Below are 115,343 nucleotides of genomic sequence, written 5' to 3'. Positions count from 1 at the left end.
CGTTTGGGCGCAGGCCCGAACAAAAGGTTAGTATGTTAAAGAGTATGGGCCATCGCATCTGCGGTGGCCCTTTTTTGCGGCGTTTGTGATCACGAAATCTTAACCATCTGCGGCGTTTAAGCCTGTCTTGATCGCGCAACTTGCAGCGCGGCCCGCATTTCGCTATCTCACGCGCAACGTAACCTGGACGGAGACATATCATGGCCAGACCCAAAATCGCGCTCATCGGCGCCGGTCAAATCGGCGGCACCCTAGCCCATCTCGCAGCATTGAAAGAACTCGGCGACGTTGTTCTGTTCGACATCGCGGAAGGCATCCCGGAGGGCAAGGCGCTCGATATCGCAGAATCGGGCCCCTCGGCCAAATTCGACGCCAACATGTCCGGCACCCAAGATTATGCCGACATCGCAGGCGCGGATGTATGCATCGTGACCGCGGGTGTCGCGCGCAAGCCTGGTATGAGCCGCGACGATCTGCTCGGCATCAACCTCAAGGTCATGAAGTCCGTGGGCGAGGGCATTGCCAAACACGCGCCGGACGCCTTTGTGATCTGCATCACCAACCCTCTGGATGCAATGGTTTGGGCGCTGCGCGAATTCTCCGGCCTGCCTCATGAAAAGGTCTGCGGCATGGCAGGCGTTCTGGACAGCGCCCGCTTCCGTCACTTCCTGGCAAGCGAATTTGACGTCTCCATGAAAGACGTCACCGCATTTGTGCTGGGCGGCCATGGCGATACGATGGTGCCGCTGGTGCGCTATTCGACCGTTGCCGGTATCCCGCTGCCGGATCTGGTGAAGATGGGCTGGACCACGCAAGAGAAGCTGGACGCAATTGTGCAGCGGACCCGTGATGGCGGCGCCGAGATTGTTGGCCTGTTGAAAACCGGCTCTGCCTTCTATGCGCCTGCGACATCGGCGATTGAAATGGCGGAAAGCTATTTGAAAGACCAAAAACGCGTGTTGCCTTGCGCGGCCTATGTGGATGGCGCTTACGGCCTCGACGGTTTCTATGTCGGTGTACCGACGGTGATCGGCGCTGGCGGGATCGAACGTGTTGTGGAGATTTCCATGAACAAGGACGAACAGACGATGTTCGACAATTCGGTCAATGCGGTTAAGGGTCTGGTTGAGGCCTGCAAAGGGATCGACGGCAGCTTGAAGTAAGGTCTGCTGCAAGAGATTTGGGAAGGGCGTGCCGTTGGGCGCGCCCTTTTTGTTTGAGTGGGCCCGAAGCAAGGCGCGGCCGCCGGGCCATCGTCGGCCCGCCCCACAGGTCGGCGATTTTGATGGGGGCGTGACGGCTGGAGGGGGAGTGTGCGCTTGGCTGCCATAAAGTGCCGAACTGCGATGTTTGATCGCCCACCCGCGAGCCGCCGATAGCCCTTTATGCCAATCTCAGGATTGTGTGATGCGCCGGAGGACCCAGTGATCTAACCTACGCGCATGCGTGTGTTTGTGACCCTTCTGATATTGCTGGCTCGCCCCGCCTTGGCTTGCGAACTGGCGTTGGTTTTGGCGGTGGATGTCTCTGGCTCGGTTGACCGGAATGAATACCGCATCCAGATGGACGGGCTGGCGGCAGCGCTGTCAGACGGGATCGTGACGGAAGCCTTGGTTGAGCAACAGGCGCGGGTGACGCTGATCCAATGGTCCGGCACCTCGCGGCAGGAACAGACGATCCCCTGGACCGTGATCACAGATTTTTCAGACGTTGCGGTGTTGGCGACACAGGTCGCTCATGCACCACGGCGCTGGCGCAACTATTCAACCGCCATTGGCGAGGCTTTGAACCTGTCTGCACAGGTTTTGGAAGCGGCCTCGGACTGCCGCCGCAAGGTGATCGACGTGTCGGGGGATGGCAAATCCAACGAAGGCATCGCCCCGGCTGATGTACTGCCACAAATGCGGGCCAAGGGCATCATTGTGAACGCTTTGGCCATTGAGACCGATGATACCGACCTTACAGCCTACTTTTTTGAGAATCTCATTTCCGGTGAAGGGGCATTTGTTATAACAGCCAACGGATTTGAGGATTATCCCCCACAGATCCGGCGCAAATTGCAACGTGAAACCACCAAGCAACTGAGTCTTGCCCTTCCATTCGAGTGAGGTTGTGATCACAGTATAATATCGTGTGATCACAAAATGCAAGAATCGCTACTCTTTTGAAAAAAATGTGCGTAGATGCGCCAACAAACCGCGCCCTTACCCCCGCTAGACCCGTGACAGGCCGCAAAAAAACGCTATCACTGGGGTAACCAACAGCAAAGGACCTGTGCCATGGCCGATGTAAACCGGGGCAACCGCCCGCTGTCGCCTCATTTGACGATCTACCGACCGCAACTGACGTCGATGTCATCCATCCTGACCCGGATCACCGGCAATGCGATGCTGGTGGCGGCGTTGCTGATTGTCTGGTGGTTTCTGTCTGCGGCAACTTCGCCGGCCTATTTCGACGTTGTGAACGGGCTGCTGACCAGCTGGTTTGGCGATCTGGTCATGTTCTTCTCGGTGCTGGGACTTTGGTACCACACGCTGGCCGGGGTACGGCACCTGATCTGGGACAACGGTTATGCGTTGGACATCCCGACCGCCGAAAAACTGGGCTGGGCCGTGATTTTTGGGTCTATCCTGCTCACCCTGATCACTGTTGTGATCGTTTAAGGAGGTCTGGGAAATGGCATATCTTACCGACCGCAAACGCGCCCGTGGCCTTGGCTCTGCCAAAACCGGCACGGCGCATTTCTGGGCCATGAAGGTCAGCTCTGTTGCGCTGCTGATCCTCATTCCGTTCTTTGTGTTCACCTTTGGGTCGGCGCTGGGCGGAAGCTATGAGGAGATCCTTGCCTATTACAGCCGCCCGTTCCCGGCGATTGTGGCGGCCCTGACCATCCTGGTGGGCTTTAAACATTTCAATGATGGCGTGCAGGTTCTGATCGAGGACTATGTGCATGGCACCAGCCAGAAAGTGGCGATCATCCTGATGACCTGCCTGAGCTACGGCGCAGCGGCGGTTGGCGTTTTTGCCATTGCCAAGCTGGCGCTCTGATCCAAACATTCCCACGGGAGACCGAATAATGGCCGCATATGAATATGAAACCCACGAATATGACGTGGTTGTGGTGGGTGCCGGCGGGGCCGGTTTGCGCGCAACCCTCGGGATGGCGGAGCAAGGGCTGCGCACGGCCTGTGTGTCCAAAGTGTTTCCCACCCGCTCGCACACCGTTGCGGCGCAGGGCGGGATTGCCGCCAGCCTGAGCAACATGGGCCCGGACAACTGGCAGTGGCACATGTATGACACGGTCAAAGGCTCTGACTGGCTGGGCGACACGGACGCGATGGAATATCTGGCGCGTGAAGCGCCCAAGGCGGTTTACGAGCTGGAGCATTACGGCGTGCCGTTCTCGCGCACCGAAGAGGGCAAGATCTACCAGCGCCCCTTTGGCGGGCATACCACCGAATTTGGCGAAGGCCCCCCCGTGCAGCGCACCTGCGCTGCGGCGGACCGGACCGGCCATGCGATCCTGCATACGCTCTATGGTCAGTCGCTGAAAAACAACGCGGAATTCTACATCGAATACTTCGCCATTGACCTGATCATGTCCGACGATGGCGTGTGTCAGGGGGTGCTGTGCTGGAAGCTGGATGATGGCACCATGCACCTGTTCAGTGCCAAGATGGTTGTGCTGGCTACCGGCGGCTATGGCCGCGCCTATTTCAGCGCCACCTCGGCCCATACCTGCACCGGCGACGGTGGCGGCATGACGGCCCGTGCGGGGCTGCCGCTTCAGGATATGGAGTTTGTGCAGTTCCACCCGACCGGGATCTACGGCGCGGGCTGCTTGATCACCGAAGGGGCGCGGGGCGAAGGTGGATACCTGACCAACTCCGAAGGGGAGCGGTTCATGGAACGCTATGCGCCGACCTACAAGGATCTGGCGTCACGTGACGTGGTGAGCCGCTGCATGACCATGGAAATCCGCGAAGGGCGCGGCGTGGGCGAGAATGGCGATCACATCCATCTGCACCTCAACCACCTGCCGCCGGAAACGCTGGACCTGCGCCTGCCGGGCATCTCCGAAAGCGCGCGCATCTTTGCCGGTGTGGACCTGACCAAAGAACCGATCCCGGTTCTGCCGACCGTACACTACAACATGGGCGGTATTCCGACGAACTATTGGGGTGAGGTTCTGGCACCAACCAAGGACAGCCCCGATGCAATCTCGCCGGGCCTGATGGCCGTGGGCGAGGCGGGCTGTGCCTCCGTGCATGGGGCGAACCGTTTGGGCTCAAACTCGCTGATTGACCTTGTGGTCTTTGGCCGCGCCGCTGCGATCCGTGCAGCCGAGATCGTCGATCCGAAAACCGCAGTGCCGACGCCAAATCAGGCTTCGGTTGATGCGGCCTTTGATCGCTTTGACGGGCTGCGCCATGCCAAGGGCGGCGTGCCCACTGCCGAGCTGCGCCTTGAGATGCAAAAAACCATGCAGGCCGATGCGGCGGTGTTCCGCACCGACAAGACGCTGGAAGAGGGCCGCCAAAAGATGGTCGCCGTGGCCGACAAGATGGCCGATCTGCACGTCACGGACCGATCGCTGGTGTGGAACTCCGATCTGATGGAAACGCTGGAATTGACCAACCTGATGCCAAATGCGGTGGCCACCATCACCGCAGCGGCGGCGCGTAAGGAAAGCCGGGGTGCGCACGCCCATGAGGATTATCCTGATCGTGACGACAAGAAGTGGCGCAAGCACAGCCTGTGCTGGTTTGACGGGAACAAGGCCAAGTTGGGCGACCGGCCTGTGCACCTTGATCCGCTGACCCAGCAGGATGAGGGCGGTATCGACCTCAAGAAAATCGCACCCAAGGCGCGGGTGTACTAAGCCGATGCGTCTGGTGGCCCTTGTTCTTTGCGCGGCAACGCTGGCGGCCTGCACCGAGGTGGAGCAGGCCGTGGACAACACCGCGCGGCGCGGGGCCAAAGGGGTGGTGACAGAAACCCTTGCCACCCGTTTCCCGCAGGTGCCCAAGGAGCTGATCACGCCCTTCACCGATTGCATCATCGACAATTCCTCGGCCCTTGAGATCCGCGAATATGCCAAAGCGGCCGTGGTGGGTGTGGATGATGGCACCGTGGAAACTGTGCGCACTGTGTTGGGACGGCCTGAGACCGCCGCCTGTTTGCAGGCCAGGGTGCTGGCTTCCGCCGCCACGTAAGGCGGTCAAGAATTTACATCCTGCGCCCCGGCGCAGGGTCAAGTGAAACGCCCCAAGGGGCAGATGAGATTGAAACAGGAGACGCGAAATGGTTCAGCTGACGCTCCCCAAAAACTCCCGCATGACCAGCGGGAAGACATGGCCCAAGCCGCAAGGCGCCACCAATCTGCGTGAGTTCCAGATTTACCGCTGGAACCCCGATGACGGCAAAAACCCGGCCATCGACACCTATTTTGTGGATATGGACAGCTGCGGACCCATGATTTTGGACGCGCTGATCAAGATCAAGAACGAGATTGATCCAACGCTGACCTTCCGCCGATCCTGCCGTGAGGGGATCTGCGGATCCTGTGCGATGAACATCGACGGGATCAACACGCTGGCCTGTACCTACGGCATGGAAGAGATCAAAGGCGTGGTCAAAATCTATCCGCTGCCGCATATGCCGGTGGTCAAGGATTTGATCCCGGATCTGAACCACTTCTATGCGCAGCACGCCAGCATCCAGCCCTGGCTTGAGACCGACACGCCCGCCCCGGCAAAGGAATGGAAGCAGTCCATTGATGATCGTGCCAAGCTGGACGGTCTTTATGAGTGTATCATGTGCGCCTGCTGTTCCACCTCTTGCCCAAGCTATTGGTGGAACGGCGACCGCTACCTTGGGCCAGCGGCCTTGCTGCATGCCTATCGCTGGATCATTGACAGCCGCGATGAGGCCACGGGCGAGCGTCTGGACGATCTGGAAGATCCGTTCAAACTGTATCGCTGCCACACGATCATGAACTGCGCCAAGACTTGCCCCAAGGGTTTGAACCCCGCAGCAGCGATTGCGAAGATCAAGAAACTGATGGTCGAACGCACCGTTTGATCCAGACTGATCCCAGCCCCCATGGGGGCTGGTTTTGCCTATGCCCCTGTTCATTGCCCTTGTGATTGCTGTGATCGTCGTTGCCATCGTGGCGCGGCGCAATGCGGGCACGCGCCTGTGTCGCTGGCGCGAAGACCGGGCAGGCAGCAAGGGCGCATTGGTCAAATACAATTGCATCAACTGCGGGGCAGAGGCCTTTCGCAGCACCGGCAAGCCGGACCGCTGTCTGAGCGGGCAACCCAAAACGGGTTTGTGAGCAAGGCCAAGATCTGACCCAGCGTCCGGCTCGACAGAGAGCTGTGATCCTGCTTACCTAACGGCAAAGCGGGGGATCAAATGAGCAACACCAATTTCAAAGCGGACGTGATCATTGTCGGTGCGGGGCTGGCCGGTATGGTGGCCGCGCATGAGGCGGTGCAGCGGGGCCGCAAGGTTCTGCTGCTGGACCAGGAGGCGCCGCAATCCCTGGGCGGTCAGGCGTTCTGGTCGCTTGGCGGTTTGTTCATGGTCGACACCCCCGAGCAACGCCGTTTGGGCATCAAGGACAGCCCCGAACTGGCGCTGAGCGACTGGATGGGATCGGCGCAGTTTGACCGCGCTGAGGATGCCAATCCCCGCGCTTATGCCGAAGGGTTCATTGACTGGGCTGCAGGCGGCATGCGGCAGTGGTGTTATGATCTGGGCATGCGGTGGTTTCCGGTGGTGGGCTGGGCCGAACGCGGGGGCGAGCAGGCCCACGGGCATGGCAATTCGGTGCCGCGGTTTCACATCACATGGGGCACCGGCACCGGCGTTGTGGCCCCCTTTGCCAAGCGGATGACGGAATATGCCGCGCAAGGCAGCCTGCAACTGGGGTTCCGGTATCGGGTCACGGATTTGACCACCAGCGATGGCAGGGTCACGGGACTGCGCGGCGATATTTTGGAAAACAGCACCGAGGCGCGGGGCAAAAGCACCACGCGGGAGGTCATCGGCAGCTTTGAACACAGCGCCGATGCGGTGGTACTGACCACGGGCGGGATTGGCGGCAATCATGACGTGGTGCGCAAACACTGGCCCGCAGATCGGCTTGGCCCGGCGCCGGACGTGATGGTTGCGGGTGTGCCTGATTACGTCGACGGCAAGATGCATGGGATCGCGGCCAAGGCGGGCGCGGGCCTGATCAACGAAGACCGGATGTGGCATTATTGCGAGGGGCTGCAAAACTGGGATCCGATCTGGCCCAATCATGGTATTCGCATTTTGCCCGGTCCGTCCTCGCTTTGGTTTGATGCCAAGGGCGACCGGATGGAAGCGCCGTATTTGCCGGGTTTTGACACCCTTGGCACGTTGAAACGCATTTTGAGCGCGGGCCAGCATTCGTGGTTTATCCTGACCCAAAAGATCATCGAAAAGGAATTTGCCCTGTCCGGGTCGGAGCAGAACCCGGACCTGACTGATGGTGGCTGGCGCGATGTTTTGAAGGCCCGATTGGGCAAGGGGGCCACACCTGCGGTAGAGGCATTCAAGAAAAACGGTGCGGATTTCATCGTCGCGGATGATCTGGAAACGCTGGTGGCGGGGATGAACCGGCTGACCCCCGATGCGCCGGTGGTGCTGGATCATATCCGGGGGCAAATCGCCGCGCGGGATCTGCAACTGACAAATCCTTTTGCCAAGGATGCGCAAATCACCGCCATTCGCGGCGCACGCAACTATCGCGGCGACAAATTGATCCGCACGGCCAAACCCCATGCGATCCTTGATCCGGAAAACGGGCCGCTCATTGCGGTGCGGCTGAATATCCTGACGCGGAAATCGCTGGGCGGGTTGCACACGGATATGCAAGGCAGGGTTCTGACGCCCAAGGGCGATGTTCTGGAGGGGCTTTATGCCGCCGGAGAGGTCTGCGGTTTTGGCGGGGGCGGCTATCATGGGTACAACGCCCTTGAGGGGACGTTTCTGGGCGGTTGCCTGTATTCAGGGCGCATCGCGGGGCAGAACGCCTGAGCAGGCTTTACAGCTGTGTATGGCTGCGGCAACGTCGGTCAAACATCGGGAGGATGCCAGATGATCACCACACCTATTGATGCCGAAGCCCGCCGCACGATCAAACCGGTGATCTGCTATCCTGTCGAGACCCTGCCGCAGCCGGATATGGCACTGCTGACGCGGGCGCGGCAGGATCTGCGCAAAACGGGTGAGGCACTGGTACAGCCCCGTGATGCGGCGACGTTCACCGTGCCTGCCGGGCATTTTTTTCGCATCACCTCGGTTGAAGGATCGCAGGTGGGGGATCTGAACCTGTGGAACGCCAATGATCTGAACGAACGGTTCTATTCTGGCAAGACCCGCGCTTTGCATGGCACCCATATCACCACGGGAGAGCGGATGTGGTCCTCTTTTCCGGGCATGCGGCCTATGGCGACGATCAGCCATGATACGCTGGGGTGGTACGGGATAGATGCCTATGGGGGGGCGGTGCATGACGTGATTGGCACCCGTTGCGATCCTTATACGCATAACTTGTTGAAAGGCGGGCAATATCACCATTGCTGCCATTCCAATCTGACCCGTGCCATGGCCGCGCATCTGGGTGTGCCTGTGCAAGAGGCAGAACCCTTGGTGCATGACGTGTTGAACGTGTTCATGTGTACCGGGTTTACCCACGACACGGGGCAGTATTTCATGAAAGCCAGCCCGGTGCGGCCCGGCGACTATCTGGAATTCTTTGCCGAGATGGATCTTCTTGGCGCGCTCAGCGCCTGTCCCGGTGGGGATTGTTCGGCAGAACATTCCTCAGACGTGGCCGCCTGCTACCCGTTGTTGGTAGAGGTGTTTGCGCCGAAGGACGGGGGGCTGGACGGTTGGACCCCTCCGCCCGTCAATGGCTATGACCGCAGTCATGGCGCATGACCAGCGGTGCCGGGCGAAAAAGACCCTAAGCGAACGCTGCTTCAAGAGCGATCTCGACCATATCGCCAAAGGTCTTTTCACGATCTTCTGACGGCAGCGCCTCACCGGTCTGCAAATGGTCCGAGACCGTCAGAACCGCGAGTGCGCGGCGACCATGACGGGCGGCCAAGGTGTAAAGCTCCGCCGCCTCCATCTCCACGCCCAGAATACCGTGGCGCACCATTTGTTCGTCCAGATCGGGGCGTTCGGCATAAAACACATCTGAGGAATAGATTCCGCCGACATGGGTTTTGCATCCTTTGCCTTCCGCTGCCGCCACAGCGGCCCGCAGTAATGACCAATCGGCGGTTGGGGCATAGTTCACTTCTTTGAAAATGCCGGAAGATGGCGATGTGATGGTGCTGGCGGTCATGGCGATGATCACGTCGCGTATACCCACCTGCGGCTGCATTCCGCCGCATGACCCGATGCGGATCAGGGTTTTGGCGTCATAATCGCGAATCAGCTCATTGGCGTAGATCGACAGCGAAGGCATGCCCATGCCGGACCCTTGGATGGTCACGCGGTTGCCTTTCCATGTGCCGGTAAAGCCAAGCATGCCGCGCACTTCGTTGACCAGTTCGGCCCCCTCAAGAAAGGTCTCAGCCGCCCATTTGGCGCGGTAAGGATCGCCGGGCATGAGGACGGTTTCTGCGATTTCGCCGGGCTTGGCTCCGATATGGACGGTCATTGGAATCTCCGCTTTTGACAGGGGTGTAACCTGCCTTTCCGGGGGCGCGGGGGCAAGTGGATTGTCAAATCAGAGGCGTGCAAAAGGCCGGCTGCGTTGGGCCGGCCTTTTTCTATTATTGCCTATAAGGGAGAAGAATTGCGCCCTTTGAATTGTAGTGGAATTCGGAATGCAATTAGGAGGCGTTATAATTCTCCATTAAGGTGTATTAACTTCCAATGCGCATCGTTTCAGGCGCAATTCCGCTTTCAACCGCTGCGCGATACCAATTGGGCTGTCGCCCTTTTCCCGTCCATGTTTGAGTGGCATCCTCGGGGTTGGCATATTGCGGTTTGCCCTTCTTGGCGGGCGCTTTTGCTTTGGCTTTGCGCGGCTTTGAGGCACCTTTGATTTCAGAGGACAACTCATTGAGAGAAAAGCCATATTCGGCGGCGGCTTTCTCGGCTGCTTTGCGGGCTTTGGCGCGGTCACGGGCGCGGGCATTTGCCAGTGCTTTCTTCGCGTCGGCAACCAGCTTTTCCAATTCTTTGGAACTCAGTGATTTCAGATCGATTTTCATGTGTGAAGGTCCATTTCCTAATTCGGAGATGGACCTACACTAATTGCGGAAAGATTAAAATGATATTGAAATGAGCGGCGGTTTATTCTGCTGCGACCGCTTCGGGATCGGCAAGGGTGACGATGTCGCCCATAATCACGTTCAATTCAAAATCCTTGGGCGTATAGACCCGCGCAACACCCATGGCAGAAAGTCGGGCGGCGTCATCGTCGGGGATAATACCGCCCACAATCACCGGAATATGGCCCAGACCGGCCTCGCGCATTTGGGTCATCAGGTCTTCGACCAGCGGAATATGTGATCCGGAAAGGATCGACAGGCCGACAACATGGGCCCTGTCCTTTTGCGCCGCCTCGACAATCTCGGCCGGGGTCAGACGGATGCCTTCGTAGGAGATATCCATACCGCAATCGCGGGCGCGGACGGCGATCTGTTCGGCGCCGTTGGAATGGCCATCAAGACCGGGTTTGCCGACGAGGAATTTCAAGCGGCGGCCCAGACGGTCACTAACCGCATCGACGGCACTGCGCAGATCATCCAAGCCCTCGGTCTTGTTCGACTGACCTGTGGCCACGCCGGTTGGCCCGCGATATTCGCCATGCACGGCCCGCATTTGCGCGGCCCATTCACCGGTGGTTACGCCCGCTTTGGCGGCGGCAATCGACGGCTCCATCACGTTGCGACCCTCGGCGGAAGCGGCCCGCAGATCGGCCAGCGCGGCCTTGACCGCACTTTCATCCCGCTCGGCCCGCCATTGGTTCAACCGGTCGATCTGTTCGGCCTCCACCGCAGGATCCACAACCATGATGCCGCCATCACCAGTCATAAGCGGGGACGGTTCGCCCTGCTGCCATTTGTTGACGCCCACCACCACGGTTTCGCCGGCCTCGATCCGGCCAAGGCGTTCGGCGTTGCTTTCGACCAGACGGCCTTTCATATAGTCGATGGCGGAAATAGCGCCGCCCATACCGTCAAGATTGGCCAATTCGGCACGCGCCCCGTCTTTGAGCATCTCGACTTTGGCATCCACAGCCGGGTTGCCGTCAAACAGATCGTCAAATTCGAGCAGATCGGTTTCATAGGCCAGGATCTGTTGCATCCGCATTGACCATTGCTGATCCCAGGGGCGGGGCAGGCCAAGTGCCTCATTCCAAGCGGGCAATTGCACGGCGCGGGCGCGGGCCTTTTTGGAAAGTGTCACGGCCAGCATTTCGATCAGAATGCGGTAGACATTGTTTTCGGGCTGCTGTTCGGTCAGGCCAAGCGAATTGACCTGCACACCATAGCGGAAACGGCGGTATTTGGGATCCTGCACGCCATATCGTGTTTCGAGAATTTCATCCCACAGATCGACAAAGGCCCGCATTTTGCACATTTCGGTCACGAAACGGATGCCTGCGTTCACAAAAAACGAGATACGCCCTGCAAGTGCGGGAAAATCTTCCGCCGGGACGCGCGGCTTGAGCGCATCGAGAACGGCGGTCGCGGTGGCAAGGGCAAAGGCTAGTTCCTGTTCGGGCGTCGCACCGGCTTCTTGCAGGTGATAGGAACAGACGTTCATCGGGTTCCATTTCGGCACGTTGGTATAGCAGTATTCAGCCACATCCGCGATCATCCGCAGCGACGGGGCAGGCGGGCAGATATAGGTGCCCCGGCTGAGGTATTCCTTGATCAGGTCGTTCTGCACCGTCCCCTGCAGTTTCGACACGTCCGCGCCCTGTTCCTCAGCCGCAGCGATATAGAGGGCCAAAAGCCATGGCGCGGTGGCGTTGATTGTCATGGAGGTGTTCATCTGCTCCAGCGGGATGTCTTTGAACAGCATCCGCATATCGCCCAAATGGCTGACCGGCACGCCCACTTTGCCAACCTCGCCGCGCGACAGCACGTGATCGCTGTCATATCCGGTCTGGGTGGGCAGATCGAATGCCACGGACAGGCCGGTTTGTCCCTTGGCCAGATTGGCCCGATAAAGCGCATTGGACGCCGCAGCGGTGGAGTGGCCCGCATAGGTCCGGATCAACCAGGGGCGATCTGTCTTGGGTGCTGCGGATGCATCTTTGTGGTCGGTCTTTGGGTCTGACATGGTGGGCCTCGCTGAATCGGTCGGGCAATATTCTTGCGTTTGATTGTGTTTACGGGACATTTTATACCAATGTCAATTCGCTGCAATGCGGCATGTGCCGGTGCAGCATCTTTTTTCCGCAATGCCCACAATAGCCGCAAAACCGCCGGTGTTTTGGTGATCAAGCCCCGCACATCTTGCAGATTGATATTGTTCTTGTGTGCAGGCACTGCGAATGTGCGGACATGAACCAGACGGTGCAGCTGCCACTTTGGCTATTTATCCTGATTTTGCTGTTTGCGGCGGTGACGGCGCTGAGCCATTTTCTGTTGCCGTCTGTGCGCTGGTTCTTTCGGCGGCGGCTGGAAAGGGCGGTTGCACGGCTGAATACCCGGCTCAAGCGGCCGATTGAGCCGTTCAAGCTGGCGCGGCGCTATGACATGATCCAACGGTTGATCTATGATCCCGAAGTGACCCGCGAAATTGTGGTCTATGCCCGCGAAAACGGGGTGCCTGAGAACGTGGCCTTTCAAAAGGCCCGCGATTATGCCCGCGAAATTGTGCCCAGCTTTTCGGCCTTTGCCTATTTCAGCTTTGGCATTCGGGTGGCGCGGCTGCTGGTGAATGCGGTGTACCGGATCAAAACCGCCGACAGCAACGACCGGATCTTTGATGCAATCCCCGAGGAAGCCACGATCGTCTATGTGATGAACCACCGGTCCAACATGGATTATGTGCTTGTCACCTATTTGGCGGCGCGGGAATCTGCGCTGGCTTATGCTGTGGGAGAATGGGCGCGGGTTTGGCCACTGAGCCGGTTGATCAAATCCATGGGAGCCTATTTCATCCGGCGCAAATCGCGCGGGGCGCTTTATCGCAAGGTTTTGGCCCGTTACGTGCAGATGGCGACAGCGGGCGGCGTCAATCAGGCGATGTATCCCGAAGGCGGGCTGAGCCTGAATGGAAAGTTGCAGCCGCCTCGGATGGGCTTGCTGTCTTATGTGGCGGATGGGTTTGAACCCGAGGGCGAGCGGGACGTGGTGCTGGTTCCGGTTGCGATCAACTATGACCGGGTGCTCGAAGACACGGTGCTGATCGCCGCTGACCAACGGGGCGACCGGCGGTTCGGGGCGCGGATCACTGTGGTCTTGCGGTTTGTGCTGCGCAAGCTGTGGCAGCGGCTGACCCGGCAGGAAACCCGGTTTGGTATGGCGGCTGTGGCCTTTGGCACGCCAATGTCGCTGCGCGAGGCGGGACCGGATGCCAGTATCGAACAGATCTCCGAAGACCTGATGGAACGCATCTCTCAGACCATGCCGGTGTTGTCGGTGCCGGTGGTGGCCTATGCCCTGTTGGAACAAACCGGGGGCTATCGCCCTGATGCGTTGCAAGCGCGGGTTGGCGCCTTGCTTGAGATGGTGCCGCAGGCCAACCGGGTGATCAAAGCCGATGCAATTGATTTTGAGCTGGGCCGCGCGATTGCCGGGCTGGTGGCGCGGCAAATCATCGAAATGCGGGACGGAAACTGGCATATGGTAGAGGGGCAGGCACCGATCTTGCGATTTTATGCCAACTCCATTGCGCATTTCCTGCCCGAGAATGCTGCACTTGCACAGGAAATTTCTGCACCCGCTGGGTCATAAAGTTTCAAAAAGTGCCGTTCAGAGGTTGCATTGTTTCGCGCTCGCCAATATTCCATGGGCAAGCGATTTGATTCTGCATCGCGGCAAAACGCAAAGAAACGCAACGCAAAGACCAGCCGACAGGAGGCCCCTCATGGCACTCGATACATCCATCGCGCAGTACGACGCACCGGAAAAAGATCTCTATGAATTGGGCGAGATGCCCCCGATGGGCCATGTCCCAAAGCAGATGTACGCATGGGCCATCCGCCGCGAGCGTCACGGCGATCCCGATACCGCCATGCTGCAAGAGGTGGTTGATGTGCCGCAGCTGGACAGTCATGACGTGTTGGTCTTGGTGATGGCTGCAGGCATCAACTACAACGGTGTCTGGGCCGCGCGCGGCGTGCCGATCAGCCCTTTTGACGGCCACAAGCAGCCCTACCACATTGCCGGTTCCGATGCCTCGGGTATCGTTTGGGCCGTAGGTGACAAGGTCAAGCGCTGGAAGGTGGGTGATGAGGTGGTGATCCACTGCAACCAGGATGATGGCGATGATGAGGAATGCAACGGCGGCGATCCGATGTATTCCCCAAGCCAGCGGATCTGGGGCTACGAGACACCGGACGGTTCATTCAGCCAGTTCACCCGCGTTCAGGCACAGCAGCTCATGCCGCGCCCCAAGCATCTGACATGGGAAGAGAGCGCGTGCTACACGCTGACGCTGGCCACCGCTTACCGGATGCTGTTCGGCCATGAGCCGCATGATCTGAAGCCCGGCCAGAACGTGCTGGTCTGGGGTGCGTCGGGTGGTCTTGGCTCTTATGCGATCCAGCTGATCAATACGGCGGGTGCGAATGCGATCGGTGTGATCTCTGACGAAAGCAAGCGCGACTTTGTGATGGATCTGGGCGCCAAGGGCGTGTTGAACCGCAAGGATTTCAATTGCTGGGGCCAGCTGCCCACGGTGAACACGCCGGAGTATGCCGAATGGTTCAAAGAGGCGCGCAAATTCGGCAAGGCGATCTGGGACATCACCGGCAAGGGCGTCAATGTCGACATGGTGTTTGAACACCCCGGCGAAGCGACCTTCCCTGTGTCCACCTTCGTGGTGAAGAAGGGCGGCATGGTTGTGATCTGTGCGGGCACCTCGGGTTTCAACCTGACGTTTGACGTGCGCTACATGTGGATGCACCAGAAGCGTTTGCAGGGCAGCCACTTTGCCCACCTCAAGCAAGCCTCGGCTGCCAACAACCTGATGTTGGAGCGCCGCCTTGATCCGTGCATGTCCGAAGTGTTCACATGGGCCGATCTGCCCGAAGCGCACATGAAGATGATGCGCAACGAACATAAGCCGGGCAATATGTCTGTGCTCGTGCAGGCGCCGACAACCGGCCTGCGCACATTGGAAGACGCGCTCGACGCTCGTTAACCTCCGGTTAGCGATAAATTGAAAACAATGGCCTGTGGATCGGACGACGATTCGCAGGCCATTTTTGTATTCTGGATCAATGCTTTGGGATTTGAGCGGTCACATCATGGTGAGATAACAAGTTGACGCTGCGTAAGCTTGGCGTGGTGCAACCCTGAGCTGTGCAAATCCGCTGTTCATATTTGAGGGGACGTGTAAGATGCAAACGGATTGGATTTTAGATGTTCTGGCCGACTTAAGAACTTTTGCGATATCCAGTGATTTGCCGAAATTGGCGGCAAAGCTGGACGACAGTGCAATAGTTGCCATGGCCGAAATATCAGCATTGCAAGAAAGACGCCTTATTTCAGGTCATGATAACGACAAAGAAATTGAACCCCGTCCTCAAGGCATTGGCCCGCGCTGACACGATTGAGGATCTCAAAGACGCCTGTATCGAATTGCGTGACTTGCTGCAGATCGATCATGTCTCCTATTTTTGTTTTGGCCCCGGTGATGGGCTTTATGGCTATGCGACCTATTCGATGGAATGGAAGGCCCGCTATGCGCAGCAACAATATATGCGCATCGATCCGGTGCTGATCGGCGGCAATTCCCGATTTGAACCGTTCAACTGGAACGATCTGGACTGGAGTGCAAAACCGGCCCGCAAATTCCGTGTCGAGGCGGCGATGCATGGTGTCGGAACGCAGGGGTATTCGGTGCCTGTGCGCGGGCCCAAAGGGCAATTCGCATTGTTTTCGGTCAATCACTCTTGCGAGGATGCGGAATGGGCCGCTTTCACGCGTAAGCATCAGAACAGTTTTATCCTGCTGTCGCACTATTTTAACCAGAAGGCGCTGGAGGTGGTGGCGAACCTGGACGAAAAGCCGACCAAGGCGCTGTCGCCGCGCGAATTGGACGCGATGACGCTGTTGGCGCGGGGGCTCAGCCGGGCAGAGGTTGCCAAAGATCTGGACATTTCCGAGCACACGCTGCGGGTCTATATCGAAAGCGCGCGCAGCAAGTTGAACGCGCAGAATACGACCCATGCAGTGGTGCGTGCGTTAAGCCGGGGATTGATCGTCGCCTGACCGATCGGGGGCGAGAAACCGATTCAAGTTCCAAATGAAAAGCTCTACTGTCGCGGCATGAATGTGCCCTCCGTGACCTACTCCGACGATCAAGCCGCCGCCTATGACAGCGTCACCGAAATGCTGCGCCATGCGGGGATTGATCTGGACGACAGCCTATTGATGCCACCGGGCGGCGGTGCCGATCAGGTGATGGCGGTGACGGGCAAGGCCGGGTCAGGAAAAACCCTATTGCTGGCAGAGCTTTACAAGGCTCTGGAGCAGGCGGGGGTTGAGGTGGTTTCTGGCGATTACGAGTCGCGAAAGCGCAAGGACAAACGCACATTGGCGATCCTTGCACCGACCAACAAAGCGGCTTCGGTGTTGCGTCTGCGTGGCGTTCCGGCGACGACGATACACCGGATTTTGTACACGCCGGTCTATGATCCCGAATACGAAAAGATCGCCGAATGGCTGGCAGGCAGCGGTGAGAGACCAGAGATTGAAGGCCTGACCGATCTGGCGCTGGACCGTGCGGCGGCGTTTTATGCGGGCAACAAATCCATTCCCGGTGCCTTGGCGGCGGCGGGCCTGCGCGGGTCGGATTTCATCACCGGCTGGAAACGGCGGGAAGAGCCGCTGGATATCGGATTTGTCGATGAATCCTCGATGCTGGATGACAAGCAGTTCGAAGACCTCAAAGAGATTTTCCCAACGCTGCTTTTGTTTGGCGATCCGGCTCAGCTTGCGCCCGTCAATCAATCCGGCACCATGGTGTTTGAGAAACTGCCGGAAAAGCGGGTTCTGACGCTCAACCGCATTCACCGCCAAGACGCTGACAACCCGATCCTTGATCTTGCCCATGCGCTGGCGGATCCGGATTTGGGGTTCGAGGATTTTGAACGGATGATCGAAGCAGCCTCGAAAAAGGATGACCGCGTGGTCTGGGGGCAAAGGGTCGAGGTGGATCTGATGGCACGCTCGCCTGTGCTGGTTTGGCGCAATGCCACGCGCATCCGTCTGATCAATGCCTTTAGGTCGGTGCATGGCGCGCCCGAAGATGCGCTTCTGGCGGGGGAGCCGCTGATCTGTGACGGAATTGAACTGCCGCTGAAACACCGCAAGAAACGGCTGGATCTGGAGGCGCGTGGGCTGATCAAAGGGGCGCAGGTGGTGTTTCTGGGCGAGGGCCGCAAACCGGGGTTCAGCCGACTGCATGTCATGGGGGCCGAAGACCCGCAGGTGTCTGCCGCGTCCATTGTGAAGATTGAAAAGCCCGACGAGGAAGAGCCCTTTATCCCCTTCGCCGCTCGTATGGGGGCCACGTTCCTGCATGGGGCGGCAGTGACCATCCACAAGGCGCAGGGCAGCCAGTGGGAGACCGTGCAGGTCTTTGCGCCGGATCTATATGCCGCGGCACGGATGGGCCGTATGGAGGCGGGACAGCCCCTGTGGAAACGGCTGGCCTATGTGGCGATCACCCGTGCGCAGGAGCGTTTGATCTGGGTGGTCCGCAACCGGTTGTCGAAACCCACCGGGCCGCTGGTGGTGGATGATCTGCGGGCCACGCCGGTTGCGCCGCTGACCCTTGATCCGACAACGGAGGATTTTGCATGAAGTCGATTATCATTACCGGTGCCAGTTCCGGCATTGGCCGGGCCACGGCAGAGCTGTTTTTGCGCGAAGGCTGGCGTGTGGGTCTGATTGCCCGGCGGGCGGATGTGCTCGAAGAGATGGCAGCGGCACATGAAAAGGCGGTGGCCTTGCCCGCCGATGTGACGGATGCCGATGCGATGCAGACGGCCTTTGACCGCTTTGGCGATCTAAATGTTCTATTCAACAATGCGGGCATGTTTGGCCCTTCCGGTCCGATTGACGAGATCGCGCTTGAGGATTGGGCGCAGGTCATGGGCGTGAACATTCATGGCATGTTCATCGCGGCGCGGCTGGCCTTTGGCCGGATGCGGGGGCTGGGCGGCGGGCGGATCATCAACAACGGATCGCTTTCCGCTCATGTGCCGCGTCCGGGATCGGTTTGTTATACCACGACCAAACATGCGATCACCGGCCTGACCCGCACCCTGTCGCTGGACGGGCGGACACATAACATCGCCTGCGGCCAGATCGACATTGGCAATGCTGAAAGTGATATGGTGGCGGCGCTCAAGGAAAAGCAGCCGGAGATGCAGACTATGGATGTCGCCCATGCCGCACAATCGGTGTTGCATATGGCGCAGATGCCACTGGAGGCGAATGTGCAATTCCTGACGGTGATGGCGACCAAGATGCCCTATATCGGACGCGGGTAGGGGGCAGTCTGGGCCGCATCAAGGCGCAGCTTCCGGTGGCGCTTGATTTACCGGCGGAGCAGCGAGAAGATCGCCGATGCGCCCCAGCCTGCGGCGATGGCAATCGCCAGTGACATCAAGCCATAGAGAAACGCATTTTCCCGCGAAAGCGTGAACAGCCAACGTTCCAGCCCGACTTTGCGCACGTCGATGATGGTCTCGTATTGCGCGACCACATTACCACCACGGGTCAGGAAAATCCGGGTGTCATAGGCACCTTCGGTCAGAGCCGCAGGCAGGCGCACGGCAGCGCGGAACAGGGTCTGTTCGTCCACGGTCACGCCGCCTTCGATCACCTGATATTGTTCGGCCTTTTTACGAATGCGGATCAGCGCCTCGGTAAAGCTGGCGGCATCAGCAATCTCCATTGGCGCGCCCACGGACCGGATCGCGCGGGGGATGGACACCTTGTGGCGCAGGTCTTCTGTCCGTTTCAGCACGTCGAGCATCGGTCCGCTTGTCACCACGGCATAATAGCTTGGGGCGCGGTCCACTTCGACAGCCTCGGTATTGACCCAGATGCCAAACCGTTTTTCCTTGCGGCGCACGACAACCGGCTCGGACGGGCCGGACACTGTCATCACCACGTGCAGCTCTGGTCCGTCTGGAATGGGCTGGTCGCGTTTGACCGCGCCATAGACCAGGATCTCGGAGCCGTTGAAATTGGTGGTGATGGACACCTCGGCCTGACTGAGACCCAGGACAATCTCTTCGTTGGCCCGCGCTGGCAAAGCCAGAAACAACGCCGCCAGCAACAAAGGCAAAAGTATCCGCATCAGTGGCCACCTGCCGCACCAAGCGAGAACACCTCACTTGGCTGCAAAAGCAGATCCAGCGCCAGCTTGCCGCAGACAGCCAGCACCATCAGCGCCAGCAGGATACGCAATTGTTCGGCCTTCATCTTGACCCCGATCCGGGTGCCGATCTGTGCGCCGATCACACCGCCCACCAGCAGCAGTACCGCCAATACGATGTCCACGGTATAGTTGGTCGTCGCGTGCAGCATGGTGGTGAATGCGGTCACAAAGATAATCTGGAACAGCGATGTGCCGACAACAACTTTGGTCGGCATGCCCAGCAGATAGATCATTGCAGGCACCATGATAAAGCCGCCGCCAACACCCATGATCGCGGCCAGAATGCCCACGGCAATGCCAACGACCACAGGCGGGATCACCGAGATATAAAGCCCTGAGACACGAAAGCGCATCTTGAACGGCAGGCCGTGGATCCAGTTGTGTTTCTTGCGGGCGGGCGGTTTGCCGCGTTTGGTGTTGCGGATCGCCTTGAGCGATTCAAGGAACATCAACCCGCCGATGACGCCCAGAAACACCACATAGCAAAGCTTGACCAGCAGATCGACCTGACCCTGCGCCTTGAGGTAGTTGAACACCATCACACCCAGCGCCGCACCGATCAGACCCCCGATCAGCAGCACCGTGCCCATCCTCAGATCCACGGTCCTTCGCTTGAAATGGGCGAGCACGCCGGAAAAGGAAGAGGCCACGATCTGGTTCGCCTCAGTGGCCACAGCCACGGCGGGCGGGATGCCGATGAAGAACAGCAGCGGTGTCATCAGGAAGCCACCGCCGACGCCAAACATGCCAGACAGGACGCCCACAAGTCCGCCCAGCCCCAACAAGAGGAAGGCATTGACCGAAACTTCGGCGATGGGAAGGTAGATTTGCATGGCATCCCTTAGCGCAAGTTAACGCGGGAAATCAACCATGCCCGCTGCCTCGCAGCGAAATGGGCTCATCACCCTTGAAAAACTGGACTTATCTGCCCGCGCCTGAGGCGGATTGGCCCCCGTTTCCGGGGGCCGAACGTCAGCGTTCCTTGACGTAGGGTTCACCGCCCGCACGGGGGGGAATCGCCTTGCCGACAAAACCGGCCAGAATGATCACCGTCATCAGATAGGGCAGGGCGCCCAAAAGCTGGCCTTGGACCTTCATTCCGATCACACTTTCGATCACGTCGGGGCGGGTTTCCAAAGCGCCAAACAGACCAAAGAGCAGCGTCGCCCAAAGCGCGTACCATGGCCGCCATTTGGCAAAGATCAGCGCCGCCAGCGCGATAAAGCCGCGGCCGGCGGACATGTCTTTGACAAAGCCCGCCTGCAGGGCTGTGCTGAGGTATGCGCCCGCGATGCCGCACAGGACGCCGCAGATCGCCACAGCCGCATAGCGCAGCCCGATCACCGAAACACCGGCCGTGTCCACCGCCGCGGGGTTTTCCCCCACCGCACGCAGACGCAGGCCGAAACGGGTGCGGTAAAGCAACCACCATGTCGCCGGTACAGCGGCCAGCGCCATATAGACCAGAATGGAGTGACCGGAGATCAGTTCCGAATAAAGCGGGCCGATGATCGGCACATCCGCCATGGCATCGGCGCCGGGCAGGGTGATCCCTTCGAAACGTGCATCGCCGGTCAGTGAGGGCGTGCGCCCACCCTGTTTGAACCAATCCTGCGCAATCAGCACGGTCATGCCTGCCGCAAGGAAATTGATCGCTACACCAGAGATCAACTGATTGCCGCGGAAGGTGATGGAGGCGACCCCGTGTAGCGCGCTGAGCATCAGGGACGCGCCTATGCCTGCCAGCAGGCCAAGCCAGACGGAGCCGGTGACAGAAGCCAGCGCAGCGGAAAAGAACGCGGCGGCCAGCATCTTGCCCTCAAGGCCGATGTCAAAAATACCCGCGCGTTCGCTGAAAAGGCCCGCAAGACAGGCTAGCAGCAAAGGCGTGGCCAGACGGACAGAGCTGTCGAGCAGCTGGATGAGCGTCATATAATCCATCAGTTCGCCCCCGCCGCTTTGTTCCGGCGCAGGGCCAGGAACATCCGTTCCAGCGGCATCCGCACCATGTTGTCCAGCGCCCCGGTGAACAGGATCACCAGCGCCTGAATGACCACGATCAATTCACGCGGGATCGAGGTCCAAAGCGCCAGCTCTGCGCCGCCCTGATAGAGGAACCCAAAGAGGATCGCGGCGATAAACACGCCCAGCGGATGTGACCGCCCCATCAGCGCCACGGCGATGCCGATAAAACCGGCCCCTTCGGTGGCGTTCAGAACCAGTCTTTCGGCCTCGCCCATGACGTTGTTGATCGCCATCATCCCGGCCAAAGCGCCGGAGATGATCATCGCAATCATGGTGATCTTGAAGGGCGAGATGCCAGCGTATTTGGCTCCGCTTTCGGATTCGCCATAGCTGCGGATCTCGAACCCCAGACGGGTGCGCCAGATCAGCAACCACAAGGCAAAACAGGCCGCAATCGCCACCAGAAGCGAAACATTGGCCGGGGCCGATTTGGAAAAGGCGATGCCAAAGGGCGCCAGCAGGTCATGCAGCGTCGGCAGGTTCGTGGCCTCGCGGAAATGCGCGGTGGCGGGATCCATGCTGCCCTTGGGGCGCATCAGATTGACCAGCAGATAGTTCAGCAAAGAGGCGGCGATAAAGTTGAACATGATCGTGGTGATCACGATATGGCTGCCGCGTTTGACCTGAAGCCAAGCCGGGATCGCAGCCCAGACCGCCCCGAACAGGGCCGCCATTGCCGCGGCACCAATCAGCGCCACAGACCAATGCGGCCAAGGAATATAGAGACAGGCAATCGCCACACCCAAACCGCCCAGCATCGCCTGACCTTCGCCGCCGATGTTGAACAGACGGGCATGAAAGGCGATGGCCACGGCCAGTCCGGTGAACATGAAGTTCGTCGCGTAATAAAGCGTGTAGCCCCAGCCATAGGTTGAGCCGAGTGCCCCGTTGACCATCAGCTTGGCCGCGCCCCAGACAAAATCGAGCCGGGCACCGATGCGGTCCATCATGGTGATGGCCGTGTCCGGAACATCCGCGATGGCGAACACAACCAAGCCAGAGATAAACGCCGCAAGCAGCAGGGAAATGAAGGGTACAAGGACCACTTCGGCCCATTTTGGCATCACATCCATATCAGACCTCCTTGCCTGCGTCGCCGCCCGCATGGGCGAGGTTTTCTTCGATCTCTTCAACAGTATGGGCATTGGCGGTGTCGGTGATCCCCGCCATCAGCAGGCCCAGCTCTTTCTCGTCGGTCTGCTCAGGCAGTCTCTCTCCCATCACCTGTCCGTCGAACATCACGGCAATCCGGTCACTGAGCGCGAGGATCTCTTCGAGCTCAACCGAGACCAGCAAGATCGCCTTGCCCTGGTCGCGCAGCGCGACGATTTGTTGGTGGATAAATTCAATCGCGCCAATGTCGACGCCGCGTGTGGGCTGGCCGATCAACAACAGATCGGGGTTCCGCTCAATCTCGCGGGCCAGCACGATTTTCTGCTGGTTGCCACCGGAAAAGTTCTTGGCCGCAAGGTTGGGGTCCGGCGGGCGCACGTCAAAGCGTTCCATCTTTTCGGCGGTGTCTGCCTTGATCGCGGCATTGTCCATCAACATGGCGTTTTTTTGGTAGGACGGATCGTGGTGATAACCAAAGGCGGTGTTTTCCCAGGCGTGGAAATTCATGATCAGGCCTTCGCGCTGGCGGTCTTCGGGCACATGGGCCACCCCCCGTGCGCGGCGCGACTGGCCATCCGAATGCCGCCCCGACAGATCAAGGAGCTGGCCGTTCAGGCGCAATTCGCCGGTGCCATCTTGATAGCCGCCGAGCACCTCAAGCAGTTCTGACTGACCATTGCCCGCGACACCCGCGATGCCGACAATTTCGCCCGCCCGCACCTGCAAATCAATGCCGCGCAGCCGTTCGACGCCCTTGTCGTCTTTCACCTTGAGGTTTTTGACATCCAGCACCACGTCGCCGGGGGTGGCAGGCTTTTTGTCGACCCGCAGCAATACTTTACGCCCCACCATCAGCTCTGCCAGTTCGGCAGGCGAGGTTTCAGAGGTCTTGACTGTGGCGGTCATCTCGCCGCGTCGCATCACCGACACGGTGTCGGTGGTCTCCATGATCTCGCGCAGTTTGTGGGTGATCAGGATGATGGTTTTGCCCTCGGAGCGCAGCCGACCCAGAATGCGGAACAACTGGTCCGCTTCGGCGGGGGTCAGAACCCCGGTGGGTTCATCAAGGATGAGGATATCGGCCTGCCGGTAGAGCGCCTTGAGGATCTCGACCCGCTGCTGCATCCCCACGCCAATGTCCTGGACCAGCGCATCGGGTTCTACGTTCAGCCCGTAATCATTGGCCAGCTCGATCAAAGTCCGCCGTGCCTTGGCCAGCGATGGTTTCAGTAGCCCGCCGTCTTCTGCGCCGAGGATAATATTCTCAAGCACGGTGAAATTCTCGACCAGCTTGAAATGCTGGAACACCATCCCGATGCCTGACGCGATGGCGGCCTGGCTGTCGGTGATATTGGCCTTTTTGCCGCCGATAAAGATCTCGCCAGCGTCGGCTTTGTAAAAGCCATAGAGGATCGACATCAGCGTGGATTTGCCCGCGCCGTTTTCGCCGATGATGCCGTGAATGGTGCCGGGCATCACCCGGATCGAAATGTCCTTGTTGGCCTGAACCGGCCCAAAAGCCTTGGATATGCCCTTCAGCTCAATCGCTGGTGCCTGATTGGCCATATGTCCCCCCGGAGTTGAGAGGGCCGCGCCGATTTCTCAGCGCGGCCCATGTCATATTGTCTTGAAACGGACCTTAGAAGTCCAGCGCTGGGCAGCTGTCGTTGGCGTAGTAGGCCACAACTTCCAGATCACCGTCGATGATCTTCTGGCGCGCTTCCTCGACGGAGGCTTTCATTTCATCGCTGACCAGAGGTGCGTTGTTTTCATCCATCGCATAGCCCACGCCTTCTTCGGCCAGACCCAGAACCATGGAACCGGTCACACCGTCAGCACCGTTTTTCATGGCGTTGTACACGGCCACGTCCACACGCTTGAGCATGGAGGTCAGAACCTTGCCCGGATGCAGGTGGTTTTGGTTGCTGTCCACACCGATGGACAGGATGTTTTCGTCCGCTGCGGTTTGCAGAACGCCAACACCGGTGCCGCCTGCGGCCGCATAGACAACATCAGCGCCCTGGCTGATCTGCGCTTTGGTCAGCTCGGAGCCTTTTACCGGGTCATTCCATGCAGATGGTGTCGTGCCGGTCATGTTGGCAACGATCTTGATGTCAGGGTTCACCGCCTTGGCGCCTTGCGCATAGCCGCAACCGAAGTGGCGGATCAGCGGGATGTCCATACCACCGATAAAGCCGATGGTGCCGGACTTGGACGCCTGGGCGGCCAGCATGCCCACCAGATAGGAACCCTCGTGCTCCTGGAAGCTGATCATCTGCACGTTGGCAGGGATCTCTGGCAGCCATCCATCGATGTTCACGAATTTGGTGTCAGGATAGTCGCCTGCAACCGCATCAACAGGTGTCGCGAAGGCGAAACCAGTGGTGATGATCGGGTTTGCACCGGCCTCGGCAAAGCGGCGCAGGGCCTGCTCACGCTGGGCTTCGGACTGCAGTTCGATTTCGCGGAAAGTGCCGCCGGTTTCTTCGGCCCAACGCTGCGCACCGTTGAAGGCCGCTTCGTTGAAGGATTTGTCGAACTTGCCGCCCAGATCGAAGATCAGCGCAGGTTCGGCCAATGCGGCGCCGGCGCTCAGCGCCAATGCGGCGGCAGCACCCATAAATTTGGTCATAAGGGTCATTTTTGTCTCCCAGGTTTATACTGTTGGGGCGCGGCCTATGTTGGCCGATTGCCCAAGATCAATAGATCAGAGCCAATTTAGGCGGTATGCGGGGGGGAGGGTCAACCGCTTTCTGGCATTTTGCGGTGTGAAACATGGCCATGACCAAAGGTCACGGCGCGGCGCATCACAATAGCATCGGCCTTTGTACCATTGCTCCGGCTGTAATAGGCGGCGCGGCGTCCGGCCTCGATAAATTTGAACTTCTGGTAAAGATTTATCGCGGGCTGATTGTCCGATGCGACCTCAAGAAAGGCGGTTTCGGTGCCTTCGGGCAGGGAATCCAGCCAGTTTTGCAGCAATTCCTGACCGATTCCCTTGCCCTGATGGTCGGGATCAACGGCCAGTGTCAGCAGCTCGCTTTCGCCAGCAAGCGTGCGGGTGAGGGCAAAGCCAAAAGCGTGATCAAAGCAGCGGACAAAACGGCTTTGGGTCAGGTCGGAGAATTCCTTGTCTGACCAGGGACGTTCGCGCAGGAAGGCGGCGCGGTGCAGCTGTGCCATCCGCGCCGGGGTCACGGCAGAATGGCCGGAGGGGCATCACGCGCCGGGGCCGCATCGGCAGGGCGCAGGTAGAGGGGGGCAGGGCGGTCGGTCGTGGTGGCAAACCGCCGCGCGGTGATATGGGCGATGGCTTCGGCCACCGGCAGCTGTGGCGCTTGGCCGCCCGCGCCGATCAATGGCCCATCGAAGGGTGGCAATACATCTGCGTCATGCAAGGCAGGCTCGGCCAAGGCTGGGTTGCCGATGCCTTGAAAAAAGACCTGCCCCCGCCGGGCATCGACGGCACAGGCGCAAGGCCCATCGATGCCAAAGGCCAGCGCGTCAAAGTTGGACACGCCCACCGCAGGCACGCCAAGACCCAGTGCCAAACCCCGCGCGGCGGAAACGGAAATGCGAATGCCGGTGAAATTGCCGGGGCCGACGCCAACGCCGATCGCATCAAGATCCTGAAAGCTTTTGTTGCTGGCTTGCAAAAGGTCTTCGCAAAGGCAAAGCAGGCGTTCGGCTTGACCTTTTGACATTTCTTCCACGGCGCTTTGAATGATTTGGTCGCCCGACAGCAAAGCGGCCGCGCAATGCGCGGCCGATGTGTCAAACGCCAGAATAAGCGGGGTCTCAGGCAACCGGGCGCACCTCGGTCACTTCGGGGATGTAGTGGCGCAGCAGGTTTTCGATGCCCATTTTCAGGGTCAATGTCGAAGAGGGGCAGCCCGCGCAGGCGCCTTGCATGTGCAGATAGACCACGCCACGATCAAAGCCGTGGAATGTGATATCGCCGCCATCCTGTGCCACGGCGGGGCGCACGCGGCTGTCCAGCAATTCTTTGATCTGGCCAACGATTTCGCCATCTTCGCCGTCATGTGCGGCATGGCCCGAGCTGGCCTCGTGACCTTCGCCCATCACCGGCTGGCCGGATTGGAAATGTTCCATGATCGCGCCCAGAAGGGCAGGCTTGATGTGGTCCCATTCGATGCTGTCGGCCTTGGTCACGGTGACAAAGTCGGTGCCAAAGAAAACGCCGGTCACACCATCCACCGCAAACAGCCGTGTAGCCAAAGGGGAGGAACCAGCGGTGTCGGGCGTCGGGAAATCCGCCGTTCCCATTTCCAGAACGGATTGACCGGGCAGGAATTTCAACGTGGCCGGGTTCGGGGTGGATTCGGTTTGAATAAACATCGCGGTGTCCTCAGATGGCTTGGCTTTGATATGCGCCCTGAGGGGCGAAGTGTCAAGATTTGGAACGATTCTAAACGGCGCAATCAGGTGATCGCTTCAAGCCGCTCCTTGCTCAGATCGCCGGGCACAATGGTGATCGGCACCGGCAAACTGCCTGCAGAGCGGGACATTTGTGTGACAAGTGGACCGGGCCCTTTTTTCTTGTCCGAGCTGGCGCCAAGCACCAGCACGCCGATCTCGGGATCATCGGCAATCTGCTGAATGATTTCATCCACGGGTTGACCTTCGCGGATCACCAGTTCGGGGTCGACCCCCTGTTTGTCGCGCATCCACTTTGCAAACACCTCGAAATGCACTTCGATCCGCTCGCGGGCCTCTTCGCGCATGATGTCACCGACACCGATCCAGTGATTGAACTCTTCGGGCGGAATCACCGCCAAAACCTCTACCCCGCCGCCGGTGTGAGCGGCTCGCAGCGCGGCGAAACGCATGGCATTAAGGCATTCTGTACTGTCGTCCAAGACAACAAGGAACTTGCGCATCTTCTGGTCTCCCTTGAGGGCGGATCATGACCTCAGTTCAGGCGCAGGGCAATCGCTATCTGCGGCTGGAGTGATCGGATTTGGAGGTCTGGACAGGCCGTTTACCGTTCGGAGGCGGCCCAGTTCCAATACATTTCGCGCACCCGGCGGGTCACGGGGTTGGCGTTTGCACCCACCTCGTAAGTGGTGTCGTCAAAGGCTTTGACAGGGGTCACTTTCATCATGTTGCCCGACAGGAAAACCTCGTCCGCATCGTGGAAATCGTCAAAGGACAGCACGGTTTCATGTACCTTGATGCCATCGGCCTGCATGTTCTTGATGTGCCGCGCACGGGTGATGCCCGCCAGAAAGGTGCCATTGGGAATCGGCGTGAAAACCTCGCCATCCTTGACCATAAACGCATTGGCAGAGGCGCTTTCGGCGACGTTTCCGGCCGCATCGGCCACCAGGGCATTGCCGAAACCTTTGGATCTGGCCTCGACCATCATGCGGGCGTTGTTGGGATAGAGGCAGCCTGCTTTGGCATTCACGACATTGTCCTCAAGCACGGGGCGGCGGAAGCGTGTTCGGGTCAGGGTTGTCGCGGCCTCGGGCGGGGCCATCGGGATCTCTTCGAGGCTGATGGCAAACCCGGTTGCCCCCTCACGCGGGACAATGCCAAGCTCGTCACCGGCCAGCGCCCAATACATCGGACGAATGTAAACGGCGCTGTCGCGGCCATAGCTTTTCAAGCCCTCGCGGACCATCTCGACCATCTCTTCTGTTTCAACGGTGGGTGTGATCATCAGCGCCTTGGCAGACCGGTTGATGCGGGCGCAATGGGCTTCAAGATCAGGGGACAGCCCGTCAAACAGGCGTGCGCCGTCAAACACGGTGGTGCCCAGCCATGCGCCATGATCTGCGGCATTGATCACGGTCTTGTCGCCGTCATGCCAAGCGCCGTCGTAATAGGTTTTGATGTTGGTTCCGGTGGCCATCTTGGTTGGTCCTGTTCTTATGGTGCGCTGCGGTAGATGCCTTCGGGCAGGTTCAGCGCCGCCGTCAAATCGCGAAGCTGATCCGGCGAAAGCGTGATTTTGGAGACCCGGTCCGTGCGCGGATCCCATTGTTCAAAAGTGATCTCGCCAGCAAAGGCCTGTACGGTTACATCTTCGCGGAGGGGCGTGCTGCCTTCGTCCACAAGGGTGATCACCGTCGCGTCGAATTCGTGTTCAATGGTAAACATGGGGCAAACCTGATGGTTTCGGCAGGGCTTTGCAAGCACTGTGTCACTTGGTGGTGATCGGGGTGGCCTCATACGCCGGGCGTGCTAGATTGGCGTCAATTGGATATTGCCCAAAGGACGTTGGCAGATGATCAAAAAGACGATGTGCGCGATTGTCGCTGTGGCGGTGCTGGCAGCCTGCGAAGTGGTGCCTGTGCAGACCGAAGCGCAAGGCGGTACAACTGCTGTATCACAGTCTTATTTGGCCAAGTTGCAACAAAACCAAGCTGTACGCAGGTTCGTTCACGTCGTTGAAGATGTCGAGCCGATTGCAGAACAGGAATGTCGGGTTCGCACCAGACGGATAAATTGCAATTTTTGGATTGTGGTGGATGTTCGCCCGGATGAGCCTGCCAATGCTTACCAGACTCTAGACAAATGGGGGCGTCCAGTTATCGTCTTTACCCTGCAAATGATCAAAACAGCAAAAAATGCTGATGAGCTGGCTTTCATATTGGGTCATGAGGCGGCGCACCATATTTCAGGGCATATTCCCCGTCAAAAATTTAACGCAATGGCTGGAGAAGTCATTCTGGCGGGCATCGCACTGTTGAACGGGGGAGATAACGCAGCCGTTCAAACAGCCCGTCGTGTTGGTGCGGATTACGGCGCCCGCGCTTATTCTAAAAGGTATGAATTGGAAGCCGATGCTCTGGGCACAGTCATAACCGCAAAGGCAGGCTATGATCCGATTAGGGGGGCTGAATTCTTTAACCGTATTCCAGATCCCGGTGACGTCTTCTTGGGAACCCATCCGCCAAATGCAGCCAGAATAGAGATCGTACAAGAGACAGCCGCTGATTTTTGATCGTTGCACATTGGTATCATCGGCGACAAATGTGAGTTAATCTGAATAAGTAAGCACACCGCAGGAGAGACCAATGAGCCGCAGCAATTTCACCCGCAGGGCCTGGATCGCAGGGGCTATGGTGGCCTGTCTGGCCTATCCTGTAGCGGCGCAAACCGTTGGGATCTCTGGTGTTTTCACTGCCGAAGGGCGCAATCCAGATGGATCGGCCTATTCCGGTGTGGCGGTTGTGAGCGAACAGAACGGATCGGTGCAGGTCACATGGACCGTGGGCAGCCAGACCTACGCTGGCAGCGGTGTGCGCGACGGCCAAATTGTGGTGGTCAACTGGGGCCAGCCGCATCCGGTAATCTATGTGGTGATGGCCAACGGCAACCTGCACGGCACATGGCAAAACGGCACCGCGCTAGAGCGTTTGACCCGCCGCTGAAAGACACCGATATGCACAAGAAGCTGGGCGTGATCCTGACCGATCGCGGATCGAAATATGCAGTGTCCGGCGGGCCCGCCACAACCCGCGCCGAGGTCGATGCCTTGCTAAAATCGCTCAAGCGGGACAAGGCCTATGCCAAGGCGACCCACAACACCTGGGGGGTTCTGTTCGCGGATGGAACGCCCCTCAAGGGCGACGATGGCGAGGCCGGTGCAGGCATGGTTATCCTGCGGATGCTGGAGCGCGAAGAGCTGACCGATCATGTGATTGTCGTGACCCGCTGGTATGGCGGCAAACATCTGGGCGGTGACAGGTTCCGCCATGTACAGACCTGCGTCAGCGCCTATATCGACGGCGCGTGAGCCCAGAGGCTCAGCAGGATCGCGGCAAAGAAACAGGCGGAGGCCACCAGCACAAAGCCATGCCAGATCGCGTTTTGGAACCGCATCCCCTTGTGGGCATAGACAAATGTGCCGACCGAATAGGTCAGACCGCCCGCCACGATCAGCGCCAATGCGCCGCCCGGCAGGGTCATCCACATCGGCCAGATCAGCAGAACCGACAGCCAGCCCATCAATAGATAAAGCGCCAATGATCCGCGCCCGTCGGTGCGCCAGAACCACAGCTTGGCCACTGCACCAATGACCGCCAGCGCCCAGACGATACCGAGAATGCCATAGGCAAAACCCGATCCGATCACCATGACAAGAGGGGTGTAAGTTCCTGCAATCTTGAAGTAAATCGCGGCATGGTCAATCCGGTTCAAGACCGGGCGCAGCCCGTCGTGCGGTGTCAGATGGTAGATCGCCGAGGCCATGAAGGCAAAGATCATGCAACCGGCATAAAGCCCTGTCGGGGCCAGCGCCGTGCCGCTATGCGCCGCTTGGATCAATAAGATCACCGAGGCAGGCACGGCCAGCAACAGACCGGCCAGATGCACCGCGCCATCGGCAAGTGTTTCCGCTTTGGAGTAAGGATAAGCCATGCACAAAGCCTAGCAGCGGTTTGTAAACACGCCATGGATGACCAAAGGGAAAGCTCCCGCTTAGGCGCGTTTTTGCCGCCAGAGGTGCCAGCGATAGATCAGAGGCGCCAGCACGTGATCATAGCCCAGCACCGCCAGCCGATTGACCCCCGGCAGCGCCACCGCCCGTGCAAGCCAGCGATAGCGCGGGATCTCTTGCCACAGTTCGATAAAGGCCGGAATGCCCACAAACGTCTGCCCGTTCTTACGCAGATGCAGCCGCCGCGCGGCCTGATCACTGTCTATGCCCCAATCGGCCAGCTTGGCCGGATCGTTCAGGTCATCATAACGGATCGGGATAGCGGCCTTGGTGCTGGCCTTGGCGTAATGATCCATCTCGCGGCTGCAAACCGGACATTGGCCGTTGTACAAAACTTTGGTGTCGCTGCTCATGGTGCAAAGATAGGGCGCAGCGGCCCGGCGGCAAAGGGTCAGCGCGGTTTATTGCTGTCGATCCAGCGCGACATCATGGTCTTGTCGCGGAAACACTCGGGCGGTACCGGATTGCGCTTGAGCCGTGCAATGCGTTCGGCAAAGGCCACCTGTTTGGAAGAGGGGTAATTGCTGAACCGGCCCTGCGGTGCGGGCGCCTTGTGGGCGTCGATCCATTTGGACAGCGCCGCACGGTCTGCGGTGATCCCCTCCGGCAGGGCCGCGCCGGATTTGGCGGACAGCACGCGGGCATAGGCGATCTGCTTTTCCGTCGCGGGCTGCGCGGCGGTGGATTGCGGTTCAGCTTCAACCGGCGCGGCCCCGCGTGCGGGGGAAAACAGGCCGGGAAATGAGGGTTGGAAGGACATGATATGCACCTCTCTTAACGTTTCATTAAGATATAGAACATATGGGGAACATTTTCAAGGGGGAGGAGAACATCGGCCGTTTGACCACCTTCGAAACACAACACGCGCCGTGCAGCGGCAGACTGCGGGCTGGCGCATCTGACCTATCATTTATGTTGGCTATTTAAGGTTCGTTAGCGAGAGGGCACATCCGTCCGCAAAAGCGTCAGGCTGGTGGGGCGGTCTGACGCTGCACGGCGGGTGCGCCATGTGGTTGTGCAAGGTCTCAAGTCGCGATAAATGCCGTTCACTCATTGCGGAGAGACAGGTTTTCAGAACTTAAAAATTGACAGTTTTCGAGCCATAAGGATTGGGCAGCTCGCATGGCCATGTTGTTGTTCGCAGCCCTGACTTTGTTTTGTTGACTTACGAAAGTGGCGATCGGCAGAAATGGCGGCCAATCAAAACCTCTTTTTGTTTCGGATGCGCTCTTCCGTATCAATTATTGAATCGGCTAGCTGGTTCACCGTTAGGTTTGATAGCTGCAGTCTGACAGAAAAATATTCGCGGATTTTCAGGTCGCTGAAGTGCTCTTCAATGGTGTCACTTTCACCTCTGGCGAAAGCAAAGCACTGTTCAATTCTCCTCGCCAAAATGGCCCACTCGACAGGGAGGCTCATATGGATCATCAAAAACTGGTCGTCTTCTATGAGCCAATGTTTTGTACGGGAATGTGTCACCTGAAAGTGACTAATAATCTCTCTTAGCACTCGCGCTTCGCTAGCTTCGGAGTACTCAATAGTTCTTTGAAGTGCCTTGAGAGTATCGGGTGGAAGGTTCAGTTCATCAACTAGTTCGGTTTGAGTGCGATCGATGGGCAGGCTTTTCGCTGTGAACCTTATTCCTCTATCAACGATATCCAGTAAGTTTGTAAGCGCCAAAGGCAAAGTAGCTTTGGCAGCTTCCAAAGACCTTTGTCTTTGCATCTGGTCAAGCGTTCGCTGGTTTTCGATGCTGGCCAAAACTCCCGTTACTGCGAGAAGGCTTCCAAACAGCGCCGCCGAAGCTGTTAGAAGCTGGGGGGCAAACGCAATTTCGTTATCAAAAAACCAAGCTAAGCCAATTGCCAACTCGAACCCAAGGAAAGCACCAAAAGCTGTATTTCTTAAGAGAGGGTCTAGAAGTCTTTTTCGCAAACCACCCGCCCCCACAAATCATATTCTCCGGCTTCTTCCACCTCAACGGTAACCAGATCGCCCACCTTCAGATCTGCGAACCCTTCGTCAATAAAGAGGTTTCCGTCGATCTCCGGCGCGTCCGCCTTGGTGCGGCAGGTGGCTGCCTCGTCGTCCACCTCGTCCACGATCACCTGCAGGGTCTGGCCGACCTTTGCCTCCAGCTTGGCTTCGGAGATTGCCTGCGCCTTGGCCATGAAACGGTCCCAGCGGTCTTGCTTGATCTCATCCGGCACATGATCGGGCAGCGCGCTTGACCGCGCACCTTCGACGTTTTCATATTGAAAACAGCCCACCCGGTCGAGCTGCGCCTCGTCCATCCAATCCAGCAGGGTCTGGAATTCTGCCTCCGTCTCGCCGGGATAGCCGACAATGAACGTGGACCGCAGGGTGATATCGGGGCAGACATCGCGCCATGCGGCAATCTCATCCAGCGTTTTGGACGCCGCCGCAGGCCGCGCCATGCGTTTGAGTACATCAGGATGCGCATGTTGGAACGGAATATCGAGATAGGGCAGGATCAGCCCATCGGCCATCAGCGGGATCAGCTGGCGCACATGCGGGTAGGGGTAAACGTAGTGTAGCCGCACCCAAAGATCACGCCCTGCACCAAGCGCCCCAAGATCACGTGCCAGATCGGTGATATGGGCGCGGTGGCCGCGGTCCTCGGCGTGTTTGATATCCACGCCAAAGGCCGAAGTGTCCTGGCTGATCACCAGCAGTTCTTTGACACCATTGTCCACCAGCCGCTCCGCCTCGCGGATCACCGCATGGGCGGGGCGCGATTGCAGCCGCCCGCGCATGTCGGGGATGATGCAGAACTTGCACTTGTGATTGCAGCCCTCGGAAATCTTGAGATAGCTGTAATGGCGCGGGGTCAGAGAGACCTGCTGTGCCGGCAGAAGATCCACAAAGGGATCGGGGCTGGGCGGCACCGCGCCATGCACGGCATCCAGCACCTGTTCATATTGATGCGGGCCGGTCACCGCCAGAATGCGAGGGTGATGTTCGCGGATATAGTCGGGCTCTGCCCCGAGGCAGCCCGTGACAATCACCTTGCCGTTCTCGGTCAGCGCCTCGCCAATGGCATCAAGGCTTTCGGCCTTGGCGCTGTCGAGAAAGCCGCAGGTGTTCACGATCACCGCATCGGCCCCGGCATAATCGGGCGAAACCCCATAGCCTTCGGCGCGCAGCCGCGTCAGGATGCGTTCACTGTCCACCAGTGCCTTGGGACAACCAAGCGAGACCATGCCGATGGTCGGCTGGCCGGGGCGGGAGGGATCGCTGATTTTGGCTTTGGGGGCCAGATCAGGGCGCAGATTGGGTGGGTTTGTGCTCATCCAATGGGCTATAAGGCAAGCAAAGGGGCGGTGAAAGCCCCCGCAAAACAGGAGAGCGGCAATGAAATGGATCATGCGGGTTTTGGGCCTTGTGGTTTTGGTGGCTGTGCTGGTCGTCGTGGGCGTTTTGATGCTGCCTGCGGACAAGATCGCGCAGATCGCGGGGGATCAGCTGCGCAAGGTGACGGGGCGCGATGTGACGATCAGCGGCGATGTTTCCATGACATTCTGGCCGGTTCTGGGGGTGACAGCGGGCGGTCTTGAGGTGGGCAATGCCAGCTGGGCCAAGGACGGCGCGATGCTCAGCACCACGAACGCGGCGATTGGGGTGGATGCATCAGCGCTGCTGCGCGGCGAAATTCGCATCACCAACATCGAGGCGCAAAGCCCGACGATCCGGCTGGAAAGCCGCAAGGATGGCCGCGCAAGTTGGCAGTTCACAGACGCCACAGGCGCGGCGCAGATCGAGACCGAAACCTCGCCCGCGCGGCCTGCCAAGGCGGTGACCATCCAAAAGCTCAAGATCACCGATGCGACCCTGATCTATGATGCCGAAGGGGCGGATCTGGTTTCTTATCAAGGGGTTGATCTGACACTGGATTGGCCCGACGCCAATGGCGCGGCGGATATCTCGGCGGCTTTGCGCCCCGCGCAGGACAAGGTCAATATTGATGCGCGGATCGAGAATTTTGGGTCTTTCCTGACCGGTGCGGTGCAGCCGCTGCGGGCCAGGATCACGGCCAAAGGCGGCGAGCTGAGCCTGCAAGGGCGCGGATCGCTCGAAGGGGCGGTTGCGGGGGCTTTCGCGCTGAAGGCCGGGAACACCGGGACATTTCTGGCGCAACTGGGCGCGGGCGGTGTGGAGTTGCCCAAGGGACTGGGGCAAAGCCTGAATGTCACGGCTGATCTGACGCTGACCCCCGACCGGCGGCTTGCGCTGCGGGATCTGGTGGCGGATCTGGGCGGCAACACCCTGCGCGGCGGGGTCGATGTGGCGCTGAACGGTGTGCCACAGATCAATGCGCAGCTGAACGCCGGAGCGCTGGATCTGCGCAGCCTCACCGAAGGCGGCGAGGGCGGCGGCAGCAGTGCCGGGGCGGGTTGGCCCAAAGACCGCATTGATGCCTCGGGTCTGGCGGCGTTTAACGGCACCATTGCCTTGAACGCGAGCCGCATTGATCTGGGCGCATTGTCCTTGGGCGCGACACGCACGGTGCTGCGCAACGATCGATCGCGGATGGTGTTCGAGCTGCGCGAGGTCAACGCCTATGACGGCAAACTGGCGGGCGAATTTGTGATGAACAACCGCAACGGCCTGTCCGTGGGCGGCAAATTGCAGGCGCTCGGCGTGCAGATGCAGCCTCTGCTGACCGATTTGGCCGATCTGAGCCGGTTTCGCGGGCAGGGCAACGCCTCGCTCTCGTTCCTAGGGGTGGGGCAAAGCGTGGATGCGATCATGCGCTCTCTCAGCGGTGAGGGCAGCCTCAAGGTGGGGCGCGGGGCCATCGAAGGGATCGATCTGGACGCGCTGCTGGGCTCGTTTGATGTGGAGGGCGGCACCACGGTGTTTGACAGCCTGAACGCCAGCTACGCCATCAAGGGCGGGGTGTTGCGCAATTCGGACCTGCTGATGTTGCTGCCCAATTTCAACGCGGCAGGCGCGGGGGAGATCAATCTGGGCGCGCAGACGCTGGATTACACGGTGACGCCCAAGGCGCTGCGGGTGAACGGGGATCGCGGGCTCGCGGTGCCTGTGCGGATTTACGGGCCATGGGCCGATCCCAAGATCCGGCCAGATCTGAAAGCGGCGGTGGATCTCAATTTCCAGAAAGAAAAGGAAGAAGCCAAAGCCAAGGTAGAAGCCAAGGTCCAGCAAAAGATCGAGAAGGAACTGGGCGTGAAGGTTCAAGAGGGCCAGTCCATCGAAGAGGCGGTCAAGGACGGGATCGAGGACAAGTTGAAAAAGGAACTGCTGAGCATTTTTGATTGACGCCGCAGGGGTGCAATTTCCTATACGATCCTAGTGGCGGTCCGGCCTATGCTGCGCTATGTCAGGCCAGACCACATGCCCGATCTCATGAAGGAGCGCCGTTATGGCCAACGATCTTTTCAACAGTTTCATGACCGGCCCCGATGAAAAGGGCCGTTTTGGTGATTTTGGCGGGCGTTTCGTATCCGAGACGTTGATGCCGCTGATCCTCGAGTTGGAGCAGGAATACGAAAAGGCCAAAACCGACGACAGTTTCTGGGCAGAGATGAACGACCTTTGGACGCATTACGTGGGCCGGCCCAGCCCATTGTATCATGCAGAGCGCCTGACCGAACATCTGGGCGGCGCCAAGGTCTATATGAAGCGTGACGAGCTGAACCACACCGGTGCGCATAAGATCAACAACGTGCTGGGCCAGATCATCCTCGCCCGGCGCATGGGCAAGAAACGCATCATCGCGGAAACCGGCGCGGGCCAGCACGGGGTCGCCACGGCGACGGTTTGTGCGAAGTTTGGCTTGAAATGCGTGGTCTATATGGGCGCACATGACGTGGAACGTCAGGCACCCAACGTGTTCCGTATGCGGCTGCTGGGCGCCGAAGTGGTGCCCGTCACCTCTGGCCGGGGTACGCTGAAAGACGCGATGAACGATGCCCTGCGCGATTGGGTGACCAATGTGCGCGATACATTCTACTGCATCGGCACCGTGGCAGGACCGCATCCATATCCAGCCATGGTGCGCGATTTCCAAAGCATCATCGGCAAGGAAGTGCGCGAGCAGATGACTGCCGCCGAGGGCCGTTTCCCTGACACCGTGATTGCCGCCATCGGGGGCGGGTCGAATGCGATGGGCCTGTTCTTCCCGTTTCTTGATGACAAGGAAGTGAACATCATCGGTGTCGAGGCAGGCGGCAAAGGTGTGAACGCCAAGATGGAGCATTGCGCCTCTCTGACCGGCGGCCGCCCTGGCGTGCTGCATGGCAACCGAACCTATCTGTTGCAAGATGACGATGGCCAGATCCTTGAAGGCTTCAGCATCTCGGCGGGGCTGGATTATCCCGGCATCGGGCCAGAGCATGCGTGGCTGCACGAGATTGGCCGTGCGAAATACGTGTCGATCACGGATGTGGAGGCGCTGGAGGCGTTCCAGCTGTGCTGTGAGTTGGAAGGGATCATCCCCGCGTTGGAGCCATCGCACGCCCTGGCGCATGTGATGAAGATCGCACCGGAGCTGCCGAAGGATCACATCATCTGCATGAACATGTGCGGGCGCGGCGACAAGGATATCTTTACCGTCGCCAAGGCGCTGGGCTTTGAGATGGGTGAATTCGCCTAGGTTCTCCAGCGGCCCCAAACCGCGCAGTCATTGGGGCCCAGCCCCCAAACGAGAGACCATTGGGGCCCAGCCCCCAAACGAGAGACCATTGGGGGCCAGCCCCCAAACGAGAGACCATTGGGGGCCAGCCCCCAAACGAGAGATCATTGGGGGCCAGCCCCCAAACCCCCGGAGGTATTTAGGGCCAAAAAGGGGCAAGTTCAGTCTTTGGCTGGCCTTTGCAACGCGTGGTCTTTGAGGGTTTGCAAAGGCACCACGTCCAAGGCGCGGATGTGCGTGGCTTCGAGCGAGACCTTGGGCCCGCAGCCCTCGTCGGCGGCTTGCAAAAACCGGCCCGCGCAGAGGCACCATGTGTCGCCGGGGTTCAGCCCGTCAAAGCCGAATTCGGGCCTCGGGGTGCTGAGGTCATTGCCGACATATTTCGAATAGGCGAGGAATTCTGCGGTCATCACGGCGCAGACCGTGTGGCTTCCATGATCTTCGGCGCAGGTGTTGCACATCCCGTCGCGGAAAAAACCGGTAACTGGATCGGTGCCGCAGAGGGCAAGCGGGCCGTTCAGCACATTGATGCTTTGGTCAGGTTCCATGGTCCCTCACAGGTTTTTGGCGATCAGTCGGAAGATGTCGATATTGCGCTGGCTGACGCCCGGCTCGCGGAATTTGCGATCGGCGGCATTGGTGGCGATCACCACGTTGCGGGCCGTGTCGATGTAAAGGTACTGGCCGTAGACCCCGCGCGCCATGTATTCGCCCGGCGCGGCCCCTTGGGGGATCCACCATTGGTAGCCATAGCCGATTTTGCCCGGTGCCGTCGGGGCGCTGGCAGTGGTTGATTCAGCCACCCAGCTGGCTGGAACGATCTGTTGACCCTGCCATTCACCGCCCTGGGCGAACATCTGGGCAAAGCGGGCGTAGTCGCGGGTGGTCAGGTTGAGACCGCCCAGCACAAAGGCGGTGCCGACACCATCGGTGACGTAATAGGGGCTGCGTTCCAGGCCGAGAGGCACGATGATCTTCTCGCTAAGCAGGTCGGCGATGCTGCGCCCCGTCGCGCCGCGCACCACCATGCCGATCACATGGGTGTCGATCGAGACATATTGCCATTGCTGGCCGGGCGCGGCGTAGCGTTCGGTCAAACCTGCAGCGAAGTCATCCATCTTGCCGCCCAAGGCGAGGATGCGGCCCATCCGGTTGATGTCGGAATTCTTGTCGAGGTAATCCTCGTCAAAGGTCACGCCGCTGGACATGTGCAGGACATTGCGCAGGGTTGCCCCGTCATAGGCGCTGCCCTTGAGTTGCGGTGCGTATTGGGTGACCGGATCGTCGAGAGAGGCAATTTTGCCTTCGTCCAGCAAAATCCCGACAAGTGCCGAAAGGTAGCTTTTGGCGACCGACCAGGAGATCCGCAGATCATCCGGTCCGGTGCCCTGAAAGTAGTTCTCATAGACGATGTCGCCATTCTTGAGCACCACAAGCGCGGTAACGGTCCGGTCGGTGATCCATTGATCCACCTCTGACGGCAGGGCGGTTTCGGGGCCGTAATCCAGCGGCGCAGTCGGACCGTTGCCCCGCGGCACGGGGGCGGTCAGGAAGGCCGCATCCATATGGCTGAAGTTCGAAACGATCTTATCCGCGCTGAAGAGGGAGTTCACTGCAAGCAGGCGCGTGATCTCTTCGCGTTTCCAGAGCCCGACGACCACTGCCGCCAGAACAAGTGCCAAAAGCAGCCGCCCCAGCCATTTACCGAAACTACGCATGGTGATCCCCCATTGTCCCTGCATCATCCAAGCACAGGCGGGTCTTTAATGCCAAGCTTTACCCTGCGTAGTCCCATTTGATCCAGCGGCCATGAAAATCGGCCCGGCCCAGATTGAGCGTGAGATCGCCGGGCCAAAGCCGCAGCACCAGTGCTGCGCCCATGTTGCCGCTGGTGTCACCATCGCTTTCCATTGACAGCCAAGCCAGCGGGCGCTGCGCGGTGGCCCTGGCGCCAGCGGCCTCGATCAGAGCGCGGCCCCGGTCTTGCGCGGCTTTGGGAAAGTACTGCCATGCGACTGTGTGCTGGATCAGGTGCAACTGTCCCTCGGGGGCATCGTCAAGACGCGGCGCCAGCCAATCAATCGCGTCACCGCGCGTGAGCGGCGCATTGGTGACGCTGGCCGCCGCCCGCGTCAGGGCAAGCCTTTCGGGCTGATCCGGCCAGAGATATGCCGAGAGGCGCAGCAGGTCTTCGCCGGTGGATGGGTCAAGCGGATTGAGGTCCACGCCAGCGCGATCAGCGATGAAGGGCGCCGTCTCGGGGGGCAGGGGGCCGTCCCAATCGGGGTGCAGAACCAGAGCCGGATCGGAGGCGCCAAAGCGCACCCCGCCAGCGTCAACAGCAAAATGATCCCACATCAGGTTCAGCCCGCCGCTTGCGCCCAGCTCGCTCAGCCGGATGGGCAGGTCGAAATGTGCGGCGGCGACATGGGCACCCGCAATCAACGCGGCGGAGCGGCGCACCTCGTTGGTTTGCGGGGCGCTGTCCGTCCACTCCAGCAAAAAGGCTTCATGCTGGCTCAAAGCTGTCAGGACGCCATCGCGCAGATCGCTATCTGAGGCGGCATGGGGCGGATAAAGCGCGGCAAGCTCGGGTGACTGGCCGCTCAGCACCAAGGCGTGCAGGCCACCTGCGATGCGAAGTGGCAGCGAGTGGCCCGCTGGCCCGATGTCACCGTCAAAGGCTGCCATCTTGGTGGCCAATGTACCGGTCGCGGGCCAATGCTCTGCGAGGATGGACAACAGCTGGCCCATGAAAGGCGAGCCCAAGCGCGTGCAGGCGTCAGCTTGGGCGCGGAAGGCTTGTGTGAAGTTCAACGGAATTTCTCCATCAGCTTCTGAAACGGAGATTTCTGTGGCTCTTCAACAGTTTCTGCCGGGGCAGGTTCAGCCGCCTTGGTCGCTTTCGGCCCCTTGGTGCCCGTACCGGAACGCGGCGGGTTCACCCGCATGGCCACGGCGTTCAAGAACTTTGCCGTGTCGCCCACTGCCAGATGCGCCACGCCATCGCTGATCCCGCGCAGCACATCATCGAGCCAATCCGCGTCGGCCTTGGGAAAATCGCGCAGCACATAGCCCGGCACCGCATCCTTGTGGCCGGGATGGCCGACCCCAAGGCGCACGCGGTCATACTCCGGCCCGATATGGGCATGGATGGAGCGCAACCCGTTGTGCCCCGCATGGCCGCCGCCGGTTTTGCACTTGACCTTGCCGGGGGCGAGGTCGATCTCGTCGTGCAGCACGATCACATCTGCCGGTTCCAGCTTGTAAAACCGCATCGCGGCCTGCACCGACTGGCCGGAGTTGTTCATAAAGGTCTCAGGTTTCAACAGCACCGCCCGATCAGTGCCAAATCGCCCTTCGCTGATGCTGCCCTGATGCTTGCCCTTCCACGGGGCAAATCCATGATCCGCCGCGATTTGGTCGAGGGCCATAAAGCCGATGTTGTGCCGGTTACGGGCGTATTTGCCACCGGGGTTGCCGAGACCAACAATCAATTTCATCACATCACTCCTGAACTTGGCGGCACTGTAACGCTGCTGCGGGGCGAGGGAAATGCTCGGGGCGGCAAAATTGCCTTGGGCCAGAATTTGGGGGCGCGTCTGGAGGCGGGCCAGCACCTTATGGAAAGACCCAGATCATAATGTCATCTGTCAGAGCACCTGGAGTATTCTCGCGGCGTTGGCCGGAAAAACAAAAGGGGCCGCAGATGCGACCCCTTTCAGCATTTGCGCAAGGCGCGTGATGCTTATTCTTCGTCGCCGTCAGATTGCTCTGTGGTTGGCACTTCGTCGGCTGCGACGTCTTCGTCTTCATCGTCGGACTGGCTGGCCAGACCGGAAGGTGCGGAGACCTGCGCGATAACAAAGTCACGGTCGATTGTTGGCTTGGCACCTGCTGGCAGGTCCACATCGGAAATTGTCAGGTTGTCGCCGATTTCCAGACCAGACACGTCAATGACGAGGCTTTCAGGAATGTCAGCCGCAGTTACCACCAGTTCAACTTCTGGTCGGATCAGCGTCAGAACGCCGCCCTTTTTCAGACCCGGGGATGTTTCTTCGCCGTGCACTTCAACGTTGATGAACAGGTTCACCTTAGTGGTGCGCTTGAGGCGCATGAAGTCAACATGCGTCGGCAGGTCTTTGACAACATGGCGCTGAACGTCGCGGCAGATCACACGCACGTCGTCGTGACCTTCGACTTTCATGTTGAACAGGGTGGACTTGAACCGGCCCTTGCGCAGCATTGTCAGCAGCTTGTTGAAAGGAATGTTGATCGGCAAGGGATCGCTGTCGCCCCCGAACACAATTCCTGGTACCATACCGTCACGGCGCGCCTGACGAGCGGCGCCCTTGCCTGTCCCCGTGCGAACCTGGGCTTCAAGATCTGGAATCTCTCCGGCCATTTTAATCTCCAATATATTTAGGGCGGGAATCCTCCAAGGCTGTATTCCCGCGTGAAGCCGCGCGTATAGACGCCTTTTGCCGGTGTGAAAAGGGCAAATCTGTCCTTGCGGTCTTGGCTCTTGATCACGGGCGTGGCAAGCCGGTGCAATGAGCCTGAAAAACGATCTTTATTTGACTCGCAAACCCCTTGCCGGATTTCTCGCCATCGGGCTGACCTGGGCTGTGTATTTCGCCCAGATGCCGGTGATCAAGGCCAATGTAGAGGCCTCGGACGGGGCTTATGGGGCGGCGGTTTTGTTTGCGGCCTTCGGGGCGGTGGCGGCCATGTGGCTGGCACCTGCCTGCCAGAAATACGCCAAAGGGTTGGCGCTGCCATTGGGCATGGCCGCACTGGGGCTGGGGATGTTTGGTGCGGGGGCGGCGGCCAGCCTGACGTTTCTCACGGTTGCGCTTTTGCTGGCCTCTGCGGGATCCGGGGTTGTGGATGTCCTGATCAATGCGCGGGTGTCCGAGATCGAAGAGCGCTCTGGCAGATCGCTGATGAACCTCAATCATGCGCTCTATTCCTTTGCCTATGCAGGCGGAGCGCTGGCGACCGGTGCCCTGCGCAGCCTTGAGGTTACGCCGGTTCCGGTTTTTGCGGGTGTCTGTGTGATATTGGCGCTGCTGGCCTGGGCCTCTTACGGGGTTGCCCCCGAGGTGCAGGAGATTCGTGACACACCAAACAGCGGCTTGCCGCATGTGCTGGTCCTTTTGGTGGGGCTGGTGGTGATGATGGCCTTTCTGGCCGAGGCGGCCTCCGAAGGGTGGTCGGCGCTGCATCTTGAGCGGACCTTGGGCGGCACCGCGGGCGAAGGGGCCATGGGCCCGGCGCTTTTGGGGCTGACGATGGGCATTGGCCGGCTTAGCGGTCATGCGCTGTCCCAGTGGATGCGTGACACCCATCTGATGCTGGTGGCTGCCTTGGTTTCTGCCGCCGGGCTGGTGCTGGCGGCGGCTGCGGGCAGTGTCGCTGTCGCGCTGACCGGCTTTGCCATTGCGGGATTGGGCATTTCGGTGGTGGCGCCCTTGGCGCTTGCGTTGATCGGGCGGGTGGTTGCGCCGCAGGTGCGGCTGGCGGCGATCAGCCGCGCCTCGGTGCTTGGGTATGGCGCGTTTTTCTTTGGCCCGCCCTTGATGGGATTGATCGCCGAAGGCTTTGGTCTGCGCACGGCCTTCGGGGCAATCGCGGTGCTGCTGGCCCTGACGGCGTTGGCGTTGATCCCGGCGGTGGCGCGGCGCGTGGCCTACGCCCGCGCCTGATGCAAATAGCCGCCAGCGGCCAGCAACCGGGCATAAAGCGCAAATTCATCGGCCCGCGCCGCCCGCAACAGCGCGGCAACATCATCGCTCAGTGCGGCATCCATAGGCGGTGAGACATTCCTGGGCGCGATTTCGACCGGCTCCTCCAACCGTTCTGACAGGAACTGCCTGAAGGTATGTTGGTTTTCATAGGCGAACAGATGTTCAACCTGAACCGCGCCGCTGCCATCAGTGAGGAAATTGAACTGCGTGCCAATCTGGGCGTGGGGGGGCGGTTTCTCCGAAATGACGTCCCTCACATAATCGTCAAAGCTGATGCCATCGGTGCTCAGATCGCTGCCCTTGAGCCGGTCCGCCGTGCGATATTTGTACCAACTGCGGATCTGATCGACCGGATCGCGCATCACCGCCAGCGGTTCGGGAAAGACGCCAAAGGTATCCTCCAGAAACGGGCCGATCTTGCGCATATACCTCTGCGCGTTGATATGCTTTCGATTGCGTGAAAAGATCACCTCCGCCTTGGGGCGCAGGGCCATTTCAACGGCAGTTGTGCCGGTCTTGGGGACCGCCAGAAAGGCCAGTCTATGCCGCAGGAAAATCAACATGGACCAGACCTATCAGGGGGGGATCAAGACTGCCAGACCCCGCCAAAATCGCGCGGCACCAAAAGATTATGGCGGCCCAGATCCGTGACTTTTGTTTCCCCGCAAAGGGCCATGGTGATGTCCAGCTCGCGGTGGATGACCTCAAGGGCGGTGGTCACGCCCTTTTGGCCCATCGCGCCAAGGCCATAGACAAAGGCCCGCCCGATAAAGGTGCCCTTGGCCCCCATGGCCAGCGCCTTGAGCACGTCCTGACCAGAGCGGATGCCGCTGTCCAGATGCACTTCGACCTGGTCGCCAACCGCGTCCAGAATGGAAGGCAGCGCCGCGATGGAACTGATCGCACCGTCAAGCTGGCGGCCGCCGTGGTTGGAGACAATGATCGCATCCGCACCGACCTTGAGCGCCATTTTGGCGTCTTCGGCATCCAGAATTCCTTTGAGGATCACCTTGCCGCCCCATTGTTCTTTAAGCTTGGCGACCTTGTTCCAATCCAGTGATGGATCGAACTGTTCCGCGGTCCATGCCCCAAGGCTGGAGGCATCGGAGATCCCATCGACATGGCCAACGATATTGCCAAACTCGCGCCGCTGCGCCCGGAGCATTTCAAGCCCCCATGACCATTTGGTCGCCAGATTGGCCATGGTCTTGAGCGTCAGTTTTGGCGGGGCAGACAGCCCGTTTTTCAGATCCTTGTGGCGTTGTCCCAGAATTTGCAGATCCAGTGTGATTACCAAAGCCGAACAATTGGCGTCCTTGGCCCGCTGGATCAGGCGGCTGACATAGTCCTGATCGCGCATTGTATAGAGCTGAAACCAGAACGGCGCGCCCGTTGCCTCGGCCACATCCTCGATGGAGTTGATCGACATCGTGGACAGGGTGAAGGGCACCCCGAAATCCCGCGCGGCTTTGGCCGCTTTGATCTCGCCATCGGCGTGTTGCATGCCGGTCAGGCCAACCGGGGCCAGCGCCACGGGCATGGCCACATCCTGACCGATCATCTGGCTCGCGGTGCTGCGCCCCGACATATCGACCGCGACCCGTTGCCTCAGGCGCAACTGGTCAAAATCAGAGGTGTTCTCGCGGAAGGTCTGCTCCGTCCAGCTGCCGGATTCGCAATAGTCAAAGAACATGCGCGGCACGCGGCGTTCGTAGATGCGTTTGAGATCATTGATGTTCGTGATGACGGGCATGGTGTTTTGCTCCACTTTGGTAATGTTTGCTTACCAATCAGCAGGCAGAAGATCAATTTTCTTTTTGCTGGGTTGATTGGTGCGATGTTGTACCATATATATAGTTCGAAATCGTACTATATGGAGATTCGAAATGGCACTTTCCAGACGAAAAGCATTGGCTCTGATCGGCGGCGGCACTGTGTTGGCGGCAACGGGGGCAGTGGGCGGCTTTGCGGCGACACGCACACCGAACAGCGCAATCCGGCCATGGTCCTTGGCGGGCCAATATGACGATCCAAGATTGAACGCACTGAGCTATGCACTGCTGGCCCCGAACCCGCACAACCTGCAACCCTGGCAAGTACGGCTGGAGGGGGATACCGGGCTGACCCTGATCCGAGACAGCACCAAAGCCCTGCCCGAGACCGATCCGCTCGACCGGCAAATTTTTATCGGTTTGGGCTGTTTCATCGAGCAGATGGAACTGGCGGCTGGCGCAGCGGGGTACCAGACTGAGGTGACGCTGTTCCCCGAAGGGCCTGATGGCCCTGTGGCCAATGCGGAACTGACCAGAGGCGGCGAAGCCGATCCGCTGGCGGCGCATATCCTGATGCGCGGATCGTGCAAGGAACCCTATGAGGACCGCACGGTGCCTGCGGCATTGGCCAATCAACTTGAGCTGCTTGCAGATATCCACACTGATCCCGCGATGGTCGACAAGCTGCGCAGGCTGACCATTGATGCCTGGATGGTCGAAACGATGACCCCGCGCACGATGCAGGAAAGTGTGGATCTGATGCGGATGGGCAAAACCGAAATCAACGCCAACCCTGATGGCATTGATCTCGGCGGCCCGTTTCTGGAGGGATTAATGGTGGCAGGACTGCTCAGCCGGGAGGCGCTTTCTGATCCAGACAGCAGCGGTTTTCAACAAGGACTAACGATCTATCACGACATGCTGATGGCCACGCCTGCCTATGCGGTGGTCACCACCAATGGCAACAACCGGACGGATCAGATTGCAGCGGGGCGCCGCTGGCTTCGGCTTAATCTGGCGACCACAGGGATGGGGCTGTCGTTGCATCCGGTCAGTCAGGCGTTGCAGGAATATCCTGAAATGAAAGAGCATTACGCGCAGGCGCATCAAATGCTCGCTCCCGAGGGGCATACGGTTCAAATGCTGGGGCGGTTGGGCTATGGTCCAGCCACACAGCGCACGCCGCGTTGGCCACTGGAGACCAAGCTGATTGACGCATGACTTCGACCCCGCCATGATCTTCGACTTTTTCAAAGAGGTCGGGATCATCGAACAGCTCAGCCGCGCCCGACTTGAGGCGCGCTTGCCGGATGGTTTGATTGCACCGCATTTTGCGGTCCTCAACCACCTGACGATGCGGGGTGATGGCGCGGTGCCGATCGACATGGCCCGCGCCTTTCAGGTGCCAAAAACCTCAATGACCCACACCATAAAAGGGCTGGTGCAGCATGGGTTGGTCGAAATGCGCTCAAACCCTGATGACGGGCGGTCCAAACGGGTCTGGCTGACGGACAAGGGCATTGCAATGCGCCAAGAGGTGATCACCGCGCTGGGTGCAGATTTTGCCCTGCTGGCCAAGGGGTTTGACATGGCCGCGCTGGCCCGGATCAAACCCACCCTGACCGCATTGCGCGAATACCTTGACGATGCCCGCGATGTGACTGCAGGCGGTTAGGCGCTTAAGCCCGGTGAGCGCCGTCTGACAGGGTTTTTACAAAGGCAAGAACATCCGCCGTGCTGTCCCCTGCTGCAATACGCGACACGATGGCAGAACCGACGACCACACCATCTGCAACGCCTGCGATAGCCTCGGATTTTTCGGGGGTGTTCACGCCAAACCCGACAATCACCGGCAGGCCGCTGGCCTTTTGAATGCGGGTGACCTCGGGGGCCACGTCGCCCGCTTCGGCCTCAGCCGCGCCGGTGATGCCGGTGATGGAGACATAATAAACAAAGCCCGAGGTGTTCTGCACAACCCGTGGCAGGCGGTTGTCGTCGGTGGTTGGCGTGGCCAGACGGATGAAGTTAAGCCCGGCGGCCTGTGCGGGCAGGCACAGCTCTTCGTCCTCTTCGGGGGGCAGATCCACCACGATCAGCCCGTCAATGCCCGCCGCCTTGGCCGCCGACAGAAAGGCGTCCACGCCCATAGAATAGATCGGGTTGTAATAGCCCATCAGAACAATCGGTGTGGTGTCGTCCTGTTTGCGGAACTCTGCGGCCATCTCAAGCGTGCGGTTCAGGGTCATGCCCGCATCAAGGGCGCGTTGGCCCGCCAGTTGGATCGTCGGGCCATCGGCCATTGGATCGGTGAAGGGCAGGCCCAGTTCGATCACATCCACGCCAGCCTCAGGCAAGCCGCGCATCACGGCCAAGGAGGCATCAAAATCGGGGTCACCAGCCATGATGTAGGACACAAAGGCTTTCTTGCCCTTGGCTTTGAGATCGGCAAATTTTGCGTCAATGCGGGTCATGTCGGTGGCCTTTCAATGCTGTTGCCTTCGGCAATGCCGAAAACCGCCGGGGAAATCAATCCGCCACGCGGGGCAGGGGGCATTTTTGCACCTCCAGAGCGGCCATTTGACCTGCTCCCTTCAAATTTCGGCCCGCCGCCCTATCTAGGGGGTATGAATTATGTACTTGCCCTCTTTCTGCCGCCGCTTTCCATCCTGCTTTTGGGGCGGGTGTTTCTGAGCATCGTTGTGTTCCTGATCTGGGTGCCTGCGATTTTGTTCACCGGCGGTCTGACCCATCCGATGTTTGTGCTGCTGGCCTGGATCTTGATCTATCAGACCCATGAGGACCGCCGCTATAGACGCGACGCCCGCTGAGGCTTGCGCAACGCCCTGCAAACCCCTAGGACAGCCCCTGATCTAAAAAGGACGGTATCATGGGTTTCAAGATGGGTATTGTGGGGCTGCCGAATGTGGGCAAATCCACCCTTTTCAACGCGCTGACCCGCACGGCGGCGGCGCAGGCGGCAAATTTTCCGTTTTGCACCATCGAACCCAATGTCGGCGAAGTGGCAGTGCCGGACGCACGGCTCGATACATTGGCGGCGATTGCAGGCTCCAAACAGATCATCCCGACGCGGATGACCTTTGTGGATATTGCCGGTCTCGTTAAAGGAGCCTCCAAGGGCGAAGGGCTGGGCAATCAGTTCCTCGCCAACATCCGCGAAGTGGATGCGATTGCCCATGTACTGCGCTGTTTCGAAGACGGCGATGTGACCCATGTTGAAGGCCGCGTTGATCCGGTTGCGGATGCCGAGACCATCGACACCGAACTTATGCTCGCGGACATCGAAAGCATCGAAAAGCGCCTGCAAAACATCGTGCGCAAGGTGCGCGGCGGTGACAAGGAAGCCGTGCAGCAGGAACGCCTGATGCGCATGGCGCTTGAGGCGCTGGAGGCGGGCAAACCCGCCCGCGTGGTCGAGGTGGACGATGAGGACGCCAAAGCCTGGCGCATGCTGCAACTGTTGACCACCAAGCCGGTCCTTTATGTCTGTAATGTCGGCGAAAGCGAAGCGGCAGAGGGCAACGATTTTTCGGCCAAAGTGGCCGAAATGGCCGCTGCGCAGGGCAATGCCCATGTGATCATTTCCGCCCAGATCGAAGAAGAGATCAGCCAGCTCGAAGACGAAGAAGCCGATATGTTCCTTGAAGAAATGGGTCTGAAAGAAGCGGGCCTCAACCGGTTGATCCGCGCAGGTTATGAGCTGCTGCATCTGGAGACCTATTTCACCGTCGGCCCCAAAGAGGCCCGCGCCTGGACCATCAAAACCGGAACCTCCGCGCCCAAAGCGGCCGGTGTGATCCACGGCGATTTCGAAAAAGGCTTCATCCGCGCCGAGACGATTGCCTATGATGATTTTGTGACATTGGGCGGCGAGGGGCCTGCAAAAGAGGCAGGCAAAATGCGCGCCGAGGGCAAGGCCTATACCGTCAAAGACGGTGACGTGCTGCACTTCTTGTTCAACACGTAAAAACCGGCGTCCTCGCGATGTCAAAAGGCGCCCGCGGATGCAGGCGCCTTTTGTTGTTTTTGAGGGGCAGAGGCCATCACCGGCTGTCGTTGTATGGGCCAATGCCGCCGGCAGAATATACGTTCTGATAGCCAGGATTAACCGGCGCATTGCGGCTTGAGTAGGTCACGATGTTCTCCTCGCCCGCAGTGTTGCCTGGAATGGTCTCCCCACGCACCACACGCTGATCCTGTGAGGCGGCGTTGGGCTCCACCGAGGCACTTTGCGAGGTGTCGGCGCGCATGTCGTAATAGCGCGTGCTTTTGTCAGCATAGGCGGCGGATCCAATCAGGGCGGCAGTAGCGGCGGTCAATGTGATTTTGCTCAAAGTCATATCGTTTCCTTTTTTCTGAAGTGGCGGCGATCTCTGCCGCGTTGTTGTGTCGTCTGATGGATAGATAATGACGGACGGCGGACATAGTTCCTGCCAGAGAAGGAACCGCCGCATTCTGAGCGTGGGATTGGGCGGTTTTCTGTTTTCCTAACAGCATGTTAGCGCGGTGTTCACTTCACTCTCACAAGCCAGTGACAGTGCTGAAACAGCCGCATTTGGCCAACAGTTGACGATATCCCAAGGCACCACATCAATGCCCCGAGCGGTGCGGTTTCCAGAAACGGTATAAATCCGTTTTTCGCCCTTGCCCCCCAAAGAGCTTGCCGATAAACGGGTCAGCGGAGACGTGGCCGAGTGGTCGAAGGCGCTCCCCTGCTAAGGGAGTAGGCCCGGAAGGGTCTCGAGGGTTCGAATCCCTTCGTCTCCGCCATAATCTCTGGCTCAAAAATCCCGATCCGCTGAAAAGAAGAAAACCCGCCGGGGAGCCGGCAGGAGAGTTGTTCGTTGGCCTTGATCGGCGCGGTGATTTTCTAAGGTTTCTTCCTGCACTCAAAGCATCCCTTGAGGCCGTGAGCGGGGGCGCTGTCTGTGGCCATCGCGGAGTGGGCGCTGATCTGCTCCTCATTGTTCCATCAACAAGCGGAAGCGATGTTCGTTGAGTTTTCCTTGCCAGATACGCCGGTCAGGAAATCACGGGTGATGGGCCGAGGGGGGCGGTGAATGGCTGGCGGTGGATTGCAAAGAGCGGCGGCGTGGTGTGGTGGCCGCTTTTCGTCTTTGAGGCACGGGCCTTTGCGAGACAGGCCGCCGGTTCACACGTCGCGATATCCCTCCGCGGTCTTGAGCCGGTGCCGGATCGTGTTTGGCGCAGACAGTGTTTGCTCAATGAAACAGCCCTTCTTGGCTGCCTCGATCAGTGCAATTTGGTCCTCAATAGGGGCGGGGCTGTCCAGGATCACGTCGATGGCAAAGCTTTTGGGACCCGTTTCGTAGACCTTACCAGCCTTCGCCCAATCCCAGGTGATTTGGCAATCCACCTGGAGGTCTGCAATCTCGACCTTCAGACGTTTGGCAAATGCGCGGATCTGGGTCATCAGACATCCGGTTAATCCACCGATGAACAAGGCGAGAGGCGGGGGCGCTGTGGCGTCGCCTCCGTGAAAGGGCCCTTCATCGGTTGCAAGTTCGAAATGCTCGGCAAAGGGTTTGACCATGCGCACATCAAGATCGTTGCGCATCTTGCCCGTCGCCGTGCCGTGGCATGTGAATGTGACCTCGGCACGGGCTGGCATGTTTTCAGGTGTTGCTGTCATCTTGGCCTCCGCGCCGGACTGTGTTTCGCAAGGTTCCGATCCGCTCGATCGTCAGCGCCATTTCATCGCCATCCGCCAATTTTCTGCCGATCTCAAGGCCGCAGCCGGTGCCGACGGTGCCCGATCCGATGACTTCGCCGGGGTACAGGGTTTCCGACGCGGAAATATGCGCAATCACGGCGGCAAAATCATGGTGCATCTGGCGTGAATTGCCACCGCCCCACCGCTGGCCATTGACCTCGACATGCATATCAAGTTGGGCGGGATGGGGTATCTCATCCGCGGTCACAACCCAAGGGCCCAGAATGTTGCCTGTGTCAAAATCCTTGCCCTTGGCGGGGCCAAGCTGACCTGCCATTTCGCGCATCTGGGCGTCGCGAGCGCTCACATCATTCAAGATCGTGTAACCCCAGATGTGGCCTGGCGCGTCGGCTTGGGAAATATCCTTGCCCTGTTTGCCGATCACGATTGCAAGTTCGAGTTCCAGATCGAGGTGATCGCAGTATTTGGGCCATTGCACCGTCTGCATGTGGCCGACAAAGGACATGCGATTGCCCTTGTAGTAGATCGGTTGATCGTACCAGACCGGCGGGATCGTGAAGGGGCGGCCCGTCATCTTCTCCGCCTGCGCAAAGCTGTTCAGCAGGTGTTCTTCGAAAACCAGACAATCGCGATATTGCACGGGGCGCAAGGGCACGCGGTGCTCTACGTCCGAGAGGGCAATGAGGGCCTCTTGCGGGGGCTCAGCCATCAGCTTTCGCGCATGCTCCAGCGCATCTGGGCCGGCTTCGATCATCGCCACCATGTCGGAGAAATGCCTGGCATCCGATGAGGCCCTTGCAAGATCGAGAACGGTGTTTTCGTCCACAAGTGCAACAAGGCGATCCTTGTCTTGATAACAAATTGTTCCCAGCTTCATGTGTCGTCCCTCAGTATAGCCACGGCGCGGGTAAATCCGGCAGAGGCACGTTTTATCTTGATCGGAAAGCAACTGATGTCGAAGCCCGTGGGCGGCAAGGCCTCAAGGTTGGACAGCTTTTCCATATGGCAATATCCGATATCAATGGAGGCACGGTGCCCCTCCCAGATGATTGAAGGATCGCGGTTTTTTGCCCATTCCGCCGCAGTCAGAGCAAAAGGCGCATCCCAAGACCAGGCATCGGTTCCCGTGACACGCACGCCCCGTTCAAGCAGATAGAGGGTTGCGTCGCGCCCGATACCGCAACCTGATACAAGGTAGTCCTCATGCCCATAGCGGAGCCCGGCAGAGGTGTTGACCACCACAATATCCAGCGGTTGCAGTTGATGCCCGATGCGGTCGAGTTCCGCTTCGATATCGCGGGGTTGAACGATGTAGCCGTTCTCGAAGTGCCGGAAATCGAGTTTCACACCGGGGCGAAAGCACCAGTCCAGAGGCACTTCATCAATGGTCTTTGATGGCTTGCCGCCATCCATCGTTGAATGATGGTGGTAGGGGGCATCAAGATGGGTGCCGTTATGTGTCGAAACGGTCAGCGTTTCGACCGCCCAGCCTTCGCCATTGGGCAGATCGTCAACCGTTAATCCGGGAAAGAACGATGCCATCTGGTCGGCGGTGTCCTTGTGTGCCTCATATTTGATTTGAGGCAGCATCATTGGCGGGTCCGATGCAATGCCCGCTTCGAGCGAGACGGAAATGTCGATTATCTTGCGCGGCACGACCGCTCCTTTCTTAGGTTCAAGGGATAAGACCCGTGGCGATCACCGGAAATGCGATCACGAGAATGAGGACGCCAAGCATGGCCAGTGCAAAGGGGGCGGCCCCGATGAAAATATCGGCCAGAGTTATTGAGGGATCATCCAGTGTGGACTTGATCACATAGACGGAAATGCCAAAGGGCGGCGTGAGCAGACCAATCTCGACAGCGATCACCGTAACGATCCCGAACCAGATCAGATCGACACCAAAGGTATTCATCACCGGCATCATCAATGGAACGAGAATGAGCATGATGGATGAACTGTCCAGCATCATACCCATCGCGATCACGACAGCCACGTAAAGCGTGATGACCATCATGAGCGAGAGATCCGCAGTTGTGACCAGAGACCCGAATTCAGCGGGCAGGCCAGAGAACGCCAACATTCGCGAGTACATCTGCGCGGCGATGATCAAAAAGCAGATCGAGGCGGTCACAAGTCCGGTTTCAACCAGCACCCGCCCGATGGCTTTCAGGTTGAGCGCACGTTTGGCCAAGCCAAGCACCAGCGCACCGATGGATCCGATGGCACCTGCTTCGACCGGTGTGAAGACCCCTCCGTAGATGCCGCCAAGAACGACCGAGATCAAAAGTACGATTGGCAGACCTTTGGCCAGAACTTCGGTGCCAGACAGCGCGCCGTCTTCAGGAATGGTCGGGTTTCCGATGAAGCGCGGCGCAAAGACGGCTGTGGCGATGATGCCGAGGCCAAAAACCACCGACAAAAGGATGCCGGGGCCGATGCCTGCAAGAAACAGGTCGCCAATGCTCTGATCGGTCAGCAGACCGTAAAGGATCAACAAGAGCGATGGTGGGATCAGCATGCCCAGGACGGAAGAGCCCGCAACAACGCCCGTTGCAAAGCGTGCGTTATACCCGTGGCGCACCATTTGCGGGACCGCGATTTTGGTAAAGACGGCAGCAGAGGCGATAGAGATCCCTGTAATTGCGGCAAAGATGGCATTGGCGCCAACCGTGCCAACGCCGAGGCCGCCTTTGATCTTCCGAAATCCCTGATTGGCCACATCAAAGGCATCCCGACCCATGCCGGATTCCGAAACCAGAAATCCCATCAGGACAAACAATGGCACAACACCAAAGAAGTAGCTGGCGATGGTGTCACTCGCCGCAAGTGCCAGCGCTTTGGACGCCAGGAGGGGAGACCCTTTGATCGCCCAGATGCCCACAAAGGAGCAGGCCATCAACGCAATCGGGACATAAAGCCCGGCCATCACAAACACCACCATCGCACCAAGCGAGATCAGGCCGATATCAAACGCTTCCATCAAACGTCCTGCCCTGCATTGGAGTGACGGCGCCAGGTTTGTCCGGCGAACAGCAGGACAAGCATGATGCATCCTGCAAGAATAGTTGCTTTGACGGGCCAAACCGGGGCGGTGAAACTGCCCACCGCGCCGACAAAGGTGTCGCGTTCCCAATCGCGTACCAATGTGGGCCAGGTCGACCAGGCAATCGTCGCCAACACGCACAACCCAATGATATCCCAGATGTCCTCCAGGATCAGGGCGACGCGCGGTGCACGGCGCATGAGAAGATCCCGCAACGCGGTTGAGCGGACCATCCGGCCTGCCAAAAGGGTCCGTGGCGATTGCAGAAATACGATTGCCACGATGGACAAGGACACCATTTCAGGCACTCCGGGAACAGGCGCAGCCAACAGATTCCGCCCCGCGACATCAAGCCCAATGAGGATCATGAGCATCAAGATCAGGGCAGACCCCGCGATGTTCATCGCGGAGGCCACCCTGTCCAGCAGACCGAGCCAGAGAGAACGCTCGGTCCTTTCTTGGGTCTTGATCATTCTTTATCCCAGTCGCGCAACGGCGTCGCACCGGCATCCCGCATGGCGTTCATATAGACATTCAGAATCTCTGTGCCGGGCTGCCCGCGACCATCAAGATCCGCCGCCCATGTCGCCGCCACATTGTTCATGCCATCTGCCCAGGCTTGGCGCATTTCTTCCGGGGCGTCCGTAATGGTCGCGCCTGCGTCCGCCATAACGGCAAAGGATTTCTCAATCGCCGCTTCGAGGTCATCCAGATACCAGGCCCGCGCTGCGTCGGCGCCTTTGCGCATGGCATCTTGAACCTCGGCCGGCAGACCTTCGAACCAGTCGGTGTTGGCGCAGATGCCCCCGGCAAACTGGGCGCCAAGACCTGCGCGGGTGACATATGGCGCCACCTCGTACAGTTTGCTCGGCAATGCGGCGGATGCAAAGACGATGACACCGTCGTACACACCTGTCTGCATTTCATTGTAATAGGTTGTCAGATTGCCCGAGACCCCCACGGCACCGGTCCCTTCGAGCCAGTTCACCGCAGCGCCGGGTGCCGCGATCTTGCGCCCTTCCAGATCGGCAAGACTCTGCACAGGAAAGTTCGTCATCAAAAGGTAATCATCTACAACAACCGGCCCACCCAGATAGGTGTTGCCATTGTCGAGGTAGGCTTGCTGCATACGTGGATCATCGTTGTGCAACTGGTTCATTTTTTCACCAACCATCCGCGCGTCTGAGCTGACGAATGGTGTGTAATAGGTGACATTCTGGATCGCGAGTTTTGACGGATCGAACAGTGAAGAACACACGCCGATTTCGGCAAGCCCGCTTTCCACGGTTTCCAATTCATCTCCGACGGCTGCGATCGTTCCGCCGTATTGACCATCAAATGCCACGCTGTGTCCGTGTTCTGACAGGGCGTCGTTGGTTGCTGGATAAAACGCTTCGTCCAGCATGCGCACCCATCGAAACACCGGTGGATGCCCCGCGACAACGGTTGCGGAAAAATTCTCAGCCATGGTTGCCGCGGGCACAGCCGCCGATATCAGGGCCGCGATGCCCAGGGTTGTTGTGATCTTCATTTGTTTTCCTCCCAGAATAAATTAGATTGCGCCGCTCTCCCCCGGCGGCGGTTTAGGTCTTTTGGTTCTCGCTCAAGGCAAAAAAACCCCCCGTGGCATGTGTGGTCAGCCGATTGACCAAGGCTTCGGTTTCAAGAGGGTCAGGCCCGCTCTTTCCAGCAAGCCGTTCTGGACGGCGCGATCGCCCGACGGCCCCCACAAGCAGGCCAAGAGCCATCGAATAGGCCCATGCACAGGTTTCACGGTCAGCAGCCGGATGCGCGACCTGCAAAGCCTCGATAAATTCGAGCGCTGATGGATCGTAATATTTGCGCACCAAGGCGCGGTCCCGTTCGTCCCCGTTGACCAGCAAGGCAAATACACGTGCAAAGGAGGTGCCGCCGCCCTCTGTCGACAACGGCGGTTGAAAGAAAGCCTCAAAAATACTGCGCACCGCATTGGGGTGGGACAGATCGATCTGCTTAAGAAGTTCCGAGCGCGTTAATGTGATCGAAACGGCACGGCGTTCGATCACCGCCTCGTAGAGCCCGTCTTTGGTGCCAAAATGATAATGGATCAGCCCTTGGGCGACACCGGCGCGTTTAGACAGCGCCTTCATTCCAACGCCGTGAAAACCTGCCTCGGAGAACGCCACCTCGGCGGCGTCCAAAATGGCATTCCGCGCTTCGCTGCGCGAAGACCCCTGAACTTTTTGCACTGCAACTGTCATGCTTCACCCTAAAAACTGATTGATCGATCAGTCAAGGGATTCGTTTGATTTTCGTCATGGTCCTGCCCGTCAGGCAGGCTAGGCGCGCACCCGCAGGTGATCATGGCGGGACATTGCCGGCGATCGAATTGATGGTGTCAGGATGGAGCCGGCCAGTTCACTCTTTGCCAATGTCGCTGCGGCGCATGCGTCCTTTCCAGATGTGGCTGACCACAATGGTGATGACGATCTGGGCCACGGCAAATGCCGCCATCGCGGGCAGCCTCCCGAGCCAGTCTGCCAAGGCGCCAGCAGCAACAACGGGGACAGAAAAACCGAAATAGGCATAGACAAACAAGCCAGCCGTCGCGCGGGCACGGTCCGGTCCGGCCCGCAAGGACACCTCGGCAAGAGAAGACAGGTAGGTGAACCCATAGCTGGCCGCACTGGTCACGCAGGTGCCGATTAGGACAAGCGCCAGAGCATTCATCCAAACCCCGACAAGCAGAATGGCAAACCCCAGCGGGATCAAGACAAACCCAACACTCAACGCCGAGCCGTTCTGCATCCGGCGCGCCAGGGGTTGGCACAGGAAGCCAACAAAAATCGCCAGGAAAACCACGAGACCGATCCAGCCCTGAAGCCCCTTGGCGGCAAGTTCCAGTGGGACAATCGCAATGGTCATGCCGGTTGTGGACCACGCCAATGCCATGGCTGCGCCAAAAACCCATGTTCCGGCCGGGAAGTAGGGCAAGCGCAGGGGCGATACGGGCCGGGGAACATCGGCGCGGGGCAGGGCCAAGGCGAGGATGGCAAGGAGGGGGGCAATCACAACGAGGCTGATATAACTCGCCGGCAAAAACGTCTGACCCTGTAGGCCCAGGCTGATACTGGTCGCCAATGCACCGCCGCCGAACCCCAAGGAGGTTGCCGAAGTCACGACCAGGGCCGCCGTTCTGGCCTGCGCCATGCCAAGCAGCTCTGTCATGTAGGCGGTTCCGGATGTTGTTGCGAGGCCCGTACCGATCCCAAGCAAAACCCGCGCAATGACCAAGGTATTCCAGCTGGGAAATTGCATCAAAAGCAACGTTGCAGCGGCACCAAGACACAAGGCAAGCGCAATGGGGTATCGCCGCCCGATCCTGTCCGATAGCCCGCCCAAAAGCAGCAACGTCGGCATCAGACCACCGACATATGCAGCAAATGCCACCGTAACAGAGGTTGCCGCCGCGCCGCCTTGCAGGGCGTAGGCCGGATAGAGGGGCGATTGAAGATTTACTGCGTAAGTCACTGTGAACAGGCAGATCGTCAGAATGGGAATGGAAATCAGTCGCGGCATATGGATGCTCCGTTCTCTTTGGGAACAGCCATGTCACAGGGATGTAGTTGTCACAATTTCTTTATTGTACTAAGAACATTCGACCATGACCAAGACCCGATACATGCAAATCGCTGACAAGCTGTCGGATGCGATCAAGAACGGCGAGCTGCCGCCGGGAACAAAACTGCCCACCCATCGGGCTTTTGCAGAGAAATTTGGCATCGCCTTGGGAACAGCGACCCGCGTGTATCGCGAGCTTGAGCATCGCGGCATCATCGTCGGAGAGGCGGGCAGAGGCACATTTGTCCGCGATCAGGGCCTGTCCATGACGCATGGGCTTTTGCAAACCTCCCCGGATGGCCTCGTCGATCTGGTGTTCAACATGCCCGGCGAGACGGCGGATGCGGAGCTGCTGCGCTCCGGCCTGCGGCGGCTTGCGACCTCGGGTGATCTTCAGGCGATGATGCGCTACCAGCCGCACGCCGGGCGGCGGCACGAACGCAGGATTATCGCAGAACGGCTGGGCGCTAATCACGGCCCGATTGACCCTGATCACCTGCTGATCACCTCTGGCGGGCAACATGGTCTGGCGATTGCCATCTTGGGGCTGTTTCAACGCGGTGATGCAATAGCCGTCGATGCCCTGACCTACCCCGGCTTCAAATCAGCGGCGTCTTTGCAAGGGATCAATCTTGTGCCGGTGCAGTCGGTTGCCGGGGTGATGGACCCTGATGCGCTGGAGGCGGCGTGCAGATTGAACCGATTGCGGGCCGTCTATTTGATGCCCACGGTGCAAAACCCGCTGGGGTCGGTTATGGATGCCGGCACCCGTCGCCGTATTGTTGAATTGGCGCAGACCTATGATCTGACCATCTTGGAAGATGCGGCTTATGCATTCCTCGAACCTGATCCGCCGCCAAGTTTTCTGACGCTTGCACCTGCCAGAACCCTTCACATCGGCGGCTTTTCCAAGAATCTCGCCACGGGGCTGCGCTTGGGGTATTTGATCACACCGGAAAAACATCTTGATGCCCTGTCGGGCATCATCCGTGCGACCACATGGAACACGCCCGCATTGATCGTGGATCTTGTGACCAATTGGATTGATGACGGCACATTGGACCGGATGGAGCAAAGCAGGCGGGAAGACGGGGCCGCGCGTCAAAAGATCTGCCGGGAGGTATTTGCCGATCTCCCCATCGCGGCGCATCCGAACGCGGGCTTTGCCTGGCTGCCATTGGCAAAAGGGGCGCGGTCCAGCGCGATCATTTCAACTTTGAAAGATCAGGGATTATCGGTCAGCGGGGCAGAGCCGTTTGCAACCACAACCGCCGTTCCCCAAGCCATTCGTCTTGCGTTTGGCGGCGTTCCGAAAACAGACCTCAAGGCCGTTTTGGACATCGTGCGTGATGCGGTCGTCGCAAGCCTTTGACGCGCGCCGCGGCCCGTTCGGAACAACTGCCAATACTGCTTTGTGCGGTTTGTTGCGATGGGCTGGCGCTGCAGTCGTGGCGCCGGTCCGGCCTGATCCTCACCTCATTTAATTAAGACGCTTTCATGACATTTGGCCGGGGCATTTGATTCTGAGGCGTGGATTAAGGCAAGAAATTGCGGTTTGAGCTGCGGACACACTGAGCCGGTTCAGGATTTGTCAGCGCAAACTATCGCGATTTAGCGACCGATCCCCCACATCATATGGTGCAAACCGAAAAAAATGGCGGTGCACCGCGCCGGCAGCGCGAAAAACGGCCCTTCCGACAATTGCTCGAATTCGAACATAGATTTTTCACGTTTTACGGGAATCAATGGTCTCCAACAATAAGCGCGGTGCTGGATCTGAAAACAGGACACACCGCAAAAAACCTTGGGAGAGACCAAATGGCGGACAACGTGAACGGAACGAAATTCGGCGAAACAGCAATCCTTGGCAGCGGCGCACAATCTGTTGATATGGGCGCGGGCAATGACCGCATCATATCCTACGCGGATGGGGGGGAGCCTGATCCGGCGCAAACGCCCGGCGCGGAGGGGCGCGTTTACCCCCCTGTCACCGGCGGCACCGACGATACGCTCACAGGCGGCGCGGGCCGCGACACGTTTGAATTCCGCGCGTTGATCAATGCCAGGGAAAGCGTCGTCGGCGCGCACACCGGCAGCTCCGGCCGGGTGAATTGGGGCGGCGTTGCCGGAGAAAACGACAACGTCCATGATCACTGGGTCGAGGGGTTTGGCCTGGATACGATTACGGACTACAGCAAGGCCGAGGGTGACAAGATCAAGATCACAGGTCACACCGTGACCATTGGCGATATCACCTATGGAACGGATGAGGCCGGCGCGTTTTCCCTGATCTCAGTCTACAGCCAGCAGGGTGACGGCGGCGCAGGCGGAGCCAATACGGCCACCGGCGCCCATGACGAAGACCAACTCGGCCAGATCAAGGTTTATGGCGACAGGGTTGAACTCGCCGATTTGATTGTTGAGCGGAACAATGAGGGCATCGACCGGCTTGAGACAGCGGATGCGGTCTATGCCCCGATTGACCTTGGCATCACGCAGGTCGTTGCCAGCAACACCGACGACACCAGCTACACCGGGTCGATCCACAGGCAGTCTGACCGGATTTCGATTGGTGAAGGATCGCAAACCGTGGATGCGGGCGGCGGCAATGACATCATCTACAGCTTTTCGGATGGCGGTGAGCCGGACCCGGCCCAGACCGAGGGCGCGGAGGGGCGTGTCAATGATCCCGTCGCGGCGGATCTGTCGGACGACATCATCAAGGGCGGTCAGGGACGCGATACCTTTGCCTTCCGTCTGCTGCTCAACGCCAAGCAAGAGATACAGAACAAACACACCCGCAGCGATGGAGAGGTGAACTGGCGCGGCGTCGCCGGTGAGAACGACAATGTCCATGACCACTGGGTCGAGGGCATCGGCAATGATGTGATCCTCGATTTCTCCAACCAGGATGGTGACAAAATCGACATTCGCGGCCACACGGTGGAGGTTGCCGCGATCACCTATGGTGCGGATGAGGGCGGCGAATTCAGCCTGATCCAACTGCGCTCCCAGCAGGGCGATGGCGGTGCGGGCGGCGAAAACACGGCCACTGGCGCCCATGACGAAGATCTGCTGGGCACGATCAAGGTCTACGGCGACAAGGTGACCAAGGAAGATATCAATCTGAGAGCGGACGTGTTCTACGGCGTTGATCAGCTTGGGGATATTGCTGCCGCCGAAGCGGATGGTCTGGCCGACAATGACGCACCGCAGATCGTGCATCCACAGTGGGGTATCGAAGATCCCGAGAATTTTGAACGGGCTTTTGAGGGCACCGCGCGGGGCGATACGTTCAAGGCGGGCAGTGGCACCCAGATCGTTGAGGCGGGCGGCGGCAATGACCGGATCATCTCTTACGGCGACGCGGGAGAGCCGGACCCCGCCCAGACCGATGGCGCCGAGGGGCGGATCAATCCGGCCATCGGGGCGGATGGATCGGACGATTACTTCTCAGGCGGTGCAGGTGCGGATCGGTTCGAATTCTACGCGCTGTTGAACGGCCGAGCCGAGGTGGTGGCCCAGCACACAGGCAGCACGGGTGACATCAACTGGCGCGGCGTTGCGGGCGAGAACGACAACGTGCATGACCACTGGGTTGAGGGGTTCGGCGTTGATACGATCCTCGATTTCTCGAAAGAAGAAGGCGACAAGATCCTGGTGCGTGGCCACACCGTTGAGATTGCGGAGGTTACATACGGCAATGACGGAGGCGGTGCGTTCTCCGCCATCCGTGTGATCAGCCAGCAAGGCGACGGCGGCGCGGGCGGGGCAAATACGGCCACCGGCGCCCATGACGAGGATCCGCTTGGCATCATCAAGGTCTATGGCGACAAGGTCACCAAGGAGGACATCACCGTGAAACGTGACGGCGTGTTCGATGGCGGTGACCAACTGGCCGAGACAGACAAACTGGCTGATTACAACGGCGGCACGCAGGCCTTCCAGATCATCCAGGACGGTGTGGTGCTGGAAACAGCCCCCGATGACGTGAACTCCACTGACCAGATCGAACTTGGCTCAGGATCACAGCAGGTTTTTGCCGGACTGGGCAACGATCACATCCGCGTCTATGCCGATGGCGGAGAGCCTGACCCGGCACAGACGGATGGCGCGGGGCGCATCACGGATCCGGTTGATCCAGCACTTTCCACCGACATCGTGTCAGGCGGCCAGCACCGCGATACCTTTATGTTCAACTATCTGCTGGACGCGACAGACGTTGTTCTGGCCCGCCATACCCGTGAGGACGGCAGCATCAACTGGCGCAAGGTCGCGGGTGAAAATGATGCGGTGCACGATCATTGGGTCGAAAGCGGCGGTGATGACGTGGTCTTGGACTTTTCCAATCAGGACAATGACAAGATTGAGCTGCGCGGGCACACGGTCGAACTGGCCGAGATCACCTATGGTGTGGATGAAGGTGGCGATTACTCCCTCCTGCATGTTCGTTCCCAACAAGGCGATGGCGGCGGCGCCCATGACGAGGATAGCCTCGGCACGGTGAAAATCTACGGTGACACTGTCACCGAAGAAGATGTGCGGGTCACGGCCAAAGGGGTCTTTGACGGGATCGATATTCTGGAACCGATCGAGGGACTGCCAAACCACATCGCGGGCGACAGTGACGCGAATATGCTGAACGGTACAGCAGAGGCGGACAATATCCACGGCAACAACGGCAATGATTTTGTCTTGGCTGGCGAGGGTGACGATTATCTCTTTGGCGAGGGGCACAATGATCTGCTGTTTGGCGGTGCCGGCAATGACTGGATCGAAGGCGGCTGGGGCACTGATGCGCTTTTTGGTGAAATGGGGGAGGATACGCTGGTGTCCAACAGTGGCCATGACAACATGTCCGGTGGCACTGAGGCCGATACCTTTCTGTTCATGGATGGCACGCGTGGTGGCCAGATCTTTGACTGGGAAGACGGTGCCGACAAGATAGACTTTTCCCGCATGGATGCCGTGCAGGGCATGGATGACGTGATGATCCTGCAACTGACCGACACGGCGGCGCGTGTGACCTTCACCAATGACGCGGGCAAAGAGGGCAACATCGGTGTGATCGGGGTCAGCGGCTTTACCCTGTCGGAGGAAGACTTCAACTTTTGATCTATAGCGAAACAATCAATGCCCCGCCCCGCGATGCTGGGCGGGGCATTGGTGTGTTCGCGGTCAATCGCTGTCAGGCCCATGCGCCGACGTCAGACGCAGCCGAGGCCCGCATCCAAGGCTGACAGGATCGTATCTGCCTCCGCTTCGCTCAGGACCAATGGCGGCGACAGGATCAGATTGGGGCCGGACACCCGCACCATTGCACCGTTCTGATAGGCACCTTCCTGCACCGCCAGCGCGGAGGCCCCGTCAATCGGAGTCTTGGTCGCGCGGTCACTGACCATCTCAATTGCGGTCATCAACCCATGCCCGCCGCGCACATCGCCGATGATATCATATTTCTCCATCAGGGCTTTGCACCCGTTGAAAAGCTGCGCGCCCCGCGCGGCAGCATTGTCCACCACGTTCAAGCGCTTGGTCTCTGCCAGACAGGCCAGCGCCGCCGCCGCACCGACAGGATGACCCGAATAGGTGTAGCCATGGCCGATTTTGGCAGACGGGTTGCCCTCGAACACATCAACCATGCGGTGGCCGATCATCACCGCGCCAAAGGGGAAATATCCGTTGGTGATCGCCTTGGCGGTACACATCATATCCGGCTGAATGCCCCAAAGCCGCGCACCGGACCATGCGCCGGTTCGGCCATAGGCGGTGATCACCTCATCGGTGATCAGCAAGATGCCGTGGCGATTGCAGATCTCCTGAACCATTGGCGCAAAGGATTTGTGCGGCGGTATCACCCCGCCTGCGCCCAAAATCGGCTCCATGATCATCGCGGCGATGGTGCCTGCCCCCTGAAAGGCGATCTCGTCCTCCAGCGCCTGCACACAAAGCTGGGCCAGCTTTTCCGGATCGCTTTCGTTAAACGGGTTCCGGTAGGTGTAAGGCGCCGGAATGTGGAAACAGCCGGGTAAAAGTGGCTCATAAGCGGTGCGGAAATTGGCATTGCCGTTGACAGATGCCCCGCCGATATGGGTGCCGTGATAGCCTTTCTTGAGGCTCAAGAACTTGGTGCGTCCCGCCTCTCCACGCAGCTTGTGATACTGGCGGGCAAGACGCAGCGCGGTTTCAACCGAATCCGATCCGCCAGAGGTAAAGAACGCTCGTGCCATCCCGTCAGGCTCAAAGAATTCCGACAGTTCAAAAGACAGCTCAATCGCGACATCGTTGGACGTGCCGCGGAACGTCGAATAATAGGGCAGGGTGTCCAGCTGTGCGGTCATCGCGTCTTTGACCGGTTGGCAGGAGTAGCCCAGATTGACGTTCCATAGCCCGCCAACACCGTCCACCACACTATGCCCGTCAATATCCGTAACGCTCACGCCGCTGGCACCGGTGATGATTTTGGGCGGGTTCTCGGCGCTGTCCTGCGGCGAGGTCATCGGATGCCACATCAGCCGCCCGTTGTTCTCTTTGAGGAAGTTGGAGTCTTTCATGATGTGTTTTCCAATACGTTCGAACGTGACAGTGAACTGGCCCATGCGGCCTCGATTTCGGCAGGGACGGCACCGCCCCAGTTTCGGGTGATGTCGCGGCTGGCGTTGATCAGCTGTTTTTTGACCCTGGCCTCTAGTTCTGGCGTGAAACGGGAGGCAACGCAGGCGACGGAGACCGCACCGGCAAAGCGGCCGGATTGATCAAATACCGGGGCCGAAACCCCCTGAATGTCGTCCTCGTAGCAACGGTCGGAGCGGCCAAAGCCACTTTGCCGGACTGCCGCGACCGTTTGCTGCAACGCCTCTTTTGATGCGATGGTGCGATCGGTAAATGTCTGCAACTTCGCAACCGCTGCGGGCCAAAGCTCAGATGGGCCAAAGGCCAGAGCACAAAGCCCGGATGCCGTGGCATGGAGCGGGAAAGACTGCACATCGATGATGGCGCGGGTGCTGTGATGATGCGATTCCCGGGACACCAGTGGATAGACTGTGGTGCCCGAAAGCACGGAAACATGAGCGGTCTCGCCCGTTGTGTCGACCAGGCCATCCAGCACGGTTTCGGCCCCGGCTTTGCGCGGCACGGTCTCTTCACGGATTTGCGCCAACTGTAGCAACGCTGGCCCAAGCCGGTAATGTTTGGTCACCGGGTTCTGTTCCACAAATCCAGCGTCTTCAAGTGCTTGCAGGTGCCTGTAGGTCGTCGCCTTGTCACGCCCAGCCTGCCGGCACAGCTGCGACAACCCGATCTCGGGTTGGGCTGATGTGAAATACGCCAAAAGCTCCAGCGTTTTCGAAATGGACGACATGAGACTCTCGCTTTGTTGCTGTCTTGAGAAAAAGTTTGACAGAGGGAGGTTAACAAGGCAACCTTTTTATGAAACGTCGGTTCACTATATGAACCATATCAGGGAGAAACCAATGAATAGATTTTCAATGTCCGTGACGGCTTTGGCCTTGGCTATGACTGCCGTTGCCGGAACTGCACAGGCCGAATACCCCGAAAAGCCGGTAGAATTTGTTGTCCCTTGGCCTCCGGGCGATCTTGAGGACGTCTTGACGCGCATGATTGCTGAGGACTTTTCCGAGGCCTACGGCGTGCCCACAGCCGTGGTGAACAAACCCGGCGGCGGCGGCGGCCCTTTCCCTGGTGCAATCGAAGTGGCCAATGCGCCCGCTGATGGCTACACCATTGGATCTTTCATTATCGCGATCCCAGTGGTTGGTCCGCAGATCGGCATTCCCGAACTGAACCCCGATCCCTTTGTGCCGCTGGGCAATTTTCTGACCTATCCTTTTGTGATCGCGGCGGGCGGCAATGCCCCCTATGACGATATGGCGGGCTTGGCCGCCCATGCTGCAGACAATGACGTGGTGCTTGGCCACTTCGGTGCGCCACTGGTGCCAACGCAGGTCACATTGGGCTTGGCAAAATCCATGGGCTTTTCCTATGCTTCAGACGCCGCATTTGATGCGCTGGATTGCAACACTTTGGCCTCTGGCGATGTGGACGTGATCAACACCACGTTACAACTGATCCTGCCCTGTCTGGATGATGTCAAAGTGCTGGCCTCCATCGGATCAGAGCGGATCGCGTTGACACCGGATGCCCCGACAGTGGCAGAGCTTGCGCCGGATCTGGACGTGGCCCTGTGGAACGGTCTGTTTGTGCATGCCGATACGCCGCAGGACGCACGCGACAAGATCATCGCTGTGGCGCAAAAAACCATGATGTCGGACAGAGCGAAAAAGCTGGCGGCGGAAACCGGTGCGCTGGTCTATTGGCAGTCTGCGGATGAGGTTGCCGCGCAGATCGAAAAAGACATTGAGACCATGGGCCGCATCGAAGGTATGCTGTCCGAATAACCAAACTGCATTCCGCCGGGCGACATCTTTTGCCCGGCGGTTTGTCTGGTCATTGGGGGTGATCCATGTCGCGCGTCAAAACGCTGCAATCCTTGTTCAAGCGATACCGCCGTCCCGGCGATATCGTTTTTGCTTGGGTGATGTTGATTGTCTCGGTCTTTCTGTTGTCACAGCTGTTTGACCAAACAGCCTACAAACCGCGCGGCAAGTTGTTTGCCCAACCGCGGTTCTGGCCTGCGGTGTCACTGATCGGGATGGCCGGGTTCGCGACGTTTCACTTGCTGGGCTCGGCGCTGTCGGACCGGATCGAGGGACGCTGGCGCGAGGTTTGGACCTGGTTTGCTGCGCTGGAATATGCGGGATGGTTTATTGCCTATGCCGCGCTTGTTCCCTTGGGCGGCTACCTGCCAACAACGCTGGTTTTTGCGTTGCTACTGACTGTGCGTGTTGGATACCGCAGCGCCCGTATGTTGGTTGCGGCAGGTGTCAGTGCGCTGATCACCGTTTTGCTGTTCAAAACCCTGCTGCGGGTGAACCTGCCTGCCGGAAAAATCTACGAGATGCTGCCCGATGGGCTGCGCCCGTTTATGTTGACCTATTTCTGATCGGATCACGTCATGGAAAACCTGCTTGCCGGGGCTGAAATGCTGGCCCGATGGGATGTGTTGGTTGCGCTGTTGGTTGGCTCCATCGGGGGGGTGATCATCGGCGCGATCCCCGGTGTTGGCCCCGCAGTGGCCATCGCCATCCTGCTGCCCGCGACCTTCTCACTTGATCCGATTGTCGGGCTGACGATGCTGCTGGGTATCTACGGTTCGTCGATGTACGGCGGCGCAATCCCGGCGATATTAATCAACACGCCGGGCACGGCGGTGAATGCGCTGACCTCTTATGATGGCTATCCAATGACGCAGGCGGGCGAGGGCCACCGCGCCCTGTCATTGGCCTATAGCGCCTCGTTCTGGGGGGGTATTTTTGGCATAGGGTGTTTGATCCTGCTGTCTCCAGTGCTTGCCATGATCGCCCCGATGTTCGGCTCGCGCGAGATATTTCTCGCGGCCTTTCTGGGTGTTTTGCTGGTGATCCTGGCCCATCGCGGACAGATCTTTGCCGCCGGTTTTCTGGCTATGTTCGGCATCTTCTTACAGACCGTGGGTTTGGACGCTGTGACCTATACCCAGCGCTACACATTTGGCTTTTCGTTCCTCAGTTCGGGTATCAATCTGATTGTTGTGGTTCTGGGTCTCTTTGCCCTGAGCCAGGCGTTTTTCCTTCTGACGGCACCAGACAGCAGCCCGGATGCAAAACCGGTGACAGGTAAACTGACTGCTGGATTCAAAGAGCTGCTCAAGCACAAACGGGTGGCGACGGTGTCCTCCAGCTTTGGGGTGCTTTTGGGAATGATCCCCGGAACGGGTGAGTTTACCGCCCAATTCATGAGCTACACATACGCACAAAAGACCTCTGCCAAGCCCGATGACTTTGGCAAAGGATCCCCCGAAGGATTGATTGCTTCAGAGGCGGCCAACAACGCCGTGCCCGCCGCCGCGATGATCCCGCTTCTGGCGCTGGGCATCCCTGGTGAGGCGCTGACCGCGATGATGCTATCGGTTTTCTATATTCACAATGTCATCCCCGGACCGCAGCTTTTCCAGAACCAGATTGATCTGGTTTACGGGCTCTATTTCGCGCTGATCCTGCTCAATGTGATCGTGATGGTGTTCTTGCTGTTCTCGACAAATCTGCTCACCAAGATCATTCGCGTGCCAACCCGGTTTTTGGGGGTGGTGATCCTGATCCTTTCCTTTGTGGGGGTCTATTCACTGCGCAATTCACTGACCGATTGTATGATTTCGGCGGGGTTCGGTGTGCTTGGTCTGATCCTGAAGCGGCTGAACCTGCCAATTGTCCCGATCATTCTGGGAATGGTTCTGGGCGGCATCATGGAGGTCAAGCTGCGCTCGGCCCTGCCGCGCCTCAAGACGCCGCTGGATATGATCGACCGGCCCATTTCCTTTATCCTCTTCGTGATCATCGTATTGGTGATCGCATTGCACATCCGTGCGCTGGTCAAAGAGTTTCGCGCCCATCAGCCCGAAGAGGACCACGACATGCACGACAGTCAAACACGGTAGGCCCATGGATCAAAACAGCATTAATGCATTGCGGGATCAGCCCGTTCCGGTGTTCCACCACTTGATCGAGGGCAAGCATGTGCCTGCGTCTGATGGCGGGCTGATGGATGTTCTGTCGCCGCTCAATGGGCGGGTGTTGACGCAGGTCGCCAATGGCACCGCGGCAGACATGAACGCGGCCATCGCATCGGCCCGTGCGGCATTTGAGGATGGCCGCTGGGCCGGACAAGCGCCCGCAGCCCGCAAGAAAGTCCTGATGAAATGGGCCGATCTGATCGATGCCCATGCGCTTGAACTCGCCGTACTGGGTGTGCGCGACAATGGCACTGAGATCAGCATGGCCCGAAAAGCCGAGCCGGGATCCGCCGCCGCCACGATCCGCTATTACGCCGAAGCACTCGACAAGATCTATGGCGAGATCGCGACGACATCATCCGATGTTCTGGGCCTGATCCACAAAGAACCGGTGGGCGTGGTTGGCGCGATCATTCCGTGGAACTTTCCGATGATGATCGGCGCTTGGAAGTTGGGGCCGGCGCTGGCGATGGGCAATTCGGTGGTTCTGAAGCCCTCCGAGAGCGCATCGCTATCGCTGATGCGGGTGGCCGATCTGGCGCTTGAGGCCGGATTGCCGCCCGGTGTTCTGAACGCGGTCACGGGTGCGGGCGCTGTGGTGGGCGAGGCACTGGGCCTGTCGATGGATGTGGATGCCCTGGTGTTCACAGGATCGGGCGCAACGGGACGCCGCCTGATGGAATATGCAGCAAGGTCCAATATGAAGCGGGTCTATCTTGAGCTGGGCGGCAAATCTCCCAACATCATCTTTGCCGATGCCCCAAATCTGGATGAGGCGGCTAAAGTTGCTGCTGCCGGTATCTTTCGAAACGCCGGTCAGGTCTGTGTCGCGGGATCGCGTCTTTTGGTCGAGTCATCCATCCACGATGATTTTGTCGCCGCTGTTGCCCGGGCCACAGGGACAATGAAGGTTGGTGACCCACTTGATCTGTCCACCAACATCGGCGCGGTGAATTCGGAGCGGCAGTTGCAACAAAATCTGGATTTTCTGCGCAAGGCGGAGCAGGAAGGCGGCGACATTGTCAGAGGTGGCAGTCGCATCCTGCAAGAGACCGGCGGCTATTTCATGGACCCCGCCATTGTGACAGGCGTGGCGCCCGATGCGACGCTGGCGCAAGAGGAGGTGTTCGGACCGGTCTTGGCCGTCACCCCGTTCGAAGATGAGGACGCCGCCGTGCGGATGGCCAACGGCACGGTCTACGGGTTGGCGGGTGCGGTCTGGACTTCAAACCTCAGCCGCGCCCACCGCATGGTCCGTGCTGTACGAACCGGAGTGATGCATGTGAACACCTATGGCGGTGCTGATGGCACTGTGCCGCTGGGCGGTGTGGGGCAATCCGGGAATGGGTCGGACAAATCACTCCATGCGATTGAGAAATACATCAATCTGAAGACCGCTTGGATCAAACTCTGAAGGGGGTGCATATGACTGAGAAAACCATTCTGGTGATCGGCACTTATGACACCAAAGACGATGAACTGGGATTTCTGGCGGACGTGATCCGGGCGCAGGGCGGGCGCGTTCTGACGATGGATGTTTCCGTTTTGGGCGATCCCTCGGCGCCTTGCGATTACTCCAAATATGACGTCGCCCAAGAGGGCGGCAGCACCATCGCAGAGGCGATTGCATCGGGCGATGAAAACCATGCCATGCAGATCATGGCCGCAGGTGCGTCCATGCTGGTAACGCGGCTTTATGCGCAGCGGACCTTTGACGGGATGATCGTGCTTGGCGGCACGATGGGTACGGATCTGGCGCTGGATGTGTGTACGGCCTTGCCGCTTGGTGTGCCGAAATACATTGTCTCTACCGTGTCTTTCTCACCGCTGATCCCGGCAGAACGGTTGGCGGCAGACACGCAGATGATCCTTTGGGCTGGCGGGCTGTATGGCCTCAATTCGGTTTGCAAAGCCTCGCTCAGTCAGGCGGCAGGTGCGGTGCTGGGCGCGGCGCGGGCGGTGCAAATGCCTGATCCGGACAAGCCGATGATCGGCATGACCTCGCTTGGCACCTCGGCGCTCAAGTATGTGATCCCGCTCAAGCCTGGTTTGGAAGAACGCGGATATGAGGTGGCCGTGTTCCACGCCACGGGGATGGGAGGACGTGCTTTCGAAAGTCTTGCAGGGCAGGGGGCGTTTGTCTGTGTCTTTGACTTTTGCACGCAGGAACTGGGCAACCATATTCACGGCTCAAACATCTCGGCGGGGGCGGACCGGCTGACCAACGCGGGCTTAAACGGCACTCCGCAGATCGTTGCGCCGGGCTGCTACGATCTTGTGGATATTGTCGGCTGGCAACCCCTGCCGGACAAATGGTCCGATCACCCCAGTCACGAACACAACCGGCTTTTGACCTCTGTGGTCTTGAATGAGGCAGAGCGGATAGCGGTGGCGCAAGCCCATTGTACTCAATTGGCTTCGGCCAAAGCTCCGGTTGAGGTTCTGCTGCCAGAGCTTGGCTTGGGTGAATGGGATCGCGAAGGCGCAGATCTGCATGACGCGCAGGGTTTGTCCGCGTTTCTGTCGGCGCTGGAAAGCGGCCTGCCGTCACAGGCCAAAGCGCATCGTCTTGATTGCCACATCAATGATGCCGGATTTGCGGACAAGGCTTTGGAGATCCTGGACGGTTGGCGGGCCAAAGGGCTAGTTTGAAGACCCCGGATCAAGCTGCGCCAGTAGGTCCAGCAGGGTTTCATAGTTGTCACTGCCCAATGTGGCCTTGAAATTCGCCACGATCTGCGCGGCCTGATCGGCGCGGTCGTCAATGATTTTTTGCCCCGCTTCGGTGATTGCGATCAATTGCCGCCGCCGGTCGACCTCGTCGCGGGTCTGTGTGATCAGCCCCTTGTTGCGCAGCGTTGTGGCGATGCGGGTGAGACTGGGAAACAGCAGGCTGGCCCGATCTGCCAAAGTGGATGTGTCAAGCGATCCGTGCTCGGCCAGCACCCGCAAGACCCGCCATTGCTGTTCGGTGATCCCGGTCTCTGCCAGCATTTCGCGGATTGGTGCCATGACCCCCTCGCGGGCGCGGATCAACGCAATGGGCAGGGAGCGGGACGTCGAAGGCAGCGGGTTGGTCATCGGGCACTCACATTGATTTGGCTCGGGATTAAATTCCCTGCATGGCTTGCGACCATGCCGGGAAATATCAATGGTTTGGGACGCGATGCCAAGGGTGCTTGTGCTGGCAAGCGGACTTTGCTGCATGAGGAGAACAAACGATCAGCAGCCGGGCTTGACAAAACAACGGCGAATTTATTAACATCACAATTGTTAACATGTTAAGGAAAGTATGTGCCACACTTCCACATCGACTATTCCGCCAACCTCGAAGAGGTTCTGGACATCGCGCAGCTGTGCGAGGTGATCCGCGCAACGGCTGCAGGGATTGAGACCTTTCCCATGGCCGGTATCCGTGTGCGTGCCATGCAGGCGGACCATGTGGCGATGGCGGATGGGGATGCCAAACACGGCTACATTGATCTGTCGGTGCGCCTCCGCGAAGGGCGCAGTGACGCGGTAAAGCGCGATGCGATTGAAACGATCTTTGCGGCGCTCAAGGATTTTGCAGCGCCGGCCATGGCCAGCCATTCTATCGCGCTTTCAGCGGAAATTCGCGATATTGACGGTGATCTATCCCCAAAATTCGGCAACATCCGCGACCATCTGGAGGACAATGCATGAGCGTGCTTGAAGACAATATCGCGAAGTTGGACGGATATTTGCAGCGGTTCCGAGAGAACGGGATCGCCAACCGGATTTCGGGACAAGACAGCATCGGCAGCGCGGGTGTGTTCCAAACCCTGTCGCCGGTCGATAAATCCGTGATATGCGATGTGGCAGAGGGCAGCGCCGAGGACATAGACCGCGCCGCCAAAGCCGCCGCTGAAGCCTTTCCGGCATGGCGTGATATGCCCGCGCTCGAGCGTAAGCGCATCCTGATCCGCGTGGCCGAGGGGATCGAAGCCCGCGCCGAAGAGATTGCCTTATGCGAATGCTGGGACACCGGGCAGGCGTTCAAGTTCATGTCCAAAGCCGCGCTGCGCGGTGCGGAAAATTTCCGCTATTTTGCGGATCAGGTGGTGCAGGCGCGGGACGGTCAGTTGCTGCAATCGCCGACCTTGATGAATGTCACAACGCGCAAACCCATTGGCCCTGTTGGCGTGATCACCCCTTGGAACACGCCCTTCATGCTGTCCACCTGGAAGATCGCGCCGGCGCTGGCCGCAGGATGCACAGTGGTTCACAAACCTGCCGAGGCCTCCCCCCTGACAGCGCGTTTGCTGGTCGAGATCGCCGAAGATGCGGGCCTGCCGCCGGGGGTGTTGAACACCGTCAACGGTTTTGGCGAAACCGCTGGCAAGGCGCTGTGTGAGCATCCCGATATCAAGGCCATCGCCTTTGTCGGAGAAAGCCGCACCGGATCGATGATCATCAAGCAGGGGGCAGAGACCCTTAAACGCAACCACCTTGAGCTGGGCGGCAAGAACCCGGTGATTGTCTTTGAAGATGCGGATCTGGAACGCGCTTTGGATGCGGTGATTTTTATGATCTATTCGATCAACGGCGAGCGGTGCACATCATCTTCGCGGCTGTTGATTCAGGACAGCATTCGCACTGAATTCGAGGCCAAGCTGGTTGAACGGGTGAACAACATCAAGGTGGGACACCCCCTTGATCCCAAAACGGAAATCGGCCCGCTGATCAGTCGCGAACACTTTGAAAAGGTCACCAGCTATTTCGACATTGCCGCCCAAGATGGCGCGACAACGGCGGCAGGAGGCGCGGCCCTCGGGGACGAAGGGTATTTTGTCAAGCCGACCCTCTTTACCAACGCGCGAAACGACATGCGCATCGCCCAAGAAGAGATTTTTGGCCCGGTCTTGACCTCCATCCCTTTTGAGACCGAGGAAGACGCTTTGCGCCTTGCCAACGACACGGCCTATGGGCTGACCGGCTACCTTTGGACGAATGACCTGACGCGGGCCCTGCGCTTTACCGACGCGCTGGAGGCGGGAATGATCTGGGTGAATTCGGAGAATGTCCGCCACTTGCCCACCCCCTTTGGCGGGGTCAAGGCCAGCGGTATTGGCCGGGACGGCGGCGATTGGTCCTTTGATTTCTACATGGAGCAAAAACACATCGGTTTCGCCACCGGAGCGCATAAAATCACCCGCCTTGGCGCGTTGTAAGGAGATCAGACCATGCCTGTACCTGCCCCGAACCTTTACCCTGATTTCAACACGATCCGGCTGTCTCATCTCTGTTTGAACGTCAAAGACCTCGCGGCATCCAAGGCGTTCTACACCGATACGCTTGGCCTTCAGGTCACCGATGAGGATGCCAGCCATATTTACCTGCGTGCGATGGAGGAACGGGGGCACCACTGCATCATCCTGCAAAAATCCGACCAACCCGGCACGGTTGAGGTGATGGGTTTCAAGACCTTTGACGAAGATGATCTGGACAAGGCCGAAGCCTATTTCAACGCCAAGGGGCGCCCGACATCATGGGTGGAACGGCCCTATCAGGGGCGCACTTTGCTGACCTCGGACAACATGGGCATACCGCTTGAGTTCTATCACAAGATGGACCGCCTTGCGCCGATCCATCAGAAATATGCGCTCTATCGCGGGGTCAAACCCTTGCGGATCGACCATTTCAATTGCTTTTCTCATGACGTAGATGCCTCTGTTGCCTTCTATAGTGACTTTGGCTTTCGCGTGACGGAATACACCGAAGATGAAGACAGCAAGCGGCTTTGGGCGGCATGGATGCACCGCAAGGGCGGTGTGCATGACATGGCGTTTACCAATGGCACGGGGCCGCGCATGCATCATGTGGCATTCTGGGTGCCGACCCCGATGAATATCATCGACCTGCTCGATCTGATGGCCACCACCGGATATGTGGACAACATCGAACGCGGACCGGGGCGGCATGGCATTTCAAACGCCTTTTTCCTTTATGTGCTGGACCCGGACGGCCACCGGATCGAGATCTATTGCTCGGATTATCAGACCGTTGATCCGGATCTGGAGCCGATCAAATGGGATCTGCAAGACCCGCAGCGCCAAACCCTTTGGGGGGCGGCAGCGCCCGAAAGCTGGTTTAAGCATGGCAGCAGTTTTGTGGGTGTGGACACCAAGGAGTCCGATATTGAGGCCAGCCCGATCATCGCACCCTGAGTGTGCCACAGCCGCCCGGCATTGACCTGCGGCCAACCTAAAGTCAGCAATGGCTAAAACACCGGAGGCTCCCCATGGATTGGGATGAATTCGCCCATTGGGGCAAGCATATTTCTGACTGGTCAGCAGACTATCACAAAACCCTGCGGGACCGCCCCGTGCGGGCGCAAACCGCTTTTGGCGAGACCGCAGCGCAATTACCACAAGCGCCGCCGGATGGTGCGGAAGCGATGGACCGTATCATGGCGGATTTCGAGAACATCGTCATGCCGGGGATTACCCATTGGCAGCACCCACGTTTTTTCGCCTATTTCCCTGCCAATGCCGCGCCGCCCTCGATGCTGGCGGAAATGCTGGTCACCACCATCGCCTCGCAATGTATGCTTTGGCAGACCTCCCCCGCCGCGACCGAGGTTGAAACCGTCATGGTACAATGGCTGCGTCAGGCGCTTGGGCTGGGCGAGGGATTTACCGGCGTCATTCAGGACAGCGCATCATCGGCGACGCTGTCGGCAGTCTTGACAATGCGTGAACGGGCCACGGGATACACCGGCAACCGTGATGGCATCGCGGGCAAGGGGCACCTGCGGATATATTGTTCCGATCAGGTGCATTCCTCGATTGATCGCGCCTGTTGGGTGTCGGGCATCGGGCAGGCCAATCTGGTCAAGATCCCGGCCACCGGCCCGCGCCACGGAATGGATGCCGCCGCCTTGCAAGCGGCCATCACCGCGGACCGCGCCGCGGGCCATACCCCTGCTGGCATAATCGCGATCACCGGTGGCACCGGCATCGGGGCTTGTGATACCCTTGGCCCCATTCTGAAGATCGCCAGAACCGAAGATCTTTACACCCATCTGGATGCAGCATGGGCCGGTGCGGCGATGATTTGTCCCGAATTGCAGGCGGAGTTCTGGGCCGATGTGGATGGCTTTGACAGCATCGTGTTTAATCCGCACAAATGGCTGGGCGCACAGTTTGACTGTTCAGTGCAATTCTTGCGCGACGCACAACCGCAACTGAATACGCTGAAGATCGAGCCTGAATATCTCAAGACCACGGGCGAAAGCGTGACCAATTATTCCGAATGGACCATCCCGCTCGGCCGCCGGTTTCGGGCGCTCAAGATATGGTTCTTGATCCGGTCTTACGGGTTGGACGGGCTGCGCAGCCGCATTCGCAATCACATCCTTTGGGCGGGCGAGGTCTGCGAGGCGATCCGAAAACTGGACGGGTTCGAGATCGTGACGGAACCGATCCTGAGCTTGTTTTCTTTCCGCTGTCCGGGGGCGGATGAAGATCAGCAACACCTTGTTGACGCGCTGAATGACGATGGCCGGATCTATGTCACGCAAGGCAGCTTTCAGGGGCGCAAGATCATCCGCTTTCAAGTCGGACAATTCGACACAACCCGCGCAGATGTGATGATGGCGGAAACGGTGATCCGTGACGTTTGGGGGAAGATGCAATGAGGTTTGCGACATACACTGCCGATGGGGAGATGCACTATGGCGCCGCGGTTGAAGGCGGGATGATCCCGCTGGGCGATGCCTTTCCGCAATGGGCCAGCCTTTTGGACGTGGTTAAGGCCGGTGGGCTGAAGGATCTGGAGGACGCCGCACAGGGGCAAAGCCCGAAACATCAGGTATTCCAATATGAAATGGTTCTGCCGGATGCGCCGCGCATTCTCTGCGTTGGGGTGAACTTCCCCGACCGCAATGCTGAATACAAGGACGGCAGCGACCAACCCAAATTCATGTCGCTGTTTCCACGCTTTGCCAGTGGTTTCACTGGTCATGATCGCCCGCTGATCCGCCCGCCCGAAAGCCACATGCTGGACTACGAGGGCGAGGTTGCGATTGTGATCGGCAAAGCGGGCCGCCGGATTGCCCAAAGGGATGCCTATGATCATATTGCCGCGCTGACCTTGTGTAATGAAGGGACAATCCGCGATTGGGTGCGTCACGCGAAATTCAATGTGACGCAAGGCAAGAACTGGGATCGCTCCGGGGCGATTGGCCCGTGGCTAGTGCCTTTCCGCGATGCATCGCAGTTGGACGATGCGCGGATTATTACACGCGTGAATGGCGAGGTCCGGCAGGATGATGTGCTGTCGCGCATGATGCACCCCATCCGCCGCGAGATCGAATATATCTCGACCTTCATGACCCTGCAGCCCGGCGATATTATCGTCACCGGCACGCCCACAGGCTCCGGCGCGCGGCTTGATCCGCCGCAGTACCTCGCACCGGGTGATGTGGTCGAGGTCGAGGTGAACGGCATCGGCACCCTGCGCAACACCGTCGAGGACGAAGCGATATGACCCCACAAGACCACCAGATCGCCGCTGCCGATCTTTTGAACGCCGAAGCGACCGGCAAGCAGATTGGCCTGCTCACCAAACGCCACCCCGAAATGGGGATGGATGATGCCTATGCAATCCAGAACGCGATCTACCACGCCAAGCTGGAGCAAGGGCGCAGGGTCACGGGCTGGAAAATCGGATTGACGTCCAAGGCAATGCAATATGCGTTGAACATCGACATCCCGGACAGTGGTATCCTGTTTGACGACATGATGTTTGAAACCGGCGCGATGATCCCCAAAGGCCGCTTTATCCAGCCTCGGATCGAGGCCGAGATTGCCTTTGTCCTCAAGGCGCCCTTGGGCGGCGCGGATGTGACGCGGCAGGCTGTTCTCGCCGCAACCGACTACGTCGCGCCGTCGATTGAAATTCTGGACACACGGATCATCCGCGCCGATCCTGAAACCGGCCAAAGCCGCAAGATCTTTGACACGATCAGCGACAATGCCGCCAATGCGGGCGTGGCGCTGGGGGCAGAGCGTCACGCGGTGGATGCCTTCGATCTGCGCTGGGTCGGCGCGATTACCAGTCGCAATGGCGAGGTCGAAGAAACCGGCCTTGGCGCGGGGGTCTTGAACGATCCGGTCGAAAGCGTCGTCTGGCTGGCGCGCCGCATGGCGCAATACGGGCAAAGCATCGAACCGGGGCAGGTCATCCTGTCGGGCAGTTTCATCCGCCCGGTGGAATGCCCCAGCGGCACAAGGATCGCTGCCGATTTTGGTGCCTTTGGGCGGGTGGATCTGGCGTTTGAATAGCGGAATGGATTGGCCATTTTCCGCCTGCCGCATCATCGTAGCCCTACGATAGGCAATTGGCCGGATCAGGCGAGAAACGCATCATCGACAACACCGACGAGCTGCAAAATCAATGTGCCACTGTCGGCTGTCACTGCTTGGGCATAGTCGGCATCAATAGCCGCAACGGCGGCATCTACACTGCTGTCGTCGCCGCGCACAAAAAGCTGCATAGCGGCGGCCGCATCATCCACATCGGACAGGCCTTTGATCACGGCGTAGTAAGTTCCAATGTCTGTCTTGGTGCTGAGATAGCTTTGATCCTGCAACTGCAAATCCACAAATTCCTGACTGGCGTCTTGTGGCGGCTCGGCTTTGGCGCCGCGCAACACCTCAAGGATAAACGCGTCACGGCCAACCCCGCCACTGTCCAATTGGCCGACCCAGAAGTCGAGCCCAGCCTGATCAGCGGTGCGGCCCAGCACATTGGCATAGACCTGCATGGCAAACTCAAGGTTGCTGGCGTCCGGCGCATAGGTTGCCCGCGTTTCTTCTTGGTCAAGAAAGAAGGTCGCGGCTTGTTCAAGGGTCGTGCCATCTGCAAAGGCCGATCCCCAGAAGTACAGGCCAAGCGCGTCCGGCGCGCGGTTGAAATAGGCGATATAGAGTTCGACGAATGTGTTGATCTCATCGGCGTTCAAGCCGGTGATGCCCTCGATGATAGACAGATCAAGGGTGCCGTCGTCAAAAATGCTCACGCCGCTCGAAAACGCGAGGGTTTCCACACCTGTCAGGCTATCGGTCCCTTGGCCGTCCGTCATCCGGTCTTCAGCAAAGATCGTGCCATCCTGTGCCAGCCGTAGGGTGTAGCGGCCCATTCCGGCGTCAAAATGCGCCACATCGCCGGTTCCATCACCACCATCGAGGGTGTCGTCGCCCTTGCCGCCAAACAGGTTATCATTGCCTGCATTGCCAATCAGTTGGTCCGCACCGCCAAAACCAAAAATAATGTCATCACCGATGCCCCCATCGAAGGCGTCGCCCTCCCCGGTCAAGTAGAACCAGTCGCCGGACTCTGACCCGGCGGCGGCTCCATTCGTGCTGACCACAAAGCTTGGGTTGGAGTTGCGCGACCCGATGATCAGATCGTCCAAAGCGCCATCCAGGCCGGGCAGGGCGGTGACCAAAGCCGCGACTAGCGCCTGAGACTGCGCATTTGCCTGTGCCTCAAAACCCGCAGCGCTTGCAGCCCCTTGATCCGTCATCTGTGCGCCAAAGGATTGCAGGCTTTGCAGTGCTTGCGACGCCGCGGTCTTGGCGGCAACGATGGCCGCATCAAAATCCTCGGGTTCTGCTCCTTGAGACACCAATACGTCGATCACGCCATCCTGTTCATTGAGGTCCGACAGCAGCGCCAATACCGCCGCCTCGCCAAGCTGGCCAAAAAGGGCATCCAAGGTGGCGCCGGTGACACTGCCATTGCCAGTGTCGGTCGAGGCCCATGCACCTGTCGCATCATCGACAATGAAAGTGGGAGAGGTATAGCCCGCCTCATCCTCAGACCACAAAAAAGCATCCAGCCGATCCTGGTAGGAGGCAAACAATTGCTCAATCTCGGTTTTTCCACCGCCGGTGCCGTTGCCAAAATCGTAGTCGGGATTAATGGAGATGATAAACGCCTCCATCGTGACATCCGGCGCGGCATTCGCAACGAAAGACCGCCCCGCATTGATGGCGGCAAACGCGGTGTCGTAGTCTTGATCAATCAAGGCCTGAACAATCGCCAAGGCTTCCGCATCGACCTGCTGGGAAATAAAAGAGAACAGGTTGACCAAGGTCGCCACCGGAATGTCCCGCAGCGCCTGTTCCGAGGCGTCTAGCGAGGCCAGGTATTCACTGACAGTCAGGCTCAAAGCATCGTCAATAACAGGGGGCAAGGGCTGGCTGGTGACCTGCAATAGACTGCGAAGCTGCGCATAGGACGCATTGAATTGGGTTTCAAATTGGTCAAGCGGGTTCACAGCGCAGTTCCTTAACACAAGCAATCGTACTGGTTTCTCTCTACACCAGCTTTGGCACCGTCGTCACCTTGGATTTGGTGCGCCGCGTCGACGATATTGTCAAAGGATGCTGCTGGAATATCCCGTGCGCCGTTTCAGTGCGACGGCCAAGAGGCCATTCCAGATTACCAGCGAAACAGCCGTGGCAACCGCCGCCCCTTCCATGCCATAGCGCGGCACCAAAGCGAGGTTCAGCGCCGCGTTCACCAAGACAGAGGTCGAAACACCAATCAGCGTGAGCGTCTGATGGCCGGTCATGTTCAGGATCAGCGCGACCGGTCCAAAACACGCATTCGCGAGCTGACCAAAAGTCAGGATGACCAAGGCCCAAAACGCGCCCTCATAGCTGCTGTCGAAAATGAGGATCAAAAGATGCCTGCCGAACACCCAGGTGATCGCTGCCCCCCCGATGCCGAACACCGTAATGATCCGCGCCGCCTTGGTGATTGTGGCCTGTAGTTCGGCGCTGTTCCCTTCGGCGTGTAATTTCGCAATCTGCGGCATGATCACGGTGTTGACCGCGCCGAGACCAAAAACCGCAATGGTCGACAGCACTGCTGCAGCGTTATAAAGACCGACCTGGGCGTCGGTACTCAAGATCCCGAGCATCACAATATCAAGGTTATTGTTGATCAATTGCACGCTTGCTATGGCCCCGAACGATAGGGTTGAGATGGTCAAGTCCCGGCTGCGGGTGGTCTTGGCTTGGCCCTGTATTTGCGGCCAGAAACGAAAATCTGATCCACGTTTGAGCAACGCCACCGACAGGGCCGCATCTGCCACCAAGGCCAGTGAAAAAATCAGCAGGGCGGCCGACACCGACAAAGCTGCCGGATCGCTGGCGATCCAAACACTGGCCAGCACCACAATTGTCAGAACCGGCCGCAGCACATGCTCGGGAAACTGGCTTTGCACCGTGTGGCCCATGCCATGCAATACACCGCTCAGCAATTTTGGTGCAGGCAAAAGCACATAGATCCCAAGACCCAGCGCCATGTGCCATTGCAGGTCCGTGTCGTTGATTCCCCATGCGATCCAGACGGCCAATGCGACTGCAAACACTCCGGTGGCCCAGATTGCGCGGTGCAAGGCCCATGTCCAGATTTGCCTGCTGTGCCCCGTGCCCGCATGGGCGCGGGCATAGGCAATCTCACGAACCAATGTCTGCCGCAGCCCAAACGCCAGAGGCATGGACAGGATGGTCATAACCGCGAGGACAAAAGAATATTCGCCAAACTTTTCGGGTTGCAGCAACCGCGCAATCATCGCAGTCGCCGCAGCGCCTAACATAAGGCCACACACCCGAATGACCATGGTCCCTAAGGTCTGGCGCTTTTCCATCTGGTTTATGGTTTCCTTTGCCGCGCGAGCACGGTGCTTTGGGTTGCCCGCTAAAAGAACGCTGACAGAGAAAACTCGATATAGCTGTTTCCGTCCACAGAAGAGAGCGGATCTGTCAGACTGTCAGACACCACATGGTTGGCATTAATGCCGACACGCAAGCGCTCGCCTATCCGGCGCGACGCGGATAGGGTGTAAATCTGGGAACTCTGATCGAGGTCGTAAAAGACCCCCAGGTTAAAGCGGCTGTCGTTTGTGTCATTGGCGATGAAATTCACGCCAACAAACACATCATCGTCATAAACGGTGACCGGTTGGCGGCCGCTCCGATCATCATAGTGATATTCCAGCGCAAGGGTCAGGGTGCCGTCGCCGCCCATCAGATTGTGAAAAGAATGATCGCCCCCAACGATGGCGCCGACGAAACGTTCACCAGATGCTTCCCGCAGGAACCCTTCAAACCGCAATTGCGTGTTTCCTTCGGCGTAGACTGTGGTCAGGCCCAGTTGCCTGATCTCCTGGTAGTAGGGTGTCACGGCAGTGAAGGCATCTGTTCCCGCGTCTGCGGCGGCCTTGGCCACTGTCTTTCCGCTGTTGTAGCCTGCCAATACATCGTCGTTGAATTGTGCGCAGGCCAAGGCGCTGACCGCGCTATCGGCGCTTATGCAACCGGGCATCCTGAGGGACTCGCGGGCGGTGCCCTGATAGGCCGACACACCGACGTCCAATGAACCCTCGCCCAGAGAGAACCCATGGGTGTAGCGCAACGCAAAATCGGGGCTGTTGCTGTCTTCGTAGCGGACCAATCCATCATCGGTATAGAATGGGCCACGCTGACGGGTGGCACGACCACCAAAATTGCCGCGCACACTGTCGCCCAAGGCATAGACACTGAATGTACCGATATCTGTAAACAGATTTGCGTTCGCCATGGGTGTACCGATCAGATCGCTGTTGCCGACCTGATTTGTTCTGTTCTTGGCGTTCATCACGTTGACGATGGTGCGGCCGTTGCTGACCCCCCAATCTTCGACATTGTAGCCCAGAACCAGATCCCAGTTTTCAAAACTGTTGGTGAAATATGCCTTCTGAATGTTAAAGAGCGAGCGGTCGTTTTCATCATCATTCAGGCCAGCGAATTGAAACACAACTTCGCCCGTGCCAACACCGAAACTGCCGTTCAGCTGGAAGCCGACAAAAGGGTGAAATCCGGCTTCGGCTTGCCCTGCATATTGGCCGTCGTCAAAGTAATAGCGATATCCAAGGTCAATCCGTCCACTGAGGTTCAACGGGTTGCCTTCCGCCCATGCCGGAACGGCCCAGGCGGAGGCCATAACCGCAGCTGCGCAAAGACGTTTCATACCCAAATCGACCCCAATTAAACTGCCTTTCAGACGGGCACAGTATCCCAGCATGGCACAGGCGCAATCACATGGCCGCAGTCGTGGTCACAATCTTGATCATTGGTGCGGGATCGACACGCCCTGGCTCTACCGCCATTGCCGCTCAATCAAGTGGAATTTTCCCCTTCCCGATACTGTTGCTCCGTCATGTTTGTGTTAAACGTAAAATTCTTGGGGAGAATGTACCGGACCGTTTTGACGGCGATGCATTTTGGTGCGCTATAGGAAGACACGCATGAAAGATCAAAACCGCGACGCTGCAGCCGGTATTCATGAGCCGATTGCGATCGTTGGCATGTCCTGCAATCTGCCTGGCGACAACCGAACTCCAGCCGATTTTTTCGATTTTCTTCTTAAAAAACAATGCGGTATTGTTGAGATTCCCAAAGACCGCTGGGGCGTTGATGTTTTTTATGATCCCGATCCGGCAGCGATTGCCAAATCGGTGAGCAAATGGGCCGGTTTTATCAAGGATGTGCGAGGCTTTGATGCCAAATTCTTTGGCATTTCCCCGCGCGAGGCCGCCGGCATGGATCCGCAGCAACGCCTGGTTTTGCAAGGTGCGGTTGAGGCGATGATGGATGCGCAAATTCCGCTAGAAGAATTTGCCCGCAAAAGCACAGGCGTGTTCATCGGAATTTCCCAATCCGAATATCGCACTTTGCAGGAAATGCGCATTACCAGCACCGAAAGCTATGCCGGCACCGGGTATGCGCTTTGTATCAGTGCCAACCGGATTTCGCACCGGCTCAACCTCACAGGGCCAAGCTATGCGGTTGATACGGCCTGTTCGTCCTCGCTGACGGCGTTGGATCAGGCGGTACAAAACCTGCGCACCGGCGCTTGCGATATGGCGATTGTGGGCGGCGTGAACGCGATGACGCACCCGTCGCCGTTTCTGGCATTTTCCAAGGCGGGCATGATCTCTCCGACGGGGCGCATTTCGACCTTCGATGCCGCCGCCAACGGTTTTGTGCGCGGCGAAGGGGCGGGTATGATCGTGATCAAGCCCCTCAGCCATGCGCAGGCGGACGGCGACCGTATCCATGCTGTTATCGAGGGGACAGCTGCCAATCAGGATGGATCAACCAATACCATTACCGCACCAAACCAACAGGCCCAGATCGCGATGCTGCGCAGCTTGTTCAACGCAGCCCCAATTGGACCTGAGCAGATCGGCTTTGTCGAGGCCCACGGGACCGGAACACCCATTGGCGATCCGATTGAGGCGGGCGCAATTGGCACGGTAATCGGCCAGAACACGCCCGACCATCCTGTCTATATAGGGTCAAGCAAGGCCAATGTTGGCCATCTTGAAAGCGGCGCTGGCATCACCGGTTTGATCAAGGCGGCGATGGCTGTGAAAACGGGGATAGTGCCGCCCAATATCCATTTCAAAAACCCCAATCCATATATCCCGTTTGATGCGTTGAACCTTGAGGTGCCGGTGAAACCCGAAGCCTTCCCGGATAGGGACGGTGCAAATTACGCTGTGGTCAATTCCTTTGGATTTGGCGGCGCAAACGCCTGTGCGTTGCTGTCCTCGCCGCCTGAGAAATCCTATAGTTACCATCCGGTTCCGCCACAGCAGCCTGCGCCGCCGCTGGCAGGCCAGGAAGACGGCTTTCCCCATCTTGTTCCGGTATCCGGTGCCACGGAGGAGGCTTTGCAAGCCAACGCGGCGGCACTGTTGGATGCGATGCGCGGCAAGGGGGCGCTGGCCAAAACGACCCTAGCCGATATTGCGGCGGCACTTGCCACCAAACGCAGCCATTTAATGTACCGGGCCGTGATACTGGCCCGTAGCACTGCGGAACTGAGAAAGGCGCTCAAGGCCTTGGCGGCAGGCGAAACCGATGCCCCCAACATCATCACCGGGCAAAAGCAAACCAGCAACAAGCTGTGCTTTACCTTCTCCGGGCAAGGCAGCCAGTGGTGGGGCATGGCCCGCGACCTGCTTGAACGCAACGCCGTGTTTTCGAGTGCTGTTGACGCCTTTGATGCCGAGTTTATCCCGGTTGCAGGCTGGTCAATCCGTGCAGAACTGCTCAAGGATAAAGACAGCAGCCGCATTGATGACACCACCGTCACCCAGCCGGCGCTTTTTGCCATTCAATCGGGCCTCGCCGCGCTTTGGAAAGAATTTGGTGTTGAGCCGGATATGGTTGCAGGCCACTCCATCGGTGAGGCCGCGGCCAGCTATATCGCTGATGGTCTGTCGCTCAGCGGTGCGGCCAAATTCCTTTCAAAGCGCGGTGTGATCCGTGACCAGCTGGGCGCAAAAGGTGCGATGGCCGCCATTGGCATGAACCAGGCTGATGTTGAGGCGATCCTGCCGGAGCATGGCAAATTGGGCATTGCTGCGATCAACGGTCCCGGTTCGACCACGATCAGCGGCGACTTTGATGCACTGCATGAGTTTGTGGAAGAATTCGAGTTGCTCAACCCCGATACCTTCATTCGGGCTTTGACGGTCGATACCGCATGGCATTCCTTTCATCTGGACGCTGGCGAGGACTGGTTCCGCCGCGAGATGGCGACGATTGATTGGTCTGTGCCAACCTTGCCGTTTATTTCGACGGTGACGGGGCAGCCTGAAACGAGATTTGATACAGATTATGGCTGGCTCAACCTGCGGCGGCCAGTCCGGTATCAGGCGGCGATTGAGACCGCCATCGACATGGGGGCGAACCTGTTTGTGGAGCTTGGCCCGGCAGCAACTCTTGCCGGTCCTACCAAAAGCACGGCCCTCGAAGCGGGCGCATCGGTCACTGTTTTGAATACGATCAACCGCAAGGACAACGATTTTGACACCATGGCCCGTGCTGCCGCGGCGATGTTTGCCATGGGCTACCCGCTGAATTGGCCGGCGATCACCGGCACGCCAACTGGCCATGTCGAATTGCCGCAAAACCAATGGGTGGAAGAACCGTTCTGGCAAGACAGCGAAGAAAGCCGCGGCCTGTTGTTCACGCCGATCAAACACCCGTTTCTGGGGATGCCGGAACGTGGCAACGGCACGACATGGACGTCCGAGATCAACCTCAAGGCCTATCCCTATCTCAAAGATCACCGGATGCAGTCCGATGTGATTTTCCCGGCGGCGGGATATGTCGACACGATGATTGCCCTGTGCCGCGATCAGTTTGGCCCCGACAAAATCATCGAGGTGGAAAACGCGATTATCCACGAGGCCTTGTTCATCAATGCTGATGACGAGGTACTGTTCAGCAATGTCTACGATCCCGAACGAGGGCGCGTGAAACTTTATTCGCGGATCCGCGACGCCGAGGATGACTGGGTGCTGCGCAGCGAGGCGAAGGTGCGCATTCTGGATGTGGAGGCGCCGAAGGCCCGGCCTTTCGACCCGGAAGACAGCGCCTTTGAAAAGATTGATGCAGCTTATGTGTATGATGTGGATGCTTCCACCGGATTGATCAATTATGGCGCGGCGTTTCAGACGGTCGAAGATCTGTGGATGTCGCGAAACAAGACCGTCGCCAGGATTGTTCTGCGCGACGAAGGTCAGGCGACCAAAGACCGGCATCACCTGCACCCGACAATGTTCGACGGGTGTCTGCAAATTCTTGAGCCGAGCATGACGCTCAAGAAGGTTGCGCGGGGCCGTCAGCCTGGTGATCCGGTGTGCCTGCCGGTTGGCGTGGGCCGGATGCGTGTCTATGCGGATTTCCCGGATGAGGTGATTGTCAGGGCTGATCAGTTCAAAAACACCAAGGACACCGACGCCTCGGTCGGCTTTACCGTGATGGATCTGGACGGCACCGTTCTCATGGTGGTTGAGGATGTTCGGGTAAAATTGCTGCCCTCGAAAAAGGCCGACGAAGAGGGTGAGGGTGTTCCGGCGCATTTTGTCCGGCAGGACATTGTTGAGTTGCGCGAGCCATTGAGCGCCGATCCAAACGCTGGTCATTGGATTGTTCTGACCGATCGCGGCGTGGATGAATCCAGGCTGGTTGCGGCGATGCAAGGGTTTGGCGCTGATATCCGCTGTATTTCACGCGATGCGCTGAGCGATGATCCCGGCGGCGCGCTGGCCGATATGCTGGGCACCCAGATCGAAAACGGCGGCGTGAGCGGCATAGTCGTGGGCTGGCCGCTTGGCCTGAGCGAGGTAAGCGAAGACACTGGCACAGACGCGTTGTTCGAACCCATCGACGCCTGTGTAAAAGACATCATCTCACTTGGGGAGTTGATGGATTACGCGCGTGCGGGCACCAATGGATTGCCTGATTTTGTTTTCTTGACCTCGGGGGCCTATCCTGACGCAAAGAGCAAATCAGGTGACGCGGCCATCCTGTCGCAGATGCCGATTGCCGCTATGGTGCGCGGGCTCGCCACCGAAGCGCCCGAATACAATGTGCGGGTGATCGACGCTGATGTAGGCGCACTGAAAGCACCGCAGTTGCTGGCCCGCCATATCCTGACGCCCGGTCCGGATACCGAAATCATTCTTCGTGACAATACTTGCCTTGCGCCGCGTTTGCACCATGCCGAGGTCCAGGATTTTGACGCAAAGACACTGACCGTCCTGCCAAGTGATACCACCACCAACTTTCATGCGACTATGCCAGCGCCCGGTGTGATCGATCAGGTGCGCTTGGTCGAAATTCCGCTTGCCCCAATTGGGCCAAATGAGGTGCGCGTGCGCGTTTCTGCGGTGGGCCTGAACTTCCGCGATATTATGGCGGTTACGGGGCTGTTGCCCAGCGAAGCCGAGCCGGAACCTGCGTGGCAAAATCTTGGGCTTGAATTCGGCGGCACAATCGAAGCGGTCGGCGAGGAGGTCAGCCGCTTTGAGCCCGGTGACCGCGTCATGGGGCTTGGAAAACGGTGTTTGCAACGCTTCATGACCATACATTCCGATGCGCTGACGCGCGTTCCGGATCATATTTCGCTGGCCGAGGCGTCCACCATTCCGAGCGCCTTTGCGACGGCCCATTACGCGTTAAACCACGTTGGAAGGATGCGCCAAGGGGAGAAAGTATTCATCCACGTGGCGACAGGCGGTGTGGGCACTGCGGCAGTTCAACTGGCGCAAGCGGCCGGAGCCGAGATTTTTGCAACGGCAGGCAGCCCTGCCAAACGGCGTCACCTAAAGGCGCTGGGCGTGCAGCATGTGATGGATTCACGCTCACTTAAATTTGCCGATGACGTGATGCGGATCACCAAGGGCAACGGCGTTGATATTCTGCTCAATTCCCTGCCGGGAGACTTCATCGCCAAGGGGCTTGATATCATGGCGCCCTATGGCCGGTTTCTGGAGATCGGCAAGCGCGATGTCTACGAAGACGCTGCCATTGGCATGAAGGCACTGCGCCGCAATGTGTCGCTGAGCGTTCTGGACCTCGCTGCAATGGGTGAGGAACGCCCGGACCTCATGGCCGATCTCTTTTCCGAGCTGGCCGAGATGTTGACTGCGCAATCCTTGACGGCTTTGCCTCTGACGGAGTTTCCCGTAAGCCGTCTAAGTGATGCGATCCGGTTCATGAGTCAGGCCAAACATATGGGCAAAGTGGTTGTGTCTTTGGAAGAAGACCGCTTTGAGATCAAGCGCGATGAAACCCGCGCGGTAAGCCTGTCTGCGGATGCGAGCTATCTTGTGACTGGGGGTACTGGCGGGTTCAGCCTGAGCGTTGCCGACTGGTTGTCCCGCGTTGGGGCAGGGCATCTTATTCTTGCGTCCCGCTCTGGCAAGATCGCCAAGGCAGACGAGAAAAAGATCAAGAAACTACGGGATCGTGGCACCGAGGTTTCGATTGTCGCGCTGGATATTAGTGACACCGATGCCGTGGATCAGTTTGTCAGCGCCGCGCAGGGCAGTGACAGACCGCTCAAAGGTGTGGTGCATGGCGCGGCGGTGATCAAAGATGGATTTGCCAACCAGCTCACGCCAGAAATGATCACCGATGTGCTGTCTCCCAAGATCAAAGGAGCATGGAATCTGCACCGTGCCTTTGCTGCCACCGGTACAGAGCCTGATTTCATGATCGGTTTTTCCTCCATTGCGCAGGCAACGGGATCGGCAGGGCAGACCAACTACATTGCCGGCAACGCCTTTTTGGACGCGCTTGCACATTACCGGTTGTCATTGGGCCGTCCGGGCACCGCGATCGACTGGGGTGTGATTGCAGATGCCGGGTTTGTGTCCCGCAACAGCGCCTTGGCCTCCTATCTGGAAAGCGTAGGACAATTCGGGCTTGATCGCAAAGACACAGACGCCGCCATGGAATTGGCAATTGCCCGCGATGCGCCGACGTTTGTCTACTCCCGCGCGGACTGGGCGCAGGTGGCCCGCGCCAACCCTGCACTCGGCGCATCGCCGCGTCTGGCCAGCGTTCTTGATGCGACGGGCGGTGGCACAACCGAAATCCGGGCGCGTCTGATGCAATTGTCGGGCGAGGAACTGATCTCTGAGGCCGAGGATTACATTAAGGATGAGATCACCAACGTCCTGAAGATCGAAAAGAGCGTCATCCAGGTGGAGCGCCCGATGAGCGAACTGGGCCTCGACAGCCTGTCTTCGTTTGAACTGAAGATCCGCATAGAAACGGCCCTGCAAGCCACGATCCCGGTGTCAAAGTTCCTGCAAGCGCCCTCCATCCGCGAATTGTCAACCATGCTTGCCGCCGAGATTGAATTGATCCGCCGGGCCGAAGCGGCTGCTTTGGCGCAGGGAGAGGCGTCAGGGGTAACGTTGGGCGAAGGAAAAACTTCTGGAGGATTCGCCGCAAGCAACAGGCAGATCGGGGTGCTGCGCGATGTGGCCGCGCCTATGACATCGGAACCTGCGCAAGCCGCGATGGAACATTCCGCCATTTGCAATCTGGAGAAACACATCGCCGCAGGCGACCTTGAAAAAGCCCTCCGCAAAGTCGAACGCCGCCATCCGCTGTTGACCATGAGGGTCGGGTTGGATGGCCAGATCAAACCCGGCGGTCCGGGTGTGACGCTTATCCAGGGAACAGATGATACGCCTCTTGAGGTTGCAAGCGGCGCATGGGCGCGGCTGTCCTGCCAATATCAGGACGATCAGACGTTTCTTGCCCTGCGCCTGCATCACGCGGCTGGGGATGCCGCTTCGGCAGATTTGCTATTGCAGGAAATCACGCAGGTGCTGGCGGGCGAAGCTTTGGCAAAACCGGTGCCGCGTCGCAAGCTCTTGTCACATCTGGTCAACGGCCGGTTTGACGCGGAAGACCCGGCTTCACAACAAGACCGTGCGTTCTGGTGGTACGCGCTTTCTGCGGCGCCAGCCCGCCCGGTGCCGTTCAGCACCCGCAGTCGCGCGCTCGTGCCGCCTCTGGCTGGCCGAAACCACGGGCCAGCGGAGGTGATCACTGCATCGGTCTCAGGCGTGCGGACAACCTCCACATTGCTATGTGCCTTTGCAACGGCCCTGCGCGATGCCACCCGCAGCACAGGTCCGGTTCTGATCGGACGAAGAACCTCACTGCGCGCGGGTTTGCCGAAGGGATCGGCCATTGGCCCCTTTGACGTCGAGCAGCCCCTGCCAGTGCCGACCACCCGTGCAGGACGCGCCGATCTGGCGCAATTTGACCGCGTTCTGGCCGCCGCGGACAAGCACCGCAAATTTGACAGCTATGCTGCCGCGGCGGAGTTCGCGTCGGCCTTTGAAGATTGGGATGTCTCGCCCTTCCAGATCCTCTTTGAAGAGGTTGATACGCTTTCCAGCGTTGCGCCGCGCAATCTGTTGCATGATGTTTGGTTGCAGGTGTGCATTCAGGACGACCAAACCCGTTTGCGACTGATCTATGATCGCGATGTTGTAACGCCGCAGACGGCGCAATCTGTGTCAGATACTCTGCTGGCCAGTCTGGCGCAGGTAGAACCCGTTTGATGGCAGAAAAGGAGATAGCGGCGCCTGCGAAGCCAACGATCTATCCTGTCACGATTTGGCAGCAATACCTGCTGGATGAGGCGAACCACCCTGACTGTACCGATGATCTGCGGGACAGGTTTATCCTGTCCAATGCCTTTCTCGTGCGCCCCAAAATTGATCTGCGCCGCATGCGCAGGGCCGTGGACAAGCTACGAGAACGGCACGACAGCCTACGCATCCGGCTTTGCCTGATCAAAGACAAATGGCGAGCCGTGATTGACCCGCCGCAAGGCGAAACCATCCGGGAGGTAGATCTGGGAAATTTGAGCGACGAGGATTTTCTGCCCGCTATTTCGGCGATCGCCAATGCGCCCATGCCGCTGATCGACGCCCCCCTGGCCGAGGTCATCGTGGCCCATTGTGGCGCGCGCGGTGATGTTCTGATCACACGGGTGCATCATGCAATTACCGATGGTTACGGTATGGTGGTCCTGACTGAAGATTTGACCAAGCTCCTGATCGGACTGCCTGTCACAGGCAAGGCTGTATCGCACGCCGAATATATCAAGCGGTTCCAATCCCCCCGTCCCAGCCAGGCGCTCAAGACCAAAACATTCTGGGAAGATCTTCACCGCGATCTGCCACCAGAGCCAAATGTCGGGCGAAAGGCAAAGGGGATCGAACCCCTATCCTATGCGCTGGGAAAGGTAGACCAACGGCAACTTTTCTGCCGGGCCACTCCGGACAGCCTCCGATCCTTCGAAGCGGCGGCCAAAGCTGCAAACCTCAGCGCAACGACGCTTCTCTTCGCAGCCTATCTTGAGGCAATTTGCCAGTGCTATAATCTGGATCGGCTGATGTTTATGGTTGCGATCTCTCGCAGTGATCCTGCCCTTGATACCTATGTGGGGGATCACACGCTCGATCCGTTTCTGCCATACAAAGCTGTTGGGCCGTCGCGCATAATGGAGGGAGCCAAAGCCCTTGCAGATACCTTTGCCGAGGCGATGGCCCATCTGCCATCTGATGCGGCACGCCGGGGAACGCCTTATCAACGCAGGTTGATCGAACGTGGGTACAACCTCAGCCAGTTTTCCGTGCATCAACCCCGCGCCATGTCCCGCCAAGACAGGTCCATGTTCAGCGAGGGGTTTTACGCAGGGGTAGGGGCTATCCAGAAGATCGGACCCTTCACGCTTGAAGCGTTGGATATTTCGGTCCGGCGGCGACGGTTTGCGGATATGCGACTTGAGGCGGGATCGGCCAAGGTTCGCACCGGGTTTGGCCTGTCCTATGACGGTATCAGCTACACCGAGAATGAAAGCACAACGATTGCAAACACGATCTGCCAATTGCTTGATCTGGAACCGGTGGGCATGGATTTGACATGACCACGGACCGGGCCCCCAAAGAACCTATCAACCTGCGCCAGTTCGGTCTGCACCCCCTGTCGCTGCGGCTTTGGCACGGGATGGCGCTGGATGCATGGCTGCGTGCGATGAAGGGAAAGTGGCATATGGTTTCGCCCAGCCGCTACCCGCTGGTTGCGATGATCACCCTTTTCAGCATCAGCAACTTGGGGCTCAAATGGCTGTCGCAACTAATCTATGGGCGGCGTTTGGCGAAGGTTCGAATAGAGCCTGACCCAATATTTGTCATCGGGCATTGGCGCAGCGGGACAACCTGGCTGCATCAATTGTTGATCTCTGATCCGCGCCATGCCGCGCCGGATGTAAGAGCCTGTTTCCGCCCCGAAACCTTTTTGGTCGGGCGACGTTTGTTGACGCCTGTGCTGCGCTGGGCGATGGATGGAAAGCGCCCCATGGACAATGTCCATCTGAAATTGGAAAGTCCTGAAGAAGACGAGCACGCAATTGCACTTTCCGGCGCTTTGTCTCCTTACCTTCATAACATGTTTCCCAATAACGTTCGCCGGATCCCGACGAACCCAGAAGACATGAGTGAGTCAGATGCGGCGGATTGGCGCAAAAAGTGGCTGGCCTTCTTGACACGTGTCCAGTTTGTGAACCCCGGACAACGGCTGGTTCTGAAGTCCCCCCCACATACGATGCGGACAAAAGAGATCCTGCGCATTTTCCCGAATGCAAAATTCATCCACATCGTCCGCGACCCTTATAAGGTGTTTTTATCAAACAGAAATTCGCGGACCGCGATGCATTCGGTTTCATCCCTTCAAGATCATCTACCTGTGCCGGAACAACGCGATGCGAGCATGATCAAACGGTCGGTTGCGTTTCACAAGCAGTTCGACAAGGACCGGCAGCATATCCCCGACGAACAGATCATGACATTGCGTTATGAAGATCTGCGGGCTGATCCAGTCACAGTGATGCGCGGCATATATGATCATCTGGATTTGGGTGATTTCGCCCCGATTGAGGCGGAACTTGCTGCGCTGGTCGGGCCTGCGCGTCCCTATCAGAACAATCGCTATGAATTGGACGATAAGACCCGTGCAATGGTGGATGAACAATTCGCCGATTTCTTTCGGCGCTATGAATATTTGCACATGGATCAACGTCCGGCGGCAGATCCGTGACGGTCTCAGAGCGGATCACTGACGCATTGTTCCGGTTTCGGTTTGCCGCAATGGTGGCTTTCGCTGTCCTGATCCTCGGTCTGGCCGCAGGCATTCCCCGGTTGGAATTCTCATCTGACAGCCGCGGGTTCTTTGGCCGCGGCAACAGTGAATTTGTGGAAGTCTTGCAGATTGAGGACACCTACACGGTCTCCAATACCCTGCTGTTGATGGTCGTCCCGCCACCGGGATCGGCCTTTGCGACCGACACCTTGAAAACCTTGCAGGAAATGACTGAGGACGCATGGCAAATGCCCTATGCCCTGCGTGTCGATTCCGCGATCAATCACATGCATTCCTATGCGCAGGATGACGATATCCTTGTGGAGCCGATGCTTGACGAGGAGGCCGAGATCACGCCAGAGGCGGCAGAGCGGTTTCGCGAATTGGCCATGGCCTCTGACAGCCTGCGCAACACACTATTGTCTGAGAAAGGCGACGCCTATGGGATCACCATGCGTGTCATTCTGCCCAAGGAGGAAGACAAAGCGGTGGCGCGCCGGGACGTGGAGGAATTTCTCAGGCAACTGCGGTCGGACTGGCAGGCATCCTATCCGGGCTGGCAGGTTCATGTCGCGGGTGGATTGCTGGGCAACAGCCTGTTGGCTCAGGTCGCTATTGAAGATATTCAATATCTGGTTCCGGTCGCGCTGTTGGCCGTGGTCGTTCTTTTTACGCTTGCTTTGGGGTCTGTTGCGGCCGTTGCAGCCTCTGTGGTTGTTCTGGTCTGTGCCACATCGGCCACCTTCGGTTTTGCCGGATGGGCCAACGTCGCATTGACCGCGGGCACTGCTATTGGGCCGCTTGCCGTGATGGTTCTGGTTTCCACCAGTTGCGTGCACATCGTGCTTGGCACCATACGCGCCGCCGAAGCGGGGCGCGAGGGCGATCCGTTTCGTTATGCCATTGCGCAGAACATCGCGCCAGTGACCGTCAGCCATTTGACAACGGCATTTGGGTTCCTCTGCCTGAATTTTGCACCGTCGCCGCCATTGGCCCAGATGGGCAATATCGTGGCGTTCGGATTGTTGGTCGGGCATCTTTCCGTATTTGTGCTGTTGCCAATGTTGTTGCACACCGCCTACCCACGCCGCGCGAGCCGCCTGATGGTTGGCGGGCAGCGCATGCGCCAGTTTGCCCGGTGGGTTCTGGTCAGACGTCGGATCTGGCTGATGCTGTTTCCGGTCGCCGGCGGTTTGGCAGTGTTCGGTATCTTTCGGCTGGATTACGACGACAATGTCATCCGCTATTTCGATCAACGCTACGAATTGCGGCAGGACGCCGAGGCCATTCAACAACAGCTGACGGGCCTAGAAACCATGCAGTTCAACCTGCAAGCCCCCGAAGGCCAAAGCGTATTCGAACCGGAGTTCTTGAAAGCGGTGGATCGCTTTGCCGTTTGGTTGGAGGCGCAGCCGGAAGTTGTGGCGGTGTCCTCTCTCCCCCGGATCATCAAAGACCTGAACAAAAGCATGAACGGCGATGCGGAAGACGCCTATGCAATTGCCAAGACCCAACCCGCAAATGCGCAGCTATTAATGTTCTATGAATTGTCATTGCCTGTCGGGATGGATCTCAATGTGATGATGGACGTGGATCGGACGCAAACGCTGCTCACGGCCACCCTGCGCAGCCCGCATAGTTCGGTGGTTCGGACCTTGGCCCAAGATGCCGAAGCGTGGTTGGGCAGAAACGAACCACAAATCGCCACGCGGGCGGCCGGGATGGCGATTGCCTTTGCCCGTATATCCCAGCGCAACAACAGTCAGATGTTGTTTGGTTTTTTGACCGTGCTGGGGATCGTTTCACTCACCCTCATTGTCACCCTGCGCAGCCTGCGCCACGGGGTCATCAGCCTTGTGCCAAATCTGGTTCCAGCCTTGTTGGCCTTTGGACTCTGGGGGTGGTTCATGGGAGATCTGAACTTGGGATCGACAGTGGTGACCACAATGACATTCGGCATCGTGGTCGATGACACGGTACATTTCCTGATGCACTACCTGCGGGAAAGACGGCGCGGCATGAAAGTGGAGGCCGCCTTGGAAGAAACCTTTGCCGTGGTCGGCTCGTCCATCACCCTGACGTCCATTGCCTTGATCCTTGGCTTTGGCATCATGTCGGCATCGGGCTTTTCCATCAATCAACACATCGGTATGTTGACCGCCACGGTGATCGCTTTTGCTTTGTTGTCGGATCTGTTTTTGTTGCCTGCCCTGCTTCGCACCTTTCAAGGAAAATCATTATGACATCGATCCGCCGTACCCTGTTTGGAGTTGTTCTTGGATTCTTGGCCCTTGGGGCGGGCATGGCCATTGCAGAAACCGGTGAACAGCGCGGTTTGCGCCTTGCGACCGAGGCGTCAAACCGCAACGGGGGGTATGAAGACATAACAGTGTCCGGAGAGATGATCCTCAAAACCGCAAGCGGACAATCTGCAACCCGGCGGTTTGACGCCAGATGGGTAACAACAGGGGCAGGGGCCTCGCGGTCCATGCTGATCTTTCGCTGGCCGGGCGACATTCGCAACACCGCGTTGCTGACACATGTCTACGCCGGCAAGAAGGACGATCAGTGGCTATACCTGCCCGCGATGGAACGTGTGCGGCGGATTTCCGGCTCGGGGCGCTCAGGCTCCTTTGTCGGCAGCGAATTCGCCTTTGAGGATATGGCAGATCAAGAGGTGGACAAGTTCAAACATCAATGGATTGCCGAACAGAACTGCCCCGGCGGTGGGCGCTGCCATGTGATCGACAGGTTCCCGACGTCCAAGTCCGGCTATAGCCGCCAGCGGATCTGGCTGGATACGGCCCATTTGCGGTTGCAACAGGTCCATTTCTTTGATCGCCGGGGGGCGCATCTCAAGACACTGTCTTTGTCCGGGTACCGCCAATACAACGGCCGGTTCTGGCGGTCTTCCCGTATGGAAATGGTCAATCATCTGACCGGCGCCCGAACCCGATTGAACTGGAAAGGTTATAAATTCAATCAAGGGCTTCAAAAGAACGCCTTTACCGTCAACGCCCTGCGCCGGATCAGATAGGGCTTGCCAGCCTATTCAGCCAGTTGCAGCTTGAAATTCTGCTTGGTCGCCGCGTCCATTTCCGGCGGTGCGGCTTCGGTCACAATCATCGGCGTGCCACCCGCAGGGGGCAGGACAAGCCCAACCAATGCTGTTGTAGGCAGGAATTTACTGCTGTCGATGGCGTAGATCGTTTGACGGGCAATGCCGGACATGGCGACCGAGATGTCATATTCGCATTGCTCTGCCACGCGGATGCCTTGCACGGGATCGACCTGAGCGGCGGTCAGGATGGCAAAATCGACCTGCATCCGCTCAATCACCTCAAAGGCTGTTCGGTCAAAGGACGCGCCGTCATAATCACGCAATTGGGTGCCGGCCATAAACACCCGATTGCCATGGATCAGGGCCAAGGTGCTGGCGATATAGGCAGAGTTGGTGACGACGGTGAGATCCTGACGTTTTTGCAGGGCTTGGGCCACAAATGCCGCTGTTGAGCCGGTGTCGATGGCAACAGACGCGCCGTCGGGGATCATGTCGGCGATGTGATCTGCGATCTTGGCCTTGGCGGTGCGGTTCTGCTCCATCCTGGCGGCAAAAGGGGCGGTCAGTGGGTTGCCCACGGCGCGGATGGCCCCGTGAAGCTTTTCGATATGCCCCTGATCAACCAGCGGCTTGATGATCCGGCGCACGGTTTGATCGGTCACGTCCAGCATCCGTGCCAGATCCGTCACCGAGACAGTGCCCCGCAAAGCGACGATGTTCGCTATTTGTTGATCATATTTTCCCATGTTTTCTGTATATTACAATTTTCGTTTTGGGGAAAGCGACAAAAAATGTTGTTTTGTGTTGATTTATCGTCATGCTGAGAGAGACTCATCTGGCGGAACGACATGACACAACATCACGTAAAACATCTCATCATCGGCGGCGGCATCATCGGATGTTCCACCGCCTATCATCTGGCCAAGAACGGCGAGACCGATATCGTCCTGCTGGAGAAGGCATCGCTGACCGAAGGGGCGACCTGGCATGCGGCGGGGTTGGTGGGACAGTTGCGATCCTCGCGCAACACCACGCGGATGCTTAAACGGTCCGTTGCGATGTACGATGCGCTTGAGGTGGAAACCGGCATGGCGTTTGACTGGAAAAAAGTCGGATCACTGCGATTGGCGGCGACCAAGGAACGCCTGCTTGAGGCGCAACGCCTGACCACCATGGCTCGCAGTTTCGACCTGGAAATGTCGATGATCACCGCCGAAGAGGCCAAGGCGCTGTTCCCCTATATTGACGCAACCGGTTTGGAGGGCGCCGCCTATATCCCGTCGGACGGCCATGTGGACCCGGCCAGCCTGTGCCAGACCATCGCTGCCGCCGCCCGCAGAATGGGCGTGGATATCCGCCAGGGCGAAAAGGTCGAGGATTTCATCGTTGAAGAGGGCAAGATCTCCCAGGTCATCACCGATCAAGGGCGCTATAGCGCCGATACGGTGATCATGGCCGCAGGCATGTGGAGCCGGGAGCTGGGCGCAAAGCTTGGCATCAAGGTGCCGGCCTGCGCGGTTGAGCACCAGTATATCGTCACCGAACCCTTGCCGCAGCCCGAATTGGTGAAAGGTCTGCCGACCCTGCGTGATCCCGAAAGGTTGGTTTATTACAAGCCAGACGCAGGCGGGCGGCTGGTCATTGGCGGTTATGAAGAAGGCACCTTGCCGTTTGGTGACACCGGCATTCCCGGTGAATTTGTGCGCCAATTGTTGCCCGACAATCTGGACCGGTTTGGACCGCTGGCCGAACTGGCCGCCGAGGTCACTCCGGTGCTCAACGAGGTGGGCATCCGGCAGGTGATCAACGGGCCGATCCCCTATTCGGCGGATGGTGATTTTGTCATGGGCTGGGCACCGGGTTTTGACAATCTGATGATGGCGACCGGGTTCCTTTATGGCATTGCCGCAGGTGGTGGGGCAGGCGAGATGATTGCGGAATGGATCATTGAAGGACGGCCATCATTGGATCTTTGGCCGCTGGACGTGCGCCGTTTTGGCCCGCATCACGGCAGCCGCGCATTCATGTATCCCCGCGCGGTGGAACATTACGCGCATCACTACAAAATGCGCTATCCCGGTCAGGAACATGAAACCGCACGGCAGCTGCGTCTGTCGCCGCTCTATCAAAGTCTGAAAGAAAAGGGCGCGGTCTACGGATCGAAAAACGGCTGGGAGCGGCCCTTGTGGTTTGCACCGGACGGGGTGGACCCCGTGGACCAGCTCGATTTTCTGAATCCCGGCTGGCAGCAGTTTTCCGAACAGGAACACAAGGCGGTGCGCGAAGGTGTGGCGCTGATAGATCAATCCAGCTTTGCCAAGTTCGAGATGTTCGGCCCTTCCGCCTTGGACACGCTGCAGCATCTTGCCGCCTGCAACATGGACAAGCCGGAGGGCAGCGTCATCTATGCGCAGCTGTGTAACAAGGCGGGCGGGATCGAGGCGGATCTGACCATCACAAGGTTGGGCGCAGATCATTTCTATATCGTCACCGGGTCGGGCTTTGGCGTGCATGACGCCGATTGGATCCGCCGCCACATGCCCCAAGATGGCAGTTGTCATTTGATCGAAGTGACCTCGGCCCGCGCGGTGATCAATATCTGCGGTCCCAAATCGCGACAGGTGCTGCAATCGATCTGCGAGGAAGACCTGTCAAACGCGGCTTTCCCCTTTGGCACGGCCCAAAACATCACCCTTGGCGCGGCACCGGTGCGGGCGGTGCGTATCGGATTTGTTGGCGAATTGGGCTGGGAATTGCATGTGCCGACCGAATTTGGCGCACATGTCTATGACCAACTGTGGCAGGCGGGACAGGGACAGGGCATCTGCAATGTCGGCTACCGCGCGATCGACAGTCTGCGGCTGGAAAAGGGGTATCTCTACTGGTCGGGTGACATCTCCCCCGATTACACCCCCATTGAGGCGGGGCTCGGGTTCCGGGTGCATCTGAAATCAGGTGGAGATTTCATCGGCCGCGAGGTTTTGGCGCAGCAAAAGCAGGACGGGCCAAAGCGCCGGTTGTGTACCTTTGTGACGGAGGCCAGGCTGCCGCTTTATGGGGGGGAAACCATCATCCATAACGGGCAAACAGTCTCTCTAGCGACAGCGGCGGGGTTTGGGCATAGCGCCGGCAAAACCATCCTCTTTGGCTATCTGGACAAAGCGCTATGGGATGAGACCGATTTTGAGGTTGAGGTGTTTGGCCAGCGCCATCCCATCGCCAAGGTCGAGGGGCCGTTGTACGATCCAGAAAACACACGATTGAAATCCTAAGGGGAGGGCAGGATATGACAGAACATGCAACGCGGGTGTTGGAGCAACTGAAGGTGCTGCCAGCCTATGCCGATTTGAGCGAAGAGAACTGCACCATCACGCGGCTCGGGGGGCTGACCAATCTGGTACACCGCGTCGATTGTGCGGCGGGCAGTGTGATCGTGCGTATCCCCGGTGATGGCACCGAAGAGTATATCGACCGCGCAGTTGAGATCACCAACGCCCATGCGGCCCATGCCGCGGGGGTGTCACCAGAGGTTCTTTGGGCTGATGCGAAGACCGGCGTGATGATTTCGGTGGCCGTACCGGGCATTACCACCATGACGCCGCAGAATTTCAAAACCATTCCCGGCGCGGCAGAGCGGGCCGGAAAGGCACTGGCCCAATTGCACACTTCGGGTGAGACCTTTGATTTCCGGTTTGAGCTGTTTGCGATGATCGACGACTACCTCAAAATCCTGTCGACCAAGGATGTGGACCTGCCCGATGGCTATCACGATGTGGTCAAGGCGGCTGAACCGGTCAAGGCAGCGCTGGCCGCCCATCCTGCACCGCTTGCCCCCTGCCATTGTGATCCTTTGTCCGAGAATTTTCTCGATGACGGGACAAAGATGTGGATCGTGGATTGGGAATATTCGGGCATGAACGACCCGCTGTGGGATGTGGGGGACCTGTCCGTGGAGGCCGAGATGGACGCGGAGAGAGAGGCAGAGCTACTGCAAGGCTATTTTGGCCGCGCGCCCACGGACGAGGAGATGGGCCGTGTGGTGATCTACAAGGCGATGTGCGATCTGCTGTGGACCCTATGGGGATTGATCCAGCATGCGGATGGCAATGATGCCGAAGATTTCTGGGCCTATGCCACGGGCCGATTTGCACGCTGCCGCGCCTTGATGGACAACCCTGATTTCGACGCGCATGTGGCGGCGGTCGCGGCGCGTTGATCAGCCGGTGATCTGGGCCAGCAACGCCTGATGCAGCTCCGGCGTTGCCGCCGTCACCACCCGGCCGTCGGAACCAAGCGTCAGGGCCGCGCCCTCCCAATCTGTCATCACGCCGCCAGCGGCCTCGATCAGGCTGACCAAGGGCAGATAATCATAAGGCTCCAGCCCAAAATCCACCACCGCATCAATGCGCCCGGCGGCGACCATGGCGTGGGGGTAACAATCATAGGCCATCCGGCGCGTGTGGCCGATCCGGCAAAGCCGCCCGAAAAGGGCAGGGTTATGGGAGAAAATACGCTCCGCCTCGTTGATATAGACCATCGCCTGATCAAGCTGTGTGGTGGACCGGCAATGAATGGGCGTGCCATTGCATTCGGCTGTGCCGCCGCGCAGACCCACAAATGTCTCGCCAAGGGCGGGCATCTGGACCAGGCCCAATTGCGGCACGCCGCCCACCAGATGGCCGATCAACATGCCAAACAGCGGCGATCCGGTGATAAAAGATCGTGTTCCATCAATCGGATCAATGATCCAGCTTGGGCCGTCCAATGATCCGGAGATCCCGTGTTCCTCGCCAAAGATAGCATGATCGGGAAACACCTTCGCCAGTTCCGCACGGATATAGCTTTCGGTCTCGCGATCGGCCACTGTCACCGGGCTGTCATCGGCCTTTTCGATGATGTCCAAAGGCGCACGGAAATACTTCATCGCCACGGCGCTGGCCTCATGCGCGATGCGCACTGCTTCTGACTTGATCATCGGGGTGTCCTTATGTTTGCGGCGTATGGATGGAAATACCCCATCCGGCGCAGGCTTTGCTCAGATCCTCGGGCGGGCGCTGGTCCGTAGCGAGAATATCAACCTGTGTCGGATCACCGATCAGAATCGGGGCTTCCCGGCCAAACTTGCTGGAATCAGCGGCCATGATCCGGGTGCCCGCACGCTGGAGAATCAGCCGTGAAAACTGCGCCTCTTCAAGATCAAACAGCGCGAATCCCTGTCCGGCGGTGATCCCGGCGGAGGACATAACGGCAAAGTCGGTGTTGAAGTTTGCCGCAAAATCCATCGCCGCATGGCCAAAGGCACCGCCGTCATGGCTGCGCAAACGTCCGCCCGCCATATAGACGCAATTGTCATTTCGCATCGCCAGTTTGGATGCCACGTGAATGGAGTTCGTTACAACCGTCAGGCGATGACGCTCGCGCAGGGCATCGGCGATATGGGCCGTGGTGCTGCCGATATCGAGAAACAGCGACGCCCCGTCGGGGATAAGCTTGCACACAGATCGCGCGATGGCCTTTTTGGCGTCGATGTTCTCGCTAAAGCGTTGTTTGAATGTGCCTTCTTCTTGCTGTTCCTGGTCTTGATCCGCGACGTTCAGACGGACGCCGCCGTGCATCTTTTCGACCAAGCCGCCCTCAACCAGAGACCGCAAATTGCGGCGCACGGTTTCGCTGGTGACATTCAACTCTGACGCGATGGCGCCCACCCGCAACGATCCACCCGCACGGCGCAGCGCATCCATGATTTCCTGTTGGCGGTGATTGGCGAGCGGGTCCATGACAGGGCATTTCTTCTAAGGGGACAGGTGACTTTCATTTAGGCATATCACGCCACGTTAAGGCAAGTGAAACAACAAAAAACCTCAAAATCCAACATTTTTTTCCAGATAACCACATTTGTTGTTGCTTTATGTGTTTTTTCAGGGAGATTAAGGGAAGCTCGTGATGCAGAGACAAAAACGCCGCACCGGGCGCAGACCAGCAAGGAGGCTGACGATGACTACATCTAAACTGACGGCTGCGGGACTTGCTCTCGCGCTATCGACCGCGGGCGCATTTGCGGACGTTGAATCTTCTGACCCGATCAAATTGACCACCCATGACTGGACCGGCCAGATCATCACCACGACCCTGATGGGGGAGGTGCTGAAAAAGGCGGGCTATAATGTTGAATATGTGCAGGCCGATTACATCGCGCAATTTGCCGGATTGAAAACCGGCGATCTGCACGTGGCCATGGAAATCTGGGAAACCACCGGCAAAGAGGCCATGGACGAAGCGATTGGCACCGGCAACGTGGTCAGCGCAGGCCCAACCGGCATGAAGGCCATCGAGGAATGGTGGTATCCGGCCTATATGGAAGAACGCTGCCCCGGCTTGCCCGATTGGGAAGCGTTGAACGATTGTGCCAGCGAATTTGCCACAGCCGAAACCGCCCCGATGGGCCGGTATCTGGGCGGTCCCGTCACATGGGGCGGCTTTGATGAAGAGCGGATCGAAGCGCTTGAGATGGATTTCGAAGTGGTTCACGCGGGCACGGATGCCGCGCTATTTGCAGAGCTTGAGGCGGCCTATCAGCGGCAAGATCCGATTGTCCTGTGGATCTATTCCCCACATTGGGCACCGTCCAAATATGACGGCAAATTCGTGGAATTCCCGCCCTATTCGGAAGAATGCTATGCGGACCCATCTGTGGGTCTCAATCCAGATGCCGCCTATGACTGCGGCAAGCCGCGCGGCGAGATCTTCAAGGTGGCCTGGTCCGGCGTGGCCGACAAATGGCCCGGCGCATCCGAGGCGATCAATGATTTCCATATCACCAGTGATGAAATGGGCGCCATGGTTGGCGCGGTCGATCTTGACGGCAAAACCGTTGACGCGGTTGTGGCCGAATGGATGGCCAACAACGAAAGCACCTGGCAGGGTTGGATCAACTAAACCCGCCTGAACTTCTCCGGGGCGGTGCCGCATCGCCCCGGACCAAACACCCCTTTCTCATGTCACAGGATCACGCCGGATGTCGCGTAACGTTATGCTGGATTGCTCTAACGTCTGGAAGCTGTATGGCCCGCAGGCCGATGCCTTTCTGACCGCTCACAACGGGGCGCCAAGTGATGGCGATCTGGCCAAGGCCAAGATGATCGGCGCGGTGCGCGGCGTGGATGTGCAGATCGAAGACGGCGAGATTTTTGTGATCATGGGCCTGTCCGGCTCGGGCAAATCGACGCTGGTGCGTTGTTTGTCGCGATTGGTTGAACCGACCGCCGGGGCGATCAATTTTGAAGGTCAGGATTTGCTGACCATTTCCGAGGCGGATTTGATCGAGATACGTCGCAAGAAGATGGGCATGGTGTTTCAACATTTTGCCCTGTTGCCGCATCTGACAGTCTTGCAAAACGTAGCCTTTCCCTTGGATGTTCAGGGCGTTGACCGCACCACCCGCGAGGCACGCGCGCATGAGATGATCGAAACCGTCGGTCTGAAAGGGCGCGAGGATTATTACCCGCGCCAGCTTTCTGGTGGCCAGCAACAGCGTGTCGGGATCGCCCGATCCTTGGTGACTGAACCCGACCTTTGGTTTCTCGATGAGCCGTTTTCGGCGCTTGATCCCTTGATCCGCCGCGAGATGCAGGACGAGTTTTTGCGCCTGCAATCCATGCTGAAGAAAACCATCGTCTTTATCACCCACGACTTTGACGAGGCGATCCGCCTTGCCGACCGGATTGCGGTGATGAAGGACGGGCGGATCGAACAGACCGCCACCCCTGAGGAATTGATGACCAACCCCGCTACGCCCTACGTGGCCGAGTTCACGCGCCACGTGAACCGTTCCAAGGTGGTCAAGTTACGCTCCATCGCGGTGCCGGTGGACCCGGATGCCACCTATGCCGGTGATCTCCCCGCCCGCATGACCGTGGCCGAAGCGATGGAGCAAATCGATGCCGCCGCGCACCCGTTCAAAGTGGTTGAGGCAGACGGCACGGTGATCGGCGCAGTGGATGCCCAAACCGCGATTTCCGTTATGATCGGGCGCAACGCCAAATGACGGATCAAGTGGCAGATCATCCCCCTCTCAAGGGCGGCAAGGCGCGGTGGCTGACCGGTGGACGGCTGTTCTGGCTGATCCTCTTGGCGGTCACATGGGCCGCTTCAACCTGGTCCTTTGCGCTGTACAAGGCGCTGGATGCCCGTTGGATCGTACGCTTTCCCAAAGCCTACCAGATCTCCGTGGACGACTGGCTGTCGGATTTCACCAAATGGCTGGTGGAGGATCTGAGTTTCGGCTGGTTTACCTTTCGCGATGTCACGCGGTTCATCGCCAGCCTGATTGAAGCGCCCTATAATCTGGTGCGGTCGCTGCTACTGGATGGCTTTGCCAAAGGTCAGGGCCAGCAGGCGGTCGAGATTGTGCCCGCGCTGAGCTGGATCGCGATCATCTTTGTCTTTGTGGCATTGGCCAAATACGCCCGTGGCTGGAAGCTGGCCGCGCTGGTCGGCACCTGTTTTGCCTATCTCGCCATCTTTGGCCAATGGGACAGCGCAATGGTCACGCTGGCATCGGTTCTCATCGCGGTGCCCATCGGGGCGGTGGGTGGTCTTTTGCTTGGCATTGCAGCCTATCGGTCCGCACGGATGGAACGGCTGATGCGGCCGGTTCTGGATCTGATGCAAACAGTGCCGGTGTTTGCCTATCTGGTGCCGATCCTTGTTCTGTTCGGCTTTGGCCCGGTGGCGGCCCTGATTGCGACGGTGATCTATGCCATGCCGCCAATGGTCCGCAACACAACGGTGGCCTTGCAGTCTGTCCCAGAGCAATTGATCGAAGCGGGCAAGATGATGGGCTGCAAACGTCGCCAGTTGATGTGGAAGGTTATGGTGCCTGCGGCGCTGCCGTCGATCATGGTTGGCGTCAATCAGGTGATCATGCTGACTCTGAACATGGTGATCATTGCCTCGATGATCGGGGCAGGGGGGCTGGGCTATGACGTGCTGACCTCGCTGCGCCGCTTGGACATTGGCGGCGGGGTTGAGGCCGGGTTTGCCATTGTGGTCATGGCCATCGCGCTGGACCGGCTCAGCCAGGCTTTTGCCGAACGCCAGTTGCGCCCGCAACCCGACCTGAGCCTGCCTTTGCCAAAGCGTTACCCTTGGGTGACGGCCACAATTGCGGTCATTGTCTGTGCCACGCTGGCCAGCCTGTTCATCCCGTTCTTTCGTGTCTACCCTGCCGAACAAGCGCTGACGACCGGTACGATCTGGGAAACGACGATTGCCTGGATCAATATCAATTTCTTTGATGCCATCGACGCGGTGAAAACCTTTTTGCTGACCTGGCTGTTGCTGCCGGTGAAACAATTCTTTGGCGGCATTCCTTGGCCGGTTGGTGTTGTGGTGACAGGGCTGGCCGCAGGGCGTGCGGGCGGTTGGCGTCTGGGGCTTCTGGCGGCGGCGATGATGCTGTTTATTGCGGCGACAGGCCTGTGGAACAAGGCGATGATCACCATCTACCTGACCTCGGTTGCGGTTCTTTTGGCCAGCGTTATCGGCATTCCCTTGGGCATCTGGGCGGGCCAAAACGCGCGGGCCAACTCGGTCATCGGGGCGATCATCGACACCCTGCAAACCCTGCCCAGTTTTGTCTACCTGATCCCGGTGATCATGTTGTTCCGGGTCGGCGATTTTTCCGCGCTCATTGCCATTGTCCTATATGCGCTGGCCCCCGCCGTGCGCTACGCCGCCCATGGCATCCGCAGCATTGACCCCGAACTGATCGAGGCGGGCAAGGTTGCCGGTTGCACCAATTGGCAATTGCTGCGCCGGATCAAACTGCCACTGGCTGCGCCGTCGCTTTTGCTGGGGCTGAACCAGACCATCATGCTGGCCCTGTCAATGCTGGTGATTACCGCGCTCGTCGGCACCCGTGATCTGGGCCAAGAGGTCTATATCGCGCTGACCAAGGCCAATGTCGGCAAGGGGATCGTCGCCGGACTTGGCGTTGCCTTCCTTGCGATCATTGCAGACCGGGTGGTCAACGCGCTGGCGCGTCAATCACGCGAAAGATTGGGATTGGAATGACTGTATCTGCCGAACTTTTGGCTCGGGTGGGCGCTCTGCCCTGCTTTGATGCTCCGCAAAATATCGAGGCGTTGGGCGGCGGGATCACCAACGTGAACCTCACGGTCGAGGATCAGGGGCGCAAGTTCGTGGTCCGGCTGGGCGATGACATTCTGGAACACGGGGTCATGCGTTGGAACGAGCTGTCGATTGCACGGGCCGCCGCGCAGGCGGGCGTGTCGCCAGCGGTCCATCACTTTGAACAAGGGGTGATGGTGCTGGAATTTGTTGATGCCGCGCCGCTCGCCGCAGAAGACCTGCATGATCCGGCGCTGTTGGTGGACGTGACCAAAATGATCCGCGCCATGCACCGCGATGTTGAGGCACAGGTCACAGGGCCGGTTTTGTCGTTCCATGTGTTTCACATCCTGCGCAGCTATGCTGCGTTTCTGGAAGCCAACGGATCATCCCACCGGCCCCTTCTGCCGGATTTGATGGCGCAGGCCGATCAACTGCAGGCGGCGGTCGGCAAGATCGATCTGGTGCTGGGCCACAATGATCTGTTGCCCGCCAATATTCTGCGCGGTGCGGACCGGCTTTGGCTGATTGACTGGGAATATGGCGGGTTCAACACGCCCCTGTTTGATCTGGGCGGTCTGGCCACCAACGCCGGACTTGAGCCAGAGGCAGAGGCGCTGATGCTGCGCAGCTACTTTGACGCCGCGCCCGATGCCGATCTGATGCGGCGCTATGGTGCGATGAAATGCGCCTCCCTGCTGCGCGAAACCATGTGGAGCATGGTGTCCGAAATCACCTCAGCGCTGGAGTTCGACTATGCCAGCTATTCCAAAGAAAACCTGTCCAATTACCGACAGGCCTATGCCACCCAATTCCCTGCAAGAGGCCAATCATGAGTGACTTTCCAAAAACGGCGCAGGCCGTCATCGTTGGCGGCGGCATTGTCGGCTGTTCCACGGCGTATCATCTGGCCAAGCTTGGCTGGGAGGTGGTTCTGCTGGAACGCAAAAAGCTGACCTCCGGCACCACATTTCACGCGGCGGGCCTTGTCGGTCAGTTGCGCTCCAGCGCGAATATCACCCAGTTGCTGGGCTATTCGGTGGATTTGTACAAAACGCTGGAGGCCGAAACCGGCCTTGGCACGGGCTGGAAGATGAACGGCGGTCTGCGGCTGGCCTGTAACGAGGAACGCTGGACCGAGGTCAAGCGGCAGGCGACCACCGCGCATTCCTTTGGTCTGGACATGCAACTTCTGACCGCGAAAGAGGCGCAGGATCTGTGGCCGTTGATGCAGGTCGATGACGTGATCGGCGCGGCCTACCTGCCCACGGACGGGCAGGCCAACCCGTCCGACATCACCCAAGCCTTGGCAAAAGGCGCCCGGATGGCCGGTGCGCGGATCTTTGAAGACACCAAGGTTTTGTCCGTGGATGTTGAAGGCGGCGTGATCAAAGGCGTCGAGACCGACAAGGGCCGGATCGACACGCCCATTGTGATCGCCTGTGCCGGCCAATGGACCCGCACCTTTGCCAAATCGGTAGGGGTCAATGTGCCCCTTGTCCCGATGGAGCATCAATACATGGTCACGGAACGGATCGAGGGAGTGACACCCGATCTGCCAACCCTGCGTGATCCGGACCGCTTGACCTATTACAAAGAAGACGTCGGCGGATTGGTCATGGGCGGTTATGAGCCGAACCCGAAACCATGGGCCGTGGACGGCATTCCCAAGGATTTCCATTATACCCTGCTCGACAGTGATTTTGACCATTTTGAGCAGATGATTGAATTGTCATTGGGCCGGGTGCCCGCCCTGCAAACCGCAGGGGTCAAGCAACTGGTGAACGGGCCGGAAAGCTTTACCCCAGATGGCAACTTCATTCTGGGCGAAGCGCCGGAGCTGAAAAACTTTTTTGTTGGCGCTGGCTTCAACGCCTACGGCATTGCCGCCGGTGGTGGCGCAGGCATGGCCCTGGCCGAATGGGTCGCCAAGGGCGAGCCGCCCTATGATCTGTGGCCCGTGGACATCCGCCGCTTTGGTCGCCCGCATTTTGACGACGATTGGATCCGCACCCGCACGGTTGAGGCCTATGGCAAACACTACACAATGGCATGGCCGTCCGAAGAACATGACAGTGGACGCCCTTGCCGCAAATCCCCGCTCTATGAACATCTCAAGGCCAAGGGCGCGGTGTTTGGCGAAAAGCTGGGTTGGGAACGGCCCAACTGGTTTGCCGATACTGCGGCAGGCGAGGCGCAGAAAGACATCTACAGTTTCCAGCGCCCCAATTGGCACGATGCGGTGGGCCGCGAACACAAGGCAGCCCGAGAGGCAGCGGTGCTGTTTGACCAAACCTCCTTTGCCAAGTTCACCCTCAAAGGCCCGGACGCAGAGGCGGCTTTGGGCTGGATCGCGGCCAACAACGTGGCGCGGCCGGTTGGATCGCTGATCTACACACAAATGCTGAACGATCGCGGCGGGATCGAATGTGACCTGACCGTGGTGCGCATGGCGCAGGATGAATATTACATCGTCACCGGCACCGGTTATGCCACCCATGACTTTGACTGGATTTCGCGCAACATTCCTGCAGGCATGAACGCGCAGCTGTTCGATATCACCTCATCCAATGCTGTTCTGTCTCTTATGGGGCCAAGGGCGCGGGATATCCTTGCGGCGGTCACCCGCGATGATGTCAGCAACGATGCGTTCCGCTTTGGCACGGCCAAGACAATCGGCATAGCGGGATGTCCGGTGAATGCCCTGCGTGTGACATATGTCGGTGAGCTGGGGTGGGAGCTGCATCTGCCTGTTGAATATGCCACCACGGTTTATGAGGCATTGCACAAGGCGGGCGCGGAACATGGCCTTGTCGATGCAGGCTACCGCGCGATTGAAACCCTGCGGTTGGAAAAAGGCTACCGCGCATGGCCGTCGGACATTGGTCCTGATCACACACCGGACGAGGCCGGTCTGGGTTGGGCGGTAAAGATGAAACAGAATATCGATTTCAAAGGCCGCGCGGCGGTTGAGGCGCAGCGGGCCGGACAGTTGCGCAAGATCCTCGCGACCTTCACCACCGATCCCGATGTGATCCTGTCTGGCCGCGAGACGATCTATCGCGACGGCGTGCGGGTCGGCTATCTCAGCTCAGGCGGCTTTGGGCATCACGTGAACAAATCCATTGGCATGGGCTACGTGCGCATGGATGGCGGTTTGACGGCCGAAGATGTGATGGCCGGAGACTATGAGCTGGAGGTGGCCACAGAACGTGTCAAAGCCGAAGTCAGCCTAGCGCCGCTTTATGATCCCAGAATGGAGCGTGTCAAAGCATGACATCGGTTCGCGCCCTTTGAAGGTGGGCGCGATCCGAAAAAGGGGCATGTCGCACGGGTTGGTCACCCGCGCGGATGCCCCTTTTTCACGGCAGGTTCTCTGCCACGTGAATGTTGATCGGGCTGGGGATGAATGCGGGAAGCTCATCGGCCAAAACCGCGCGAATTGCCTTGCGACCCATATCAACGGTGTCATGAGAGATCACAAACCGGAAAAGCCCGCTGTGCAGGGCTTCGCGGCTGAAGGGTGTCACCTCATGCCCGATGATCACCGGCGCGGGGTCAAACGATTGCGCAAATGTGGCCAGGCCACCGGGCTGGCTGCCACCGGCGATATAGATACCGGCCAGATCGGGATGGGCCTGAGCGAGATCTTTCATAATGGTCGCCGACCGCGTGGGGTCTTGGCCAAAAGGCGGCGTGGTCGTCACGGCTTGACCCGGGCGCAACGCAGCGCAGATCTGCCCAAACCCTGCTTGCCGGTCCAGAAAGTGCCGAAACTGGAAGTTGCTGAGCATGACCGCAAGGGTGCCTGTCCTGTCGCCAAGCGCGCCCAGCATCAGCCGCCCTGCGGTGCGTCCCGCCGCAAGGTTGTCTTGACCGATATAAGCGGTGCGTTTGGCGCGGGGCGTATCAGATACAAAGGTCAGCACTTTGATGCCGCGCCTTTGCAGCGCCTCAAGGGCGGCTTCAACCTCGGGCGCTTCGACGCCCACGGCGATTACGGCGGCAATATCCGATTTCACCCGGCGCAACTGACCCGACAGGGTATCGGAATCATAGGGATCAAATTCGCGGAAACGGATGGTCAGATTGGTGTATTTGAACAGGTCAATCGCGGCCTCAAGACCATCGCGCAGCACCTTGAAAAACGGGTTAGGCCCGACGGGCACAAAAACCTCGACCCCCGCAGGCTGCGCGGCCACGCGCGAGGTCAGGACATCCGGGGCATACCCCAACTCCTTAAGCGCGGCCTCGACCTTGGATTTGGTGCTGGATTTGACACCGGGCCTTGCATTGAGAACCCGGTCAATGGTTGCACGGGACAACCCTGTCAGCCTGATAACGTCCCCGATGCGAGCGCGTTTTCTGGTCACAACGATCCTTTGCAGCCGGTGCGATACAATGCAGAGTAGACGTGCACAGCTTCTGCTTGCAGGTTCTGATTGCCCTTTCAAACTACCATGGATTGAACAAATTGCGAGTGTCATATTTTTGAGGCAATTGTTTCATGTTTTTGACGTAATCCATTCTTTTCCTTGCGAAAAGTTTTTTACCTCCGTAGACAGTGCATACTTGAATTCGGAAAGGAAAATGTGATGGTGACCCGCAAGCCGGACGATCCGGCGGATGAGGTGCCTTCGGTCGTAGATCTGATTGCATTCAAATCGCAACGCATTTCCCTCTACAGCCACGCGCTTGAGGCGCAGCGTCAGGCGACCGCCGACAACAATGGCGATCCGGAGACAAAGTTTCATCCGCTGCTCTCTACCGAAGGCTTGATGCTGGCGTCGAAACTGATCGAAGATGTTGCCTATTCCTTTGCGACGCGGATTCCCGAACAGGAGGTCATTGGCCTGTTGTCGCTTTCTGCCAAGATCGAACACGAGATGCACCGGCTTGATGGTCTGGACTTGAGCCAGCGGTAGGATCACGAGGCCATAGTTGCATCCCTTTGATTTTGACTGATGATGGCGCTGGCCGTTCCCAGATTTCAAAGGCACATCATGAATTCCAAAAATCACCACAAAGGTAAACTGTTGTCCTCGCGCATCGAAGGGTTGCGTGATCTTGCGCCGCAAGATCGCTTGAACCGGGTGGGAGCAGCAGCCGGATTGGGGGCTGCGGACATCGAGGCATTGTCCGGGGCAGGGGTGCTTGATCCCGGTACGGCGGATGCAATGATCGAGAATGTGATCGGGACATTCGAACTGCCCATGGGCGTGGCGACTAATTTTATCGTGAACGGCCGCGAGGTTCTGGTGCCAATGGCGGTGGAAGAGCCGTCTGTGGTGGCTGCGGCCTCCCATATGGCCAAGATCGCCCGATCCTGCGGCGGCTTTATCGTTCAGAGCACCGCGCCGATCATGCGGGCGCAAATCCAGATCCTTGAACTGGGTGACGTTGCAAAGGCTCGTGCGCAGCTTCTGTCGCAGGAGGCGGCACTGGTGGCGCAGGCCAATGCCTGCGATCCGGTGCTGGTGGAATTGGGCGGCGGATGCCGGGGCATTGAGGTGCATATCTTTGAAACCTCGCCCATCGGCCCGATGGCGGTGCTGCACCTGCTGGTCGATGTGCGTGATGCGATGGGGGCAAATGCTGTCAACTCGATGGCGGAAACCCTTGCGCCGATGGTCGAAGAGATCACGGGCGGCAAGGTGCGGCTGCGGATATTGTCCAACCTTGCCGACAAACGGCTGGTCAATGCGCGGGTAGAACTGCCTTTTGCAGCCTTGGACACCAAGACGCTGAATGGGCGCGATGTGGCGCAGGGCATTGTGGAGGCCTGCACGCTGGCACTGATCGACCCCTACCGCGCGGCGACCCACAACAAGGGGATCATGAACGGCATTGATCCGGTGGTTCTGGCAACCGGCAATGACTGGCGAGCGATCGAGGCGGGCGCACATGCCTTTGCGGCGCGATCTGGCCAGTACCGTGCTTTAACCACTTGGGAACTGGCGGATGGCGATACTTTGGTTGGAACGCTGGAGATGCCGATGGCCGTGGGCATTGTCGGCGGCGCGACCCGCACCCATCCGGCAGCGCAGGCGGCGCTGCGGTTGATGAATATATCCTCTGCGCAGGAATTGGGCGAGATCTGCGCGGCGGTGGGGCTGGCGCAGAACATGGCCGCGCTCAAGGCGCTGGCGACCGAAGGCATTCAAAAGGGGCATATGGCACTGCATGCCCGAAATATCGCCATCACTGCTGGCGCCAAAGGGCCGGATGTGGAGAGGGTCGCCAGGATGTTGGTGCACAACGGTGAGATCAACGTCACTGCGGCCAAAGCCATTCTGGCCGCAGGTTGATTGTTCTGCCCTAGCTTGCCTCGGCGGCGTAAACCTCAGCAGGCATCGCGGCGCGGTCAAATTCGACAAAGAAGGTCGTGCCCTTGTCCGGGTTCGGAACATAATCGATTGTGCCACCATGGGCCTCGACGATCTTTTTGGAGATGTTCATCCCCAAACCTGTACCACCTGCGCGGCGTTGATCGGAGGAATCAAGCTGGCTAAAGCGGTCAAAGACCTTTTCCTTGTCTGCAGTTGCCAGGCCAATCCCCTGATCACGTACCAAAATGCGCAGTTTGTCATCCGTGGCGACCATGGAAATTTCAACTTCACCGCCCTCGAACGAGAATTTCGCCGCGTTGGACATGATGTTGGTCACAACCTGTTCCAATCGCGCTTCGTCTGCGCTCACATAGACATCGTCCGGCATATCGCCCAGGACGTAACGCACATTCAGACCATCTGCATAAGGTTCCAGCGAGGCCACACAGCGGCGGATCACAGTATCGGCTTTGACGGTTTCAAATGAGAACGACATCTTGCCCGACTCAATCTGTTGCAGGTCCAGAAGTTCGGCAATCAAGGCATGCAGCCGTGACGCGTTGCGCTGGGCGATGCCCAAGGCGTTTTGCAATTTGTCAGGCATCGGGCCAAGCGCACCTGCACATGCCAGATCAAGCGAGCCTTTGACCGAGGTCAGAGGTGTGCGCAATTCGTGGCTGATGGTGGCCAGAAACTCGGACTTCGACCGCAGGGCGTTCTTGGTGGTCTCATGTTCGATCTGCAGCTTTTGCAGCTGCTGGCGGTTGCGCTCGTAGAACTTCATATAGATGCGCGAGCAATCAATGATGAAATAGACCACAAAGATACTGGTAAAGAACTGCGCCCACAGTTCGGAATGCAAAGGTGCGCTGGTCTGCCAGATATCCCAGACCGGGATAAACAGGAACGTCACACCATAAATCAACAGGCGCATCACGATCAGTGACAGGATCTGGTGGTTGTTCATCGCGGCGAAAAGCGCGGCCGCGAACAAGAAGAACAGCGGCATGAAATGGGTGGTTGGACCCTGAGCCAAAGAAATGGACAGGGCAAAAAATGCGATAATGCCGGCGCTGACCACTGTGCCGATCTGGACCAGCATCAGGCAGGTGAAGGCCTCGCGGTCACTGGAATAGTCATTGAGCTGCATGATCCGGCGAAAGCACATGAAATCGAAGATCTCTGATGCGATCACAAGGCACAGGGTAAAGGCGGCCATCAGGGGGCTGTAGTAATATGCCTCCAGCAAAAGTGCAGAGCCAAAAATCGCCTGACGCTGCCAAAACAGACCCAGACCAGCCTTGGCATAATCCTTCAGCTGATAGGTCAGCATTTCTGCAACCCCATCCTGGTGTTGCTGATCTGATATTTGCCCGCTCTCGTACATTGTTGTGAGCCATTCTGTTGTTTCAGAGCTGCAGACACAAAAATGGTTCTGCACATACCACTTAGCAACTAGACAAACACCAAAGTAAGGTGCAATTGTGGCGTGAATGGGGTCATTGCACTCAACCTAAAGATGTTTGAGCGAAGACGGGGCGACATTAGGCGTGACTGCGGAGAAGCGGATAACTCAATATTCTAAGGCTCAAAGGGTCTTTCCCGATCTTGCGCGGCCGGAGTTGCCAATTGCATCGGGCACGTTTTCGGCACAATTGCCGGAGCCTGCACGCGGTGCGCGGCTGGGTGAGGGGCCGGTCATCGTGGATGGCCATGTCCGGGCCAGCACCATATCGATTCACAATCTGCATCTGCATGGCGAATTGTTCACCAGCTATCTGCGGGCCCGGCATGAGACTTTCATCGTGGGTCGTGGCTGGAAACTGCCCGAGGTCGACGGGATGGAATTTGACCAGTACGACACCCCGCTCAGCCGCTGTGTGGTTTTGCATGAATATGGTGAGATCCTCGCGGGCATCCGGCTGACCCCGACCACCGCCCGTTGTGGCGCCTATACCTATATGATCCGCGACGCGCAGTTGGGGATGTTGCCCGATATTCCGTCGGACCTTCTGTTTATGGAAGCGCCGGTCAAGGAACACATCTGGGAGGCCACACGTTTGTTTGTCTCTCACAACGTCAGCTCTGACCGCCGGCTGAAGATCCAGACAATCTTGATGCAGCAGATGGCCCTCTCCGCGCAGGAGCTTGGCATATCGCATATCATCGGGATTGTTCCGGCGGTGTTCCAACGCTGGATGAAGCGGATCGGGATGAGCGCGTTTCCGGTCGGTCCACTGTTGAGCATCGAAGGCGACCGGACCCAAGCCGCAATGATGCGGGTCGGCGTGCGCTCCAACTAGACGGCCTGCGCGTCCGCGCCGCTCACTCTTTACTATAGTATAAAGACCAGTGGTTTTGCTGGGGCGCGGCTGGCACGAACCTGTCGGCGGCCCGCCACTGTAAGGGCCATTCCTCCTATACATGGTCATCCAGCTCATCCGGCTCTTGGGGCAGGGGGGCACCGTATTCGCACTTAAGGGAATCAAGTTTGGGCCATCTGGCGGGATTCGGGCTGCGCCGCGGGGTGAGTCTGGGGGATTTGAACGTGAGTCTCCTCTCAAAAAGGGCATATCCCTGTGGATAACCTCAAAGGGGCCGCTAGCAGACCCATTCCTCCCCTAGGGTAAAGCCGCAAATCTTCTTGGATCAGCGGGTTTTTGCGCGAGAGTTTGGACGTAAGTAATTGAAATTATACACTTCTGATGAAATTTCGCAAAAACTTCATTTTTCTTGTAAAAAGCGCTTGCGGGTTTTGATCCATAACCTTAGAACCCCCCTTACCGGACGAGCGGTGACGCTCAAACGGGGCGCTGGACGGGCCAGACGGAA

The 115,343-nt window shown here is 58.7% G+C and carries 102 protein-coding genes and 1 tRNA gene; 55 read left to right on the top strand and 48 right to left on the bottom strand.

From position 1 onward, the window contains the following. Nucleotides 1–200: 200 nt before the first annotated feature. The 10 genes from mdh (at nucleotide 201) to K3754_RS14725 (ending at nucleotide 8,979) form a co-directional block, all read left to right on the top strand. Nucleotides 201–1,163 carry a malate dehydrogenase gene (gene mdh / locus K3754_RS14770; RefSeq protein ID WP_203210377.1) on the top strand — a complete coding sequence of 321 codons (963 nt, stop codon included), beginning with the start codon at nucleotides 201–203 and terminating at the stop codon, nucleotides 1,161–1,163. Nucleotides 1,164–1,442: 279 nt separating this feature from the next. Beyond that, entirely contained in the window at nucleotides 1,443–2,108 is a 666-nt protein-coding gene (locus K3754_RS14765; RefSeq protein ID WP_259938244.1) for a DUF1194 domain-containing protein, read from the top strand. A 171-nt stretch (nucleotides 2,109–2,279) separates the two neighbouring features. After that, complete coding sequence (gene sdhC, locus K3754_RS14760) at nucleotides 2,280–2,663, top strand: succinate dehydrogenase, cytochrome b556 subunit (protein ID WP_203210379.1); 384 nt, start codon at nucleotides 2,280–2,282, stop codon at nucleotides 2,661–2,663. A gap of 13 nt (nucleotides 2,664–2,676) precedes the next feature. Then, entirely contained in the window at nucleotides 2,677–3,048 is a 372-nt protein-coding gene (gene sdhD / locus K3754_RS14755; RefSeq protein WP_025046592.1) for a succinate dehydrogenase, hydrophobic membrane anchor protein, read from the top strand. Between the two features lie 28 nt (nucleotides 3,049–3,076). Then, a complete protein-coding gene (gene sdhA / locus K3754_RS14750) occupies nucleotides 3,077–4,882 on the top strand; it encodes a succinate dehydrogenase flavoprotein subunit (protein ID WP_203210380.1) in 1,806 nt (601 codons plus the stop codon). A gap of 4 nt (nucleotides 4,883–4,886) precedes the next feature. Then, on the top strand, nucleotides 4,887–5,216 hold the full coding sequence (locus K3754_RS14745; RefSeq protein WP_203210381.1) for a hypothetical protein: 330 nt from the start codon (nucleotides 4,887–4,889) through the stop codon (nucleotides 5,214–5,216). An 88-nt stretch (nucleotides 5,217–5,304) separates the two neighbouring features. Then, nucleotides 5,305–6,084, top strand: a complete 780-nt coding sequence (locus K3754_RS14740) for a succinate dehydrogenase iron-sulfur subunit (protein ID WP_203198504.1) — start codon at nucleotides 5,305–5,307, stop codon at nucleotides 6,082–6,084. Nucleotides 6,085–6,124: 40 nt separating this feature from the next. Continuing rightward, nucleotides 6,125–6,340 carry a hypothetical protein gene (locus K3754_RS14735; protein WP_203210382.1) on the top strand — a complete coding sequence of 72 codons (216 nt, stop codon included), beginning with the start codon at nucleotides 6,125–6,127 and terminating at the stop codon, nucleotides 6,338–6,340. Between the two features lie 80 nt (nucleotides 6,341–6,420). After that, nucleotides 6,421–8,073: an FAD-binding dehydrogenase gene (locus K3754_RS14730; RefSeq protein WP_259938243.1), complete on the top strand. Its 1,653-nt coding sequence runs from the start codon at nucleotides 6,421–6,423 to the stop codon at nucleotides 8,071–8,073. A 60-nt stretch (nucleotides 8,074–8,133) separates the two neighbouring features. Then, nucleotides 8,134–8,979 (top strand): DUF1989 domain-containing protein, encoded by an 846-nt coding sequence (locus tag K3754_RS14725; protein WP_259938242.1) that lies wholly within the window; start codon nucleotides 8,134–8,136, stop codon nucleotides 8,977–8,979. Between the two features lie 25 nt (nucleotides 8,980–9,004). Here K3754_RS14725 and deoD read toward each other — a convergent pair whose 3' ends face one another. The 3 genes from deoD to K3754_RS14710 all read right to left on the bottom strand — a co-directional run bounded on the left by deoD (nucleotide 9,005) and on the right by K3754_RS14710 (nucleotide 12,351). Continuing rightward, the gene (gene deoD / locus K3754_RS14720) at nucleotides 9,005–9,709 is read right to left on the bottom strand and encodes a purine-nucleoside phosphorylase (protein ID WP_203210385.1); all 705 of its coding nucleotides are present in this window, start codon (nucleotides 9,707–9,709) and stop codon (nucleotides 9,005–9,007) included. A 208-nt stretch (nucleotides 9,710–9,917) separates the two neighbouring features. Continuing rightward, nucleotides 9,918–10,268, bottom strand: a complete 351-nt coding sequence (locus tag K3754_RS14715; protein ID WP_259938240.1) for an H-NS histone family protein — start codon at nucleotides 10,266–10,268, stop codon at nucleotides 9,918–9,920. 82 nt (nucleotides 10,269–10,350) lie between these two features. Next, nucleotides 10,351–12,351 carry a protein meaA gene (locus tag K3754_RS14710; protein ID WP_259938238.1) on the bottom strand — a complete coding sequence of 667 codons (2,001 nt, stop codon included), beginning with the start codon at nucleotides 12,349–12,351 and terminating at the stop codon, nucleotides 10,351–10,353. A 224-nt stretch (nucleotides 12,352–12,575) separates the two neighbouring features. Between K3754_RS14710 and K3754_RS14705 the strand changes: the two genes are divergently transcribed. The 6 genes from K3754_RS14705 (at nucleotide 12,576) to K3754_RS14680 (ending at nucleotide 18,745) form a co-directional block, all read left to right on the top strand. Continuing rightward, nucleotides 12,576–13,973, top strand: a complete 1,398-nt coding sequence (locus K3754_RS14705) for a 1-acyl-sn-glycerol-3-phosphate acyltransferase (RefSeq protein WP_259938236.1) — start codon at nucleotides 12,576–12,578, stop codon at nucleotides 13,971–13,973. Nucleotides 13,974–14,106: 133 nt separating this feature from the next. Beyond that, nucleotides 14,107–15,384 carry a crotonyl-CoA carboxylase/reductase gene (ccrA, locus tag K3754_RS14700; RefSeq protein ID WP_203210389.1) on the top strand — a complete coding sequence of 426 codons (1,278 nt, stop codon included), beginning with the start codon at nucleotides 14,107–14,109 and terminating at the stop codon, nucleotides 15,382–15,384. Between the two features lie 199 nt (nucleotides 15,385–15,583). Beyond that, the gene (locus K3754_RS14695; RefSeq protein ID WP_259938235.1) at nucleotides 15,584–15,790 is read left to right on the top strand and encodes a hypothetical protein; all 207 of its coding nucleotides are present in this window, start codon (nucleotides 15,584–15,586) and stop codon (nucleotides 15,788–15,790) included. After that, the gene (locus tag K3754_RS14690) at nucleotides 15,738–16,457 is read left to right on the top strand and encodes a LuxR family transcriptional regulator (RefSeq protein ID WP_259938233.1); all 720 of its coding nucleotides are present in this window, start codon (nucleotides 15,738–15,740) and stop codon (nucleotides 16,455–16,457) included. The genes K3754_RS14695 and K3754_RS14690 overlap by 53 nt, the downstream gene beginning before the upstream one ends. A 57-nt stretch (nucleotides 16,458–16,514) precedes the next feature. Next, nucleotides 16,515–18,053 carry an ATP-dependent RecD-like DNA helicase gene (locus K3754_RS14685; protein WP_259938232.1) on the top strand — a complete coding sequence of 513 codons (1,539 nt, stop codon included), beginning with the start codon at nucleotides 16,515–16,517 and terminating at the stop codon, nucleotides 18,051–18,053. Next, nucleotides 18,050–18,745, top strand: a complete 696-nt coding sequence (locus K3754_RS14680; RefSeq protein ID WP_259938231.1) for an SDR family oxidoreductase — start codon at nucleotides 18,050–18,052, stop codon at nucleotides 18,743–18,745. The genes K3754_RS14685 and K3754_RS14680 overlap by 4 nt, the downstream gene beginning before the upstream one ends. Before the next feature lie 47 nt (nucleotides 18,746–18,792). Here the strand turns inward: K3754_RS14680 and K3754_RS14675 are convergent, their stop codons facing one another. The 12 genes from K3754_RS14675 to K3754_RS14620 all read right to left on the bottom strand — a co-directional run bounded on the left by K3754_RS14675 (nucleotide 18,793) and on the right by K3754_RS14620 (nucleotide 28,905). Next, nucleotides 18,793–19,560 (bottom strand): TIGR02186 family protein, encoded by a 768-nt coding sequence (locus K3754_RS14675; RefSeq protein ID WP_259938229.1) that lies wholly within the window; start codon nucleotides 19,558–19,560, stop codon nucleotides 18,793–18,795. Next, nucleotides 19,560–20,474: a sulfite exporter TauE/SafE family protein gene (locus K3754_RS14670; protein ID WP_203210395.1), complete on the bottom strand. Its 915-nt coding sequence runs from the start codon at nucleotides 20,472–20,474 to the stop codon at nucleotides 19,560–19,562. The genes K3754_RS14675 and K3754_RS14670 overlap by 1 nt, the downstream gene beginning before the upstream one ends. A gap of 139 nt (nucleotides 20,475–20,613) precedes the next feature. Continuing rightward, nucleotides 20,614–21,582, bottom strand: coding sequence for an ABC transporter permease (locus K3754_RS14665; RefSeq protein ID WP_259938227.1), 969 nt, complete (start codon nucleotides 21,580–21,582; stop codon nucleotides 20,614–20,616). Continuing rightward, nucleotides 21,582–22,739, bottom strand: a complete 1,158-nt coding sequence (locus K3754_RS14660) for an ABC transporter permease (RefSeq protein WP_259938225.1) — start codon at nucleotides 22,737–22,739, stop codon at nucleotides 21,582–21,584. The genes K3754_RS14665 and K3754_RS14660 overlap by 1 nt, the downstream gene beginning before the upstream one ends. Nucleotide 22,740: 1 nt before the next feature. Beyond that, nucleotides 22,741–24,345 (bottom strand): ABC transporter ATP-binding protein, encoded by a 1,605-nt coding sequence (locus tag K3754_RS14655; protein WP_259938222.1) that lies wholly within the window; start codon nucleotides 24,343–24,345, stop codon nucleotides 22,741–22,743. A gap of 73 nt (nucleotides 24,346–24,418) precedes the next feature. Then, entirely contained in the window at nucleotides 24,419–25,420 is a 1,002-nt protein-coding gene (locus K3754_RS14650; protein ID WP_259938221.1) for a BMP family protein, read from the bottom strand. A gap of 101 nt (nucleotides 25,421–25,521) precedes the next feature. After that, nucleotides 25,522–25,962 (bottom strand): GNAT family N-acetyltransferase, encoded by a 441-nt coding sequence (locus tag K3754_RS14645; protein ID WP_238936791.1) that lies wholly within the window; start codon nucleotides 25,960–25,962, stop codon nucleotides 25,522–25,524. A gap of 11 nt (nucleotides 25,963–25,973) precedes the next feature. Next, a complete protein-coding gene (gene tsaB / locus K3754_RS14640; RefSeq protein ID WP_259938220.1) occupies nucleotides 25,974–26,585 on the bottom strand; it encodes a tRNA (adenosine(37)-N6)-threonylcarbamoyltransferase complex dimerization subunit type 1 TsaB in 612 nt (203 codons plus the stop codon). Further along, on the bottom strand, nucleotides 26,578–27,138 hold the full coding sequence (locus tag K3754_RS14635) for a NifU family protein (protein ID WP_025046568.1): 561 nt from the start codon (nucleotides 27,136–27,138) through the stop codon (nucleotides 26,578–26,580). The genes tsaB and K3754_RS14635 overlap by 8 nt, the downstream gene beginning before the upstream one ends. Nucleotides 27,139–27,221: 83 nt before the next feature. Beyond that, nucleotides 27,222–27,680, bottom strand: coding sequence for a universal stress protein (locus tag K3754_RS14630; protein WP_203210402.1), 459 nt, complete (start codon nucleotides 27,678–27,680; stop codon nucleotides 27,222–27,224). A gap of 101 nt (nucleotides 27,681–27,781) precedes the next feature. Then, entirely contained in the window at nucleotides 27,782–28,657 is an 876-nt protein-coding gene (locus K3754_RS14625; RefSeq protein WP_259938219.1) for a branched-chain amino acid aminotransferase, read from the bottom strand. Between the two features lie 17 nt (nucleotides 28,658–28,674). Beyond that, nucleotides 28,675–28,905 (bottom strand): hypothetical protein, encoded by a 231-nt coding sequence (locus tag K3754_RS14620; protein WP_203210404.1) that lies wholly within the window; start codon nucleotides 28,903–28,905, stop codon nucleotides 28,675–28,677. A gap of 127 nt (nucleotides 28,906–29,032) precedes the next feature. On the opposite strand from K3754_RS14620, the gene K3754_RS14615 reads away from it, so the two are divergent. From K3754_RS14615 to K3754_RS14605, 3 genes are all read left to right on the top strand, one after another. Continuing rightward, nucleotides 29,033–29,752: a M48 family metalloprotease gene (locus tag K3754_RS14615; protein ID WP_259938218.1), complete on the top strand. Its 720-nt coding sequence runs from the start codon at nucleotides 29,033–29,035 to the stop codon at nucleotides 29,750–29,752. Between the two features lie 73 nt (nucleotides 29,753–29,825). After that, entirely contained in the window at nucleotides 29,826–30,182 is a 357-nt protein-coding gene (locus K3754_RS14610; RefSeq protein WP_259938216.1) for a hypothetical protein, read from the top strand. 11 nt (nucleotides 30,183–30,193) lie between these two features. Further along, nucleotides 30,194–30,547, top strand: a complete 354-nt coding sequence (locus K3754_RS14605) for a YigZ family protein (RefSeq protein ID WP_203210407.1) — start codon at nucleotides 30,194–30,196, stop codon at nucleotides 30,545–30,547. Here the strand turns inward: K3754_RS14605 and trhA are convergent. From trhA to rimO, 5 genes are all read right to left on the bottom strand, one after another. After that, a complete protein-coding gene (trhA, locus tag K3754_RS14600; protein WP_259938214.1) occupies nucleotides 30,529–31,170 on the bottom strand; it encodes a PAQR family membrane homeostasis protein TrhA in 642 nt (213 codons plus the stop codon). The genes K3754_RS14605 and trhA overlap by 19 nt on opposite strands. A 60-nt stretch (nucleotides 31,171–31,230) precedes the next feature. Continuing rightward, entirely contained in the window at nucleotides 31,231–31,602 is a 372-nt protein-coding gene (locus tag K3754_RS14595; RefSeq protein ID WP_259938213.1) for a thiol-disulfide oxidoreductase DCC family protein, read from the bottom strand. Nucleotides 31,603–31,640: 38 nt separating this feature from the next. Beyond that, complete coding sequence (locus K3754_RS14590) at nucleotides 31,641–32,009, bottom strand: hypothetical protein (RefSeq protein WP_259938211.1); 369 nt, start codon at nucleotides 32,007–32,009, stop codon at nucleotides 31,641–31,643. A 440-nt stretch (nucleotides 32,010–32,449) separates the two neighbouring features. Further along, nucleotides 32,450–33,184, bottom strand: a complete 735-nt coding sequence (locus K3754_RS14585) for a hypothetical protein (RefSeq protein WP_259938209.1) — start codon at nucleotides 33,182–33,184, stop codon at nucleotides 32,450–32,452. Further along, nucleotides 33,166–34,563 carry a 30S ribosomal protein S12 methylthiotransferase RimO gene (gene rimO, locus K3754_RS14580; protein WP_259938207.1) on the bottom strand — a complete coding sequence of 466 codons (1,398 nt, stop codon included), beginning with the start codon at nucleotides 34,561–34,563 and terminating at the stop codon, nucleotides 33,166–33,168. The genes K3754_RS14585 and rimO overlap by 19 nt, the downstream gene beginning before the upstream one ends. A gap of 61 nt (nucleotides 34,564–34,624) precedes the next feature. Between rimO and K3754_RS14575 the strand changes: the two genes are divergently transcribed. Together K3754_RS14575 and trpB are read left to right on the top strand one after the other, a co-directional pair. Continuing rightward, nucleotides 34,625–36,553 (top strand): AsmA family protein, encoded by a 1,929-nt coding sequence (locus tag K3754_RS14575; RefSeq protein ID WP_259938205.1) that lies wholly within the window; start codon nucleotides 34,625–34,627, stop codon nucleotides 36,551–36,553. Nucleotides 36,554–36,656: 103 nt separating this feature from the next. Continuing rightward, complete coding sequence (gene trpB, locus K3754_RS14570; protein ID WP_203210413.1) at nucleotides 36,657–37,889, top strand: tryptophan synthase subunit beta; 1,233 nt, start codon at nucleotides 36,657–36,659, stop codon at nucleotides 37,887–37,889. A gap of 200 nt (nucleotides 37,890–38,089) precedes the next feature. Here the strand turns inward: trpB and K3754_RS14565 are convergent, their stop codons facing one another. The 5 genes from K3754_RS14565 to K3754_RS14545 form a co-directional block, all read right to left on the bottom strand. After that, nucleotides 38,090–38,476, bottom strand: a complete 387-nt coding sequence (locus tag K3754_RS14565; RefSeq protein WP_259938204.1) for a DUF2237 family protein — start codon at nucleotides 38,474–38,476, stop codon at nucleotides 38,090–38,092. Between the two features lie 6 nt (nucleotides 38,477–38,482). Beyond that, nucleotides 38,483–39,646 carry a serine hydrolase gene (locus K3754_RS14560; protein ID WP_259938203.1) on the bottom strand — a complete coding sequence of 388 codons (1,164 nt, stop codon included), beginning with the start codon at nucleotides 39,644–39,646 and terminating at the stop codon, nucleotides 38,483–38,485. Nucleotides 39,647–39,704: 58 nt separating this feature from the next. Continuing rightward, on the bottom strand, nucleotides 39,705–40,745 hold the full coding sequence (locus tag K3754_RS14555; protein ID WP_259938202.1) for a DUF2332 domain-containing protein: 1,041 nt from the start codon (nucleotides 40,743–40,745) through the stop codon (nucleotides 39,705–39,707). Then, nucleotides 40,742–41,431 (bottom strand): aminoacyl-tRNA hydrolase, encoded by a 690-nt coding sequence (gene pth, locus K3754_RS14550; protein WP_259938201.1) that lies wholly within the window; start codon nucleotides 41,429–41,431, stop codon nucleotides 40,742–40,744. The genes K3754_RS14555 and pth overlap by 4 nt, the downstream gene beginning before the upstream one ends. Before the next feature lie 245 nt (nucleotides 41,432–41,676). Then, entirely contained in the window at nucleotides 41,677–42,333 is a 657-nt protein-coding gene (locus K3754_RS14545; RefSeq protein WP_259938200.1) for a 50S ribosomal protein L25/general stress protein Ctc, read from the bottom strand. A 148-nt stretch (nucleotides 42,334–42,481) separates the two neighbouring features. Here K3754_RS14545 and K3754_RS14540 point away from each other — a divergent pair, with 148 nt between their 5' ends. Next, on the top strand, nucleotides 42,482–43,636 hold the full coding sequence (locus tag K3754_RS14540; protein ID WP_203210419.1) for an MFS transporter: 1,155 nt from the start codon (nucleotides 42,482–42,484) through the stop codon (nucleotides 43,634–43,636). On the opposite strand, the gene K3754_RS14535 is transcribed toward K3754_RS14540, so the two are convergent. Next, a complete protein-coding gene (locus tag K3754_RS14535; protein WP_259938199.1) occupies nucleotides 43,621–44,241 on the bottom strand; it encodes a hypothetical protein in 621 nt (206 codons plus the stop codon). The genes K3754_RS14540 and K3754_RS14535 overlap by 16 nt on opposite strands. Before the next feature lie 23 nt (nucleotides 44,242–44,264). Next, complete coding sequence (locus K3754_RS14530; protein WP_203210421.1) at nucleotides 44,265–45,431, bottom strand: alpha-hydroxy acid oxidase; 1,167 nt, start codon at nucleotides 45,429–45,431, stop codon at nucleotides 44,265–44,267. A gap of 133 nt (nucleotides 45,432–45,564) precedes the next feature. On the opposite strand from K3754_RS14530, the gene K3754_RS14525 reads away from it, so the two are divergent. Then, a complete protein-coding gene (locus K3754_RS14525; protein WP_259938198.1) occupies nucleotides 45,565–46,671 on the top strand; it encodes an Acg family FMN-binding oxidoreductase in 1,107 nt (368 codons plus the stop codon). Nucleotides 46,672–46,684: 13 nt separating this feature from the next. Continuing rightward, nucleotides 46,685–47,125, top strand: a complete 441-nt coding sequence (locus K3754_RS14520; protein WP_259938197.1) for a MarR family winged helix-turn-helix transcriptional regulator — start codon at nucleotides 46,685–46,687, stop codon at nucleotides 47,123–47,125. 4 nt (nucleotides 47,126–47,129) lie between these two features. On the opposite strand, the gene trpA is transcribed toward K3754_RS14520, so the two are convergent. Next, the gene (gene trpA / locus K3754_RS14515; RefSeq protein ID WP_259938196.1) at nucleotides 47,130–47,921 is read right to left on the bottom strand and encodes a tryptophan synthase subunit alpha; all 792 of its coding nucleotides are present in this window, start codon (nucleotides 47,919–47,921) and stop codon (nucleotides 47,130–47,132) included. 153 nt (nucleotides 47,922–48,074) lie between these two features. Between trpA and K3754_RS14510 the strand changes: the two genes are divergently transcribed. After that, complete coding sequence (locus tag K3754_RS14510; RefSeq protein WP_259938194.1) at nucleotides 48,075–48,278, top strand: hypothetical protein; 204 nt, start codon at nucleotides 48,075–48,077, stop codon at nucleotides 48,276–48,278. Nucleotides 48,279–48,337: 59 nt separating this feature from the next. Next, entirely contained in the window at nucleotides 48,338–49,435 is a 1,098-nt protein-coding gene (ychF, locus tag K3754_RS14505) for a redox-regulated ATPase YchF (RefSeq protein ID WP_259938192.1), read from the top strand. A 76-nt stretch (nucleotides 49,436–49,511) separates the two neighbouring features. Here the strand turns inward: ychF and K3754_RS14500 are convergent, their stop codons facing one another. Next, complete coding sequence (locus K3754_RS14500) at nucleotides 49,512–49,808, bottom strand: hypothetical protein (RefSeq protein ID WP_259938189.1); 297 nt, start codon at nucleotides 49,806–49,808, stop codon at nucleotides 49,512–49,514. Between the two features lie 340 nt (nucleotides 49,809–50,148). Between K3754_RS14500 and K3754_RS14495 the strand changes: the two genes are divergently transcribed. Further along, a tRNA-Ser gene (locus K3754_RS14495) sits at nucleotides 50,149–50,238 on the top strand. A 382-nt stretch (nucleotides 50,239–50,620) separates the two neighbouring features. Here K3754_RS14495 and K3754_RS14490 read toward each other — a convergent pair. The 8 genes from K3754_RS14490 to K3754_RS14455 all read right to left on the bottom strand — a co-directional run bounded on the left by K3754_RS14490 (nucleotide 50,621) and on the right by K3754_RS14455 (nucleotide 57,767). After that, the gene (locus K3754_RS14490) at nucleotides 50,621–51,121 is read right to left on the bottom strand and encodes an OsmC family protein (RefSeq protein WP_259938188.1); all 501 of its coding nucleotides are present in this window, start codon (nucleotides 51,119–51,121) and stop codon (nucleotides 50,621–50,623) included. After that, nucleotides 51,105–52,040 (bottom strand): fumarylacetoacetate hydrolase family protein, encoded by a 936-nt coding sequence (locus K3754_RS14485; protein WP_259938187.1) that lies wholly within the window; start codon nucleotides 52,038–52,040, stop codon nucleotides 51,105–51,107. The genes K3754_RS14490 and K3754_RS14485 overlap by 17 nt, the downstream gene beginning before the upstream one ends. Next, nucleotides 52,037–52,819, bottom strand: coding sequence for a cyclase family protein (locus K3754_RS14480; protein ID WP_259938186.1), 783 nt, complete (start codon nucleotides 52,817–52,819; stop codon nucleotides 52,037–52,039). The genes K3754_RS14485 and K3754_RS14480 overlap by 4 nt, the downstream gene beginning before the upstream one ends. Nucleotides 52,820–52,838: 19 nt before the next feature. Further along, nucleotides 52,839–54,146 carry a TRAP transporter large permease gene (locus K3754_RS14475; RefSeq protein ID WP_203210432.1) on the bottom strand — a complete coding sequence of 436 codons (1,308 nt, stop codon included), beginning with the start codon at nucleotides 54,144–54,146 and terminating at the stop codon, nucleotides 52,839–52,841. Then, complete coding sequence (locus K3754_RS14470) at nucleotides 54,146–54,682, bottom strand: TRAP transporter small permease subunit (RefSeq protein WP_259938185.1); 537 nt, start codon at nucleotides 54,680–54,682, stop codon at nucleotides 54,146–54,148. Before K3754_RS14470 ends, K3754_RS14475 begins: the two co-directional genes overlap by 1 nt. Then, on the bottom strand, nucleotides 54,679–55,740 hold the full coding sequence (locus K3754_RS14465) for a C4-dicarboxylate TRAP transporter substrate-binding protein (RefSeq protein ID WP_259938184.1): 1,062 nt from the start codon (nucleotides 55,738–55,740) through the stop codon (nucleotides 54,679–54,681). The genes K3754_RS14470 and K3754_RS14465 overlap by 4 nt, the downstream gene beginning before the upstream one ends. Before the next feature lie 52 nt (nucleotides 55,741–55,792). Further along, nucleotides 55,793–56,449 carry a TetR/AcrR family transcriptional regulator gene (locus K3754_RS14460; protein ID WP_259938183.1) on the bottom strand — a complete coding sequence of 219 codons (657 nt, stop codon included), beginning with the start codon at nucleotides 56,447–56,449 and terminating at the stop codon, nucleotides 55,793–55,795. 157 nt (nucleotides 56,450–56,606) lie between these two features. Next, the gene (locus tag K3754_RS14455; protein ID WP_259938182.1) at nucleotides 56,607–57,767 is read right to left on the bottom strand and encodes an MFS transporter; all 1,161 of its coding nucleotides are present in this window, start codon (nucleotides 57,765–57,767) and stop codon (nucleotides 56,607–56,609) included. A gap of 85 nt (nucleotides 57,768–57,852) precedes the next feature. On the opposite strand from K3754_RS14455, the gene K3754_RS14450 reads away from it, so the two are divergent. After that, nucleotides 57,853–59,181, top strand: a complete 1,329-nt coding sequence (locus K3754_RS14450) for a PLP-dependent aminotransferase family protein (protein WP_259938181.1) — start codon at nucleotides 57,853–57,855, stop codon at nucleotides 59,179–59,181. Nucleotides 59,182–59,627: 446 nt separating this feature from the next. After that, nucleotides 59,628–62,924 carry a calcium-binding protein gene (locus K3754_RS14445; RefSeq protein ID WP_259938180.1) on the top strand — a complete coding sequence of 1,099 codons (3,297 nt, stop codon included), beginning with the start codon at nucleotides 59,628–59,630 and terminating at the stop codon, nucleotides 62,922–62,924. A 92-nt stretch (nucleotides 62,925–63,016) separates the two neighbouring features. Here the strand turns inward: K3754_RS14445 and K3754_RS14440 are convergent, their stop codons facing one another. Beyond that, nucleotides 63,017–64,363, bottom strand: coding sequence for an aspartate aminotransferase family protein (locus K3754_RS14440; RefSeq protein ID WP_259938179.1), 1,347 nt, complete (start codon nucleotides 64,361–64,363; stop codon nucleotides 63,017–63,019). After that, entirely contained in the window at nucleotides 64,360–65,169 is an 810-nt protein-coding gene (locus K3754_RS14435) for an IclR family transcriptional regulator (protein WP_259938178.1), read from the bottom strand. Before K3754_RS14435 ends, K3754_RS14440 begins: the two co-directional genes overlap by 4 nt. A 112-nt stretch (nucleotides 65,170–65,281) precedes the next feature. On the opposite strand from K3754_RS14435, the gene K3754_RS14430 reads away from it, so the two are divergent. The 5 genes from K3754_RS14430 to K3754_RS14410 all read left to right on the top strand — a co-directional run bounded on the left by K3754_RS14430 (nucleotide 65,282) and on the right by K3754_RS14410 (nucleotide 71,088). Further along, nucleotides 65,282–66,226 carry a tripartite tricarboxylate transporter substrate binding protein gene (locus tag K3754_RS14430; protein ID WP_259938177.1) on the top strand — a complete coding sequence of 315 codons (945 nt, stop codon included), beginning with the start codon at nucleotides 65,282–65,284 and terminating at the stop codon, nucleotides 66,224–66,226. Between the two features lie 65 nt (nucleotides 66,227–66,291). Then, nucleotides 66,292–66,831, top strand: coding sequence for a tripartite tricarboxylate transporter TctB family protein (locus K3754_RS14425; RefSeq protein ID WP_203210441.1), 540 nt, complete (start codon nucleotides 66,292–66,294; stop codon nucleotides 66,829–66,831). A 12-nt stretch (nucleotides 66,832–66,843) separates the two neighbouring features. Beyond that, the gene (locus tag K3754_RS14420; RefSeq protein ID WP_259938176.1) at nucleotides 66,844–68,361 is read left to right on the top strand and encodes a tripartite tricarboxylate transporter permease; all 1,518 of its coding nucleotides are present in this window, start codon (nucleotides 66,844–66,846) and stop codon (nucleotides 68,359–68,361) included. A gap of 4 nt (nucleotides 68,362–68,365) precedes the next feature. Further along, a complete protein-coding gene (locus K3754_RS14415) occupies nucleotides 68,366–69,850 on the top strand; it encodes an aldehyde dehydrogenase (RefSeq protein ID WP_259938175.1) in 1,485 nt (494 codons plus the stop codon). An 11-nt stretch (nucleotides 69,851–69,861) separates the two neighbouring features. Continuing rightward, nucleotides 69,862–71,088, top strand: coding sequence for a Tm-1-like ATP-binding domain-containing protein (locus K3754_RS14410; protein ID WP_259938174.1), 1,227 nt, complete (start codon nucleotides 69,862–69,864; stop codon nucleotides 71,086–71,088). On the opposite strand, the gene hpaR is transcribed toward K3754_RS14410, so the two are convergent. Continuing rightward, a complete protein-coding gene (gene hpaR / locus K3754_RS14405) occupies nucleotides 71,080–71,517 on the bottom strand; it encodes a homoprotocatechuate degradation operon regulator HpaR (protein ID WP_203210445.1) in 438 nt (145 codons plus the stop codon). The genes K3754_RS14410 and hpaR overlap by 9 nt on opposite strands. 213 nt (nucleotides 71,518–71,730) lie before the next feature. Here hpaR and K3754_RS14400 point away from each other — a divergent pair, with 213 nt between their 5' ends. From K3754_RS14400 to hpaH, 6 genes are all read left to right on the top strand, one after another. Further along, nucleotides 71,731–72,120 carry a 5-carboxymethyl-2-hydroxymuconate Delta-isomerase gene (locus K3754_RS14400; protein WP_259938173.1) on the top strand — a complete coding sequence of 130 codons (390 nt, stop codon included), beginning with the start codon at nucleotides 71,731–71,733 and terminating at the stop codon, nucleotides 72,118–72,120. Beyond that, nucleotides 72,117–73,628: a 5-carboxymethyl-2-hydroxymuconate semialdehyde dehydrogenase gene (gene hpaE / locus K3754_RS14395; protein ID WP_259938172.1), complete on the top strand. Its 1,512-nt coding sequence runs from the start codon at nucleotides 72,117–72,119 to the stop codon at nucleotides 73,626–73,628. Before K3754_RS14400 ends, hpaE begins: the two co-directional genes overlap by 4 nt. 12 nt (nucleotides 73,629–73,640) lie before the next feature. Then, nucleotides 73,641–74,624 (top strand): 3,4-dihydroxyphenylacetate 2,3-dioxygenase, encoded by a 984-nt coding sequence (hpaD, locus tag K3754_RS14390; RefSeq protein WP_259938171.1) that lies wholly within the window; start codon nucleotides 73,641–73,643, stop codon nucleotides 74,622–74,624. Between the two features lie 74 nt (nucleotides 74,625–74,698). Then, nucleotides 74,699–76,096: a pyridoxal-dependent decarboxylase gene (locus tag K3754_RS14385; RefSeq protein WP_259938170.1), complete on the top strand. Its 1,398-nt coding sequence runs from the start codon at nucleotides 74,699–74,701 to the stop codon at nucleotides 76,094–76,096. After that, nucleotides 76,093–76,947, top strand: coding sequence for a fumarylacetoacetate hydrolase family protein (locus tag K3754_RS14380; protein WP_259938169.1), 855 nt, complete (start codon nucleotides 76,093–76,095; stop codon nucleotides 76,945–76,947). Before K3754_RS14385 ends, K3754_RS14380 begins: the two co-directional genes overlap by 4 nt. Next, nucleotides 76,944–77,744 (top strand): 2-oxo-hept-4-ene-1,7-dioate hydratase, encoded by an 801-nt coding sequence (hpaH, locus tag K3754_RS14375; protein ID WP_259938168.1) that lies wholly within the window; start codon nucleotides 76,944–76,946, stop codon nucleotides 77,742–77,744. The genes K3754_RS14380 and hpaH overlap by 4 nt, the downstream gene beginning before the upstream one ends. 65 nt (nucleotides 77,745–77,809) lie before the next feature. Here the strand turns inward: hpaH and K3754_RS14370 are convergent, their stop codons facing one another. From K3754_RS14370 to K3754_RS14360, 3 genes are all read right to left on the bottom strand, one after another. After that, nucleotides 77,810–79,744 (bottom strand): DUF4214 domain-containing protein, encoded by a 1,935-nt coding sequence (locus tag K3754_RS14370; RefSeq protein WP_259938167.1) that lies wholly within the window; start codon nucleotides 79,742–79,744, stop codon nucleotides 77,810–77,812. Between the two features lie 99 nt (nucleotides 79,745–79,843). Further along, a complete protein-coding gene (locus K3754_RS14365) occupies nucleotides 79,844–81,097 on the bottom strand; it encodes a flippase (RefSeq protein ID WP_259943369.1) in 1,254 nt (417 codons plus the stop codon). 77 nt (nucleotides 81,098–81,174) lie between these two features. Further along, the gene (locus K3754_RS14360) at nucleotides 81,175–82,485 is read right to left on the bottom strand and encodes a hypothetical protein (RefSeq protein ID WP_259938166.1); all 1,311 of its coding nucleotides are present in this window, start codon (nucleotides 82,483–82,485) and stop codon (nucleotides 81,175–81,177) included. A 277-nt stretch (nucleotides 82,486–82,762) separates the two neighbouring features. Between K3754_RS14360 and K3754_RS14355 the strand changes: the two genes are divergently transcribed. From K3754_RS14355 to K3754_RS14335, 5 genes are read left to right on the top strand one after another with little or no spacing between them, the layout of a single operon-like run. Further along, nucleotides 82,763–90,406, top strand: a complete 7,644-nt coding sequence (locus K3754_RS14355) for a type I polyketide synthase (RefSeq protein WP_259938165.1) — start codon at nucleotides 82,763–82,765, stop codon at nucleotides 90,404–90,406. Next, the gene (locus tag K3754_RS14350) at nucleotides 90,406–91,779 is read left to right on the top strand and encodes a condensation domain-containing protein (protein ID WP_259938164.1); all 1,374 of its coding nucleotides are present in this window, start codon (nucleotides 90,406–90,408) and stop codon (nucleotides 91,777–91,779) included. Before K3754_RS14355 ends, K3754_RS14350 begins: the two co-directional genes overlap by 1 nt. Then, nucleotides 91,776–92,948, top strand: coding sequence for a sulfotransferase (locus K3754_RS14345; RefSeq protein ID WP_259938163.1), 1,173 nt, complete (start codon nucleotides 91,776–91,778; stop codon nucleotides 92,946–92,948). Before K3754_RS14350 ends, K3754_RS14345 begins: the two co-directional genes overlap by 4 nt. Continuing rightward, nucleotides 92,945–95,233, top strand: a complete 2,289-nt coding sequence (locus tag K3754_RS14340) for an RND family transporter (RefSeq protein WP_259938162.1) — start codon at nucleotides 92,945–92,947, stop codon at nucleotides 95,231–95,233. Before K3754_RS14345 ends, K3754_RS14340 begins: the two co-directional genes overlap by 4 nt. Continuing rightward, on the top strand, nucleotides 95,230–96,027 hold the full coding sequence (locus tag K3754_RS14335; RefSeq protein WP_259938161.1) for an outer membrane lipoprotein-sorting protein: 798 nt from the start codon (nucleotides 95,230–95,232) through the stop codon (nucleotides 96,025–96,027). Before K3754_RS14340 ends, K3754_RS14335 begins: the two co-directional genes overlap by 4 nt. A gap of 11 nt (nucleotides 96,028–96,038) precedes the next feature. On the opposite strand, the gene K3754_RS14330 is transcribed toward K3754_RS14335, so the two are convergent. Further along, on the bottom strand, nucleotides 96,039–96,797 hold the full coding sequence (locus K3754_RS14330; RefSeq protein ID WP_259938160.1) for a DeoR/GlpR family DNA-binding transcription regulator: 759 nt from the start codon (nucleotides 96,795–96,797) through the stop codon (nucleotides 96,039–96,041). A 102-nt stretch (nucleotides 96,798–96,899) separates the two neighbouring features. Between K3754_RS14330 and K3754_RS14325 the strand changes: the two genes are divergently transcribed. Together K3754_RS14325 and K3754_RS14320 are read left to right on the top strand one after the other, a co-directional pair. Then, nucleotides 96,900–99,323 (top strand): FAD-dependent oxidoreductase, encoded by a 2,424-nt coding sequence (locus tag K3754_RS14325; protein ID WP_259938159.1) that lies wholly within the window; start codon nucleotides 96,900–96,902, stop codon nucleotides 99,321–99,323. Between the two features lie 14 nt (nucleotides 99,324–99,337). Continuing rightward, nucleotides 99,338–100,267 (top strand): choline/ethanolamine kinase family protein, encoded by a 930-nt coding sequence (locus tag K3754_RS14320; RefSeq protein WP_259938158.1) that lies wholly within the window; start codon nucleotides 99,338–99,340, stop codon nucleotides 100,265–100,267. Here the strand turns inward: K3754_RS14320 and K3754_RS14315 are convergent, their stop codons facing one another. Beyond that, a complete protein-coding gene (locus K3754_RS14315; RefSeq protein ID WP_259938157.1) occupies nucleotides 100,268–101,026 on the bottom strand; it encodes an inositol monophosphatase family protein in 759 nt (252 codons plus the stop codon). A gap of 10 nt (nucleotides 101,027–101,036) precedes the next feature. After that, nucleotides 101,037–101,828: a DeoR/GlpR family DNA-binding transcription regulator gene (locus tag K3754_RS14310; RefSeq protein ID WP_259938155.1), complete on the bottom strand. Its 792-nt coding sequence runs from the start codon at nucleotides 101,826–101,828 to the stop codon at nucleotides 101,037–101,039. 217 nt (nucleotides 101,829–102,045) lie between these two features. On the opposite strand from K3754_RS14310, the gene K3754_RS14305 reads away from it, so the two are divergent. The 5 genes from K3754_RS14305 to K3754_RS14285 all read left to right on the top strand — a co-directional run bounded on the left by K3754_RS14305 (nucleotide 102,046) and on the right by K3754_RS14285 (nucleotide 109,459). After that, entirely contained in the window at nucleotides 102,046–102,987 is a 942-nt protein-coding gene (locus K3754_RS14305; RefSeq protein WP_259938154.1) for an ABC transporter substrate-binding protein, read from the top strand. Between the two features lie 79 nt (nucleotides 102,988–103,066). Next, nucleotides 103,067–104,095 carry a glycine betaine/L-proline ABC transporter ATP-binding protein gene (locus K3754_RS14300; protein ID WP_203210466.1) on the top strand — a complete coding sequence of 343 codons (1,029 nt, stop codon included), beginning with the start codon at nucleotides 103,067–103,069 and terminating at the stop codon, nucleotides 104,093–104,095. After that, on the top strand, nucleotides 104,092–106,125 hold the full coding sequence (locus tag K3754_RS14295; protein WP_259938153.1) for a proline/glycine betaine ABC transporter permease: 2,034 nt from the start codon (nucleotides 104,092–104,094) through the stop codon (nucleotides 106,123–106,125). The genes K3754_RS14300 and K3754_RS14295 overlap by 4 nt, the downstream gene beginning before the upstream one ends. Next, nucleotides 106,122–107,018, top strand: a complete 897-nt coding sequence (locus K3754_RS14290; RefSeq protein WP_203210468.1) for a phosphotransferase — start codon at nucleotides 106,122–106,124, stop codon at nucleotides 107,016–107,018. The genes K3754_RS14295 and K3754_RS14290 overlap by 4 nt, the downstream gene beginning before the upstream one ends. After that, complete coding sequence (locus tag K3754_RS14285; protein ID WP_259938152.1) at nucleotides 107,015–109,459, top strand: FAD-dependent oxidoreductase; 2,445 nt, start codon at nucleotides 107,015–107,017, stop codon at nucleotides 109,457–109,459. Before K3754_RS14290 ends, K3754_RS14285 begins: the two co-directional genes overlap by 4 nt. Before the next feature lie 85 nt (nucleotides 109,460–109,544). Here K3754_RS14285 and K3754_RS14280 read toward each other — a convergent pair whose 3' ends face one another. Further along, complete coding sequence (locus K3754_RS14280; RefSeq protein WP_259938151.1) at nucleotides 109,545–110,555, bottom strand: LacI family DNA-binding transcriptional regulator; 1,011 nt, start codon at nucleotides 110,553–110,555, stop codon at nucleotides 109,545–109,547. Nucleotides 110,556–110,777: 222 nt separating this feature from the next. On the opposite strand from K3754_RS14280, the gene K3754_RS14275 reads away from it, so the two are divergent. Next, nucleotides 110,778–111,107: a hypothetical protein gene (locus K3754_RS14275; protein WP_259938150.1), complete on the top strand. Its 330-nt coding sequence runs from the start codon at nucleotides 110,778–110,780 to the stop codon at nucleotides 111,105–111,107. A 78-nt stretch (nucleotides 111,108–111,185) separates the two neighbouring features. Then, the gene (locus K3754_RS14270) at nucleotides 111,186–112,490 is read left to right on the top strand and encodes a hydroxymethylglutaryl-CoA reductase, degradative (RefSeq protein WP_259938149.1); all 1,305 of its coding nucleotides are present in this window, start codon (nucleotides 111,186–111,188) and stop codon (nucleotides 112,488–112,490) included. 10 nt (nucleotides 112,491–112,500) lie between these two features. Here the strand turns inward: K3754_RS14270 and K3754_RS14265 are convergent, their stop codons facing one another. After that, nucleotides 112,501–113,844, bottom strand: coding sequence for a cell wall metabolism sensor histidine kinase WalK (locus K3754_RS14265; RefSeq protein ID WP_203210473.1), 1,344 nt, complete (start codon nucleotides 113,842–113,844; stop codon nucleotides 112,501–112,503). 289 nt (nucleotides 113,845–114,133) lie between these two features. Between K3754_RS14265 and K3754_RS14260 the strand changes: the two genes are divergently transcribed. Then, nucleotides 114,134–114,814, top strand: a complete 681-nt coding sequence (locus K3754_RS14260) for an acyl-homoserine-lactone synthase (protein ID WP_238936786.1) — start codon at nucleotides 114,134–114,136, stop codon at nucleotides 114,812–114,814. The last annotated feature ends 529 nt before the right edge of the window (nucleotides 114,815–115,343 follow it).

It is taken from the genome of Sulfitobacter sp. M368, from assembly GCF_025141875.1.
Classification (GTDB): Bacteria; Pseudomonadota; Alphaproteobacteria; order Rhodobacterales; family Rhodobacteraceae; genus Sulfitobacter; species Sulfitobacter mediterraneus_A.
The sequence above is the reverse complement of the archived record's forward strand: the minus strand, read 5'-3'. Positions and strand labels throughout refer to the sequence as shown.

Excerpts from the sequence above, each read along its gene's own strand:
- mdh (WP_203210377.1), top strand. The coding sequence starts at position 201 with ATGGCCAGACCCAAAATCGCGCTCATCGGCGCCGGTCAAATCGGCGGC.
- K3754_RS14765 (WP_259938244.1), top strand. The coding sequence starts at position 1,443 with ATGCGTGTGTTTGTGACCCTTCTGATATTGCTGGCTCGCCCCGCCTTG.
- sdhC (WP_203210379.1), top strand. The coding sequence starts at position 2,280 with ATGGCCGATGTAAACCGGGGCAACCGCCCGCTGTCGCCTCATTTGACG.
- sdhD (WP_025046592.1), top strand. The coding sequence starts at position 2,677 with ATGGCATATCTTACCGACCGCAAACGCGCCCGTGGCCTTGGCTCTGCC.
- sdhA (WP_203210380.1), top strand. The coding sequence starts at position 3,077 with ATGGCCGCATATGAATATGAAACCCACGAATATGACGTGGTTGTGGTG.
- K3754_RS14745 (WP_203210381.1), top strand. The coding sequence starts at position 4,887 with ATGCGTCTGGTGGCCCTTGTTCTTTGCGCGGCAACGCTGGCGGCCTGC.
- K3754_RS14740 (WP_203198504.1), top strand. The coding sequence starts at position 5,305 with ATGGTTCAGCTGACGCTCCCCAAAAACTCCCGCATGACCAGCGGGAAG.
- K3754_RS14735 (WP_203210382.1), top strand. The coding sequence starts at position 6,125 with ATGCCCCTGTTCATTGCCCTTGTGATTGCTGTGATCGTCGTTGCCATC.
- K3754_RS14730 (WP_259938243.1), top strand. The coding sequence starts at position 6,421 with ATGAGCAACACCAATTTCAAAGCGGACGTGATCATTGTCGGTGCGGGG.
- K3754_RS14725 (WP_259938242.1), top strand. The coding sequence starts at position 8,134 with ATGATCACCACACCTATTGATGCCGAAGCCCGCCGCACGATCAAACCG.
- deoD (WP_203210385.1), bottom strand. The coding sequence starts at position 9,709 with ATGACCGTCCATATCGGAGCCAAGCCCGGCGAAATCGCAGAAACCGTC.
- K3754_RS14715 (WP_259938240.1), bottom strand. The coding sequence starts at position 10,268 with ATGAAAATCGATCTGAAATCACTGAGTTCCAAAGAATTGGAAAAGCTG.
- K3754_RS14710 (WP_259938238.1), bottom strand. The coding sequence starts at position 12,351 with ATGTCAGACCCAAAGACCGACCACAAAGATGCATCCGCAGCACCCAAG.
- K3754_RS14705 (WP_259938236.1), top strand. The coding sequence starts at position 12,576 with ATGAACCAGACGGTGCAGCTGCCACTTTGGCTATTTATCCTGATTTTG.
- ccrA (WP_203210389.1), top strand. The coding sequence starts at position 14,107 with ATGGCACTCGATACATCCATCGCGCAGTACGACGCACCGGAAAAAGAT.
- K3754_RS14695 (WP_259938235.1), top strand. The coding sequence starts at position 15,584 with ATGCAAACGGATTGGATTTTAGATGTTCTGGCCGACTTAAGAACTTTT.
- K3754_RS14690 (WP_259938233.1), top strand. The coding sequence starts at position 15,738 with ATGATAACGACAAAGAAATTGAACCCCGTCCTCAAGGCATTGGCCCGC.
- K3754_RS14685 (WP_259938232.1), top strand. The coding sequence starts at position 16,515 with ATGAATGTGCCCTCCGTGACCTACTCCGACGATCAAGCCGCCGCCTAT.
- K3754_RS14680 (WP_259938231.1), top strand. The coding sequence starts at position 18,050 with ATGAAGTCGATTATCATTACCGGTGCCAGTTCCGGCATTGGCCGGGCC.
- K3754_RS14675 (WP_259938229.1), bottom strand. The coding sequence starts at position 19,560 with ATGCGGATACTTTTGCCTTTGTTGCTGGCGGCGTTGTTTCTGGCTTTG.
- K3754_RS14670 (WP_203210395.1), bottom strand. The coding sequence starts at position 20,474 with ATGCAAATCTACCTTCCCATCGCCGAAGTTTCGGTCAATGCCTTCCTC.
- K3754_RS14665 (WP_259938227.1), bottom strand. The coding sequence starts at position 21,582 with ATGGATTATATGACGCTCATCCAGCTGCTCGACAGCTCTGTCCGTCTG.
- K3754_RS14660 (WP_259938225.1), bottom strand. The coding sequence starts at position 22,739 with ATGGATGTGATGCCAAAATGGGCCGAAGTGGTCCTTGTACCCTTCATT.
- K3754_RS14655 (WP_259938222.1), bottom strand. The coding sequence starts at position 24,345 with ATGGCCAATCAGGCACCAGCGATTGAGCTGAAGGGCATATCCAAGGCT.
- K3754_RS14650 (WP_259938221.1), bottom strand. The coding sequence starts at position 25,420 with ATGACCCTTATGACCAAATTTATGGGTGCTGCCGCCGCATTGGCGCTG.
- K3754_RS14645 (WP_238936791.1), bottom strand. The coding sequence starts at position 25,962 with ATGGCACAGCTGCACCGCGCCGCCTTCCTGCGCGAACGTCCCTGGTCA.
- K3754_RS14635 (WP_025046568.1), bottom strand. The coding sequence starts at position 27,138 with ATGTTTATTCAAACCGAATCCACCCCGAACCCGGCCACGTTGAAATTC.
- K3754_RS14630 (WP_203210402.1), bottom strand. The coding sequence starts at position 27,680 with ATGCGCAAGTTCCTTGTTGTCTTGGACGACAGTACAGAATGCCTTAAT.
- K3754_RS14625 (WP_259938219.1), bottom strand. The coding sequence starts at position 28,657 with ATGGCCACCGGAACCAACATCAAAACCTATTACGACGGCGCTTGGCAT.
- K3754_RS14620 (WP_203210404.1), bottom strand. The coding sequence starts at position 28,905 with ATGTTTACCATTGAACACGAATTCGACGCGACGGTGATCACCCTTGTG.
- K3754_RS14615 (WP_259938218.1), top strand. The coding sequence starts at position 29,033 with ATGATCAAAAAGACGATGTGCGCGATTGTCGCTGTGGCGGTGCTGGCA.
- K3754_RS14610 (WP_259938216.1), top strand. The coding sequence starts at position 29,826 with ATGAGCCGCAGCAATTTCACCCGCAGGGCCTGGATCGCAGGGGCTATG.
- K3754_RS14605 (WP_203210407.1), top strand. The coding sequence starts at position 30,194 with ATGCACAAGAAGCTGGGCGTGATCCTGACCGATCGCGGATCGAAATAT.
- trhA (WP_259938214.1), bottom strand. The coding sequence starts at position 31,170 with ATGGCTTATCCTTACTCCAAAGCGGAAACACTTGCCGATGGCGCGGTG.
- K3754_RS14595 (WP_259938213.1), bottom strand. The coding sequence starts at position 31,602 with ATGAGCAGCGACACCAAAGTTTTGTACAACGGCCAATGTCCGGTTTGC.
- K3754_RS14590 (WP_259938211.1), bottom strand. The coding sequence starts at position 32,009 with ATGTCCTTCCAACCCTCATTTCCCGGCCTGTTTTCCCCCGCACGCGGG.
- rimO (WP_259938207.1), bottom strand. The coding sequence starts at position 34,563 with ATGAGCACAAACCCACCCAATCTGCGCCCTGATCTGGCCCCCAAAGCC.
- K3754_RS14575 (WP_259938205.1), top strand. The coding sequence starts at position 34,625 with ATGAAATGGATCATGCGGGTTTTGGGCCTTGTGGTTTTGGTGGCTGTG.
- trpB (WP_203210413.1), top strand. The coding sequence starts at position 36,657 with ATGGCCAACGATCTTTTCAACAGTTTCATGACCGGCCCCGATGAAAAG.
- K3754_RS14565 (WP_259938204.1), bottom strand. The coding sequence starts at position 38,476 with ATGGAACCTGACCAAAGCATCAATGTGCTGAACGGCCCGCTTGCCCTC.
- K3754_RS14560 (WP_259938203.1), bottom strand. The coding sequence starts at position 39,646 with ATGCGTAGTTTCGGTAAATGGCTGGGGCGGCTGCTTTTGGCACTTGTT.
- pth (WP_259938201.1), bottom strand. The coding sequence starts at position 41,431 with ATGAAATTGATTGTTGGTCTCGGCAACCCCGGTGGCAAATACGCCCGT.
- K3754_RS14545 (WP_259938200.1), bottom strand. The coding sequence starts at position 42,333 with ATGGCCGGAGAGATTCCAGATCTTGAAGCCCAGGTTCGCACGGGGACA.
- K3754_RS14540 (WP_203210419.1), top strand. The coding sequence starts at position 42,482 with ATGAGCCTGAAAAACGATCTTTATTTGACTCGCAAACCCCTTGCCGGA.
- K3754_RS14535 (WP_259938199.1), bottom strand. The coding sequence starts at position 44,241 with ATGTTGATTTTCCTGCGGCATAGACTGGCCTTTCTGGCGGTCCCCAAG.
- K3754_RS14530 (WP_203210421.1), bottom strand. The coding sequence starts at position 45,431 with ATGCCCGTCATCACGAACATCAATGATCTCAAACGCATCTACGAACGC.
- K3754_RS14525 (WP_259938198.1), top strand. The coding sequence starts at position 45,565 with ATGGCACTTTCCAGACGAAAAGCATTGGCTCTGATCGGCGGCGGCACT.
- K3754_RS14520 (WP_259938197.1), top strand. The coding sequence starts at position 46,685 with ATGATCTTCGACTTTTTCAAAGAGGTCGGGATCATCGAACAGCTCAGC.
- trpA (WP_259938196.1), bottom strand. The coding sequence starts at position 47,921 with ATGACCCGCATTGACGCAAAATTTGCCGATCTCAAAGCCAAGGGCAAG.
- K3754_RS14510 (WP_259938194.1), top strand. The coding sequence starts at position 48,075 with ATGAATTATGTACTTGCCCTCTTTCTGCCGCCGCTTTCCATCCTGCTT.
- ychF (WP_259938192.1), top strand. The coding sequence starts at position 48,338 with ATGGGTTTCAAGATGGGTATTGTGGGGCTGCCGAATGTGGGCAAATCC.
- K3754_RS14500 (WP_259938189.1), bottom strand. The coding sequence starts at position 49,808 with ATGACTTTGAGCAAAATCACATTGACCGCCGCTACTGCCGCCCTGATT.
- K3754_RS14490 (WP_259938188.1), bottom strand. The coding sequence starts at position 51,121 with ATGACAGCAACACCTGAAAACATGCCAGCCCGTGCCGAGGTCACATTC.
- K3754_RS14485 (WP_259938187.1), bottom strand. The coding sequence starts at position 52,040 with ATGAAGCTGGGAACAATTTGTTATCAAGACAAGGATCGCCTTGTTGCA.
- K3754_RS14475 (WP_203210432.1), bottom strand. The coding sequence starts at position 54,146 with ATGGAAGCGTTTGATATCGGCCTGATCTCGCTTGGTGCGATGGTGGTG.
- K3754_RS14470 (WP_259938185.1), bottom strand. The coding sequence starts at position 54,682 with ATGATCAAGACCCAAGAAAGGACCGAGCGTTCTCTCTGGCTCGGTCTG.
- K3754_RS14465 (WP_259938184.1), bottom strand. The coding sequence starts at position 55,740 with ATGAAGATCACAACAACCCTGGGCATCGCGGCCCTGATATCGGCGGCT.
- K3754_RS14460 (WP_259938183.1), bottom strand. The coding sequence starts at position 56,449 with ATGACAGTTGCAGTGCAAAAAGTTCAGGGGTCTTCGCGCAGCGAAGCG.
- K3754_RS14455 (WP_259938182.1), bottom strand. The coding sequence starts at position 57,767 with ATGCCGCGACTGATTTCCATTCCCATTCTGACGATCTGCCTGTTCACA.
- K3754_RS14450 (WP_259938181.1), top strand. The coding sequence starts at position 57,853 with ATGACCAAGACCCGATACATGCAAATCGCTGACAAGCTGTCGGATGCG.
- K3754_RS14445 (WP_259938180.1), top strand. The coding sequence starts at position 59,628 with ATGGCGGACAACGTGAACGGAACGAAATTCGGCGAAACAGCAATCCTT.
- K3754_RS14440 (WP_259938179.1), bottom strand. The coding sequence starts at position 64,363 with ATGAAAGACTCCAACTTCCTCAAAGAGAACAACGGGCGGCTGATGTGG.
- K3754_RS14435 (WP_259938178.1), bottom strand. The coding sequence starts at position 65,169 with ATGTCGTCCATTTCGAAAACGCTGGAGCTTTTGGCGTATTTCACATCA.
- K3754_RS14430 (WP_259938177.1), top strand. The coding sequence starts at position 65,282 with ATGAATAGATTTTCAATGTCCGTGACGGCTTTGGCCTTGGCTATGACT.
- K3754_RS14425 (WP_203210441.1), top strand. The coding sequence starts at position 66,292 with ATGTCGCGCGTCAAAACGCTGCAATCCTTGTTCAAGCGATACCGCCGT.
- K3754_RS14420 (WP_259938176.1), top strand. The coding sequence starts at position 66,844 with ATGGAAAACCTGCTTGCCGGGGCTGAAATGCTGGCCCGATGGGATGTG.
- K3754_RS14415 (WP_259938175.1), top strand. The coding sequence starts at position 68,366 with ATGGATCAAAACAGCATTAATGCATTGCGGGATCAGCCCGTTCCGGTG.
- K3754_RS14410 (WP_259938174.1), top strand. The coding sequence starts at position 69,862 with ATGACTGAGAAAACCATTCTGGTGATCGGCACTTATGACACCAAAGAC.
- hpaR (WP_203210445.1), bottom strand. The coding sequence starts at position 71,517 with ATGACCAACCCGCTGCCTTCGACGTCCCGCTCCCTGCCCATTGCGTTG.
- hpaE (WP_259938172.1), top strand. The coding sequence starts at position 72,117 with ATGAGCGTGCTTGAAGACAATATCGCGAAGTTGGACGGATATTTGCAG.
- hpaD (WP_259938171.1), top strand. The coding sequence starts at position 73,641 with ATGCCTGTACCTGCCCCGAACCTTTACCCTGATTTCAACACGATCCGG.
- K3754_RS14385 (WP_259938170.1), top strand. The coding sequence starts at position 74,699 with ATGGATTGGGATGAATTCGCCCATTGGGGCAAGCATATTTCTGACTGG.
- K3754_RS14380 (WP_259938169.1), top strand. The coding sequence starts at position 76,093 with ATGAGGTTTGCGACATACACTGCCGATGGGGAGATGCACTATGGCGCC.
- hpaH (WP_259938168.1), top strand. The coding sequence starts at position 76,944 with ATGACCCCACAAGACCACCAGATCGCCGCTGCCGATCTTTTGAACGCC.
- K3754_RS14365 (WP_259943369.1), bottom strand. The coding sequence starts at position 81,097 with ATGGTCATTCGGGTGTGTGGCCTTATGTTAGGCGCTGCGGCGACTGCG.
- K3754_RS14360 (WP_259938166.1), bottom strand. The coding sequence starts at position 82,485 with ATGAAACGTCTTTGCGCAGCTGCGGTTATGGCCTCCGCCTGGGCCGTT.
- K3754_RS14355 (WP_259938165.1), top strand. The coding sequence starts at position 82,763 with ATGAAAGATCAAAACCGCGACGCTGCAGCCGGTATTCATGAGCCGATT.
- K3754_RS14350 (WP_259938164.1), top strand. The coding sequence starts at position 90,406 with ATGGCAGAAAAGGAGATAGCGGCGCCTGCGAAGCCAACGATCTATCCT.
- K3754_RS14345 (WP_259938163.1), top strand. The coding sequence starts at position 91,776 with ATGACCACGGACCGGGCCCCCAAAGAACCTATCAACCTGCGCCAGTTC.
- K3754_RS14335 (WP_259938161.1), top strand. The coding sequence starts at position 95,230 with ATGACATCGATCCGCCGTACCCTGTTTGGAGTTGTTCTTGGATTCTTG.
- K3754_RS14330 (WP_259938160.1), bottom strand. The coding sequence starts at position 96,797 with ATGGGAAAATATGATCAACAAATAGCGAACATCGTCGCTTTGCGGGGC.
- K3754_RS14325 (WP_259938159.1), top strand. The coding sequence starts at position 96,900 with ATGACACAACATCACGTAAAACATCTCATCATCGGCGGCGGCATCATC.
- K3754_RS14320 (WP_259938158.1), top strand. The coding sequence starts at position 99,338 with ATGACAGAACATGCAACGCGGGTGTTGGAGCAACTGAAGGTGCTGCCA.
- K3754_RS14315 (WP_259938157.1), bottom strand. The coding sequence starts at position 101,026 with ATGATCAAGTCAGAAGCAGTGCGCATCGCGCATGAGGCCAGCGCCGTG.
- K3754_RS14310 (WP_259938155.1), bottom strand. The coding sequence starts at position 101,828 with ATGGACCCGCTCGCCAATCACCGCCAACAGGAAATCATGGATGCGCTG.
- K3754_RS14305 (WP_259938154.1), top strand. The coding sequence starts at position 102,046 with ATGACTACATCTAAACTGACGGCTGCGGGACTTGCTCTCGCGCTATCG.
- K3754_RS14300 (WP_203210466.1), top strand. The coding sequence starts at position 103,067 with ATGTCGCGTAACGTTATGCTGGATTGCTCTAACGTCTGGAAGCTGTAT.
- K3754_RS14295 (WP_259938153.1), top strand. The coding sequence starts at position 104,092 with ATGACGGATCAAGTGGCAGATCATCCCCCTCTCAAGGGCGGCAAGGCG.
- K3754_RS14290 (WP_203210468.1), top strand. The coding sequence starts at position 106,122 with ATGACTGTATCTGCCGAACTTTTGGCTCGGGTGGGCGCTCTGCCCTGC.
- K3754_RS14285 (WP_259938152.1), top strand. The coding sequence starts at position 107,015 with ATGAGTGACTTTCCAAAAACGGCGCAGGCCGTCATCGTTGGCGGCGGC.
- K3754_RS14275 (WP_259938150.1), top strand. The coding sequence starts at position 110,778 with ATGGTGACCCGCAAGCCGGACGATCCGGCGGATGAGGTGCCTTCGGTC.
- K3754_RS14270 (WP_259938149.1), top strand. The coding sequence starts at position 111,186 with ATGAATTCCAAAAATCACCACAAAGGTAAACTGTTGTCCTCGCGCATC.
- K3754_RS14265 (WP_203210473.1), bottom strand. The coding sequence starts at position 113,844 with ATGCTGACCTATCAGCTGAAGGATTATGCCAAGGCTGGTCTGGGTCTG.